The organism is Seongchinamella unica (assembly GCF_004354085.1).
In the GTDB taxonomy this organism is placed as follows: domain Bacteria; phylum Pseudomonadota; class Gammaproteobacteria; order Pseudomonadales; family Halieaceae; genus Halioglobus; species Halioglobus unicus.
The window spans coordinates 47,335-162,677 of record NZ_SMSE01000001.1; the positions used below are offsets into that span (position 1 = coordinate 47,335).

General features: G+C 61.5%; 104 protein-coding genes, 1 tRNA gene and 1 pseudogene (1 of these 106 running past the window's edge). 48 read left to right on the forward strand and 58 right to left on the reverse strand.

The window, feature by feature from the left end; translation table 11 throughout:
* From E2F43_RS00215 to E2F43_RS00225, 3 genes and pseudogenes are all read left to right on the forward strand, one after another.
* Positions 1-728, forward strand: a 728-nt coding sequence (locus E2F43_RS00215) for a hypothetical protein (RefSeq protein ID WP_238946673.1), incomplete at its 5' end; no start/stop codon positions are given.
* Positions 729-1,323: 595 nt separating this feature from the next.
* Positions 1,324-2,822, forward strand: a pseudogene (locus E2F43_RS00220) (transposase).
* A 246-nt stretch (positions 2,823-3,068) separates the two neighbouring features.
* Positions 3,069-5,504, forward strand: a complete 2,436-nt coding sequence (locus E2F43_RS00225) for a TonB-dependent receptor (protein WP_238946674.1) — start codon at positions 3,069-3,071, stop codon at positions 5,502-5,504.
* A 177-nt stretch (positions 5,505-5,681) separates the two neighbouring features.
* On the opposite strand, the gene E2F43_RS00230 is transcribed toward E2F43_RS00225, so the two are convergent.
* From E2F43_RS00230 to E2F43_RS00280, 11 genes are all read right to left on the reverse strand, one after another.
* A complete protein-coding gene (locus E2F43_RS00230) occupies positions 5,682-6,128 on the reverse strand; it encodes a nitrous oxide reductase accessory protein NosL (RefSeq protein ID WP_133208882.1) in 447 nt (148 codons plus the stop codon).
* A complete protein-coding gene (locus E2F43_RS00235; protein WP_117957039.1) occupies positions 6,118-6,945 on the reverse strand; it encodes an ABC transporter permease in 828 nt (275 codons plus the stop codon). Before E2F43_RS00235 ends, E2F43_RS00230 begins: the two co-directional genes overlap by 11 nt.
* Complete coding sequence (locus tag E2F43_RS00240; protein WP_238946675.1) at positions 6,945-7,883, reverse strand: ABC transporter ATP-binding protein; 939 nt, start codon at positions 7,881-7,883, stop codon at positions 6,945-6,947. The genes E2F43_RS00235 and E2F43_RS00240 overlap by 1 nt, the downstream gene beginning before the upstream one ends.
* Positions 7,880-9,151, reverse strand: a complete 1,272-nt coding sequence (locus tag E2F43_RS00245; RefSeq protein WP_133208883.1) for a nitrous oxide reductase family maturation protein NosD — start codon at positions 9,149-9,151, stop codon at positions 7,880-7,882. The genes E2F43_RS00240 and E2F43_RS00245 overlap by 4 nt, the downstream gene beginning before the upstream one ends.
* 17 nt (positions 9,152-9,168) lie before the next feature.
* Complete coding sequence (gene nosZ, locus E2F43_RS00250; protein WP_117957035.1) at positions 9,169-11,124, reverse strand: TAT-dependent nitrous-oxide reductase; 1,956 nt, start codon at positions 11,122-11,124, stop codon at positions 9,169-9,171.
* A 95-nt stretch (positions 11,125-11,219) separates the two neighbouring features.
* Positions 11,220-13,412, reverse strand: coding sequence for a NosR/NirI family protein (locus E2F43_RS00255; protein ID WP_162846182.1), 2,193 nt, complete (start codon positions 13,410-13,412; stop codon positions 11,220-11,222).
* A gap of 177 nt (positions 13,413-13,589) precedes the next feature.
* A complete protein-coding gene (locus E2F43_RS00260) occupies positions 13,590-14,297 on the reverse strand; it encodes an ABC transporter ATP-binding protein (RefSeq protein WP_117957031.1) in 708 nt (235 codons plus the stop codon).
* A gap of 2 nt (positions 14,298-14,299) precedes the next feature.
* Positions 14,300-15,433 carry an ABC transporter permease gene (locus E2F43_RS00265; RefSeq protein WP_133208884.1) on the reverse strand — a complete coding sequence of 378 codons (1,134 nt, stop codon included), beginning with the start codon at positions 15,431-15,433 and terminating at the stop codon, positions 14,300-14,302.
* Positions 15,430-16,593 (reverse strand): efflux RND transporter periplasmic adaptor subunit, encoded by a 1,164-nt coding sequence (locus E2F43_RS00270; RefSeq protein WP_133208885.1) that lies wholly within the window; start codon positions 16,591-16,593, stop codon positions 15,430-15,432. Before E2F43_RS00270 ends, E2F43_RS00265 begins: the two co-directional genes overlap by 4 nt.
* The gene (locus E2F43_RS00275; RefSeq protein ID WP_117957024.1) at positions 16,590-17,216 is read right to left on the reverse strand and encodes a TetR/AcrR family transcriptional regulator; all 627 of its coding nucleotides are present in this window, start codon (positions 17,214-17,216) and stop codon (positions 16,590-16,592) included. The genes E2F43_RS00270 and E2F43_RS00275 overlap by 4 nt, the downstream gene beginning before the upstream one ends.
* 186 nt (positions 17,217-17,402) lie before the next feature.
* Positions 17,403-17,738 carry a PepSY domain-containing protein gene (locus E2F43_RS00280; protein ID WP_133208886.1) on the reverse strand — a complete coding sequence of 112 codons (336 nt, stop codon included), beginning with the start codon at positions 17,736-17,738 and terminating at the stop codon, positions 17,403-17,405.
* A 216-nt stretch (positions 17,739-17,954) separates the two neighbouring features.
* Between E2F43_RS00280 and E2F43_RS00285 the strand changes: the two genes are divergently transcribed.
* Together E2F43_RS00285 and E2F43_RS00290 are read left to right on the forward strand one after the other, a co-directional pair.
* Positions 17,955-18,611 (forward strand): response regulator transcription factor, encoded by a 657-nt coding sequence (locus tag E2F43_RS00285; protein ID WP_117957020.1) that lies wholly within the window; start codon positions 17,955-17,957, stop codon positions 18,609-18,611.
* Positions 18,611-19,948 carry a sensor histidine kinase gene (locus tag E2F43_RS00290; protein WP_117957018.1) on the forward strand — a complete coding sequence of 446 codons (1,338 nt, stop codon included), beginning with the start codon at positions 18,611-18,613 and terminating at the stop codon, positions 19,946-19,948. Before E2F43_RS00285 ends, E2F43_RS00290 begins: the two co-directional genes overlap by 1 nt.
* Before the next feature lie 32 nt (positions 19,949-19,980).
* Here the strand turns inward: E2F43_RS00290 and E2F43_RS00295 are convergent, their stop codons facing one another.
* Both E2F43_RS00295 and E2F43_RS00300 read right to left on the reverse strand, forming a co-directional pair.
* Positions 19,981-20,538, reverse strand: a complete 558-nt coding sequence (locus E2F43_RS00295) for a cytochrome b/b6 domain-containing protein (RefSeq protein ID WP_117957016.1) — start codon at positions 20,536-20,538, stop codon at positions 19,981-19,983.
* Entirely contained in the window at positions 20,531-20,803 is a 273-nt protein-coding gene (locus tag E2F43_RS00300) for a PepSY domain-containing protein (protein ID WP_117957014.1), read from the reverse strand. The genes E2F43_RS00295 and E2F43_RS00300 overlap by 8 nt, the downstream gene beginning before the upstream one ends.
* A 188-nt stretch (positions 20,804-20,991) precedes the next feature.
* Between E2F43_RS00300 and E2F43_RS00305 the strand changes: the two genes are divergently transcribed.
* The 4 genes from E2F43_RS00305 (at position 20,992) to E2F43_RS00320 (ending at position 24,425) form a co-directional block, all read left to right on the forward strand.
* Complete coding sequence (locus E2F43_RS00305) at positions 20,992-21,558, forward strand: cytochrome c oxidase subunit 3 (protein ID WP_117957011.1); 567 nt, start codon at positions 20,992-20,994, stop codon at positions 21,556-21,558.
* Entirely contained in the window at positions 21,555-21,869 is a 315-nt protein-coding gene (locus E2F43_RS00310; RefSeq protein WP_117957009.1) for a cytochrome C oxidase subunit IV family protein, read from the forward strand. Before E2F43_RS00305 ends, E2F43_RS00310 begins: the two co-directional genes overlap by 4 nt.
* Positions 21,870-22,048: 179 nt before the next feature.
* A complete protein-coding gene (locus tag E2F43_RS00315) occupies positions 22,049-23,602 on the forward strand; it encodes a tetratricopeptide repeat protein (protein WP_133208887.1) in 1,554 nt (517 codons plus the stop codon).
* Between the two features lie 13 nt (positions 23,603-23,615).
* Positions 23,616-24,425 (forward strand): hypothetical protein, encoded by an 810-nt coding sequence (locus tag E2F43_RS00320; protein WP_133208888.1) that lies wholly within the window; start codon positions 23,616-23,618, stop codon positions 24,423-24,425.
* A gap of 166 nt (positions 24,426-24,591) precedes the next feature.
* Here the strand turns inward: E2F43_RS00320 and E2F43_RS00325 are convergent.
* From E2F43_RS00325 to E2F43_RS00355, 7 genes are all read right to left on the reverse strand, one after another.
* Positions 24,592-24,682 (reverse strand) — tRNA-Ser (locus E2F43_RS00325).
* A 96-nt stretch (positions 24,683-24,778) separates the two neighbouring features.
* Entirely contained in the window at positions 24,779-24,973 is a 195-nt protein-coding gene (gene csrA, locus E2F43_RS00330; protein WP_133208889.1) for a carbon storage regulator CsrA, read from the reverse strand.
* A 177-nt stretch (positions 24,974-25,150) separates the two neighbouring features.
* Positions 25,151-26,392, reverse strand: a complete 1,242-nt coding sequence (locus tag E2F43_RS00335) for an aspartate kinase (RefSeq protein ID WP_133208890.1) — start codon at positions 26,390-26,392, stop codon at positions 25,151-25,153.
* Positions 26,393-26,548: 156 nt separating this feature from the next.
* Complete coding sequence (gene alaS / locus E2F43_RS00340) at positions 26,549-29,149, reverse strand: alanine--tRNA ligase (protein WP_133208891.1); 2,601 nt, start codon at positions 29,147-29,149, stop codon at positions 26,549-26,551.
* Between the two features lie 32 nt (positions 29,150-29,181).
* Entirely contained in the window at positions 29,182-29,529 is a 348-nt protein-coding gene (locus tag E2F43_RS00345) for a histidine triad nucleotide-binding protein (protein ID WP_133208892.1), read from the reverse strand.
* Between the two features lie 4 nt (positions 29,530-29,533).
* The gene (locus E2F43_RS00350; protein WP_117954053.1) at positions 29,534-29,719 is read right to left on the reverse strand and encodes a Trm112 family protein; all 186 of its coding nucleotides are present in this window, start codon (positions 29,717-29,719) and stop codon (positions 29,534-29,536) included.
* 75 nt (positions 29,720-29,794) lie between these two features.
* On the reverse strand, positions 29,795-30,628 hold the full coding sequence (locus E2F43_RS00355) for a M23 family metallopeptidase (RefSeq protein WP_133208893.1): 834 nt from the start codon (positions 30,626-30,628) through the stop codon (positions 29,795-29,797).
* Between the two features lie 97 nt (positions 30,629-30,725).
* On the opposite strand from E2F43_RS00355, the gene greB reads away from it, so the two are divergent.
* Positions 30,726-31,223, forward strand: a complete 498-nt coding sequence (gene greB / locus E2F43_RS00360) for a transcription elongation factor GreB (protein WP_133208894.1) — start codon at positions 30,726-30,728, stop codon at positions 31,221-31,223.
* Between the two features lie 93 nt (positions 31,224-31,316).
* On the opposite strand, the gene E2F43_RS00365 is transcribed toward greB, so the two are convergent.
* The 5 genes from E2F43_RS00365 to E2F43_RS00385 all read right to left on the reverse strand — a co-directional run bounded on the left by E2F43_RS00365 (position 31,317) and on the right by E2F43_RS00385 (position 37,896).
* Positions 31,317-33,434, reverse strand: coding sequence for a TonB-dependent receptor family protein (locus tag E2F43_RS00365; RefSeq protein ID WP_133208895.1), 2,118 nt, complete (start codon positions 33,432-33,434; stop codon positions 31,317-31,319).
* Positions 33,435-33,713: 279 nt separating this feature from the next.
* On the reverse strand, positions 33,714-34,898 hold the full coding sequence (locus E2F43_RS00370) for a hydroxymethylglutaryl-CoA reductase (protein ID WP_133208896.1): 1,185 nt from the start codon (positions 34,896-34,898) through the stop codon (positions 33,714-33,716).
* A gap of 154 nt (positions 34,899-35,052) precedes the next feature.
* On the reverse strand, positions 35,053-36,159 hold the full coding sequence (locus E2F43_RS00375) for a zinc-binding dehydrogenase (protein WP_133208897.1): 1,107 nt from the start codon (positions 36,157-36,159) through the stop codon (positions 35,053-35,055).
* 46 nt (positions 36,160-36,205) lie between these two features.
* A complete protein-coding gene (locus E2F43_RS00380; protein WP_133208898.1) occupies positions 36,206-37,180 on the reverse strand; it encodes an NAD(P)H-dependent flavin oxidoreductase in 975 nt (324 codons plus the stop codon).
* Positions 37,181-37,287: 107 nt separating this feature from the next.
* Positions 37,288-37,896, reverse strand: a complete 609-nt coding sequence (locus E2F43_RS00385; RefSeq protein WP_133208899.1) for a uracil-DNA glycosylase family protein — start codon at positions 37,894-37,896, stop codon at positions 37,288-37,290.
* Positions 37,897-38,006: 110 nt separating this feature from the next.
* Here E2F43_RS00385 and gcvP point away from each other — a divergent pair, with 110 nt between their 5' ends.
* Positions 38,007-40,904 carry an aminomethyl-transferring glycine dehydrogenase gene (gene gcvP / locus E2F43_RS00390; protein WP_133208900.1) on the forward strand — a complete coding sequence of 966 codons (2,898 nt, stop codon included), beginning with the start codon at positions 38,007-38,009 and terminating at the stop codon, positions 40,902-40,904.
* Here the strand turns inward: gcvP and E2F43_RS00395 are convergent.
* The 3 genes from E2F43_RS00395 to E2F43_RS00405 all read right to left on the reverse strand — a co-directional run bounded on the left by E2F43_RS00395 (position 40,901) and on the right by E2F43_RS00405 (position 44,787).
* Positions 40,901-43,126: a tetratricopeptide repeat protein gene (locus tag E2F43_RS00395; protein WP_133208901.1), complete on the reverse strand. Its 2,226-nt coding sequence runs from the start codon at positions 43,124-43,126 to the stop codon at positions 40,901-40,903. The genes gcvP and E2F43_RS00395 overlap by 4 nt on opposite strands.
* A 78-nt stretch (positions 43,127-43,204) precedes the next feature.
* Positions 43,205-44,002 (reverse strand): universal stress protein, encoded by a 798-nt coding sequence (locus E2F43_RS00400; protein WP_133208902.1) that lies wholly within the window; start codon positions 44,000-44,002, stop codon positions 43,205-43,207.
* A 143-nt stretch (positions 44,003-44,145) separates the two neighbouring features.
* Positions 44,146-44,787 (reverse strand): peroxiredoxin family protein, encoded by a 642-nt coding sequence (locus E2F43_RS00405; RefSeq protein ID WP_133208903.1) that lies wholly within the window; start codon positions 44,785-44,787, stop codon positions 44,146-44,148.
* 198 nt (positions 44,788-44,985) lie between these two features.
* Here E2F43_RS00405 and E2F43_RS00410 point away from each other — a divergent pair, with 198 nt between their 5' ends.
* The 7 genes from E2F43_RS00410 to E2F43_RS00440 all read left to right on the forward strand — a co-directional run bounded on the left by E2F43_RS00410 (position 44,986) and on the right by E2F43_RS00440 (position 56,753).
* Positions 44,986-47,499, forward strand: a complete 2,514-nt coding sequence (locus E2F43_RS00410; RefSeq protein ID WP_133208904.1) for a TonB-dependent receptor plug domain-containing protein — start codon at positions 44,986-44,988, stop codon at positions 47,497-47,499.
* A gap of 512 nt (positions 47,500-48,011) precedes the next feature.
* On the forward strand, positions 48,012-48,755 hold the full coding sequence (locus E2F43_RS00415; RefSeq protein WP_133208905.1) for a DUF3348 family protein: 744 nt from the start codon (positions 48,012-48,014) through the stop codon (positions 48,753-48,755).
* Positions 48,745-50,877, forward strand: a complete 2,133-nt coding sequence (locus tag E2F43_RS00420) for a coiled-coil domain-containing protein (protein ID WP_133208906.1) — start codon at positions 48,745-48,747, stop codon at positions 50,875-50,877. The genes E2F43_RS00415 and E2F43_RS00420 overlap by 11 nt, the downstream gene beginning before the upstream one ends.
* Positions 50,877-51,518, forward strand: a complete 642-nt coding sequence (locus E2F43_RS00425) for an OmpA family protein (protein WP_133208907.1) — start codon at positions 50,877-50,879, stop codon at positions 51,516-51,518. Before E2F43_RS00420 ends, E2F43_RS00425 begins: the two co-directional genes overlap by 1 nt.
* Positions 51,511-52,134 (forward strand): DUF2894 domain-containing protein, encoded by a 624-nt coding sequence (locus E2F43_RS00430; RefSeq protein ID WP_165954135.1) that lies wholly within the window; start codon positions 51,511-51,513, stop codon positions 52,132-52,134. Before E2F43_RS00425 ends, E2F43_RS00430 begins: the two co-directional genes overlap by 8 nt.
* A gap of 330 nt (positions 52,135-52,464) precedes the next feature.
* The gene (locus E2F43_RS00435; protein ID WP_133208909.1) at positions 52,465-53,634 is read left to right on the forward strand and encodes an efflux RND transporter periplasmic adaptor subunit; all 1,170 of its coding nucleotides are present in this window, start codon (positions 52,465-52,467) and stop codon (positions 53,632-53,634) included.
* Positions 53,631-56,753: an efflux RND transporter permease subunit gene (locus tag E2F43_RS00440; RefSeq protein WP_133208910.1), complete on the forward strand. Its 3,123-nt coding sequence runs from the start codon at positions 53,631-53,633 to the stop codon at positions 56,751-56,753. Before E2F43_RS00435 ends, E2F43_RS00440 begins: the two co-directional genes overlap by 4 nt.
* A gap of 17 nt (positions 56,754-56,770) precedes the next feature.
* On the opposite strand, the gene E2F43_RS00445 is transcribed toward E2F43_RS00440, so the two are convergent.
* The 11 genes from E2F43_RS00445 to zapE all read right to left on the reverse strand — a co-directional run bounded on the left by E2F43_RS00445 (position 56,771) and on the right by zapE (position 69,082).
* Positions 56,771-58,300, reverse strand: coding sequence for an arylsulfatase (locus tag E2F43_RS00445; protein WP_133208911.1), 1,530 nt, complete (start codon positions 58,298-58,300; stop codon positions 56,771-56,773).
* A gap of 80 nt (positions 58,301-58,380) precedes the next feature.
* Positions 58,381-58,671 carry a DUF1244 domain-containing protein gene (locus E2F43_RS00450; protein WP_133208912.1) on the reverse strand — a complete coding sequence of 97 codons (291 nt, stop codon included), beginning with the start codon at positions 58,669-58,671 and terminating at the stop codon, positions 58,381-58,383.
* A gap of 40 nt (positions 58,672-58,711) precedes the next feature.
* Positions 58,712-59,215 carry an NUDIX hydrolase gene (locus E2F43_RS00455; RefSeq protein ID WP_133208913.1) on the reverse strand — a complete coding sequence of 168 codons (504 nt, stop codon included), beginning with the start codon at positions 59,213-59,215 and terminating at the stop codon, positions 58,712-58,714.
* Positions 59,205-62,687, reverse strand: coding sequence for a DNA polymerase III subunit alpha (gene dnaE / locus E2F43_RS00460; protein ID WP_133208914.1), 3,483 nt, complete (start codon positions 62,685-62,687; stop codon positions 59,205-59,207). The genes E2F43_RS00455 and dnaE overlap by 11 nt, the downstream gene beginning before the upstream one ends.
* 188 nt (positions 62,688-62,875) lie before the next feature.
* Positions 62,876-63,265, reverse strand: a complete 390-nt coding sequence (locus E2F43_RS00465; protein WP_133208915.1) for a ClpXP protease specificity-enhancing factor — start codon at positions 63,263-63,265, stop codon at positions 62,876-62,878.
* 36 nt (positions 63,266-63,301) lie between these two features.
* Positions 63,302-63,934 carry a glutathione S-transferase N-terminal domain-containing protein gene (locus tag E2F43_RS00470; protein WP_133208916.1) on the reverse strand — a complete coding sequence of 211 codons (633 nt, stop codon included), beginning with the start codon at positions 63,932-63,934 and terminating at the stop codon, positions 63,302-63,304.
* A 78-nt stretch (positions 63,935-64,012) separates the two neighbouring features.
* Complete coding sequence (locus tag E2F43_RS00475; RefSeq protein ID WP_133208917.1) at positions 64,013-66,052, reverse strand: ubiquinol-cytochrome c reductase; 2,040 nt, start codon at positions 66,050-66,052, stop codon at positions 64,013-64,015.
* Positions 66,052-66,648, reverse strand: coding sequence for a ubiquinol-cytochrome c reductase iron-sulfur subunit (gene petA, locus E2F43_RS00480; protein WP_133208918.1), 597 nt, complete (start codon positions 66,646-66,648; stop codon positions 66,052-66,054). Before petA ends, E2F43_RS00475 begins: the two co-directional genes overlap by 1 nt.
* Positions 66,649-66,993: 345 nt before the next feature.
* Positions 66,994-67,386, reverse strand: coding sequence for a 30S ribosomal protein S9 (rpsI, locus tag E2F43_RS00485; protein ID WP_133208919.1), 393 nt, complete (start codon positions 67,384-67,386; stop codon positions 66,994-66,996).
* A 12-nt stretch (positions 67,387-67,398) separates the two neighbouring features.
* Positions 67,399-67,827, reverse strand: coding sequence for a 50S ribosomal protein L13 (gene rplM, locus E2F43_RS00490; RefSeq protein ID WP_133208920.1), 429 nt, complete (start codon positions 67,825-67,827; stop codon positions 67,399-67,401).
* Between the two features lie 154 nt (positions 67,828-67,981).
* Positions 67,982-69,082, reverse strand: a complete 1,101-nt coding sequence (zapE, locus tag E2F43_RS00495; protein WP_133208921.1) for a cell division protein ZapE — start codon at positions 69,080-69,082, stop codon at positions 67,982-67,984.
* 144 nt (positions 69,083-69,226) lie between these two features.
* Here zapE and E2F43_RS00500 point away from each other — a divergent pair, with 144 nt between their 5' ends.
* A complete protein-coding gene (locus E2F43_RS00500) occupies positions 69,227-69,697 on the forward strand; it encodes a Z-ring associated ZapG family protein (RefSeq protein ID WP_133208922.1) in 471 nt (156 codons plus the stop codon).
* 12 nt (positions 69,698-69,709) lie between these two features.
* Here the strand turns inward: E2F43_RS00500 and E2F43_RS00505 are convergent, their stop codons facing one another.
* Positions 69,710-70,465, reverse strand: coding sequence for a Nif3-like dinuclear metal center hexameric protein (locus tag E2F43_RS00505; protein WP_133208923.1), 756 nt, complete (start codon positions 70,463-70,465; stop codon positions 69,710-69,712).
* A gap of 114 nt (positions 70,466-70,579) precedes the next feature.
* Between E2F43_RS00505 and E2F43_RS00510 the strand changes: the two genes are divergently transcribed.
* Positions 70,580-71,677 (forward strand): S1C family serine protease, encoded by a 1,098-nt coding sequence (locus E2F43_RS00510; RefSeq protein WP_133208924.1) that lies wholly within the window; start codon positions 70,580-70,582, stop codon positions 71,675-71,677.
* A 1-nt stretch (position 71,678) separates the two neighbouring features.
* Here E2F43_RS00510 and hisD read toward each other — a convergent pair whose 3' ends face one another.
* The 5 genes from hisD to E2F43_RS00535 all read right to left on the reverse strand — a co-directional run bounded on the left by hisD (position 71,679) and on the right by E2F43_RS00535 (position 75,996).
* On the reverse strand, positions 71,679-72,995 hold the full coding sequence (gene hisD / locus E2F43_RS00515) for a histidinol dehydrogenase (protein WP_133208925.1): 1,317 nt from the start codon (positions 72,993-72,995) through the stop codon (positions 71,679-71,681).
* 1 nt (position 72,996) lies between these two features.
* Entirely contained in the window at positions 72,997-73,632 is a 636-nt protein-coding gene (hisG, locus tag E2F43_RS00520) for an ATP phosphoribosyltransferase (protein WP_133208926.1), read from the reverse strand.
* 2 nt (positions 73,633-73,634) lie between these two features.
* A complete protein-coding gene (murA, locus tag E2F43_RS00525) occupies positions 73,635-74,897 on the reverse strand; it encodes a UDP-N-acetylglucosamine 1-carboxyvinyltransferase (RefSeq protein WP_133208927.1) in 1,263 nt (420 codons plus the stop codon).
* Positions 74,898-74,916: 19 nt separating this feature from the next.
* Entirely contained in the window at positions 74,917-75,228 is a 312-nt protein-coding gene (locus tag E2F43_RS00530) for a BolA family protein (protein ID WP_238946676.1), read from the reverse strand.
* Positions 75,229-75,333: 105 nt separating this feature from the next.
* Positions 75,334-75,996 carry an MlaC/ttg2D family ABC transporter substrate-binding protein gene (locus E2F43_RS00535; protein WP_133208928.1) on the reverse strand — a complete coding sequence of 221 codons (663 nt, stop codon included), beginning with the start codon at positions 75,994-75,996 and terminating at the stop codon, positions 75,334-75,336.
* Positions 75,997-76,172: 176 nt separating this feature from the next.
* Here E2F43_RS00535 and E2F43_RS00540 point away from each other — a divergent pair, with 176 nt between their 5' ends.
* From E2F43_RS00540 to yjgA, 13 genes are all read left to right on the forward strand, one after another.
* Positions 76,173-77,147 (forward strand): calcium/sodium antiporter, encoded by a 975-nt coding sequence (locus E2F43_RS00540; RefSeq protein ID WP_133208929.1) that lies wholly within the window; start codon positions 76,173-76,175, stop codon positions 77,145-77,147.
* 16 nt (positions 77,148-77,163) lie between these two features.
* On the forward strand, positions 77,164-78,144 hold the full coding sequence (locus E2F43_RS00545; RefSeq protein ID WP_133208930.1) for a KpsF/GutQ family sugar-phosphate isomerase: 981 nt from the start codon (positions 77,164-77,166) through the stop codon (positions 78,142-78,144).
* Between the two features lie 5 nt (positions 78,145-78,149).
* Positions 78,150-78,671, forward strand: a complete 522-nt coding sequence (locus E2F43_RS00550) for a KdsC family phosphatase (protein WP_133208931.1) — start codon at positions 78,150-78,152, stop codon at positions 78,669-78,671.
* Complete coding sequence (gene lptC, locus E2F43_RS00555; protein ID WP_133208932.1) at positions 78,671-79,228, forward strand: LPS export ABC transporter periplasmic protein LptC; 558 nt, start codon at positions 78,671-78,673, stop codon at positions 79,226-79,228. The genes E2F43_RS00550 and lptC overlap by 1 nt, the downstream gene beginning before the upstream one ends.
* On the forward strand, positions 79,212-79,763 hold the full coding sequence (gene lptA, locus E2F43_RS00560; RefSeq protein WP_133208933.1) for a lipopolysaccharide transport periplasmic protein LptA: 552 nt from the start codon (positions 79,212-79,214) through the stop codon (positions 79,761-79,763). Before lptC ends, lptA begins: the two co-directional genes overlap by 17 nt.
* Positions 79,741-80,466 carry an LPS export ABC transporter ATP-binding protein gene (gene lptB, locus E2F43_RS00565; protein WP_133208934.1) on the forward strand — a complete coding sequence of 242 codons (726 nt, stop codon included), beginning with the start codon at positions 79,741-79,743 and terminating at the stop codon, positions 80,464-80,466. Before lptA ends, lptB begins: the two co-directional genes overlap by 23 nt.
* A gap of 149 nt (positions 80,467-80,615) precedes the next feature.
* Positions 80,616-82,112: an RNA polymerase factor sigma-54 gene (locus tag E2F43_RS00570; protein ID WP_133208935.1), complete on the forward strand. Its 1,497-nt coding sequence runs from the start codon at positions 80,616-80,618 to the stop codon at positions 82,110-82,112.
* Between the two features lie 130 nt (positions 82,113-82,242).
* Positions 82,243-82,530 carry a ribosome hibernation-promoting factor, HPF/YfiA family gene (gene hpf, locus E2F43_RS00575; RefSeq protein ID WP_133208936.1) on the forward strand — a complete coding sequence of 96 codons (288 nt, stop codon included), beginning with the start codon at positions 82,243-82,245 and terminating at the stop codon, positions 82,528-82,530.
* A 19-nt stretch (positions 82,531-82,549) separates the two neighbouring features.
* A complete protein-coding gene (ptsN, locus tag E2F43_RS00580) occupies positions 82,550-83,017 on the forward strand; it encodes a PTS IIA-like nitrogen regulatory protein PtsN (RefSeq protein ID WP_133208937.1) in 468 nt (155 codons plus the stop codon).
* A 1-nt stretch (position 83,018) separates the two neighbouring features.
* Positions 83,019-83,873, forward strand: coding sequence for an RNase adapter RapZ (rapZ, locus tag E2F43_RS00585; RefSeq protein ID WP_133208938.1), 855 nt, complete (start codon positions 83,019-83,021; stop codon positions 83,871-83,873).
* Positions 83,874-84,143, forward strand: coding sequence for an HPr family phosphocarrier protein (locus E2F43_RS00590; protein WP_133208939.1), 270 nt, complete (start codon positions 83,874-83,876; stop codon positions 84,141-84,143).
* A gap of 97 nt (positions 84,144-84,240) precedes the next feature.
* Complete coding sequence (gene mgtE / locus E2F43_RS00595) at positions 84,241-85,593, forward strand: magnesium transporter (RefSeq protein WP_133208940.1); 1,353 nt, start codon at positions 84,241-84,243, stop codon at positions 85,591-85,593.
* Between the two features lie 7 nt (positions 85,594-85,600).
* Positions 85,601-86,134: a ribosome biogenesis factor YjgA gene (yjgA, locus tag E2F43_RS00600; protein WP_133208941.1), complete on the forward strand. Its 534-nt coding sequence runs from the start codon at positions 85,601-85,603 to the stop codon at positions 86,132-86,134.
* Here the strand turns inward: yjgA and E2F43_RS00605 are convergent.
* Genes E2F43_RS00605 through E2F43_RS00630 form a run of 6 tightly spaced genes read right to left on the reverse strand, consistent with a single transcriptional unit; the run spans position 86,116 to position 94,575 of the window.
* Positions 86,116-90,063 (reverse strand): YhdP family phospholipid transporter, encoded by a 3,948-nt coding sequence (locus E2F43_RS00605; protein ID WP_133208942.1) that lies wholly within the window; start codon positions 90,061-90,063, stop codon positions 86,116-86,118. The two genes, yjgA and E2F43_RS00605, sit on opposite strands and share 19 nt — an antisense overlap.
* Positions 90,064-90,106: 43 nt before the next feature.
* Positions 90,107-91,576: a ribonuclease G gene (rng, locus tag E2F43_RS00610; RefSeq protein WP_133208943.1), complete on the reverse strand. Its 1,470-nt coding sequence runs from the start codon at positions 91,574-91,576 to the stop codon at positions 90,107-90,109.
* A complete protein-coding gene (locus tag E2F43_RS00615; RefSeq protein ID WP_133208944.1) occupies positions 91,569-92,162 on the reverse strand; it encodes a Maf family protein in 594 nt (197 codons plus the stop codon). Before E2F43_RS00615 ends, rng begins: the two co-directional genes overlap by 8 nt.
* Position 92,163: 1 nt before the next feature.
* Positions 92,164-92,652 carry a rod shape-determining protein MreD gene (mreD, locus tag E2F43_RS00620; RefSeq protein WP_133208945.1) on the reverse strand — a complete coding sequence of 163 codons (489 nt, stop codon included), beginning with the start codon at positions 92,650-92,652 and terminating at the stop codon, positions 92,164-92,166.
* Between the two features lie 3 nt (positions 92,653-92,655).
* Complete coding sequence (mreC, locus tag E2F43_RS00625; protein ID WP_133208946.1) at positions 92,656-93,492, reverse strand: rod shape-determining protein MreC; 837 nt, start codon at positions 93,490-93,492, stop codon at positions 92,656-92,658.
* Between the two features lie 45 nt (positions 93,493-93,537).
* Complete coding sequence (locus tag E2F43_RS00630) at positions 93,538-94,575, reverse strand: rod shape-determining protein (protein WP_133208947.1); 1,038 nt, start codon at positions 94,573-94,575, stop codon at positions 93,538-93,540.
* 233 nt (positions 94,576-94,808) lie between these two features.
* Between E2F43_RS00630 and gatC the strand changes: the two genes are divergently transcribed.
* From gatC to E2F43_RS00650, 4 genes are read left to right on the forward strand one after another with little or no spacing between them, the layout of a single operon-like run.
* Entirely contained in the window at positions 94,809-95,096 is a 288-nt protein-coding gene (gatC, locus tag E2F43_RS00635) for an Asp-tRNA(Asn)/Glu-tRNA(Gln) amidotransferase subunit GatC (protein ID WP_133208948.1), read from the forward strand.
* Between the two features lie 23 nt (positions 95,097-95,119).
* Positions 95,120-96,580 carry an Asp-tRNA(Asn)/Glu-tRNA(Gln) amidotransferase subunit GatA gene (gene gatA / locus E2F43_RS00640; RefSeq protein WP_133208949.1) on the forward strand — a complete coding sequence of 487 codons (1,461 nt, stop codon included), beginning with the start codon at positions 95,120-95,122 and terminating at the stop codon, positions 96,578-96,580.
* Complete coding sequence (gene gatB / locus E2F43_RS00645; RefSeq protein ID WP_133208950.1) at positions 96,580-98,022, forward strand: Asp-tRNA(Asn)/Glu-tRNA(Gln) amidotransferase subunit GatB; 1,443 nt, start codon at positions 96,580-96,582, stop codon at positions 98,020-98,022. The genes gatA and gatB overlap by 1 nt, the downstream gene beginning before the upstream one ends.
* 19 nt (positions 98,023-98,041) lie before the next feature.
* Positions 98,042-98,332: a PA4642 family protein gene (locus E2F43_RS00650; protein WP_133208951.1), complete on the forward strand. Its 291-nt coding sequence runs from the start codon at positions 98,042-98,044 to the stop codon at positions 98,330-98,332.
* 5 nt (positions 98,333-98,337) lie between these two features.
* On the opposite strand, the gene E2F43_RS00655 is transcribed toward E2F43_RS00650, so the two are convergent.
* Positions 98,338-98,766 (reverse strand): MAPEG family protein, encoded by a 429-nt coding sequence (locus E2F43_RS00655; protein WP_133208952.1) that lies wholly within the window; start codon positions 98,764-98,766, stop codon positions 98,338-98,340.
* 143 nt (positions 98,767-98,909) lie between these two features.
* On the opposite strand from E2F43_RS00655, the gene E2F43_RS00660 reads away from it, so the two are divergent.
* Genes E2F43_RS00660 through dapE form a run of 3 tightly spaced genes read left to right on the forward strand, consistent with a single transcriptional unit; the run spans position 98,910 to position 101,462 of the window.
* Complete coding sequence (locus tag E2F43_RS00660; RefSeq protein ID WP_133208953.1) at positions 98,910-99,266, forward strand: ArsC family reductase; 357 nt, start codon at positions 98,910-98,912, stop codon at positions 99,264-99,266.
* Positions 99,267-99,290: 24 nt separating this feature from the next.
* Positions 99,291-100,310 carry a 2,3,4,5-tetrahydropyridine-2,6-dicarboxylate N-succinyltransferase gene (gene dapD, locus E2F43_RS00665; protein ID WP_133208954.1) on the forward strand — a complete coding sequence of 340 codons (1,020 nt, stop codon included), beginning with the start codon at positions 99,291-99,293 and terminating at the stop codon, positions 100,308-100,310.
* 12 nt (positions 100,311-100,322) lie between these two features.
* Complete coding sequence (dapE, locus tag E2F43_RS00670; RefSeq protein ID WP_133208955.1) at positions 100,323-101,462, forward strand: succinyl-diaminopimelate desuccinylase; 1,140 nt, start codon at positions 100,323-100,325, stop codon at positions 101,460-101,462.
* On the opposite strand, the gene E2F43_RS00675 is transcribed toward dapE, so the two are convergent.
* The 3 genes from E2F43_RS00675 to E2F43_RS00685 form a co-directional block, all read right to left on the reverse strand.
* On the reverse strand, positions 101,442-102,197 hold the full coding sequence (locus tag E2F43_RS00675) for an SDR family NAD(P)-dependent oxidoreductase (RefSeq protein WP_133208956.1): 756 nt from the start codon (positions 102,195-102,197) through the stop codon (positions 101,442-101,444). The two genes, dapE and E2F43_RS00675, sit on opposite strands and share 21 nt — an antisense overlap.
* A 63-nt stretch (positions 102,198-102,260) precedes the next feature.
* Positions 102,261-103,067 (reverse strand): class I SAM-dependent methyltransferase, encoded by an 807-nt coding sequence (locus E2F43_RS00680; RefSeq protein WP_165954136.1) that lies wholly within the window; start codon positions 103,065-103,067, stop codon positions 102,261-102,263.
* 14 nt (positions 103,068-103,081) lie between these two features.
* Complete coding sequence (locus E2F43_RS00685) at positions 103,082-104,401, reverse strand: hypothetical protein (RefSeq protein ID WP_133208958.1); 1,320 nt, start codon at positions 104,399-104,401, stop codon at positions 103,082-103,084.
* A gap of 114 nt (positions 104,402-104,515) precedes the next feature.
* Here E2F43_RS00685 and E2F43_RS00690 point away from each other — a divergent pair, with 114 nt between their 5' ends.
* The 5 genes from E2F43_RS00690 (at position 104,516) to glsA (ending at position 110,129) form a co-directional block, all read left to right on the forward strand.
* Entirely contained in the window at positions 104,516-105,007 is a 492-nt protein-coding gene (locus E2F43_RS00690; RefSeq protein WP_133208959.1) for a leucine-rich repeat domain-containing protein, read from the forward strand.
* Positions 105,007-105,879 carry a lysophospholipid acyltransferase family protein gene (locus E2F43_RS00695; protein WP_133208960.1) on the forward strand — a complete coding sequence of 291 codons (873 nt, stop codon included), beginning with the start codon at positions 105,007-105,009 and terminating at the stop codon, positions 105,877-105,879. Before E2F43_RS00690 ends, E2F43_RS00695 begins: the two co-directional genes overlap by 1 nt.
* 93 nt (positions 105,880-105,972) lie before the next feature.
* Positions 105,973-107,355 carry a DcaP family trimeric outer membrane transporter gene (locus E2F43_RS00700; protein WP_133208961.1) on the forward strand — a complete coding sequence of 461 codons (1,383 nt, stop codon included), beginning with the start codon at positions 105,973-105,975 and terminating at the stop codon, positions 107,353-107,355.
* Between the two features lie 18 nt (positions 107,356-107,373).
* Positions 107,374-109,086 (forward strand): amidase family protein, encoded by a 1,713-nt coding sequence (locus tag E2F43_RS00705; protein WP_133208962.1) that lies wholly within the window; start codon positions 107,374-107,376, stop codon positions 109,084-109,086.
* Positions 109,083-110,129, forward strand: a complete 1,047-nt coding sequence (gene glsA / locus E2F43_RS00710; protein WP_133208963.1) for a glutaminase A — start codon at positions 109,083-109,085, stop codon at positions 110,127-110,129. Before E2F43_RS00705 ends, glsA begins: the two co-directional genes overlap by 4 nt.
* Before the next feature lie 28 nt (positions 110,130-110,157).
* Here the strand turns inward: glsA and E2F43_RS00715 are convergent, their stop codons facing one another.
* Genes E2F43_RS00715 through dapA form a run of 3 tightly spaced genes read right to left on the reverse strand, consistent with a single transcriptional unit; the run spans position 110,158 to position 112,849 of the window.
* Positions 110,158-110,916: an MBL fold metallo-hydrolase gene (locus tag E2F43_RS00715; protein WP_133208964.1), complete on the reverse strand. Its 759-nt coding sequence runs from the start codon at positions 110,914-110,916 to the stop codon at positions 110,158-110,160.
* Between the two features lie 5 nt (positions 110,917-110,921).
* The gene (bamC, locus tag E2F43_RS00720; protein WP_133208965.1) at positions 110,922-111,977 is read right to left on the reverse strand and encodes an outer membrane protein assembly factor BamC; all 1,056 of its coding nucleotides are present in this window, start codon (positions 111,975-111,977) and stop codon (positions 110,922-110,924) included.
* Entirely contained in the window at positions 111,977-112,849 is an 873-nt protein-coding gene (gene dapA, locus E2F43_RS00725; protein WP_133208966.1) for a 4-hydroxy-tetrahydrodipicolinate synthase, read from the reverse strand. Before dapA ends, bamC begins: the two co-directional genes overlap by 1 nt.
* Positions 112,850-113,001: 152 nt before the next feature.
* Here dapA and E2F43_RS00730 point away from each other — a divergent pair, with 152 nt between their 5' ends.
* The 3 genes from E2F43_RS00730 to E2F43_RS00740 all read left to right on the forward strand — a co-directional run.
* A complete protein-coding gene (locus E2F43_RS00730) occupies positions 113,002-113,511 on the forward strand; it encodes a DUF3806 domain-containing protein (RefSeq protein WP_133208967.1) in 510 nt (169 codons plus the stop codon).
* Positions 113,512-113,577: 66 nt separating this feature from the next.
* Positions 113,578-114,708, forward strand: a complete 1,131-nt coding sequence (locus E2F43_RS00735) for an ABC transporter permease (RefSeq protein WP_133208968.1) — start codon at positions 113,578-113,580, stop codon at positions 114,706-114,708.
* Positions 114,708-115,343, forward strand: partial view of an ABC transporter ATP-binding protein gene (locus E2F43_RS00740; RefSeq protein WP_133208969.1) — the 5' portion only. The gene runs 135 nt beyond the window's last position; 636 of the gene's 771 nt are visible here — the first part of the coding sequence; it begins with the start codon at positions 114,708-114,710; its stop codon lies beyond the right edge, outside the window. Before E2F43_RS00735 ends, E2F43_RS00740 begins: the two co-directional genes overlap by 1 nt.

Below are 115,343 nucleotides of genomic sequence, written 5' to 3' on the forward strand. Positions count from 1 at the left end.
AAGGCGGAAACGTGTTGCGCGTGCCGGATGCCGGGTGCCGGGTGCCGGGTAGAACCTTGGAAGCCACAACCACCGATCTGTTGTTGAACTTCCTCAGCAGTTCAGATCACATTCTTGACCTTCTCGTCGATATCGGACTCAGCGGCGACCGGCTCGATCACGCGGTTCAGGCAGGCGCAACCCTTGCCAGACACTGGCAAAGTCTGGTTATCAGCGACCAGATCACGAGCATCAACGAACTGCTCGCTAGAGTGGTCGTGAGCAAGAAGACCATGACCATCCAACTGGATCGAAATTGCTTACTCAGCCGATTGGCAGGGCTGGCACTCGGTAGCAAATACCAGCAGCACATCACGCTCGAAACAGCGGTCAATCTGCGCCGTGGCAGCATCGAATCCAAGCTAGTCTACCCAGCTGGAGGGGAACCCCCTGTCCACGACAGATCGGTAAAAGCATTGCAGGAAGCTCTGCAGAAATCACTGCAATGGAATGAGGACCTGATCTCAGGGGATGTCCGCTCCATCGATGCGGTGATCGAGCGGGATAAACTAAACCCCCGCCAGGTGCACAGGCTACGCAAATTGTCCTTCCTGGCTCCCGATATCATGGAGCGCATCATCGCCGGGGAAGTCCCCGAAGCCCTCACCCTGGGGCGGATGAAAAAGGACTTCCCCATTGATTGGGAAGCCCAGCGCTCACACTTCGGGCTAAGTCAACTCACCCACTAGTGACTGGCGAAATCGCCGTTAGAGAAAACAGGCGATTCTGGACCTGACGGCACGTCTCCCAATCACTGTTACGCGAACTCCAAAAATGCAAAAACCCGCTGCATTGCGGGCTTTGCGGTGTTTCTGCGGTCAGTCTCTGGGAAGAGTCTCTAACTCGCAGACTGCATGGCGGAGAGCGAGGGATTCGAACCCTGAACCATGCGTTTTGTCGCCTCACCATGCCCTCTAATGCCTTATAAATCAGAGAGTTAAGAAATGAGCCCGGCATTAGAGGGCATCAAAAGGCGTGGGGATGGTCCCATGGTGGTCCCAAGAATATCCAATCCGAATTCCAGGGAGGCGCTCAATCGTCATTCTATTAAATCATTCACGCCCCCTCTCGCTGACCACAATATTGATAGTGTTGCGCTGACTCTGCTTTCCGACAGCAGCCGATTAGGGCTGCGAACACGCAAGGAAGAGACGCACGCAGGAACACACCGAGCAGATCTGATCTCCAACAGCAGTTTTACTGCACGCTTTGGACGTGGCATTCCTCAAGCTACTACCCCAATCTGGTTCGTTCCGCACCATGGGGACCCAAGGCGGAACCACCATGTTGGCACAAGGCAGCGATGGCCTCAGCAAAACTGCCTACGAGCGCCATCAACCCGAGCAGACACTGCTCTACCAGCTAGTCGAAGCGCACTACCCTGCCCTTGTGGACCAACTGGCCCAGCAGGGTAAATCCCTGCCCGACCATGTTCACCGGGAATTCGAGGCCTACCTGAAGTGCGGCCGACTCGAGCACGGCTTTCTCCGGGTGCGCTGCGACAAATGCCACTTCGAGCGGCTGGTGGCGTTCTCCTGCAAAAAACGAGGGTTCTGCCCCAGTTGTGGCGCCCGCCGCATGGCCGAGACCGCCGCCCTGCTGGCCGATGAAGTCTTCCCCGATGTACCATTGCGCCAGTGGGTCATCAGTTTTCCTTTCCCTTTGCGATACCTTTTCGCCCTTTGCGATACCTTTTCGCCGCCCACCCCCACGCCATGGGCAAGGTGCTGCGCATCGTTTACCGGGCGATCTCGACACACCTGATCCACAAGGCCAGGTTTTCGATCAAGGATGGCGCCACCGGTGCAGTGACGCTGATCCAGCGCTTCGGATCTGCTCTGAACTTAAATATCCACTTTCACATCCTGTTCCTGGATGGCGTCTATGTATATCGCGACGACCGCCCACCCCGATTTCAACGCGTCAAGGCACCGGATAAAGGCGAACTGGAGGAACTGGTTCACCTGATCAGCCAACGCGTCGGCCGCTGCCTGGAACGGCAAGGGTTGCTGGTACAGGACACCGAGAGCGCCTGGCTGGACCTCGACCCGGCCGAAGACACCGATGCCATGCCCTATCTCCTGGGCAGTTCCGTGTCGTACCGGATCGCCGTTGGCCCGCAGCAAGGCCAGAAAGCGTTCATGATCCGCACCATCCGCCCGCTGGACCGGCCTGATCCAGGGCAGGAGCGAGTGGCTAAGGCTAATGGCTTCTCTCTACACGCGGGAGTGAGCTGCGAAGGGCATCAAAAGAATAAGCGAGAACGTCTGTCCCGGTATATTGCCCGCCCTGCCGTGGCAGTTCCCCGCCTTTCACTGAGCGCCACCGGCAAGGTGGTCTACACCCTGAAAACACCGTACCGGGATGGGACGACCCAGGTGGCCTTCGAACCGGTGGATTTCATCGCGAGGTTGGCCGCCCTGGTGCCAAAACCGAGGGTCAATCTCACCCGCTACCATGGCGTCCTGGCACCAAACCACCGCTGGCGCGGGCTCGTCACGCCAGCCAGGCGCGGTAAAGGCATCAAGTCCATCTCCAACGCAGAAGTCCGCACACCCGCCGAGCGTCATGCCGCCATGACTTGGGCGCAGCGGCTCAAACGCGTCTTCAACATCGATATCGAGGTCTGTGGCCGTTGCGGCGGACCTGTCAGGGTCACCTCCAGTATCGAGGACCAGGACGTCATCGATCGAATACTGACTCACCTGCGCCAGAAAGAACAGGAAACAACGACTCGGCCATTGCTGGTGCCACCGACCAGAGCGCCACCTGGGACAAGGTGAATTGATGCGTAGCATCAAGAGAGGGTGCCCTGGGGTACGTTGCCTCTTTTCGCCGGGAAGGATTCCAGCCCAACAGCACTCCGCCAGCAAGGAAGCCAGTGAAAACCGCATGGCATGAGCTGTTGCGTGCTCCCGTTCAGCATTGAACGGTAATGAATGGCATGCTCAACACCGCGAACAGAATTTTCGGGTAAATAGGCGGGAACTTCGACAGATCAGCAAGCCCAGTCGATAGAATCAGCGAGGGTGTCTACTTTCAATAGGCCGTTAATACGCCCTATACTTCAAAAGCGCGAGGAAACCAACCAGGAGATTCCGATATCGATCACGGCTCTGTCGGAATCCGCCCTCGACAAGCGCGGCATCCGCAACTCCGGTGACCTGATCGGTGAAGTGGCCGGCATGGGCGGCTTCGAGGCCCCTGGCGCCAAGGGCACTACCGTACTGTCAATGCGCGGCATGGCCGGTGGTTCACCCGCCAACCTGTCACTGGACCCGGCTGTAACCATTTACCTGGACGGCATTTTCCTCGGCAAGCAGGTGGGTGCGGCTACCGACGTCGCCGAAATCGAGCGCGTCGAGGTATTGCGCGGCCCCCAGGGGACCCTCTACGGCCGCAACTCTACCGGCGGTGCGGTGAACTTCATTTCCCGCAAGCCCAGCGGTGAGTTCGGGGTGCGCGCGACCGGTGGTATCGGCAATTACTCACAGCGCGATCTCAAGCTGAATGTCGACCTGCCAACCATCGGCGAGGTCGGCGAGGGCCTGGGCTCGCTCGCGGCCGCCGTGGGCTACCAGACCCGCAAACGCGACCACCTCTACGACAATGACAGCCCTGGCCAGGAGGATTTTAACGACCGGGATCGCGAGGCCTATCGCCTGTCCCTCAAGTGGGATATTTCCGATTCCTTCTTTGTCGACTACACCTACGATCACAGCGAACTGGACGAGGCCAACGCCCTCGAGCAGGTTGTCGGCTTTACTCCCGTGGATGCCGCCGGTATGGTCCCGCGCATCGCCGCCCTGCAGGGCGTGCTGGCTGGCGCCCAGTTCTGGGCCTCCCAGCCCGGCACCGACCCCCGCATCGGCTCCCGCTGGATCCCCTCCATTCAGCAAACCATCGCCGACTACCAGGCTGCGGAAACGCGCGGCTCAGGCCGCCGGGACGAGGGCCACTCGGATCATGCACCCTATACCAATACCGAGTTGAAAGGCCATGCCCTGACCCTGACCTGGGATGTGGGCGATATCACCTTCAAGTCGATCACCGGTTATCGTGAAACAGAATCCTATGTTTTCGGTGACCTGGAGGATATCGACAGCCGCCTGGATGCCGACGGCATCGGTTCCTACAACGACCTGGTGCACCTGACCCTGGGCCAGCTGTACGGCGCTACCGGGGGCTTTGATCCGGGCATCCCGCAGCTGCCCTTCGATGCGATCTGGGACTCCATCGACAACATTGGCGCCTTCCACAGCAAGCAGGACACTACCAGCGAGTACGAGCAGTTGTCCCAGGAACTCCAGATGGTGGGCAGCACCGATTCGGTGGAATACGTACTGGGCCTGTTTTATTTCGAGGATGATGGCGAATACCGCCGGGACGCCATTTTTGCCGCGCCGCTGGCGGGCACCGCCGCCCAGTACTATGACAACAGTACCGAGGCCATCGCCGCCTACGGCCAGGCCACCTGGCGCCCGGGCTGGATGGAAGAGCGCTTCGCCTTTACCCTGGGGCTGCGCTACACCGAGGAAGACAAGGATATCGACTACGATTATCCGCCCTACTTCTCGCCCTTCGCCGGCAACGTGCCGGGCCAGGCCATCAGCCTGGAAGAAAGCTTCGACAACGTCAGCGGCAACTTCACCGTGGCCTACCAGGCCACCGATGACATCAACGCCTTCCTTCGCTATTCCACCGGCTATCGCAGCGGCGGCTTCAACGGGGAAATCTTCAATAACCCCTATGATGACGAGGAGGTCGAACAGTGGGAAATCGGCATCAAGAGCGACTGGTGGGATGGCCGCATGCGCATCAACGCCTCCCTGTACACCTATATCTGGGAAGACATCCAGACCACCACCATCGACACCAGCGGCGGCAGTGCCTCCACCAAGGTGGTCAACGCCGGTGAGGCGGATCGCTGGGGTGGCGAGGTGGAGTTCCTGGTCGCGCCCATCGAGGATCTGATCCTGAGCCTGAGCTATGCTCACATCGACGGCGATTTCGAGGAGTATCCGGATGTCTGCGGCCTCAACGACTTCGCCGACACCTGCCTGTCCGGAGAGAAATACGCCAAGCGCGGTTCTTCGCCCGATAACCAGGTCAGCTTCAGCGCCGACTACGTGTTCGCGCGTACCGCGCTCGGCGAGTGGACCGGCTACCTGCAGGTCAACTGGCAAGACGAGTGGTTTGAGTCGCCGATGTGGAACGCGGTGGTGTCAGACCAGCCGGTGGTCTATCCGCACCAGATCATGGATGAGCGCACCCTGGTCAGCGCCCGCCTGAGCCTGGAGGAAATCGAGCTGGGAGACGGTCGCATGCGCTTCACCCTGTGGGGCGACAACCTGACCGACGAGGACTATCCCGTGTATTCGATCAACTTCGGTTCCCTGGGCCCGATCACCGAGCAGTACGGCGATCCGCGCACCTACGGCCTGGAAGTCTCCTACGAGTACTGATCAGTCCCATCCCCTAACGCCGCGCCTGCGTATTGCAGGCGCGGCGGTCTCAACCCAGCGCAGCACAACCCACGGCAGGCTGATTAGCCACGCTACCGGTGTCCTGCATGCGCATCACTGCCACTCTGGCTCGCCCCGAGAATGTAATCCCCGGGAATCTCGGCCAGGCGCAGCACCTCACCGCCAAACTGCGAGAAATGCCAAAGCGGCAGGCTCCTCGCTGAAGGGAATCGCCTCCGGCGCCCCCATGCTTCCCTTGCGGTCGCTGCCAATAACGAACCAGGCTCGCTCGGCATCAATCATACTGGCCAGATCGTGCTCCGGATGATCCCAACCGCCGAGGTCCACGGCGCTGACATAAAACGCCAGAATCGGCCGGGTTTCCTCCGGTAGCCGCTGGAAGGCCACGCCGTCCCGCGCCGTGGTGAACCACAACGGATCGGGCTCACCGGCGACAAAAATCTGGCTCTTCGGGCCGGCATGGTCCTCCACGATCATGCCGCAGAAATAGCCGGTGTCATCGCGCGTCACCGGTTCTGGCGCGGGCTTTACCGTCATACTGTCATCAGCACAGGCGAACAGGAAGCTGCAGCACAGTGCCGCCAGCAGGTGTTTACAATTCATGGCGTCGGAATATCCAGATAGCGCTGGCCAGGGGCAGAACCAGCCACAGGGTGAGCACACCCAGCAGCAAGCCAGGGCTCAGAAACGAGTCGTCCAGCGCCCCCAGGCTGCCGGACACCAGGCTGGCGGCGTCGGAGCCCGCCAGATTGAACAGCCGGTAAATATCGGCCGGGTTGAGCAGTAACAGGCCTGCAAACAGCTCGGTGCTGATCAGGTTCTCCGAGTCGACCAGTACCAGGCCCAGCAGCAAGAGGTCGAACACCACCACCAGGAACAGCCAGAGGCTGATCGAGACGCCGGCCGCTGTCGCCGGCGAAGACACTACCACGCTGACCAGAAAGCCGAGGGCGATGAACACGCTACCGAGCAATAGCGAGCTGCCGACCATGCTGGCAAACAATTGCCAGTCCTGCGCCTGTACCTCGGCGGTCGCGCCGACATAGATGGCCGACACGCCGTAGCCGAAGACAATGGCCACGGCGATAATGCTGACGTGGCCGACAAACTTGCCGACCACAATCTGCCAACGCCTGACCGGATAGGTCAGCAACAGCAACAGGGTGCCGCCATTGCGCTCTCCCACGATACTGTCGTGGGACAGGGTCAGGGCAATCAGCGGGATCAGGTAGACACTCAGGCTGGCCAGGCTGACAGTCGTAACGTTAAGGCTGGAGGCGCGGGTTTCACCAATGGGCGAGGAACCCAGCAGCGCCAGCGAGAATGCCAGCGCGCCCAGTAACAGCAGCGCCGAGATCACCCAGCGGTTGCGCAGCCCCTCGCGAAACTCCTCCGCGGCAAGAATAAACACCGGACGCATCAAGTGTCACCCCCGTTGACGAAGTAGGCATACAGGTCATCGAGACCCGGCGGATGCAGGCTGAGGTCCTGGACTATGTCCGGGCGGGCACTCAATCGCTGCAGCAAGGCCAGTTTTTCACTCTCGGTGCAGCTGAAGCGGGTGCTGAGTTCGCCCATGGACTGCAGGGTGGCCGCTCCCGCCGCCAGCGCCTCCAGTTCTGCCATCGGTACTGCTGTGTGGCGCACCTTAATCTCCACCGGAAGTGCCGCCTGCTCGCGCAGCGTGGCCAGGCTGCCCAGGGCCAGTACCCGCCCCCGCTGCATGATCGCTATGCGGTCGGTGCGCGCCTCGATCTCGGTCAGGGCGTGAGAGGAGATGATCACCGATGCCCCGGCGGCCTGGCGCTGGCCAATGATGGCGTAGAAGTGCTGGCGCAGGAAGGGGTCCAGACCGGACGTCGGTTCGTCCAGCAACAAAAGCTCGGGGCTGCCCAGCAGCGCCTGGGCCAGGCCCAGGCGCTGGCGCATGCCCTTGGAGTAGGTGTTGATCTTGCGGTCGGCGGCATCACTGAGGCCGACCAGTTCCAGCAGCTGTGCGCATTCCTGCTTGCCGGCACCCTTGAGCCGGGCATAGAAACGCAGCCGCTGGCCCCCGCTCACCGCGCCGGGGAAGTTGACACTCTCGGGAAGGAAGCCAATACCCTCACTGGCGGCTGCCGGCCGCGGCGCTCCACCGCGCCAGGACCAGCGCTGGATCGTTCCGGCGCTGGGCCGGGTCAGGCCGAGAATCAGTTTCATCAGGGTGGTTTTACCGGCGCCGTTGTGGCCGATAATGGCCAGGCTTTCGCCCGGCGCCAGCTGCAGGTCGACGCCGTCTACCGCGGCCTGCTCACCGTAGCGTTTTTCCAGGCCCTGTATTTCCAGCGCACTGCTCGCCATCTTGCCGCCGCAATTCACCCCTCGCCTCCTGTGACGACCGGGCTCATCAGGGGGTAGCTGTCAGTAACGCCCCCCGGATGCAGTGCGGGAAACTCGGATTGTGCCCACTGCAGAATCTGCAGCAACGGGCTGTTCATCAGCAGTTTGGCCATGGGATAGCGCCACAGGATCTGGTCGGACACGGAATTGGGACGATAGGCCTGGTTGGCAGTGCCATCGCCATCGAGATCGAAGGAGATATGGTCGCTCCAGTAATTGCCGCGCTGCTGCGACGACCACTCGAGCTCGCGTGTGCCCACGTATTTCACCTGGTTGCGGTTGCCGATAAAGTTATTGCCCCAGATCGCGTTGTCCTCGGAGCCAGCGGTAAAATGGATACCGATTTCGCAGCTGCGAAAGTCATTGCCGCTGAGCTGGTTGAAATTGGAATTGTATACAAACACGCACTTCTCGGAGCTACTGTGGTCTTTCCAGGGCGCGACGATATTGCCCATGATCGTCGATTCATTGGTGAAGTTAAAGAAGATTCCGCGCTCCGAATCGCCCAGTGAGCGGTTGTTGTGCACCACCAGGCGGTTGGAGTACATCAGCGCGTAGCCCACCTTGTTGCCGGTGGAGATATTGTCGGTCACCGCACTGTCGTGGGTATACATGTAGTGCACGGCGAAGCGCAGGTCGGAGAAGTGATTGCCGGCAAAGCGGTTGTCACGACTGGTGGTGACAAATATGCCATCGCGGCCGTAGCGAATGCGATTGCCCTCCACCACCGAGCCCGGCGTATTCCACAGTTGCACCCCGTTGCCGCGCTCATTGACGCGCAAATCCTGCAGGCCCTCGATCAGGTTGTCCCGCACCGTGGCGCGGTCGGGGCCCTTCAGATAGATACCGATCAGGTTGTCGCGCAGGTGGTTGCCGGCGATCACCGTGCCATCGCCTGCGGCGGTGATAAAAATGCCACTGTCCTCAGTCGCCAGTGTCTGCCCGGAACCGGTGATGGTCAGCCCCTCGATGCGCACCCCAGGAGCATCCACGGTGATCACCGTGCCACTGCCGTCACCCTCGATAACGGCATCACTGTCTCCGACCAGGGCGACACTGCGGGCGATGGTAAAGGGGCCGCGGTAACGCCCGGGGGCGAGCCGCAGCACAGCGCCGTCTGCCGCACTGGCCAGGGCCGCGCCGAGCCCACCCGGCGCCACCGGCTGTTCGGTGGCCGGCACTGGCGGGCAGGCAAGCACGAAAGCGGCGGCCGCAATGGCCGCCGTCGCCCGGGGAAGGTACCGCATGAGTGGAAGGCTGTGGGTCAGGCCGGTTCCACCAGCATCCTGCCGCGCATCTCCATATGCAGTGCGTGACAGAACCACTGGCAGTAGAACCAGTGCACCCCGGGCCGGTCTGCGATGAAGGTGGCCGAAGCGGTGGCCTGCGGCGCAACCTCGAAACACACACCGTAGTTGGCCATGGTCAAGCCATGGGTAAGGTCGTCCACCCGGTCCATGTTGGTGACACAGATGGTCACCTCATCGCCCTGCTTGACGGTGAACTTTTCCATGCCGAAGCTCGGCGCTATCGAGGTCATATAGACCCGCACCTTGTTGCCGTCGCGGATCACCTTGTTGTCGGACTCGAGGTTGACCCCGTCCTTGGCCGCCTGCTCCCTGGCATCGGCCCACATCGGGTCGTCACGGGTCCAGGTTTTCTGCGGATTGACAATGTCGGTGCGCACCAGGATACAGTCGTGGGGCTCGGCGAAGGTCGGGCCATCGTGGACGATTTTCATCTTCTTGCCGGTGATGTCGATCAGCTGTTCGTTCTCCGGCTTCAGCGGGCCGACATTGATGAAGCGGTCCTTCGAGAACTTGTTCAGTGACACCAGCCACTGGCCATCGGCTTCCCTGGTTTCGCCCATGGAGGTGTGGTTGTGGCCGGGCTGGTATTGCACGTCGATTTTCTCCAGCACCGCATTCACGTCTTTGCCATTGTAGGCCTCGATCGCCTTGTCGATATTCCACTTGGCGACCTGGCTGTCGAGGAACAGGGTGGTGAAGGCGTTGCCCTTGCCGTCAAATGCGGTGTGCAGGGGCCCGAGGCCCAGCTCCGGCTCGGCCACCACCACGCCGCGCGGCTCGATCTTGTCCGCGAACATGTCCGGGAAGCGGCGCACATCCAGCACAGTTACTGTCGGCGACAGCTTGCCGTTGATCACAATGTGCTTGCCATCGGGCGCGGTATTACAGCCATGGGGGCTGTTGGACACCGGCACGTAGCGGGTGTAGCGGGAACCCTTGCGGCCGTCCAGCACCGGCACCCCGTTGATGGTCTGGTAATCGCCCTTCTTGACCCCGTCCTCAATAGCCTTGATGTCAAACACCACCGCCCAGTCCTGCTCGTTGGCCGTCATCTGGGCGAGGTTCACGCCGCCCTCACTGTTGTAGCAGGTGGAGACCGCATACAGCCCCTGGTAGTCCGCGTCGCAGTTGTCCAGGTTGCCGTCGACCATCACCTGCCAGGCAACTTTCATCGTGTCGCCGTCCACCGCGGTGAAAATGGCGTGGTACTTTTCCGGCTCATCGAGAATGGAACCGTCGTTGGGGATCGGCACCCGGTGTTCGCCGTTGGCGAATACATAGCCGGTACGCGGGTACTTCTGCGGGCGCAGGCCGTGGATGTCCGAGGCGTTGGGAATCTCGAGAATCTTGTCGCACTTCATGACATCGCAGCGGATGCGCGCAACCCGGGTGTTGGCCTTGTCGTTGATCCACAGGTAGCGGCCGTCGTAGGTGCCGTCGGTAAAGGACATGTGGGGGTGGTGGGCGTCGCCATTGTGCCAGATGCCATCGCCGTGCTTGTCTAGGTACTCACGGGTTTCGGGCAGCAGGCCCTCGGTCAGGACCTTGCGGCTCTCGTTGGTCTGGCCCCAGCCGGTGGCGCTGCAGCGGTTGAATACCGGAATGCGTATCAGCTCACGCATGGAGGGAATGCCGAGAATACGCACCTCGCCAGTCTGGCCGCTGCTCCAGAAACCGTAGTAGTCATCCAGGTCACCGGGGGCTACAGCCCCCTTGCCTTCGCTCGCCGCAACCGCCGGCGAACTGCCCAGGCTGGCAGTGGCGATGCCACCGGTGGCCGCGCCAAGCCCCGCCACAGTGGCCAGGCTGGCGCTGCGCGACAGCAGCTCGCGCTTGCTGGTATCGATGGCGTCGGTTTCGGGGTTGGTCTTCGGGTCACTATGCGGATCGGACGATTTCTTGTCGGTCATTGTTGGTTCCTCAGGCAGTTGATAGCCGAACGAATAATTCTGTTGGGAGTGCGACAAAGTGTCGCACCCTCAGGATAGCCCAACAATGTCCCAGATCAAGTCTTCTTCGAACGTAGCTCCTCAAGAATGGCCCGGCCCTGGGCCTCGGTCTTGTCCGAGGCGATCATGCTCCGGCGCTCGTCGCGCTCACGCTGCTTCACACACACCGGGCACACCTGGTCGTCGTAGTAGCGCTCCTGGCAGTGCAGGCAGTACAGGCACTCGTTGACGTTGATATCCCCTTCCGGGTGGATCGCCTGCACCATGCACTCCTTGTAGCATACCTGGCAGGGGTTACCGCACTGGCGATAGCGCTTGAGCCAGGCGAACATGCGCATGCGTGCCGGAATCGCCAGGGCGGCGCCCAGCGGGCACAGGTAGCGGCAGTAAAAGCGCTCGATGAACAGGCAGGGAATAAGCAGGGCCACAGCGAACACCACATAGGGCCAGTCGCGGACGAACTTGAGAATGATCGTGGTCTTGAATGGCTCGATCTCGGCCAGGCGCTCGGCCATCGACAGCGAGTGCAGGGAAACCCCAAACAAAACCAGGAAAATCAGGTACTTCAGCGACCACAGCCGCTCGTGCAGCCCCCAGGGCAGGGTGATCTGCGGCACCTTGACCCACTTGGCCAGGCCGTTGAGCAGCTCCTGCATCGCGCCGTAGGGACACAGCCAGCCGCAGTAGGCGCCGCGTCCCCAGAACAGCAGGCCGGCGAACACACCGCCCCAGAGCACGAAAATCAGGGGCTCCATCAGGAAATACTCCCAGCTGAAGCCGCTGATCAACGCGCTGAATACGGTCAGGATATTCACCACCGACAGCTGGGCGTTGGCATAAAAGCCCAGTACAAACAGGGTGAACAGGAGATAAGCGACCCGCAGACGCTTGGTCAGGCGCGAGTTGCGGACGATGGAATTCTGGAAGAAGAATATTCCGCTGAGGAGCAGCAGCGCGGCCAGGAGGACGAAGGTTTCGGTCGACTTTTCCGCCCACAGCTTCTGCCACAACGGGGCGTCCGGGCCGGGATTGAAGAAGCTGGTCTCGGGGGCCGGCGGCGGCGCCTCGATTTTCAGGTACGCTTCCGGGATCTGGTAGTCCAGGTTGAAAGTGACGAAGGACTTGTCCCGCGGGCCGGTCTCGCGGCTCACCAGCAGCTGCACATGCCAGGGCCGGGCCGGGTTCAGGGTCGCCCCCTCGGGGATCATGAACAGGTCGACCTCGCGCAGGTCCTCCGGCGCATCGGCGGCGTAGACCTGCCGCAGGCGCTTGTGATCCAGGTCGGTGAGACGGATGGCGTCATCACCCTGGACAATCTCAAAGCGGTCGAAGATGCCGCCGCGCACATAGCCGGAGCCCTTGAAGGAATACAGGCCACGCCCCGCCAGCAGGATCGCCTGCTGCCCCGGCTTCAGCGCATTCTGCAGGTTGCGGTACTCGGCCTCGCCGAGCAGGCTAAGGCCGATCGAGGGCACCGATACCTGGGCGGCATACATGTCGATGAACAAGTCGTCGGGCGGCCCTTCCTCGGGGTGCTTCATCGCTTCCTCGTCACCGGAATCGATAAAGGCCTGGTTCACTTTCTCCAGGGTGATGGTCAACTGGCCCAGGGAGCCCTCCGCCAGCAGGGTCGGCCAGCTCTTGACCGCCATCTTGTCGGCGTCGATGGTGGCCTTTGGGCCCGCCTGGCGGGATTCCAGCCCCCCCAGGCCATAGTGCCGCGCGACCTTGATACCCGAGCGGACGATACTGTCATCGATGACCCGGATAGTCACCGTGGCGCCACTGATGGCATCGAAAGGCTGCTCGGTATTGACCGTGCGCGCGACCTCGGTGAGGTCGGTGCCGAGGAACTTGTCGATCAGGGGCGTGATCCTCGATTCCGGTATCCCGATCAGGACAATAGGTTCGGAGTGCTCGATAAGTCGCGCGGTACGGATAACGCCGTCATTGTCCAGGCCCACCAGCACGTGAATCGGCTTGCCCGAGTAGCCCACCGAGTTGACCACCGAGGAGTTGAGGAAGAGCAGGCCGAGTTGCTCCTCACCCCGGTACACCCTGGCGGCGTGGAAGTCGCCCTCGGGTGGCTCGATCCGGTCGGCACCGGGGTACAGTTCGGCGGGGCTGTGACTGTCGAGGACTTCGCTCATTACCGTGGTGCTGTCACGGGCCAGGGCGCTGCCACAGAATGTAGCTTGAATGGCAATGACGGCGAAGACAACACGTAGGATCGAGAGTGTGCTTTTCATAGCGACAGAAACTCCGATTACCGCACCTGCTGGGGCGGGATGGGTGAACAGTGCAGCACTATCTTGCACCATATGGCATAACAAATAAATCGCAGGCCTTGCGCGGAGCCTCCTGGCACTGCGATAACAGTGGTCCGTTTCAGGCCTCTTGTCCCTATGACGGTTACTTTCCGTGCATTAGCCGTGCCCTGCTTCCAGCCTGCCATCCCTGAGATGAAAAATATGATCGAAGCGATTAAAGATTTTCTCATCGTGGGTAACCGCCAGCACCGCCGCCTGCTGTTCTTCGGCAACCTTGCGCAACAGGTCCATCACGATACCCGCACGCTGTGAATCCAGCGCCGCTGTAGGCTCATCGGCAAGGATAATCCGGGGTTTATTGGCCAGTGCGCGCGCAATCGCCACGCGCTGGGCCTCACCGCCAGACAGCTTTGCCGGCATGGCATCCTTGCGGTGGCCGACTTCCAGGTAGTCCAGCAACTCCACTGCACGTCGACTCGCTGCGTCGGCGTCAAATTCCGCCAGGCTCAATACCACGGCGACATTGTCCTTGCTGTTGAGAAAGGGCAGCAGATTATGAAACTGGAATATGAAACCGATTTTCTCCAGCCGCAGCTTGCGCAGGTCATCGCGCAACCACCTGCCGTCATACACCAGTTCGGTGTCCAGGCTGACCCTGCCGCTGCTGGGCTCGGTAATACAGCCGATGACGTTAAGCAGCGTGGTTTTCCCGGAACCACTGGGGCCCAGCAGGGCAACCACTTCTCCCGGATAGACTTCCAGGCTGACCTCGCGCAGCGCATCAACGCGGGTACTTCCCTCGCCAAAATGCTTGGACACATCGCCGACACTGACCAGAGGTGCCTGCTGCTTCGCTGTGCTCATGCTCAGCCGCCCAGCGCCGTGGCGGGATCGACCTTGAGCGCCAGGCGCACACCGAGACCGCTGGAGATGACGCAGACCACAATCACCGCTGCCGCCAGTGCCAGCCCGTCTTCCGGCTGCAGCACGACGCGCCGGGGGAAGTAGTCCTTGATGGTAATGATGAGCAAAGCCCCAAAGCCGAAGCCGATGACGCCCATGGCGAGTGCCTGCTGCAGAATCAGGCCGATGATGGTGCGGTCCGGCGCACCGATCAGTTTGAGGGTGGCGATCTCCCGAATCTTGTCCATGGTCATGGTATAGAGAATCAGGGCGATGATAACCGCGGACACCACCAGCAGAATCGCGGTGAACAGGCCGATCTGTTTGCGTGCCCGTTCGACCACCGAGCGGGTCAGGATGATTTCCTGCCCTGCCTGGGTCATTGCCGCCAGGTGCTTCCAGCGCTGCACGGTTTCCACAACGGTATCTGCGCTGGCGTTCGGCCGCACTCTGGCAACAATGGCATTGACCGTATCGGTGGTTCCAGGGCCGGCACCCCGGGCCATTTCCCGCCGCGCCGCCGGGGGCGCCAGCTCGAATTGCAGCTGCTGGGAATCCTTGAGCGTGAGGTAAATCACCGGATCGCCACCGGAAGACACCTGCCCATCAGTCAGGCCGACCACAGTGAATGTGTCGCGCCCCAGTGTCACCCGATCTCCGGGCTTGAGGCCGGTACGCCTGTCGGCGAGCATTTCATAGTGGCTTCGGCCCAGGGCGCGCCCAGCGATGATGCGGTCCGGGCCGCCCGGTCGGCCAGGTTCATAACCGACCACGTAAAGCCTGAGTTTCACCCCCTCATGGCGGGTTTCGATGGACTGGTAGGTGATGCTGCCCGCTGCACTCACACCGTGCAGGCGGGCTATCGCTTCGCGCGTGTCGCCGGGGATGCGCGAGGACTCGGCAAACGGGCCGCGGGTGCCGGACTCCACCACCCACACATCGACCCCCGGGGTACGCACCAGGGTCAGGGCGTCCTCCACCAGGCCGCGGTAAATGCCGATCATCGATAGCACCACCCCGAGCAAGAGGCTGAGGCCAAAGCAGGTGAGCAGAAAGCGGCCGAGATTGTGGCGGATATCCCGATAGGCCAGATTCATGGCGCCGGTTTCGCCGCAACACGCACCCTGCGGCCTTCACGCAGCCCCGGTGCCTGTTCACTGACAACCTGCAGGCCATCGGGCAGCCCGTCCACTATCTCCAGGCGGGCATCCAGGGTGCGCTTGCCGAAGACGACTTGTTGTTGCCGCAGTCGGCCATCATCCACCGTCCAGACCAGCCCCTGGGCGCCATCGAAAGCCGTCACCGCCGCTTCCGGCACCAGCAGCGCATTGTCCAGCACGGCCGTGGTGATGAACACTTCAGCCTGCTCACCCAGATGGAAGCTTTGCGGACAGCCGTCACAGGCGATATAGACCCTGCGTTCTTCGCTCACCCGGTCGCTTTCAATGCCGATCCGCGTCACCTGCCCCTGCAGCAGGCGTCGCGGCTGGGAGCGAAGGCGAACCTGGGCAGCCTGGCCGACCCGGATATCGCCAGCGCGTGCTTCATCGACATAGGCCAGCGTCCAGACGGTCTCTGGCGCAACCAGGGTAAACAGGGGCTCGCCGGGACTCAACACGGAACCCAGTTCTTTGTGGCGGGCCACCACGATAGCGTCGTAAGGCGCTCTCAGTACGTGCTGGTCGAGCAGTACTCGCTCGTAGTCATATTGCGACCTGGCGTCGGCGAGCGCCGCTTGGGCAACCTCCCTGTCGCTCCTCGCGACTGCCAGTTCCGCGGCGGCCACCGCCGCCTCCATGTGCGCTTCCTCGGCAACTTCCGCGGCAACGGTGTTGTTGGCTAACAGCGCCTGCTTGCGTTTGTTGCGCTGCTCTTTCTGGGTAAGCACCGCGATCGCTTTATCTACCGCCGCCTGGGCGCGCTTCACGGCGGCCTCGGCATTGATGATCCCGGCCTGGCTTTTAGCCACACGAGCCTGTTGCTCGGCGCTCTGTAGACGGGCAATGATCTCGCCCTGTTGCAAACGGTCACCGTGATCCGCGTGCAGTTCGACGAGCCCCGCCCCCACTTCGAAACCGATGCTGGAGCTAATCCGGGCCTCTACCGTCCCCAGACCAAACACCTGGACAGGGATGTTCGCAGCGGGCTGCACCACCTCGACTGTGAGCGGGCGAACAAACAGCAACACGGCGACCACAGTAGCGGCAAGGCAAACCCCGGCCAGCGCGAGCAACACGTTCCTGACCCGCCTGTTCATGACGTGGCCCGTGGGTTGCTGGCGCAGGAGTCGCTGAGCATCCCGGCTAGCTGCACGGCCAGCAGCCGCTCGCCCTCGGCAACCAGGTCAAAGCCGCGACCACTGATCGACCACCGCACGGCAAGACCCTGTACCAGTCCCAGAACCAGGTATGCCACGTCATCGGCGAGCAGCTCCTCACGGAGATCACCGGCGCTGATGGCCTGGCCTGCCAGATCGGCGAGAAGGCGCTGGAACCGGCTCAGCAGCGCGAAGAACGCCTCACGCAGGCCCTTGTTCTTGGTGTGGAGTTCCCGGGAAAACAGGATGGCGGGAATCGCCGGCGTGGATTGAATCAGGCGCAACTGGGCACTGACCAGCGCGCGGATTCGATCGAGCGGTTCAGCGCTCGCGCTCTGGGCTTTCGCCCACCGGCTCTCCATGGTCGCGCCAATACGCGTGGCCACGGCCAGCCACAGGTCCTGCTTTTTCGGGAAATGCCGGAAGACCCCCGGCTGGGTCAGCCCCACGGCGTCCGCGATGGCGTCGGTGGTCAGGCGTTCGGGCCCAACCTTGTCGGCCAGTCGCAGCGCCGCATCGACGATTTCCGCCTTGCGCGCTTCGGCAGACTTGCGGGTACGCATTACGCTCACCTTTAGTTAGCATACTATAACTAACTATAGGTGAGCCTTCATGGCTTTGTCAACGCTGTTGCCCGATAGCGGACTGGTGCCAGCACTGGATGCCAGGACCCTTGGGGTGTGACCTCTTGCGGGCCACACCCCGTCACATCGAGCCCCGTTCAAGCCCCGCGTCCGGGAAGCTGCCGTTCACTCCGCGCCGGCCCTGGCGCCGGGTGCGCCCGGCAGCAGGTAGTCGGAAGTGTCGCCCGACGGATCAAATTCGATTTCCAACTCGACAATCTGCAGGCTTGCCGGGGAAAACTTGGCCTCTATCCGGTGCCCGTTGCGATCCAGACCCCTGACCTCGTAACAACCGTCATCCACCTTGACCCGGTCGACCTGCCAGCCGCTGGCGGCCAGTTGCGCCTGCAACTGCTCTCTCGGTTGCCAGTCAGCCACGGGGTCGGTGCAATCGTCTTTCGCCAGCGCGGGGCCGCTGAGCAGGGAGCCGGCGACTATCGCCGTAAAAAGTGTGTGTTTCATAGTGCGTCTCCTTAATTTGCCGCAGCGTCGATACTAAAACCCTTTCCTGACAGTGAACTGAACGCCAGGCGGATTTGCGCTCCCCATGCGCCCCGCCGGCACTGGCCCGGGCGCAGCTGTGGCTGTGCTGTCAGCCAGCCCCGGACAATGGTGGAATGGGTGACAGCGCGCTTAACTGGGTTATGATTCGGGACAGGGAAGAACAGCGAGATACCGATGCGGATACTGCTGGTAGAGGACGCCGATGAGTTGGGCGCCGTGATTCGGGATGAGATTAGCGATCATGGCCATGCGGTCGACTGGGTGCAGCGCCTTGCCCACGCCGAGGCCAGCCTGCAAACAACCCACTACGACCTGGTGCTGCTGGACCTGATGCTGCCCGACGGCAGCGGCATCGACCTGCTGCAGGGCATCCGCCGCTCCGGAGCGGCGACCCCGGTGATTATCCTGACCGCCAGGGACCAGATCTCTGATCGTATCAAGGGCCTCGATGCCGGCGCAGATGACTATCTGGTAAAACCCTTCGATCTGTCGGAGCTCTCCGCGCGCATCGCGGCCGTATCCCGGCGCTACTCTGGCAACCCGAATCCCGTGCGCCGGATCGGGTGCCTGGAGATCGACCTTAACCAACGCGCGGTAGTCCGCGACGGCGAGGCCATCCAGCTGACGGCGCGGGAATGGGCCCTGCTGGAGGCCTTCACCCAGCGGCCGGGCACGGTGCTGTCAAAGGCGCAGCTGGAAGACCACCTGTATGCCTTCGGGGCCGAGATCGAGAGCAATACGATCGAAGTCTACATCAGTCGCCTGCGCAAGAAACTGGGGCGCGACAGCCTTGAGACCGTGCGTGGCCTCGGCTACCGGATCAAGACCTGATGCCACTGCCGCGCAGCCTGCAGACCACCCTCGGCACCGGCCTCACCGTCGGGGTGACCCTGTTCTGGCTGCTCGCACTTGCCGGCACACTGCTCGCCGCGAGGGAACAGCTCAATACCCGTTTTGACAGCGCCCTGGCGGAGACCGCGCAACGGATCATGCCACTGGCGGTGGTTGAAGTCATCAACCGGGAGGACCACGGACAGCCCCAGCATATCGTCGCCTTCGAGGCCCACGACGAGCCGCTGGTCTATATTGTGCGCGATCAAACGGGGCGGACGCTGCTGCGGTCGCACAATGCCGAGCCGGCGGTGTTTAACCGCGAGCTGCGCGATGGCTTCACGTCCTCGGCGACACACCGCTTCTACGGCGCCTGGGCGGTACAGCGCACCCTGCATATCGAGGTGGCCGAACCGCTGGCGCAACGGCGGCAGGCGATCCGCGCCATGGCAGTGACCCTGCTGTGGCCGCTGGCCCTGCTGGCGCCCCTCTGCTTCTTCTTCAGCTGGATCTTCGTGCGCTACAGCCTGCGCCCTGTGCTCGCCTATCGCGATGAGATCGAGTCCCGCGGCACCGGCGACCTGTCCCCGGTCAGGGTGGCTGACCTGCCGGTGGAACTCCTCGCTATCGCAGAATCAGTCAATCAGTTGCTGGAGCGCCTGCGGCGGGCGCTGGAAGCCGAGCGGTCTTTCACCGCCAACAGCGCCCATGAGCTGCGCACCCCTATCGCCACCGCACTGGCTCAGGCCCAGCGTCTGCAGCGCGAGCTGCCGCCGGGCAGTGCACGGGAGCGCGCGCAAGGCATCGCAAACGCGCTGCGCAAATTATCCGACTTGTCCGAGAAGTTGATGCAGCTGGCCAAGGCGGAGGGCGGAGGCCTGCTATCCACGGAGCAACACGACCTGGCCAGCCTGTTGCAGATAGTCGTCGACGAGCTGCGGCAGTCGCCCGCAGGCGACAGGATCGAGCTGGCGCTGCCGGAAAGCGGCACATGCCTGTGCGCAATCGATCCGGATGCTTTTGCCATTCTGGTGCGGAACCTGCTGGACAATGCCCTCAAACACGGTAGCGACCGGCAACAGGTAGAAGTCAGCCTGTCTGCCGGGGGGCTGCTGCGTATCGTCAACGCCGGTGAGGTCATCCCCGCGGAGGATTTGCCGCGACTGGGGCGGCGCTTTGTGCGCGCCAACACGGCGGCCCGGGGTGCCGGGCTCGGCCTGGCGATTGCCGAGGCCATCGTCGCCGGCGTGGGAGCCCGCATGAGCTTCCAGTCCCCCGCATCCGGGAGGGCGGACGGTTTTGAAGCCAGGGTCGCCTTCCCGCTGGCCGGTACCTGAGCGCAGGCGACAGCTCAGGTGGCGGTGCGGGCTTATTTACCGGCCCGCTTGTAACCTGTAAACATCGAGCGAATCAGGTTTTCGCGGTGATGTATGCTCTCGTAGATAGCCGCGCCCACATGCAGCACAATCGCCACGACTGTGATGTTTACCGTGCCCTCATGCAACTCCTCCAGCAGTTCGCTGCCCCAGCCCCAGTCGGTGGTGAGCAGCCAGCCGCTGACCCCGATCACGGTAGTGGCCAGCAGCAGGAACAGGATCATCATTGCCGCAGCCGGATTATGGCCCAGGTATCGCGGCTCCCGACCGCGCAGCATCTGGCGCATATAAGCCTGCAGTTGTGCGGGGCGCGGCACGAAATCGGTGAAGCGTGCATGCCGGGTGCCGATCACCCCCCAGACCAGCCGCAGGCCAATCAGCGCCAGTGCGATATAACCTGCCCAGTGATGCACTGTCTCGGCCTCGTCGCCGGTGAAGTAGGCGACGGCGAAGGCCGTCACCAGGCTCCAGTGGAAGACCCGTACCGCCGGGTCCCAGACCTTGATCCGGTCCTCCCGGCGGACGCCACCCGCTTGCAGGGTGTCAGTCATTTCTCCGCTCCTTGACGGGTTCACCGGTGACCGGATTGAAGTATATTTCCACCTTTACGCCCTGCTTGTCCTTGCCGTAGATTTCATAGCAGTTGCCCTTGGTCACCTTGAACCGGTCGATGGTATAGCCCTGCTCGACCAGCGCTTGCTGCATGGCCTCCTCGGTCATCCACTCGGACTTGGGGGCATCGGTACATTGCGGGCCTGCGACCGCGGCTCCGGCGAACAGCAGGGCAGCGGTGGCGGCGATAGTGTGAATTTTCATGTTGCTTCTCCTTGGTTTCTCTAATCGCTATGCCGGCTTGGCATGCTTGCTATTAAACGCCCGGGACCTGACAGTAACCTTAACGCCAGGACGCCTGGACACCGGGCCAGGGCGGGCACCGTGGTGACTGTGCCGGGCTTTGTGCCGTGTTACAGTGCTGCTTTCGTGTCGATAGTTGGAACCAGGATATGAACCAGGCCAGCGGCCAGGACGACTGGGGGCCCTTGAACTCCCTGCCTGGCAATCCCTTGATGTGGGTGCTCATCATCAGCGAACTGGTGGTATTTGCGGCATTTTTCGCTGTTTATGCCTGGATGCGTGCGCTGGAGCCGGATCTTTTCATTGCCTCCCAGCAACAGCTGCACCCGGTGACGGGAGGCCTCAACACCATCGTGTTACTGACCAGCGGCCTGTTCGCCGCCCTGGCGGTGGAGGCCAGCCTGCGCGGGAAAGTGACGGGCTGCCGGGGCTGGTTGTCTGCGGCCATGCTCCTCGGGGTGCTGTTTTGCGTGGTCAAGACAGGTGAATACCGCACGGTCTGGCTGTCTGGCTATACCCTGGACAGCAACAGCTTTTTCGCCTTCTACTATCTGCTGACCGGATTCCATTTCGCCCATGTCCTGTTCGGGCTGGTCTTGCTGGGACTGGCGATATGGCTACCGAGTCAGGCGAATGTGGTCACTGTCACCGCCTTCTGGCACATGGTGGACCTGATCTGGGTGCTGCTCTATCCCCTGCTCTACCTGCTGCGATGACAACTGAACGCGAAAGCGCGCATCCGGGCCCGAAGCTGCTCATGCTCAACTGGGGTGTGCTGGTGACCTTGACCCTGGTCTCGATGGGTGCGGCCCTGGGCAGTGCCGGCAACTGGCAGCCCCTGCCCTGGTGGTCTCCGCTGCTGGTATTGGCGAGCACACTGTTCAAGTGCCGCCAGATCATGTGGGTTTACCTGAACTTGCGCACCGCAAGCAGCGCCTGGCGGGGCTTGCTGGCCAGCCTGGCCTTGCTGTGCGTAGGGGTGATTGCCGCCGCCTTCCTCTTTACCCCCTCAGCGCTGGCAGCCTGAAAACGGGACACTTTCCCGAGGCCACCGCCCCAGCGCGGGTTGTGAATTGCCGGGTTTGGCCTACACTGAAAAATGCGTGGAGGGTGCCAGAGTGGTTGCTGTCGCCTTAAGTACCCAAAGGATTGGGCAGCCAAGGAGTTTGCCCCGGCAGGGCTTCAGGTCAACTGGCGATCACGCCTATGAATGTGCACCAGTTCATCGAAGAACTGAAGGTCCGCGGTGTTCATCGCGCCGCCGCACTCTACAGCGCCGCTGCGTGGGCCGTTCTGCAGGTAGCCGACATATTTTTCCCGGTGGCGGGCGTGCCGGAAGCGGCGATCAACGTGGTGCTGGTCCTCGCCGCCGCTGGCTTCCCCATCGCCCTGGCCATCTCCTGGTTTTTCGATCTCACCCGCGAGGGGCTGGTGGAGACGCCGCCGATCACCTCGCCGCCGCGCACCTCGGTGGTGTCGATCGCCCTGGTGGTGGAGTTTGTCGTTATCCTGCTGCTGTCGCTGATGGTCGGCTTCCTCTACCTGGACCGCCTCACCGACCTGGATAGTACCGCCGCCCAGGGCGCCGAGGAGCAGGCCCCTTACCAGCCACCGCGGCGCCCCTCCATTGCAGTAATGCCCTTTGTCAACATGAGTGACCAGGCCGGGATGGACTACCTGGGCGACGGCCTCGCCGAGGAGATTCTCAACCTGCTGGCCAAGCTCAATGAACTGGATGTCGCGGCCCGCACTTCCTCCTTCTACTTCAAGGACCGGGACGCCGACATCAAGACCATCGGCAAGCAGCTTGGGGTGGGCCACGTGCTCGAGGGCAGCGTGCGCCATGAGGGCGACCGGGTGCGGGTGACGGCGCAGCTGATCGAGGCCAGGTCCGGCTACCACCTGTGGTCGGAAACCTTTGACAGTCAGCTCGGCGACCTGCTGGCCCTGCAGGACGAGATCGCCAGCGCGGTAGTGCAGCAGCTACAGGTGCTGTTGTCGCCGGAGGCGAAGAAGCTGCTCAGCACCAACACCACGGTGGACCCCCTGGCCTATGACTACTACCTGCGCGGTCGCGCCTACCTGCGCCTGCCCACGGACCAGGACCACCTGACCTTCGCCCTGGCGCTGTTTGACCGTGCCATCGAGCGCTACCCGGGCCTGGCGGACGCCCACGCCGGGCGCTGCGAAGCCCTGCTTGCCAGGTACAACATGACACGCGACAGCGAGGACTTTCGCGGCGCCGAAGCGGCCTGCCAGCGTGCCCTGACCCTGGACCGGCGGGCGCCCAGCGTCTACATCGGGCTGGGCAAGCTGTACCTGGCCTCGGGCCAGTACCGCCAGGCCATCGCCGAGTTCGACACGGCGCTGGCGATGAATGGCTCGCATATCGAGGCTCACCTCGGGCTCGCCGACACTTACCTCGCACAGGGCCAGCGCGCCCAGGCCGAGCATCACTATCGCGCGGCCATCGACAACCACCCCAACCACTGGCAGGCGCAGAGCAAGATGGCGGCCTTCCTGTTTCTCACGGGCCGCGCGGAAGAGGCTATTCCCTATTACCGGCGCATCAGCGAGCTGATGCCGGACAGCGCCAACGCCTTCAGCAACCTCGGCGCCGCGCGTTTCATGATGGGTGAGTACGAGCAGGCAGCCGCGGCCTGGCGCCGCTCGCTGGCTCTGGCGCCCAGCAGCCGCCTAACAACGCCTCACGGGCTAGCACAAAATACCCCAGCCTGCGTGGCGTCTGGTCTGGAATGATAGGGGTAACCGGATGAGCCCGACCTACACACGCCGTAAAAATCGACACTATCCCTACTACATCAGTCAGGCAGTACTTCAGTACAAAGACGACGAAGGCGGAAACGTGTTGCGCGTGCCGGATGCCGGGTGCCGGGTGCCGGGTAGAACCTTGGAAGCCACAACCACCGATCTGTTGTTGAACTTCCTCAGCAGTTCAGATCACATTCTTGACCTTCTCGTCGATATCGGACTCAGCGGCGACCGGCTCGATCACGCGGTTCAGGCAGGCGCAACCCTTGCCAGACACTGGCAAAGTCTGGTTATCAGCGACCAGATCACGAGCATCAACGAACTGCTCGCTAGAGTGGTCGTGAGCAAGAAGACCATGACCATCCAACTGGATCGAAATTGCTTACTCAGCCGATTGGCAGGGCTGGCACTCGGTAGCAAATACCAGCAGCACATCACGCTCGAAACAGCGGTCAATCTGCGCCGTGGCAGCATCGAATCCAAGCTAGTCTACCCAGCTGGAGGGGAACCCCCTGTCCACGACAGATCGGTAAAAGCATTGCAGGAAGCTCTGCAGAAATCACTGCAATGGAATGAGGACCTGATCTCAGGGGATGTCCGCTCCATCGATGCGGTGATCGAGCGGGATAAACTAAACCCCCGCCAGGTGCACAGGCTACGCAAATTGTCCTTCCTGGCTCCCGATATCATGGAGCGCATCATCGCCGGGGAAGTCCCCGAAGCCCTCACCCTGGGGCGGATGAAAAAGGACTTCCCCATCGATTGGGAAGCCCAGCGCTCACACTTCCCGCTAAGTCAACTCCCCCACTAGTAACTGGCGAAAACGCCGTTAGAGAAAACAGGCGATTCTGGACCTGACGGCACGTCTCCCAGTCACTGTTACGCTAGTTCCAGAAATGCAAAAGCCCGCTAAATAGCGGGCTTTGCGGTGTTTCTGCGGTCAGTCTCTGGGAAGAGTCTCTAACTCGCAGACTGCATGGCGGAGAGCGAGGGATTCGAACCCTCGATAGGGTATAAGCCTATACACCCTTAGCAGGGGTGCGCCTTCAGCCACTCGGCCAGCTCTCCGGAGGTTTTTACTGCGTCAAAATACCGTCCGACACAGGCGCGGCATAATACCACAATCAGAGGGAAATCAAAGCCATAGGGCGGCTTTGGGAACGATTAATCGCCTTCGGCTGAGGCGGATTTCTTATCGTCTTCCTGGATTCGCTCGTAGATTTCTTCCCGGTGTACAGCCACGTCCCTGGGGGCGTTCACCCCGATGCGTACCTGGTTGCCTTTGACCCCGAGTACAGTAACAGTAATATCGTCCCCTACCATTAGTGACTCGCCTACTCTGCGGGTGAGTATCAGCATAGTGTTTTCTCCTGTCTCCTGACTGCCGTGGGCTTTATGCCTCTATTGGCAGCTCGCAATCCCGGCGCGGCCCGGGTCCCTGCGACTTGGTCGAGTCTTCAAAGTGTAGTTACTGAAACTGTGTTTACCACATTACAAAGCGAAACTTTATAACTCAGTCACTACTGACGTATTCCATTAGGCAGCGTCTTCGTCCTGGGGTTCCGCTTCCAGGCCAAAAGAGGAGTGCAGGGCTCGCACCGCCAATTCCAGGAATTTCTCTTCGATAATCACCGAGATCTTTATCTCCGAGGTGGTGATCATCTGGATATTGATACCAACTTCTGCCAGGGCGGCAAACATCTGGCTGGCAACCCCTGCATGGGAGCGCATGCCTACCCCGACCACTGACACCTTGGCGATCTTGTTGTCGGAGCGCACTTCGTCGGCACCGATCTCCCCGGCGACCTTGTTGAGCACCTCTTCCGCCCGGGGCAGGTCGTTACGACCCACAGTGAAGGTAAAGTCGGTGGTGTTGTCATCGGCGACGTTCTGCACGATCACATCCACTTCGATGTTGGCATCACCGATGGGGCCAAGGATGTGGTGCGCCACGCCCGGCATATCCGGTACGCCCAGAATGGTGAGCTTGGCCTCGTCGCGGTTAAAGGCGATCCCGGCGATCGTTGGCGTTTCCATGGCTGCATCGTCCTCAAATGTAATCAGGGTTCCAGGACCTTCCTGGAAGCTGTGCAGTACCCGCAGGGGTACGTTGTACTTACCGGCGAATTCCACGGCCCGGATCTGCAACACCTTGGAGCCCATACTGGCCATTTCCAGCATTTCCTCAAAGGTGATCTTGTCCAGCCGCCGGGCGCCGTCCACCACCCGTGGGTCAGTGGTGTATACGCCGTCAACGTCGGTATAGATCTGGCATTCATCGGCTTTCAGTGCCGCCGCCAGGGCCACCGCGGTGGTATCGGAACCGCCGCGGCCGAGGGTGGTAATGTTGCCGTTCTCGTCCACGCCCTGGAAACCGGCGACGACAATCACGTAGCCCTGGTCCAGGTCCGCGTGCAGACGGGCGTCGTCGATCTCCCTGATTCGGGCCTTGGTGTGGGCATCGTCGGTGAGGATCCGGACCTGGCTGCCGTTATAGCTTTTCGCCTTGACCCCGCGCTTGTCCAGGGCCATGGACAACAGGGCAGTGGTCACCTGCTCACCGGTGGATACCAGCACGTCCATTTCACGCGGTACCGGGCGCTCCTGCACCTCGTGGGCCAGCCCGATCAGGCGATTGGTCTCGCCGCTCATGGCCGACACCACCACCACCACCGAATGCCCATCGGCACGGAACGACGCCACTTTGTCCGCTACCTGCTCGATCCGCGCGATGCTGCCAACGGACGTGCCACCGAATTTTTGTACGATTAAGCTCATTAAGGCTCGCAATAACTAGCTTTCTACAATGCCCGGACCGCGCGACCAGCAATCAGGCCCGGGCAAAAAAGGGGCGCTATTAAACACCAGTTTGGACAAAATATAAACCGCACAAAGCCGGTAGGATTCCGCATCGGAGAGCTGGCCGGTGGCGGTTCAGGACAGCTGGGACTGAACCCATTCCGGCACCGCTTGCAACACCTCGGGCAGCGCTGCCACATCGCTGCCGCCGCCCTGGGCCATATCGGGGCGGCCACCCCCCTTGCCGCCCAGGCGAGTGGCAAATTCGCGCATCAGGTCCCCGGCTTTTACCCGGTCGGTGAGGTCCTTGGTAACCCCGGCGGCGAGAGCCACCTTGTCGTCGTTGACGGCAGCCAGCAGGATGACACCAGAGCCCAGCTTGTTCTTGACCTGGTCCAGTACATCGCGCAGCGACCTGGCATCGGCGCCCTCGACATTGGCAGCCAGCACTTTGAACCCTGCCACCTCGACGGCATCGGCGGTGAGGTCACTGCCGGCACCGGTCGCCAGTTTCTGTTTCAGGCGGGCGATTTCTTTTTCCAGTTCACGGTTTTCCGCGCGCAATCCCGCCACCTTGTCGGCCACGTTCTCTGCAGTACCCTTGACCACGTCACACACGGCGGCCAGCTGCTGTTCGGCAGCATCGACCTGGGCCAGCGCCTGCGCCCCGGTGACGCCCTCGATACGGCGAATCCCGGCGGCTACACCAGACTCGGAGCTGATGCGCATGAGGCCGATATCACCGGTGCGGGCCACGTGGGTACCACCGCAAAGTTCGACCGAGAAGTCGTCCTCGCCCATGGCAAGCACCCGCACCTCGTCGCCGTATTTCTCGCCAAACAGGGCCATGGCGCCCGCTTCCACCGCCTCGTCCATGGACATCAGGCGGGTGCTGACTTCGGTGTTGGCCCGCACCTGCTCGTTAACCATCGTCTCGATCTGCTTGAGCTCCTCCGGCGTTACCGCCTCAAAGTGGGAGAAGTCAAAGCGCAGCCGCTGGGAATCCACCAGCGAGCCTTTCTGCTGTACGTGATCGCCCAACACTTTGCGCAGGGCCGCGTGCAGCAGATGGGTGGCCGAGTGATTGAGCCGGGTGCGCTGGCGCAGGGAGTCGTCCACCCGGGTTTCCAGTACGTCGCCCTTGTGGACGCTACCCTGGAGCACTTTCACGTGATGCAGGTGCTGGTCGGATGCCTTGGTGGTATTGGTCACTTCCAGCTTCACACCAGCAGCGGTCATGTAGCCGGTATCGCCCACCTGGCCCCCGGACTCGCCGTAGAAAGGCGTATTGGACAACACCACGATACCGGTATCGTCGGTCGCCAGCGCAGCCACTTCCTTGCCGTCCTGCAGCAGGGCGGTCACCGTGCCCTCGCCGTGGGTGCTGTCGTAGCCGGTAAACTCGGTGTGGCCATCCAGCTTGAGGATATCGTTGTAGTCCACCTTGAAGCTGCCGCCCTCCTGGGAACGGGAGCGCTGTTCGGCCATGGCGGCGTCGTACCCGGCCATGTCCAGGCGCAGTCCCCGTTCGCGGGCAATGTCGTTGGTCAGGTCTACCGGAAAGCCATAGGTATCGTAAAGCTTGAATACCACGTCGCCGGGAATCTCTTCACCGCCCAGGCCATCCAGTGCTTCCTCGAGAATCAGCATCCCCTTGTCCAGGGTCTTGGCGAACTGTTCTTCCTCGGTCAGCAGCGCTTTCTCGATCTGCGGCTGCAGCTTGACCAGCTCCGGATAGGCAGCGCCCATCTCTCCGGCCAGGGGGGCCACCAGCTTGTAGAAGAAGGGCTCACTGGCGCCCAGCTTGTTGCCGTGGCGGATGGCGCGACGAATGATACGGCGCAGCACGTAGCCGCGACCCTCGTTACCGGGCAATACGCCATCGGCCACCAGGAAGGCGCAGGAACGGATGTGGTCGGCAATCACCCGCAGTGACTTGTTTTCCAGGTCAGCGGCGTCCAGCAGGCCGGCGGCGGCCTGGATCAGCGTCTGGAACAGGTCGATCTCGTAGTTGCTGTGGACGTGCTGCATGACCGCGGCAATACGCTCCAGGCCCATGCCGGTATCTACCGAGGGTGCCGGCAGCGGGTTCATGTTGCCGTCGGCGTCGCGGTTGTACTGCATGAATACCAGGTTCCAGATCTCGATGTAGCGATCCAGGTCGTCGTCGGGGCTACCGGGAGGCCCGCCGGGCACCTCCGGACCGTGATCGTAGAAAATTTCCGAGCAGGGTCCGCAGGGTCCGGTGTCGCCCATCTGCCAGAAATTGTCCTCCTCGAGCCGGGAAATACGCTCCCGCGGGAAACCGATTTCGTTGACCCAGATTTCCTCCGCCTCATCGTCGGACACGTGGCAGGTCACCCACAGGCGCTCGGGGGGCAGCGCCAGGGTGCCGGTGAGAAAATTCCAGGCGAACTGGATCGCCTCCTTCTTGAAATAGTCGCCGAAGCTGAAGTTACCCAGCATCTCGAAGAAGGTGTGGTGGCGGGCGGTGTAACCGACGTTTTCCAGGTCGTTGTGCTTGCCGCCGGCGCGCACACAACGCTGGCTGCTGGTGGCGCGCACGTAGGGCCGCGGGTCGTTGCCCAGGAAGGTATCCTTGAACTGGTTCATACCGGCGTTGGTAAACAGCAAGGTGGGGTCGTTGGCCGGCACCAGGGAGCTGGAAGCAACCCGGGTGTGTTGCTGCTTCTCAAAAAAATCCAGGAACGCTTCGCGTATCTCTACGGTCTTCATAATCGGTCTCGTTGTTTTGGAAGTAGCGAGCCTCAGCCCGCCATATGCCCTTCGGCGAATTTCCTGCCGGCAATGATGTGCAGGTGCAGGTGGAACACGGTCTGGCCAGCGCCCTCACCGTTGTTGATAATCAGGCGAAAGGCATCCTGCACCCCCAACTGCTCGGCGATCTTGCCCGCCGCCAGCAGCAGGTGCCCCAGCAGTTCCTGGTCCTCGGCACCGGCGTCGACCAGCCGTGGAATTGCCTTCTTGGGGATCACCAGCACATGCACCGGTGCCTGGGGGGCGATGTCGTTGATGGCGACACAGTGGTCGTCCTCGTAGAGGAACTCCGCAGGAATCTCGCCGGCAATGATCTTGCCAAAAATGGTATCAGCCATGGAATCAGCCCAGCTTTTCGTCGGCGGTGAGCTGGCGGGCTTCCGACTCGAGCATCACCGGGATGCCGTCACGCACCGGGTAGGCCAGGCCCGATGCCTTGCAGACCAGCTCGTCTTTTTCCTGGTCGTACTCCAGTGGCGCCTTGCTCACCGGGCACACCAGGATGCTGAGTAACTTCTTGTCGATCATCGCCTTCTCACGGGGTAAAAACGGAGCCGCATTATACGGGCTTTTGCCCCGCTTGGCATAGCCGCGAGGCGGCCTTTAGCCCCCGCTGCCGCTGGGCTCAGGCATGGGCGGCACCAGCAGCTGCGGGTCCACCCTTTCACTGCGCCAGCTCATGCGCCAGTCCAGGTGGGGACCCGTGGCCCGGCCAGTGGCGCCAACCTCACCGATCAGGTCGCCGGTCCGGATCTCCTGGCCGACCGCCACATGCACCTTGCTCAGGTGGAGAAAGGACGAGGACAGGCCATAGCCGTGATCGAGGATTACGGTGCCACCGGAGTAAAACAGGTCCGGCTCCGCCAGGGTCACCACCCCTGCCGAGGGCGCGTAGACCGGGGTGCCGGTGGGTACGGCCACATCGACGCCGTAATGGGGATTTTTCGGGGTGCCATTGTAAATGCGCTGACTGCCGTAAACCCCGGAGATCCGCCCTCTGGCGGGCCACTCAAACCCGGCGAGCGCGTTCTGCAGCAGGTCCGGCCGTTGCAGGCGCTGGCCCTTGGCGGCGCCTACCAGGGCGCGCTCGCGGCGGATGCGCTCCAGGTGTTCCGCGGACGGGGTGACGGTTTGCTGTGGCACACCCTCTACCCGCGAGATACGGTACTGCCGGGACTTGATCTCCAGCAGCTGTTTGCAGGGCTGGGGCCCGGTAACCACCAGTTCCGACCTGGGCGCGGCATCGCGGCCAAAGGCGGCGACGAACGTGCCACTGTCGAGAACATCCAGGACTTGCCCGTCGAGGGTAACGCGACTGCCGGGCGCCACGTCCCCCCAGATCAACCCGCCCTGGATGAGGTCACCTTCCAGCTGGGGGCAACTGGCCATGGCCTGGGTGGCAACCAGTGCGAGCATGGCAAGAAAAAAACGCGGCATGGGGAAATTCCGTTGTCTGGGTATAGCGGCTCAAATTATCACCCGCCCTGCCCTCGCGGGCAATGACACCGTCGCCCGGGGCTTTTAGAATGCACCCATGGGCAGATACCGACCACCGCGAAAACGCGGCTCACGTTACATTACGCCGGAGGGTGAGGCCACCCTGCGCGCGGAATTACATCAACTGTGGAAAGTGGAGCGGCCGCAGGTGACCAATGTCGTGCACGAGGCGGCAAAGAACGGCGACCGCTCGGAGAACGGCGATTATATCTACGGCAAGCGCCGGCTGCGGGAGATCGACTCCCGGGTACGCTTCCTGAACAAGCGGCTGGACGAGCTGGAAGTAGTGGACCGGGCCCCGGACGACACCAGCAAGGTGCGCTTCGGCGCCTGGGTGACGCTGGAGGACGAAAACGGCGACGAACAGCGCTGGCGGATTGTCGGGCCGGATGAGTTCGACCTCAAGGCGGGCAAGCTGAGCATGGATTCGCCGATGGCGAGGTCCATGCTGGGCAAGGGGCTGGATGACGAGGTCGTGGTGCGCAGTCCGTCCGGAGAACAGCTGTTTTACGTGGTGGGCGTTGAATACGCATAATGCATCCCGGCTTGCCCCAGGGCACCTTCTCTTGCCCTTGCAGCGCAATTCACCTTGTTCGCCGGGATGCAGCTGCTGACTACAGGGCGCAGATCAGAAATCCCACTGCACGCCAACAGAGGCTGTCAGGGGCTTGTTGGGACGGGCGCCGTCGGGCTGGCGGGATACAATGGCACGCTCATCCAGCAGGTTTTCAACCTTGAGGTATACCGTACCGTTATCGGTCAGCGCGTAGCGACTGATGAAATCCACGACCAGCAGGTCGTCGCTCTCGTCAAAGGCCTTACCGCCCTGACAGCCGACGGTCATACACATTTCGTCCAGGTACTTGACCACGGCGTAGTTATCCCACCCCTGGGGACCCACCAGGCCGAGACGCAGGCTGACGGTATTTTCGGGAATGGAAGCCAGGCGATCCCCGTCTTCAAAACCTTCTTCCGGATTGTCCTTGCTGATAACGGCATCGGTGTAGGTGTACACCAGGTTCAGGGGCATGGAATAACGCCCCAGGTCCAGACTGGTTCCCGCCTGCAATTCCACACCCGAGATCACGGCTTCACCGGTGGTAAATGAGCCCGAGGTTTCGCCGTTACTGCAGGGATTGGCGTTGGAACAGTTTTCTGACTTGTTGTCGAAGTCACTGTAGAAACCAACCGCCTCGACGAACCACGGGCCGCGATACCTGAGCCCTGCTTCGTAGTTGGTGCTGGTTTCCGGATCCTCATATTCCCGGGCGCCGCCGCCCAGGGGTGAGAAGCCCTTGTGGACGCCGGCCAGTACCTGCCAGCTGTCGCTCAGGTCGTAGGTAAAGGAGGCGCCCGGCAACCATTCATCGCCGCTGTTACTGCGGGAACTGTCGAGCACAGTGCGCTGCGGGTCAGCGTACTGGCGGCGGGACGATTCGACATCCTCCCAACGCAGCGCCAGGTTTACGTTCAGGGCATCGGTGACAGCCCAGCTGTCCACCGCCCAGAAAGCCGTGGCGTCCGCCTTTTCGACCCGGTTGTCGCCGCCGGCAGGCTCCTTGATCCTGTCGAATACCAGCTTTCCGTCAATCTGGTGGTAGTACTCGACCGGCTGGAATCGATCCATCTCGTCCTCGTGCACCCGCCCCCCCAGGGCCAGCTGGTGATCGCCCAGGGACCAGTCAAAGTTAAGCTCAACGCCTCTGGACTCATACTCGCGGTTATTGTGCTTGTACTGCAGGTCGAAGGCGTCAACGGTACCGTCCAGAACACCCTGCGCGATCGCGTCACCGTTATTGGCCGCGGCAACAAAGTTGCCACCGCCGCTGAGTTTGAACCAGTCGCGGGCGAACTTGTTGTAATAGCCGGTGGCGCTCATGGTCAGGCTATCGGTGAGATCCAGGCGATACACGAGGCTGTACCCCTGGTGATCATTGTCCATCTCATCCGGTTCAGACAGGCCGTAGCGTCGATCTTCATCGCGATCGAAATCCGCGTCGGTCAGCCCCAGGTAGGTCTCGTCGGACACTTCCTCGGAATACTGTGCCTTGAACAGCACACTCTGCCTCTCGGTTTCCCAGGCCAGTTTGACCAGGTAGTCACTGATGTCGTAACCGGTGTCCCCGCTGGAGCGGTCAATCTCCTTGAAACCGTCACTGCGACGCTGGGCCGTTTCCACCAGGAACCCGAAATCGCCGGCGCGCACCCCGTAGTTGGCGAGCAGGTCCGCCTCACCATTCTGGCCGTAAGCGAATGCGATACTGCCGCTGGATTCCTGGGGAATGGGGGTTGAAATCATATTGACCACTCCGCCGGTGGTTTGGGGACCGTAACGCAACAGGGGCGCACCCTTGAGCACTTCTACACTGTGCATACGGCTCATGGTTGGAAAATAGTAGGCGGCAGGATTGGAGTACGGAGCGGGCGCAATCATCACTCCGTCCTCCAGCAGGGTGATCTTGGAGGAACGCTCCGCAGTGGCGCCGCGTATACCGATGTTGGGCCGCAGGCCATACCCATCTTCTTCCTGGATATAGGTACCCGGAACCGTCTTCAACAGCTGGTTGATATCCCGCGCCGCCTCGACCTGGATTTGCGCAGCGTCAATGACCGAGCCGGTACCCGCCAGGTCGCGAGCCGCCTCCTGTGAGCCGATGATGGTCACTTCTTCCAGTTCCCCGGCAACCCCTGATCCGGTGTTGGCAATAGTCGCAGCGATGGCTACAGCAAGCATGTGCTTCTTCATTATTACGCGTTTCCCCTGTCTGAATGCGTTGCTAACTGAACGGAATGATAATAGGAAATATTCTTATTTACAAACTTATTGGTAATTATTCTCATTCAGGATGCAGGGGCATGGCTGGGCCCCGGGAACACCCTCTCCAGGGCCGGGTAGTCAGTCAGGCGACCGGTTGTGGGGAGGCATATTTGGGGTCAGAGCATATTTGGGGTCAGAGTAAAAACCGGAGTCAGCATCGAGTGTGAGACCGACTAAGCTACGGTTTTTACTCTGACCCCAAATATATCAGCGGTTGCGGCCGAGGGTTTCGTGGGCATCCACCCACTCGTTTTTGCCGGTATCCTTGTCCCGGCGGGTGGCCGCGCCGAGGGAGAGTTCACCGGCAACGACTGTGGCGGCGGCAATCTCAAGCAGTTTGTGGGCCTTGCCCTTACCGTAGCAGCCCATCAGTTCCAGGCACTCGCGCTGGGTTGCCAGACCGGTGCCGCCGCCGTAGGTCGCCATCACCAGGGCCGGCAAAGTGATGGAGAAGTACAGGTCACCCCTGCGGTCCACATAGGTGTAAACCGTGCTCTGGGTGGCCTCGCCGACACAGGCCGCGTCCTGTCCGGTGGCGATATACAGCGCCGCCAGCCCATTCACCGGGTGAGCGGCGTTGCTGGACGAGCCGGCGATATAGGAACTCATGAGGCTGATGGTCTGGCCATAGGCCATCTGCTCGGGGGTAATGCGCAGGACGCTCTGCAACACCTCCCGGGGTATGGTCAGTTCGGCGGTCACCCGGCGTCCCCGGGTGCCGAGGGAATTGACCGCAGACGGTTTCTTCTCGGTATCGAAGTTGCTGGACAGCATGTAGTGCCGCAACTGGGGATAATTACTGCTGATCCATTCACAGGCGACGTAGGTGGCCCGCCCGGTCATATTCTGCCCTGCGGCATCACCGGTGGTGTAGTTGAATCGCGTATTCACCCAGTTGTGGTAGACGTAGCTTTCAATGTCGACCAGTTTGCCCACGGATGTCGTGGATTCCGCCTGGGCTTTGACCTCGGCAAAATTCGCCTTCAACCACAGGGAAAAATCCCTCGCTTCCCTGCCAGTCCGGAATACGAAGGCGGGAGCCCGTTGCATCGCTTCGCCGCAAATTGTGGTGGTAATTCCCCCGCTTTCGCGAATCACCCGCATGCCCCGGTTGTAGCTGGCGATCAAGGTGCCCTCTATCGTCGCCAGGGGCACATAAAATTCACCCTGGGCATGCTCACCGTTGACCAGCAGCGGCCCTGCCACGCCAATCGGTACCTGGGCCACACCGAACAGGTGCTCACAGTTCCCGTCCATGGTTTCAGGGTCAAAGCTGAACTTACGGGTGTGGTCCAGGGAGGCACCGGTCTGCTGTTCCAGGAACTGCTGGCGCTCACTGATGATTTCGGCGCTGTAGTCGTTGTCATTACTGCGGGGGATCTTATTACTCATGACTGTCTTGTCCTTTGCGTCTCTGCCTGTCGACGATGCACTTTAACATCAGGGCAAGGCAGTTTGGCAACCGAAGCGGAAAGGCGCATGCTCAACTGACAGGGATCAGCCCGGGACAAAGCGTCGGGGGTCCGACGCTTTCGGGGACGGCATGCTAGGCCTGAGGAGTGACCAGGTATTTCTCGCCGGTTTTCATTGCACGATAGTCGAGCACGGCTTCCCGGGTCAGCATTTCCTCCAGGGTCACCTTGTGCTTGTAGGTGCTGGCAAAGGTGGACGTGAGTCCCTCCAGCACTCGCTGGCGCATGCGCACAACCGTTTCCATCCCCGCCCTTTGCAGGAACGGGGTCAGCAGCCAGCCTGACAGCGTCCAGCCAAAACCATAGGCGGGTGTCAGAATAGTCGGGCTGACATCGAGCCGCCCGTAGATGTACATCTTCTTGGCCTGGTCGGAGCCATAGCGCGAATATTCAGCCATCTTGCTCACCGCCACCTGTTCCATGGCCTTGAAGCAGGTATCGGCCATCTGACCGCCGCCAATCGGGTCAAAGCCCAGGTAGGCGCCGGTGGCCTCAATGGCACTGCGCAGCTGGCGGGTAAAATCATCGTCGGATGAATTGACGATATGCGTTGCACCCAGGTCGGAAAGCAGTTCAACGTGCTCCGCCTTGCGCACGATATTGACCAGGGGAATGTCATCTTCCTGGCAGATTCTGACCAGCATCTGCCCCAGGTTGGATGCCGCGGCGGTGTGAATGATCGCTCCCTGCCCCTCCATCCTGGCGGTTTCCACGAAACCCAGTGCGGTCATCGGATTGACGAACGCAGACGCGCCATCCTCCGGGGACAGGTCCCCCAGCGGCAGGCACATGGCGGCGTCGGCAAGACAGAATTGCGCATAGGCCGTTCCCGGAACGCAGGCGACCCGCTGCCCGACCAGTGCCTGTGCCGATTCACTTTCCCCGGCCGCAATCACCGTACCGGCGCCTTCATTACCCACCGGAAGCCGCAAGCCGTGCCGCCCCTTCTGCGCACTGTTGAAGGGCTCCGGCATGTTGGCGACGAACTTGCCGGGGGAATACTCGGCATTTTCCAGGTCGGCCCCGGCGGTGAGCAGGGCCAGGTCTGAAGGATTGATGGGAGCGGCCTCCATTTTCACCAGCACCTGATTGCCGGTGGGAGCCGCAAAACTGGTGTCTACCAGCTCTACCGTAAGTTTGCCGTCAGCAAGGGTGCTGAACAACTGTTGTCCGCTGGTCATGATGGTTCTCCTTTGAGTGTTACTGGCTGGTTTGGATTGGTCTGCACTACAGCATACTGTTCAGGCGATCTCGAATCACCGACTCGCATTCAGCGACCATCCGCTGGATCAGTTCCTCACAGGTGGGGATATCGTCGATCAGCCCCATCACCTGCCCTACGGTCCAGATACCGTCATCGACATCCCCCGCCTCAATGCAGCGCTCCCTGCCCCGGGCGCCGGATACCAGCGGCTGCAGGTCGGAGAAATCGGTATCGCCGGGCTGCGCCTCGATGCGCACCACCTCTTCGGAGACGCTGTTCCTGAAGACCCGCGCGGTGTTGCGCAGGGAGCGGAACATCAGCGTGGTCTGGCGCTCATCGCCCTCGACCATGGCCTGCTTCATATTTTCATGTACCGGAGCTTCTTGCGTGGCAACGAAACGCGACCCCATATTGACCGCCTCGGCGCCCAGCGCAAAGGCGGCAGCCATCTGCGTCCCGGTGCCGATACCGCCCGATGCCACCATGGGAATGCTCAGCCTGGACGCCGCCAGCGGCAACAGTACCAGGTTGGTAATGTCGTCCTCTCCCGGATGCCCGGCGCACTCAAAGCCGTCGACACTCACTGCCGCACAACCAATGCTCTGGGCCTTTAACGAATGACGCACCGAGGTGCACTTGTGAATCACCTTGATGCCGGCCTCGTTAAACAGCGGCATAAAGTCCTGGGGGCTGCGACCGGCGGTTTCGATCACCTTGATGCCGCTATCTACCGCAGCCTGGGCATATTCCTCATAGGGAGGCGGGTTTATCGAGGGGAGAATCGTGAGGTTGACGCCGAAGGGCTTGTCGGTCATGTCCCGGCAACGGGCGATTTCCTTCACCAGGTCTTCGGGAGTGGGCTGGGTCAGGGCCGTGATAATACCCAGTCCCCCGGCGTTGGACACAGCGGAGGCGAGCTCTGCCCGCCCTACCCACATCATGCCACCCTGGATAATCGGGTGTTCAATACCAAGCATCTCGGTGATTCGAGTTTTCATTGATCAGGTTCCTGCGAGCATTCGAGTAGGGGGCGCAGTATCAACCATTGAACGCCACCGGGGCAATGATGCCAGCGCACTTAAAAATAGACCTGAACTTACCGCGATCAGCCCCCTCGGGGGAGCGGCTCCAGCAGGCGGGCGACACGAGCTTGCAGTTCCGGCACCACCTCATGCTCAAACCACGGGTTGCGGCGCAACCACAGGGTGTTTCGTGGCGAAGGATGCGGTGTGGGGAAAAACCGGGGGCCGAAATCCCGCCAGCGACGCACCCGCTCGGTCAGCGACTCCCCGCTGCGTCCCAGGTAGTGATCCTGGGCGTAGCTCCCGACCAGCAAAACCAGTTCCACCGCCGGCAGCAACGCCAACAGCGGGTCATGCCACAGGCGGGCACACTCGGGCCGCGGCGGCAGATCACCCGACTTGCCTTTACCGGGGTAACAGAAGCCCATGGGCACGATCGCAATGCGGGACTCGTCGTAAAACACGGCCCTGTCGAGGGCCAGCCACTGGCGCAGCCGATCGCCGCTGGGATCGTTCCAGGGAATGCCCGAGGCATGTACCCGGGTACCCGGGGCCTGGCCGATGATCAGCAGGCGGGCGGAGGCGCTGGCGCGCAGCACCGGGTTGGCGCCCAGGGGGAGCTCCGGTTCACAGTGGCGGCAGTTGCGGACATCCTCCAACAGGTCTCGAAGTTGTACAGTTTCGGGGGCCATTTGTGCCATTCTGCAGCCTCGCAAATTGTTGGCTCCGGGCCGCCAGGCTGGTAATATCGCGCCCTTCACCAAGCCCCACATTAAACCCTTTTCTGTCCGCCGGAGCACCTATGAGCCGCCCGTCCCTGTTTGATCTGGAAAACCATGCAGATTTTGTCCAGCGCCACATCGGCCCCACCGCCGAACAGCAGCAGGAAATGGCCCGGGTGCTGGGTTACGACAGCCTTGACGCCCTGATCGACGACACGGTCCCGGCGGCCATTCGTCGCCAGGTACCCATGGACTTGCCGCCCCCGCGGACCGAGCAGTCGGTTATCGACCACCTGCGCTCCCTGGCCCGGCAGAACGTCGTCAACAAGTCCTACATCGGCACCGGCTACCATGACACTTATACCCCGCCGGTCATCCAGCGCAATGTGCTGGAAAACCCGGGCTGGTACACCGCCTACACCCCCTATCAGCCGGAGATATCCCAGGGCCGGCTGGAGGCCCTGCTGAGCTTCCAGCAAATGATTATGGACCTTACCGGCATGGACCTGGCCAATGCCTCCATGCTGGACGAGGGCACCGCCGCCGCGGAGGCCATGACCCTGCTGCAGCGGGTCAACAAGAAAAACCGCTCCCGACTGTTCATCGTCGCCGAGGACTGTCACCCGCAGACCATTGCGGTGGTCAAAACCCGGGCAGCGGTGCTTGATATCGAGGTACTGGTCGGCGACCCGGAGCAACTGCTGGCCACCAATGAGGCCTTCGGCATGCTGCTGCAATACCCGGGCACCCACGGGCATTTGCGCGACGTGTCGCCATTGATCGAGCAAGCCCACGAAGCAAAGACCCTGGTGACCGTGGCCGCGGACATCATGGCCCTGCTGCTGGTCAAGTCACCGGGAGACCTGGGGGCCGATGTGGTGGTGGGCAACAGCCAGCGTTTCGGGGTGCCCATGGGCTTTGGCGGCCCGCACGCAGCCTATTTTGCCACGCGCGAGGCCTACAAGCGCTCCACACCCGGGCGCATCATCGGCGTTTCCATCGACCGCCGTGGCAACCAGGCGCTGCGCATGGCCATGCAAACCCGGGAGCAGCACATTCGCCGGGAAAAGGCCACCAGCAATATCTGCACTGCCCAGGCCCTGTTGGCGATTATGGCAACCTTCTATGCCATGTATCACGGACCGCAAGGTTTGCGCCGGATCGCCGAGCGCATTCACCGACTCACCGCCATTTTCGCCCATGGCATGGCAGCCCTGGATATGGATCCCGGGAACGCACAATTCTTCGACACCCTGACCTTCGATGTCGGCGATGAGCAACAGGCCATCGTCGACCGTGCCCTGGCCAGCGGTGTCAACCTGCGCATCCTCGAAAACGGCCGCCTGGGTGTCGCCCTGGACGAAACTACCTGTGCGCAGGATGTTGAAGCCTTGTGGCGCATTTTCAGCGGCAAGGACGACGTGCCGGCCGCCGCTGCACTGGATGCAAACATCGACGGCTATCCGGGCATCCCCGAAGCATTGCAGCGGGAGACGGACTACCTGCAGCATCCGCTGTTCAACGACTACCACTCGGAAACCGAAATGCTGCGCTACATGCGCTACCTGGAAGACAAGGACATCGCCCTCAACCGGGCCATGATTCCTCTCGGCAGCTGCACCATGAAGCTCAATGCCACCACCGAGATGCTGCCCGTTACCTGGCCCGAATTTGCCGGGCTCCACCCCTTCGCGCCGGCCGACCAGACCAGGGGCTACCAGGCCATGCTCGAGGAGCTGGACCACATGCTGCTGGAGGCCACCGGTTACGATGCCATTTCCATGCAGCCCAATGCCGGTTCCCAGGGAGAGTACGCCGGACTACTGGCGATCATGCGCTACCACCAGAGCCGCGGCGATCACCAGCGCAAGGTGTGCCTGATCCCCTCATCTGCCCACGGCACCAACCCCGCCTCCGCCGCCCTGGCCGGCATGAAGGTGGTGATTGTCGAGTGCGACGAGCGCGGCAACGTGGATATGGACGACCTGAAACTGAAAGCAGAGCGTCACACCGAGGACCTCGCTGCGATCATGGTCACCTACCCGTCTACCCATGGTGTGTTCGAGGAATCCATCATCGAGCTGTGCGAGGTGGTTCATCAGCACGGCGGCCAGGTCTATGTCGACGGGGCCAATCTCAACGCCCTGGTGGGCATTGCCGCGCCAGGCAAGTTTGGCGCCGATGTCTCCCACCTCAACCTGCACAAGACCTTCTGCATTCCCCACGGTGGCGGCGGCCCCGGCATGGGCCCCATTGGCGTGGGCGCACACCTGCAGCCCTTCCTGCCCACCAACCCGGTCTCCCCGGTTCCCGGGCTGGATACCGCTAACGACGTGGTGTCGGCAGCGCCCTATGGCAGCGCCTCCATCCTGCCGATCTCCTGGGCCTATATTGCGCTGATGGGCGGAGAAGGCCTGGTGGAGGCCACCAAGGTGGCGATCCTCAACGCCAACTACATCGCCCACCGCCTGCAGGATCACTATCCCATTCTGTACACCGGCACCACCGGTAACGTCGCCCACGAATGCATTGTCGATATACGCCCGCTGAAAGAAGCGTCAGGCGTTACCGAGGAAGACATTGCCAAGCGGCTGATCGACTACGGCTTCCACGCCCCCACCATGAGTTTCCCGGTGGCGGGCACGCTGATGGTGGAGCCCACCGAGTCCGAGTCCCTGTTCGAACTGGATCGCTTCTGCGATGCGCTCATCGCCATCAGGCAGGAAATCGATGCGGTACAGGCCGGCAGGCTGGACGCGGCAGACAACCCGCTGGCCAACGCGCCACACACCCTGGCCGATGTGGCCGCCAGCGACTGGGACCACCCCTACTCGCGCGAACTGGCCGCCTACCCGGTGGAATCACTGCGCCGCTACAAGTACTGGGCGCCGGTAAACCGGGTGGACAATGTCTACGGTGACCGCAACCTGTTCTGCGCCTGCCCGGCCATCGACGCCTACCGGGAGACCGCCGATTAGCTGCTGCCTGGCTCCGGGAGAGACCTGTTGCGGTCAATGCGATTGAGGTAGTCCTGGTGGAATTCTTCCAGGGTCATGCCGGCATTGCGCAGGCGTTCAAGTTCCGACAGCTGGTACTGATAATTCTCTTCCATGCCCGCTGCCAGGGCGGCAAAACGCGGGTTATCGTGCAGAGGCCATAATGCGGCACCCGCAGGGCCGAATGTGCGGCCACCCCAGTAACCGTCTTCCACCAGGTCCTGCAGCATGTCCAGCGCCTTTTCCTCCTCGCCGCTGAACGCGGCGAGACGCATCAAATCGACTTGCAGATTGCCGCTATGCAGTGGGCTCGCCTGGGCAAGCTCTTCGGCCAGGGCCTGACGCACCTCCTCCGCTTCAGGCCGCTCCTGGCGTAACAACACCGAGAGCAACAACTCCGCCATGAAGGAGCGGAATGAGGAGCTGATTTTTCGATCGTTGTCGATCCAGCCCTGCCACAACAGGGACTCCGCGGCATCGTACCGTCCTGTCACCATATAGGTGGTCGCTGAACTGAGTTGATCGAAAATATTACCGCTGTCTGTCAGCTGCTGCTGCGACAGCAGCGTTTCTGCCGCCTCGTTATCACCCTGCAGGGACTGCGCAAGCGGCTCGAAGCTGCTACCGGCGATCAACGGGTGGGCATACAGGCCCGCGCGCAGCAAACTCAGCGCATCCCAGTTTGCCGACAGGGAACTGGCGGGTGCACCCCTGGCCTCCCTGGAGGCTTCGATCAGGTAAATTTCCCGCGCCAGGTCATTACGGTCAGAGTAAAGATGGATCTCGCTATCGTACGCCTGGCTTGCATTGATTGAATACATGCGCTCCAGCGCCGAGAACGCAGCATGGTCTTCCCCACTCAGGCCGTAAAGGTGGATAAGATCCCGCAGAACCATCGGGTGCAGGGGATCGATCAGGCGCGCTCTTTCCAGCAGTTTGAGAGCCGCCTCGGGACGCCCGCTGTAAGCGAGCAGGTTACCCAGGCCCAGTGTTGCCCCGACATTCTGTGGGTCCAGTTCAAGCGCCTGGCGGTACCACTGCTCCGCCGCGTCGTAGTTACCCAGGCGGCTCTCCAGGCGGCCCATGGCATGATGCGCTACCGGGTCCTGGGGGTCGAGCTCGAGCGCCCGTTCGATATTGGCAGCCGCTTCTTCCCGCGCTTGTTCAACGGCCACGTCGCCGCCAAATGCGCTGGAGGACGTCAGCCAGCTCATGGCCAGCCAGGACCAGCCCTGTGCATAGTCAGGCGCGGCACGGGTGACCTCGGCAAACTGCTGGCGCAACTCAGGCGTTGCCGCACTTGCCTCGTCGTAATACTGCTTCTTGGCCAGGGCGAGCTGCTCGAACACTTCCGGGGAGATGACAGTTTCGAGTTTCGACGCAGATGCCTGCTCCACCGCCAGGTGCGGCATCATCGCCCGCATGATCTGCCGGGCGATATCGTCCTGGACCTCGAAATAGTCGTCCAGTGGCCGATCGTACTTGCTGGACCACAGGTGCGCGCTGTCACTGGCCCTGATCAGCTGGGCCACCACGCGAATGGTGTTACCGGAGCGCTGGATGGAGCCTTCCAGCACCGCATCGACATTGAGTGCCTCGGCAACCTCGGCGATGGTCGGGTCCTTGTCGCGAAAGTAAAACGACGAGGTGCGCGCCGCCACCCGCAGTTCCTCGATAGCCGCCAGCTGGTTGAGGATTTCCTCCGCCAGGCCATCACCAAAGAACTGGTTTTCACGGTCGGAACTCATATTGACGAAGGGCAGTACAGCGATGGAGTCCAGCTGTTCATCAGGCGCTGCGGGTTCTGCCGGCGCGGCAGCGACCGGCACCTCGGGCGCTGCGGCCTCATCGCCCCCGAACATACCCTGCCTGTCCACCAACAGAATCACGATAGCGGCAGCCATCAGACCAAAGGTGAGCCGGGTCAACCAGCGCCCGGTATCGCGGGTTACCGACTCTTCCGGACTGACATCTTCGGTGCGCTTGATACCTTCCGGGGTCATTTCGAACGCCCAGGCGAACAACAGCGCAAAGGGCAGGCCGATCACGCCGAACCAGGTCACCACGCCGAGAGTCCAGTCCGGCAGGCGCAACGCTGGGGCGACGGTGTCGGTAATCTGGATGACGAGCCAGCCCAGCACACAGTAGGCCATGCCCACGCGAAATACGTTTCTACGTTTAAGCTCGGTAAAAAAAGCAGCCACTGTTACCCCCGGGGTCGACCCCGTAAGTAAAGCAGATAGCCCCTGGGGACTCAATCTCCGTGGTGGGGACCAGTCAACTCAGTTAATCACCAGCACGTCCGCGCCAGTGTGATCGAGCACCTTCTCGGCGGTGTTACCCACCACCCGACCCTTGATGCCGTCGCGCCCCACGGTTCCGATGATGATCAGGTCGGCCTTGATGCTATCCGCCAGTTCACTGATCACAGGTGCGGGCGCACCTTTCACCACGTGCACGTGCTCTGGTGGCGCACCGCAGGTACCGGCCAATTGCTCGGGATCGGGAGGGTGATTGCTGTCGTGGTAGGCGGTAACGAAATGGGCATCGGACCCATAGGCCTCAGTCAGGTTCTGGGTAAAACTGATAATAAGATGGTTGAGCTTGATGTGCGCCGCGTCTGTTGACTCGCTGTTTATCGCCGCCAATACCCGCCGGTGCTGCCAGTCGCGGATATTTTTGACCAGCAGTACGGGACAGGGGGAGAAACGCAGTAGCGTAAAATCGGATGTCGGGCGCAACTCTCGCTGCACATCGCTGTGTTCAAAGGAGTTCTTGAAGATCATCGAGGCGGAACAGCGGGCAGCGGCCCGCACGGCCGACTGGCTCCAGTCACCACCGCATTCCACTTCCGGCACCGCCTCTACGCCCGCATCCTGGCAGCGTTGCAAAAACAGGTCCAGGCGTTTGCCGATGGCCTTTACTTCGGTCGCAACGACATCGCCTGCCCCCATATCGCTGACACAGGCGTAGAGATGTAATCGCGTTCCGGTCATCCGGGCTGACTGCAGGGCTCGCTCGAAGGCCGGCTGGGCCTCAACGGTGGGATCAATAATGACAAATATCTTGTTAAGTACCATCTTGTTATAGCGCCTTTCCAGGTACGGGGAAGCGTCAGTGTGCTATCCGGATTCAGTGCGCGACATGACCCGGATCAAGATTGCAGCAGGCAGGGCTATATCGGGGCCTCAATCAGGGGGCTGGTTGGGACCTCGGGGCCGGGCTAATCCTGCTCGGCCAGGCCGAGAGCCTCCAGGGCATAGTCCAGCGCGGACAGGGCGTCCACCCGGACACTGTAGGCCTCGAGGAACAGCTTGCCGACCACAACACCCTCCGGATTGACGATAATGGTGCCGGGATAGGGAATCCCGTAGGCATCATCCCCCGGCTGGTAGGACTTGTTGAGAATGCCCAGCGTCTTGAAGCTCAGGGTGTCCACGTCGTGCAGAACAGGATACTCGATGCCCCACTTGTCGATAAATGCCTGCTGCAATACCGGTTCATCGTAGGTCATGGCCACAATCCCGATACCCGCCTCATCGTAGGCGGCCTTGTGTTCCTGCAACTGGATCATCTGCTTCATGCAGTAGGGGCACCAGTCGGCTGAGCGGGTGGCGACGAACACCGTACCCCGGTCACCGGCAAATTCATCCAGCAGGCGCACCTGCCGGCCCTGCCAGGTCGCGGTGACACCGGGAAAGTTGGAGCCGATGGCAGGCCCCGGGTCGAAGGCGTCATTATCCACCACCACAAACATGTCGCGGGTGACCTCGTCGTAGGCCATTTCTTTCAGCGGGGCGCGAAACACGTATATCGCTACCGCCAGGAGTGCCATAACGGACAGAAATATCAGAAGTTTTTTCATGTAAAACAATCACCTACGAAAAATATCGGCAAGCGGACCTGAGAAATATTACCACTATTAACCTTTCAACTGCGGGCCTCAGACGCATAAGTTAACCCGTGTGCCAGAAAAAACAGGTACGTCCGACCAGCGCCCACCCATAAAGAGGCGGGAATACGGACCCAACAAATCAAAAAATACATAGAGGGAATAGGTGTTATGAACAAAAGATTCAGCCCAAAAATCCTGGCCCTGGCGGTTTCCGCCCAGGTGGCCTTTACCGCAGGTTACAGCCAACTTACCCATGCCCAGAGTGGCGCAGACCAGCTCGAGGAAGTGGTCGTTACCGGTACCCGCCGCGAGGCGCGCTCGGTCTTCGACTCCGCCGCCCCCATCGATGTCATCGGTGGCGAGGAATTCCGCAACCAGGGCGCCAGCGACATGACCACCCTGCTGCGCAACTCGGTTCCTTCCTACAACGTCAACAACCAGCCGATTTCTGACGCGGCAACCGTTGTTCGCCCGGCCAACATGCGCGGCCTGGCATCGGACCACACCCTGGTGTTGGTCAACAGCAAGCGTCGCCACCGTGCAGCCGTGATTTCCTGGCTCGGCAATGGCGTTAACGACGGTGCCCAGGGGCCCGATATCTCGGTTATCCCCTCCATTGCCGTGAAACAGGTGGAAGTGCTGCGTGACGGCGCCGCCGCCCAGTACGGTTCCGACGCGATCGCCGGTATCGTCAACTTCATCCTCAAGGACTATGCCGAGGGTGGCAGCATAGAAGCCAAGTACGGCGAATACACCGAAGAAAGCGATGAGGCCCTGTGGTCCGTCGCGGGCAACATCGGCCTGCCCTTCACCTCGGAAGGCTTCTTCAACGCCAGCTTTGAATACGGCGAAGCCGATCCCACCAGCCGCAGCGTCCAGCGTGACGACGCCGCCGCCCTGATTGCCGGCGGTAATACCGAGGTGAAAAATCCGGCGCAGATCTGGGGTAACCCGGAAATCGAGGAAGACCTGAAAACCTTCTTCAACATGGGCCTTGCCCTGGACAGCAGCAAGGAGTGGTATGCCTTCGGTAACTACGCGTCCAAGACCGTCACCGGCGGTTTCTACTTCCGTAACCCCGATACCCGCGAGGCGGTGTTCGCCGGTGGCGACGGCAAGCGCCTGGTCGGTGACGAGACCGGCGACATGTCCGGCAACTGCCCCACTGACCTGGATCCCTCGGATACAGCCGGCCTGGAAGCCGTCATTGCTGATCCCAACTGCTACGTGTTCAACGAAGACTTCCCCGGCGGTTTCACCCCGAACTTCGGTGCTGACACCGAGGACGTCTCCCTGGTCACCGGTGTTCGCGGCACTGCGGACAACGGCCTGGCCTGGGATGTGAGCGCCGGAGTTGGCTATAACGAGGCAGACTATTTCATTGTTAACACGGTGAACGCCTCCCTGGGCTCAGCCTCACCTACCGAGTTCGACCCGGGTTCGTACTCCCAGTTCGAGAAGAACTTCAACGTCGACCTGTCCTACCCGGTTGAGGTCAGTTTCTTCGCCTCCGACCTCAACATCGCCGGTGGTTTCGAATGGCGTGATGAGGAGTTCGAAATCGGCATTGGCGATGAGGCCTCGTGGACCGTCGGCCCCCTGGCGGACCAGGGCTTCTCCGCCGCTTCCAACGGTTTCCCGGGCTTTGGCCCGATTGCCGAGGGTGACTGGAGCCGCTCCAACATTGCCGCCTACGTCGACTTCGAGGCCGACGTGACCGACAGTCTGCTGGTGGCCGCGGCCCTGCGCTGGGAGGATTTTGACGACTTCGGCACCACCACCAACGGCAAAATCGCCGCACACTGGCAGATTGTCGACAGCCTCGCGGTACGGGGCACTTACAGCACTGGCTTCCGGGCTCCCACCCCCGGCCAGTCCAATGCCTATAACGTATCCACCGAGTTCAATCTCGCCACCAACGAGTTGGAAAACAACGGCACCATTCCTGCCTCCAGCACTGTGGCCGCCCTGCGCGGAGGCAAGGACCTGGACCCGGAGGAGTCAACCAACTATACCGCCGGTGTGATCTGGCAGCTGGGTGACTTCAGCGTTACCGTCGACTATTTCAACATCGACCTGGAAGACCGCCTGGGTGTTTCACAGAACTTCGTCCTCACCGAGGCTGAACGCCAGGCGCTGATTGACGCAGGTGTCGCGGGCGCCAACAGCCTGCAGACTTTCCGCTTCTTCACCAACGGTATCGAAACCAACACCGAAGGCTTCGATGTGGTGGCGACCTACATGCTGGACTCCAGTGTCGGCGTCACCAACTTCAACCTCGCCTATAACCAGACCGAGACGTCGGTTGAAGACTTCGTGCCCGGCATCATCGATGACGTGCGTATCCAGGAACTGGAGGAAGCCCTGCCGGAGACTCGCTGGAACCTGATGGCCAACCACACCATGAACAACTGGCGTTTCATGGCCCGCTACAGCTACTACGACGACTGGTATGACTCCGAGGACACCCTGACCTACGACGGTTACGGCCTGTTCGATGCGGAAGTGGGATACACCTTCGACGCCGGTATCTCACTGGTGGTCGGCTCCAACAACATCACCGACGAAACCCCGGACAAAAACCCCAATGCTGCTGCTGGTGTCGGCAACCAGTACAGCCAGTGGGCACCGGGTGGCTTCAACGGCCGCTTCGTCTACACCCGCCTGATTTACGATTTTTAATCGCTGATCCGGTCGGTAAAAACGGGAGCTTCGGCTCCCGTTTTTCTTTTCCTGCCTCAGGCAAGCCTGTCCAGGTATCGCAAAGTCCAGTTTGATTTTGCTGATATCCTCGACGTTGGTGATCACCGTTCCCGGGGTCACCAGTGCGCCCTGGCCTGCCCGGCGGAAATCCAGCCGGCCGTTACACGGGCCGCGGATGAGGTGATCTGCGATCCGCGCCTGAATCGCATGCAACCTTTGCGTTGGAATGGCCCTTGCCAGCAGCAAAGATTATGCCAACAACGCCGAAGCAACCTCCCGGTGCAGCGATAAGGCGTGGGCTGGCGCGCCCGAATCGGTCAATATTCAACCAACGCTGCGCTCAACGGCCCCGCGGCCCGCCCGGTGTCCAGACGACTCTGGCGAGAAGCCCGCGATAGCGGTAGTTGTGCTTGAATCCTGCTGCGCAACCGGGATAATAGCCGCCCGGGCCGCAGGCTGCGGCCAGTCTCCGCAACACCAATAAGTAGTCAATGACCCAAGCCCTTCCCCAGGTGTCACTGGGCAGCTCACGACTCGTGCGGTTTTTAACCGATTTGTCCGTCAGCGACACGCAGGTGTCCCACCGGCAGTTCACGGAACGCCTGGGACAGCTGATCGATTTCTCCGATTCCATCACCCTGTCGGAGGCCCACGCGCGTGCCCTGAAAGTGGAAAACGAGGATGCCGGCGAGTTTCGCGAAGGCATTACCCGCGAATTCCTGCGGGCCCGCAGCACGATCGTGCAGGCTGCCATGCGCAGCTTTTTCCCCGGCTCGGGACCCAGTCGCCTGAAATGGCCGGCGGATGACACCGTCCCGGCGGGGGCCGACACTGCCACTGCGCCCTATCTCAGGTTTTACCAGCAGCAACAGGGCGATATCGACAGCAAGATTCGTGGCCTGCACCTGCGCACCCGCTCGGCAATCGCACCGCTGTCGGTTAACCTGGCGCGCATTTGCGCCATCGACGAGGCCCTCGCGGATGCCCTGGCGAGCCATTCCAGGCGTTACCTGTCGGCAACCGCCAAACTGCTGGGCCAGCGCCTGGCCTTCCTTTACGACCAGTACCAGCAGCACCTGGACACCGACATCGAGCCACAGGCGGCCTGGCTGGAAACCCGCGAGCAATATCGCCGGGAGGCCCAGGGCCTGCTGCTGGCAGAAATCGAAGCCCGCCTGCTGCCCGCACTCGGATTGATTGAAGCACTCAACGAAGAGATCAAAGATGAAGACTAAGCTGTTGTTTATCACCGCCGCACTGCTGGGCGCCCTGGCCATTACCTGGGTGGGACTGGGCTTTATTGGCGCCAATCCGCTGGCCCTGCTGGTGACTGTGATTATCGGCTGTGTCTACACCCTGGGACTGACGGAGCTGAGCCGGTTCCGGCGCGCCACCGGCCAGCTTGCCGAGGCCCTGGCTCGGGTGAGCGAAGGCGATGATTTTTCCCTGCGGCAGTGGCTGGAAACCCTGCCGCCCGCCCTGCGCACCTCGGTCAACCAGCGTGTCGAGGGTGAAAAAACCGGCTTGCCCGCGCCGGTGTTCACTCCCTATCTTGTTGGCCTGCTGGTCATGCTTGGCCTGCTGGGCACCTTTATCGGTATGGTTGACACGCTGCAGGGGGCGGTGAGCGCGCTGCAGGGGAGCAGCGAGCTGGAGGCGATCCGTGCCGGACTGGCCGCGCCCATCGAGGGCCTGAGCCTGGCCTTTGGCACCTCTGTCGCCGGTATCGCCGCCTCGGCCATGCTCGGACTCAACTCTACCCTGAGCCGCCGCGAGCGCATGCTGGTTACCCGCGAACTGGACCGCTGCATTGCCGGACCTTTGCGCCACTATTCACTGCACTACAACCGTCAGCAGACCTACCTGGCCATGCAGAACCAGGCGCAGGCCCTGCCGGAGGTGGCACAGACCCTGGGCAACATGGCGGGCGAACTGGATCGTATGGGCCAGCAGCTCAGCGACCGCTTGCTGGACAACCAGCAGCAGTTTCACCAGCAGACCGCTCAGCAATACCAGCAGCTGGCCAGCTCGGTGCAACAGTCGCTGATCGACACCTTGACCGCAAGCGGCAGGCTGGCCGGCGAAAGCATTGCCCCGGCGGTGGAAACCGCCATGGCGAGCCTGTCAGCACAGGCCGGGGCCACCCAGGATAAACTGCTGGAAGTCACCGAGAACCTGCTGCAGAGCCGGGCCGACCGGGAGGCGGACTGGCTGGCAGAGCAAGGCAGGCGGATGGAAGCCATCACCACGTCACTGCACGAGGAGATAGCAGACCTGACCGCTACCCTGCGCGACGAGCTGGGACAGTTGCGGCAGGAAGAAGCCCGGCGGGAAGAAAAACTTGCCCTGCGCCTGGCAGAAATCCAGCACAACTCGGCCAACCAGCTGCAGAGCCTGCAGGCCAGCTCCAGCGAGCAACTGGCACAGACGCGGGCCGATACCACCAGCGAACTTGCAAGATTGCAAGAAATCACCGCCGAGCAACTGCAGCAGTTACAGCAGGCCACCGCCGGCCAACTGGCCAGCACCCAGAGCGACACGGCCGAGCGCCTGGCCGAGCTGCACAGCGATACCAGCGACAGATTCGCCGAACTTCACCGGGCCACCAGCAGCGGTCTGGAGCAGCTGCAGGGTTCCGCGGCCCGTTCCCTGGAGCAACTCAATGCCTCGGTGAGCGAGGGTGTGTCGACCCTGCAAAGCCGCACTGTCGAGGGTCTCGGCTCGCTGGAAAAGGCGGCTGCCGAGCAACTGGCAGGCCTGGGACGCGAATTGCAGCAACCGATGAGCGAACTGATTGCCACCGCCGCAGAGACACCACGTGCGGCGGCCGAGGTTATCGGCCAATTGCGGGCGGAAGTCAGCAACAGCATGGAGCGGGACAACCAGTTGCTGCAAGAGCGCCAGCAAATCCTCGAGGATCTCGCCACGCTTTCCAGCGGACTGCGTGAGTCGGCAGCAGCACAGCAGGCGGCCATTGCAGAACTGGTCAATTCCTCGGGCGAGCTCATGGCCGGTGTCTCCACCCGGTTCCGTGAACAGCTGGAATCAGAGTCTGACAAGCTCGCCGAGATCACCGCCAACGCGGCGGGCAGCGCGGCGGATATTGCCAGCCTGGGTGAGTCTTTCAGCCTGGCGGTACAACTGTTCAGCGAATCCAACAACCAGCTGATGGAAAACCTGGGACGCATTGAGGAATCCATGGAAAAGACCACCGAGCGCTCAGACGAACAGATGAGCTACTACGTGGCCCAGGCCAGGGAAATCATCGACCAGAGCATGTTGTCCCAGCGCGAAATCATCGAGGAACTGCGGCGCCTGGGCCAGACCGGCGACCTGTTCGCCGCCGAGGCGAGCTGATGGAAGACCTGCAATCAGAACTGGCGGACGAGACCCCGGTCTGGGCGATTTTCGGCGACCTGATGTCCGCCCTGGTCGGTGTGTTCGTCCTCATCCTGGTGTGGGTACTGGGCTACCAGGTGGAACTCTCACAGTCACTGCAGCAGGAGGTCACCCGCCGGGAGGCGGAGCAGGATCGACGCATGGTACTGGAACAGGCCCTGGCTGCGCCGCTGGCCAGTGGGCGAATCACCCTGCGCGACGGCCGCATTGGTATCAGTGGCAGTGTGCTGTTCGCCCTCAATTCCTCCCAGCTCCAGGACCAAGGACGGCAATTGCTGCGCAGCCTGGTACCGCCGCTCACGCTGTACCTCTCGGAGCAGGACGAACTGCTGATGGTCAGCGGATTCACCGATGACCTTCCCATCCAGGACGGCAACCTCCAGTTTGACGACAACTGGGAGCTCTCGGCGCAACGGGCACTGACAGTGACCCGGGCACTGATTGCCGAGGGAATGGATCCGGGGAGGGTCTTCGCGGCCGCATTCGGCGCCCAGCAGCCGGTGGTCGCCAATACCGACAACGCCAGCCGCTCCCGCAACCGGCGGGTGGAAATGGCGCCGGTTCCGCGGGCCTCAAGCGAGGATAGCGCCGGTGACTGAGCTGCGGGCTGAGTTGACAGCCCTGAAAACGGCGGGGGAAGGCGCTGACCCGGTGCGGCTGAGATACATCGAAAGCCTGTTGCTGAGGGCGCAGCAGCGGCCGGGCAGGGTCGCCCGGGTACTGGAAAACAAGGCACGAAGCGCCATGGCTGCCTACCGCCAGCACTTGCGCGAACGTCCCGTCCCGACAACGTCCGGGCGCAACAGCAACAAGCCGCTGCATGAACTGAACCTGCTGCTGGAGGATCTGCAGCGCAATGAAGATGACCCTCGGGCAGCGCCCCTGGAAGCGGTCCTGCGCCAGCAGGAACTGGCGTTGGCAGACAGCTTCGCGCAACAGACAAACCCCGGGAGACGAAACTCCCCGGGACACCGGGAGGAATTGAAAGCCGCGCGTCGCTTTCACTCGGCCATGGTGCAGCTCAATGCCGACAAGGTCGTCCAGCAGGCCCTAGCGGAAGTCCCGGAGGCCGCTGGACCGCTGAACCCACAGCGCCTGGCAACCCGGTCGCTGGAAACCATGCGCGAGCTCTCTCCGCATTACCTCAGCCGCTTTGTCAGCTATATCGACACGCTGTTCTGGCTGGAGCGGGCCGAGCGCGGTGGCAAGCGCTGAGTCAATTCAGCGTGGAATCCTGATTCCTGTTGTCTGCGGCTGGTCAGTGCTCGCCCACGGGGTGCCTGACAGAGTCTGCACGCTGTCTTCGATCAACACTGGCAAAACCGGTTCAAGAACCGTCCGAAGGCCGCAAGCGGATTCCCCTGTCGGCCCAAGTGGCACGCGGCCGGGTGGTTTCGTCCCGTCCTGAAAATGTGGCGTTCTGTCGCAGACTGGCCGGTTCCGGCAGGAATATTGTTACTATTTGGCAATCGCCTTGATGCCCGGATGCCGATAATCGTCCTAACGGGATAAGCGCTAAACAATCCACCGGTTCAGAGTGCCTCCATGACGAAAAAGTTGGTAAAAATACTGGCCCCTGTTGTTGTCATCGCTGTCTCTGCGGGAGCTTACGCCCTGCTCCAGGCAACGCGCCCGGAACCGGAGAAAAACAGTGATGGCCCGCGACCCACATCGGTCTATACCACCGGCGTGAGCCAGCAGGCCACCGCGCTGGAAGTCATCACCCAGGGAGAAGTGCGCTCACGCACCGAAATAGACCTGGTCTCCCAGGTGGGGGGCAGGGTTGTCAGTGTTTCCCCGGAGTTTGTCGAGGGCGGACGCATTGAGCCCGGCGTTCCGCTGCTGCAGGTTGAAGACGCCGATTACCGGCTGGCGCTGAGCCAGGCCCGCTCACGCATGGCTGACGCTGAACTTGCGGTGCAGCAGGCACTCGCCGACCAGGACGTGGCCCGGAAACAGCTGCGCAATGATCCCAACGCCTCTGACCTGGCACTGAAAAAACCGCAGGTTGCCCAGGCACGGGCGCTGCGCGAGGCGGCGAGAGCCAGCCTGGAGCAGGCGGAACTGGACCTGGAACGCACCCGCTTCACCTTGCCATTCGCCGGCCGGGTGGCGAGCACCCGCGTACACATCGGCCAGTTCATCACCCCGGGCACAGTGCTGGGCAAAGTATTCGGCACCGAGCTGGTCGAGGTCCGCCTGCCCCTGAACAATCAGCAACTGGCGTCACTGGGCCTGCCCATTGGTTACATCGCCCCCGCAGGCGGCGGCCTGCCAGTGACCTTCAGCGCCCAGGTCGCCGGAGAAATTCACCAGTGGCAGGGTAAGCTGGTGCGCCTCGACGCCTCCGTAGACGCCGACACACGTATGCTCTACGCCATCGCGGAGGTGGCCGATCCCTACGGCTCAGCCGCTTCCGCCTCTGGCATGCCGCTGGCAGTGGGCCTGTTTGTGGATGCCCGTATCGAGGGCAGGTATCTCCCTTCAGCCATGACTATCCCGGCATCGGCATTACGCGCCGGCAATATGGTCTACCTGATCAACGGAGAGGACAGGCTGGAAATTCGCGGCGTCACCGTGGCTCACGCCAGCACTGAACGGGCAATCATCAGTGCGGGCCTCGAGCCTGGCGAACGGGTCATTACCTCGGCTATTCGCAATCCTGTAGAAGGCATGGCCCTGGTGGCCGTGGACGCGGAAGAAGCGACACCATGAAAAAGATCATCGCCTGGTGGGTGCACAATCCCGTCGCGGCAAACCTGCTGATGGTGGGTATTCTGCTGTCCGGGGTGCTGGGCATGCTGTCCATGGAGAAAGAGGCGTTCCCAAACATCAAAATCAACCAGGCGTCGATTACCGTGGTATGGCCGGGAGCCAACCCCCAGGAGGTAGAAGAGCAGGTTATTTCCCGCATCGAGCAATCGCTGGAAAACGTCGACCAGGTTTACCACTATTACTCGACAGCCACGGAGGGGGCTGCCGAAATCAATGTTTCGACCTACCCCAACGTTGATATCAACGACTTCATCAATGAAGTGAAGAGCGCCGTCGACGCGGTGACCTCCCTGCCGCGTGATATCGAACCACCGCGAGTGCAGCGCCGCCAGTTCCGGGACGAAATGATCCGGGTCGCGGTGCACGGCGATCTCGGCGAACGCCAGCTGACCCGACTGGCAGAAGATCTGAAAGACGAGATGGCCGCCCTGCCCTACGTCGCCACCATCAATCTCTTCGGCATTCGCAAGGAAGAGGTGACAGTGGAGCTTTCGGAGTCGGCCATGCGCCGCTTCGGCCTGACCTTTGAGGATGTGGCCAACGCCATACGCAGCAATTCCATCAACCTGTCCTCGGGACGGGTGCGCACCGAAACCGGCGATGTCCAGCTGCGGGCCCGCAACCTCGCGGATACCCAGGCCGACTTTGAGCGTATTGTGATTCGCCAGACGCCCCAGGGCGCGGTAGTGCGCGTGGGCGACGTGGCCACCGTCATCGACGGCTTCGAGGAGCAGGAAATTCTCGCCACGATGAACGGCCAGCCCGCGGTGCTGCTACAGGCACTCACCACCGAGAACATGCAGGTGGTGAAAACCAGCGAATCGGTACACCAGTGGATGGAAGAGGTGCGACCGCGCCTGCCCAAGGGTGTTGAGCTGACCATGTGGTTCGACACGGCTGATATTTACACCGCACGCATGGACCTGATCGCAGAGTCTGCGTATCTCGGTCTGGTGCTGGTGTTTATCGTGCTGATCCTGTCACTGCGGCCCAAGGTGGCCCTGTGGGTGACCGCGGGCATCGCGGTGGCCTTCATCGGCACGTTCTCACTGTTGCCGGTGAATGACGTGTCCATGAACGTCATGTCTTCCTTCGCCTTCCTGATGGTGCTGGGCATTGTGGTGGACGACGCTATCGTCGTCGGCGAAAGCATCCACCATCACGCCCATATCAGCGGCGGCGGGGCCCGCTCGGCAACGGAGGGCGCCTATGCCGTCTCCCGGCCGGTGATTTTCGCGGTACTGACCACCATGATCGCCTTCGCACCCTGGCTGTTCGTCAGTGGCGAGGCGGCGCAAATGACCCGCCAGCTGTCGATCGTGATTACCGTGGCCCTGACCATCTCGCTGATCGAGGCCTTCTTTATCCTTCCTGCCCATCTCGGTCACCTGGAGCCACGCAAGGAACTTCACGGACTGGCCAAAGCCCAGCAGAAGATCGAACACAGTATTATCGATTTCGCCAACAACACCTATCGGCCGATTCTCAACTGGGCAGTCAGGCACCGCTACCTGACCGCCAGCCTGTTCGCCGGCGCCTTTGTGATCAGCCTGGGTATTTTCACCAGCGGCTGGGTGAAATTCTACTTCATGCCCCAGGTTGAGAATGAGGAAATCTATATCAATGTCACCCTGCCCAACGGCACACCCTATTCCCGGGCGCTGGAAATTCTCGACCAGTTACAGCTCGCAGAGCGGCGACTGATCGAGGAAGTCGACCAGCGAGCGGCTGCCGGTGAGGGCAGCGGCAAACTGATCGAGGGCTGGTACACCCGCTCCCGTCGCGACAGCGTCATTGCCATCGTCAAACTGGCTCCCCCCGAGGTGCGGGACATGTCCGCCAAGCAGACGGCGGAACGCTTCCGCGAACTGGTGGGTGATATTCCGGACGCCGAGCAGATCGAGGTGGTGTACACGATTAACAACAACGATGCCGACGTCACCTACCTGCTGAAGCACCGGGACACCGAACAATTGGCCCTGGCCTCCCACGACCTGCAGGCACACCTGTCCACCTACAATGGCACCTTCTTTGTCCGCGACAGCCAACGGGGCGAAACCGACGAAATCATACTCAACCTGCGCCCCGGCGCCGAAAAACTGGGCATCACCCTGGCCGATGTCTCCCGGCAGGTACGCCAGGCATACTACGGCGAAGAGGTGCAGCGACTGCCACGCTCCAACGGTGACGTAAAGGTGATGGTGAAGTACCCCCTTGAACAGCGCCGCAACCTGTCCAGCCTGAACAACTTCCGGGTACGCACCGCCGATGGCCGGGAAGTGCCGCTACTGTCTGTGGTCGAGGTGGAGCTGTCCAACGGCGCCCAGCGTATCCAGCGCCGGGACGGCGAGAGGTTCATCCGGGTTCGGGCAGATATGGACCACGACCTGATGGGCGACATCACCAAGGATGTCACCGATAACTTTATCCCGGAACTGGAACAACGCTACCCGGGACTGGAGGTACTCAAGGGCGGCCAGCAGGAAGAGGAAGAGGAATTTTTCAGCGAGATACTGGCGCTCTACGCCATTGCCCTGTTCATGATGTACACCCTGATCGCCATCGCCTTCCACTCCTACTGGCTGCCGCTACTGGTCATGACGGCCATACCCTTCGGCTTTATGGGCGCCATATTCGGACACATGCTGTTTGGCGTGCCGATGGCAATGTTCTCCTGGTTCGGTATTGGCGCCGCCGCGGGTGTGGTGGTGAACGACAACCTGGTGCTGGTGGACTATATCGGGCGACTGCGGGAGCAGGGTCAGCCGCTGCGGGACGCTATTATCGAGTCGGGTGTTACCCGTTTCCGCCCTATTCTCCTGACCACGGTGACCACGTTTGTGGGCCTGATTCCCATCATGTCGGAGAAAGCCACCAACGCCCAGTTCCTCAAGCCGGCAGTATTATCGCTGGCCTTCGGGGTGCTGTTCGCGCTGTTTGTAACCCTGCTGATGGTTCCGGCGCTGTACGCCATCGGCGGTGATTTCGCCCACGGCAGGGCCCGGTTGAAGCAGCGCCTGTTCGGCGCCAGGGAGGGCGAGGTACGCCAGGGCCCCTGACGTACCCGCTGGAAGGCTCACTTCTCCGGCAGGAACTGCTCGGTCAGCTTGTCGATGGACCAGGAATCGGGCCGTTGGCTGGGAGGATACTCGGCAAAAGTCTGCAGGTATCGAGTCGTTGCCGCACTGCCCAGGTAAACCCGGGGCGCCTTGTCGATGACCCAGTCCCAGTAGGTGTTGGAATTGTGGTCAGCCCGCTCGAAGGGGTCGCGCCGCAGGTTGAATATCTTCGGCAGGCGCAGGGTTACCTCGGGCTCGGCCCAAAGGGCCATGGTCTGCGCCCGGTTTTCTGCGTACACCAGTTTCCAGTCACCGAGTCGCACGCAGACGGGCATGCCGCCATCGTTGTGATACACAAATTCCTGCCGCGGTCCCTTGTCCACTTCTCCGGTCAGGTAAGGCAGGAAATTGTAACCATCCAGATGCAGTTTTGACGACTTGCTGCCGACACGCCTGCCCTTGAGAAGATCCTGCTTCAAATTCGGGTCACCGGCGGCGGCGACCAGCGTCGGCATCCAGTCAAGATGGGACATGATCTCGTTGGACACCTGCCCCGGCGCTATCCTGCCCAGCCAGCGCACCATCGCCGGTACCCGGTAGGCGCCTTCCCAGTTGGAATTTTTCTCGCTGCGGAACGGCGTGATACCGGCGTCGGGCCAGGTATTGAAATGCACGCCATTGTCGGTGGAATAGAACACAATGGTATTGTCGGCAATACCCAGGTCGTCCAGCTGGTCGAGCATTTCACCCACCAGCTCATCGTGGGCTACCATCACGTCGTTATAAAAATCCTGCCCGGATTTACCCAGGTGTTTCTGGGCGGGATGGGTGCGAAAGTGCATACCCGTGGTGTTGACCCAGACAAAGAAGGGCTTGTCCGCCCTGACCGACTTGTCGACAAACTTTTTGGCCGCAGCGACAAACTCCTCGTCTGCGGTTTCCATCCGCTTGCGGGTCAGGGCCCCGGTGTCCTCTATGCGGCCGTCTGCAGAGGAGCGGATCACACCCCGGGGACCAAACATTTTGCGAAACGCCGGGTCCTTGGGATAGTCCACATCCTCTGGCTCTTCCTCGGCGTTCAGGTGGTAGAGATTGCCGAAAAACTCATCGAAGCCGTGATTGGTCGGCAGGTGCTCGTCCTTGTCTCCGAGGTGATTCTTGCCGAACTGGCCAGTGGCATAGCCGTGGGTTTTCAACACCTCCGCTATGGTAATATCCCGATCGGTGATGCCCAGCTCCGCCCCGGGCAGGCCCACTTTGGACAGGCCCGTGCGCAGCGGCGTCTGGCCGGTGATAAAACTCGAACGGCCGGCGGTGCAGCTCTGGTCACCGTAGTAGTCGGTGAAACGCATGCCCTCGCTGGCGATACGGTCGATGTTGGGCGTCCTGTAGCCCATGATGCCATCACTGTAAGCGCTGATATTGGTGATGCCGATATCGTCGCCCCAGAACACCAAAATGTTGGGCTTGTCCGCCGCCAGGGCCGGGAACGCCAGGCTGGCAAGCAGCACCAGGCCAGTGCGCAGCAGTGGAGAACAAGATTTCATCGCATTTTCCTCATTATTGTGTCATTTCCAGGCGAAAGGCGGTTGAGTATCAGCCGTCCCTTCCCAGGCCTCAAGTATAGCTAATCAGCCGGTTTGTTCCGCTCGAATGCCGCCAGCTGTTCCGGCGTTGCCCCGCTCTGGTAGCGGGCTTTCCAGTCGCCATAGGGCATACCGTATATCCGTTCCCTGGCCTGGTCGTAGTCGATACTGACGCCCGCTTCCTCTGCGGCCGCCATATACCACTTGGAGAGGCAGTTGCGGCAAAAGCCCGCCAGGTTCATCAATTCTATATTCTGGACATCCTTGCGGCTGTCCAGATGCTCCAGCAGCCGGCGAAACACGGCGGCTTCGATTTTTTCATTCTCAGACATCGATATTCTCCTTGAATGTGACGCCAGCGGAACGCATTGTTCAGTCGGCAGGTGGTGGGGAAAGGGCCGCGGCAGGCCCTTCGGTGAGCACGGTCTTCAGGGTTTCCCCCTGTCCGGGATAGCGCCACTGCACTTCATCTATCCTGGCAATGTCCAGCCAGAAGGCGCGTTTCACTTCCAGCACAGCCGGGTCAATCGGTCCGGACTGGGCGTGTATCTCGCAGCTGTACAGGTGGAACCCGGTATCAAAAACAGCAACCAGGCGACGGGGAATCAGGTCCAGCCCGGTTTCCTCCAGGGTTTCGCGGTGGGCCGCGCACTGCGCGGACTCTCCTTGCCGGGATTTCCCGCCCGGCGGTGTAAGCCCGCCCTTGCGCGAATCGACCACCAGCATCCGGCCGTGCACCACCGTCAGGCAACCCGCCGACACGGCAAAATCCGCTTCGCCCTGGAAGGGGCAGGCAGGCTCCTCGCGGGTGCTGCAGGCACTGATGGCAAACACCAGCCCTGCCAGCGCCAGCGACCTGATGGGGCTAGTACTCAAGCGCTACCCGCTCGTGCCCCAGTTCATCGCGCAGGGCCTGGAGTAAATCGTCACTGGGCACCACCCGCCAGCGTTCGCTCAGGTGCACCCGCGCCCTGTTGTGCTCCTGCAGGTAATCGATGCTCACCGGGCAGCGACCGCCCCCTGCGCCGGACAGGATTTGCTGCAGCCGGGTGCTGAAGCGTTCATCAATTTTTTCAGCACTGACCTCCAGGGTCAGCCGGGAGGCGTAATTCTGGCGAGCTTCATCGATGCTGCGCAGCCCGCTGGCACGCAATACCGGCTTGCCGCTGCGATCGTCCTGCTGCACCCGGCCTTCGACTATGACGATGGTGTCCTTCACCAGCAGCTCGCGAAACTGCAAGTAAACCTCGGAAAACAGGGTGACTTCTATCTGTGCACTACTGTCGTCAAGGGTGAGTACCGCCATTGTCCCGCGCTGGGTATTCATGGTGCGGGTCGCCATGATCAGTCCCACCAGCACCTGGTTGCCCTGCTTGTCCGGGCGTACATCGACAATCCGTTTGGGAGAGAACTTGCGGATTTCCGCCTTGTACTCGTCGATCGGGTGGCCGGTGATATACAGGCCCAGGGTATCGCGCTCGCCACCGAGGCGCTCCTTGTCGGTCCAGGGCCTGACATTGCGGAACGGCGCGTACACGTCGTCATGGCCGTTGTCCCGGCTGGGCACCACCTCGCCAAAGAGGTCATCGATGCCCGCATCGCGGTTGCTGGCACTCTGCTCGGCAGCCTTGAGCGCATCCTCCATGCCGGCCATGAGTACCCAGCGACTCTCGCCCAGCGAGTCCAGCGCGCCGGAGCGAATCAGTGCCTCGATGGCCTTGCGGTTGACCTTGCGGGGATCGGTTCGGGCGCAAAAATCAAACAGGTCCTTGAAAGGACCATCCGCCTCACGGGTTTTCAGGATACTCTCGATAGGCCCCTCACCCAGGCCCTTGATGGCGCCAAGGCCATAAATAATCTCGTCCCGGGCATTGACCGTGAACATGTATTGCCCCTCGTTGACATCGGGCAACTTGAGCGCGAGCTTCATCCGCTTGCACTCGTCGACAAGCACCACAATCTTGTCGGTATTGTCCAGTTCCGAGCTCATCACCGCCGCCATGAAGGGCGCCGGGTAGTGGGTCTTCAACCAGCAGGTCTGGTAGGACACCAGGGCGTAGGCCGCGGAGTGGGACTTGTTGAAACCATAACCGGCGAACTTTTCCACCAGGTCAAAGATTCTCATTGCCAGTTCGCCATCGACACCCTTGGCCCTGGCGCCGTCCTCGAAGATCTGCCGCTGCTTGGCCATCTCCTCGGGTTTCTTTTTACCCATGGCCCGGCGCAGCATATCTGCGCCACCGAGCGTATAACCCGCCAGTTCCTGGGCGATCTGCATCACCTGCTCCTGGTACAGGATAATGCCGTAGGTGGGCTGCAGTATCGGCTTGAGCCACTCGTGCTGCCACCTGCTGTCGGGAAAGGAGAGCTCCTCCCGGCCGTGTTTACGGTTGATGAAATTATCCACCATGCCCGACTGCAGGGGGCCGGGGCGAAACAGCGCCACCAGGGCGACTATGTCCTCGAAACAGTCCGGTTGCAGGCGCTCGATGAGGTCTTTCATACCGCTGGATTCGAGCTGGAATACTGCGGTGGTTTTGGCCGATTTGAGCAGTTCGAAACTGGGCTGGTCATCCAGCGGGATCTGCATGATGTCCAGCGGCGGTTCCCCGGCCCGCTCCCGGGCCGGGTTGATCATCTTCACCGCCCAGTCGATGATGGTCAGCGTGCGCAGGCCCAGGAAGTCAAACTTCACCAGGCCGGCATCCTCCACGTCGCCCTTGTCGTACTGGGTGACCAGGCCGGAACCGGTTTCATCACAGAACAGGGGCGAGAAGTCCGTCAGTTTGGAGGGCGCGATGACCACGCCGCCGGCATGCTTGCCAACCCCCCGGGTAATGCCTTCCAGTTGTACTGCCATGTCCCAGATTTCCTGGGCCTGGTCATCCTCGGCGAGGAATTCCCGCAGGGCCTCCTCCTGCTCCAGTGCCTTGTCGAGGGTCATACCCACTTCAAAGGGAATCATTTTTGACAGCTTGTCGGCGAGACCGTAGGACTTGCCCTGGACCCGGGCCACGTCGCGGACCACCGCCTTGGCCGCCATGGTGCCGAAGGTAATGATCTGCGACACCGCCTCGCGGCCATAGGTATCGGCCACGTAATCGATCACCCGGTCGCGCTTTTCCATACAGAAATCAACGTCGAAGTCGGGCATGGACACCCGTTCCGGGTTGAGAAAGCGCTCGAACAGCAGATCGTACTGCAGCGGATCGAGGTCGGTGATCTGCAGCGCATAAGCCACCAGCGAACCGGCGCCGGACCCACGGCCCGGGCCCACCGGGATGTCGTGTTGTTTGGCCCAGCGGATAAAGTCCATCACGATCAGGAAGTAGCCCGGAAAACCCATCTGGATGATGGTCTCCAGTTCGAAGTCCAGACGCTCCCGGTATTGCTTTTGCCTGCCCGGGAATTCCGGGGCGCCGGTATCAAAGAGGGAGGCAAGGCGCTCATCCAGGCCCTCGTGGGAGAGCTGGCGGAAGTACTCGTCCATGGTCAGCCCGTCCGGCACCGGGTAGTCCGGCAGGTAGGGCTTACCCAGTTCCAGCACCACGTTGCAGCGGCGGGCGATCTGCACCGTGTTTTCCAGCGCCTCGGGAATATCGGCGAACAGCTCGGCCATCTCCTGCGGGGATCGCAGGTATTGTTGGTCGGTGTAAGCCCGGGCACGCCGGGGGTCATCCAGGGTTCGACCCTCGCCAATACAGACCCGGGCCTCGTGGGCCTCGAACTCTGAAGCATCGAGGAAACGCACATCGTTGGTGGCAACCACGGGACACTGCAGTTCCTCTGCCAGGGCGACGGCACCGTGCAGGTGAGTCTCATCCCCTTCCCGGCCGGTGCGGTGCAGTTCCAGGTAATAGCGCTGCGGGTATAACTGCATCCAATAGCGCGCGCGCTCACGGGCGAGCTCCGGCTTTTCACCCAGTATTGCCTGTCCCACATCGCCCTGGGCACCCGCGGAGAGGGCGATAACGCCGTCGGCACATTGCTCCAGCCAGACCTTCTGTACATGGGGTACGCCCAGGTACTGGCCGTCGGTGTAGGCGCGGGAAATCAACAGGGTCAGGTTTTTGTAGCCCCGCTCATTCATGGCCAGCAGGCACAGTGGGTAGGTGCGCTCGGGGTCGTCCGCATCCAGGACTTTCAGGTCCACGCCAAAGACAGGCTGGACGCCGGCGGCAACCGCGGCCTTGTGCGCCTTGACCAGGCCGTAGAAATTGCAGAAATCCGTTACCGCCACTGCCGGCATGCCAAGTTCGGCAACACGGCTCATCAGCGGCTTCAGCCGAACCAGCCCGTCGACGATGGAGAATTCAGAGTGGAGGCGCAGATGTACAAACGATGTCATTGGGAAAGTGTAACGCCGAAGCCTGCCCGGGGGCTAGAACTATGCCGTGCTGATGTCGGTGGTGGTGCGAACGCTCCGGATTTCGGGCTGTGTGGGACTCTGAATCCCGCGATGGCGGACCAGGGCCTGCGCGGGGATGACGCTAGAAAGATCAGGGATGACGGGTGCGGGGCGTTACCCGGCCGATATCACTTCACTATCTTCAGTGAAGGCCTGCCCTCAGGCTTTGGCGGTTCCGGCGGTTCATCGTCCGGGGGGATATCGCCGGCTTCTTCCGGCTCGAAAACCATGCCCTGGCCATTCTCGCGGGCGTAAATCCCGATCACCGCGTTAACCGGCACGTAGATATCCGTGGCCACGCCACCGAAGCGGCCGTTGAAAGCGACGGCGTCATTGGAGATGTTCAGATCCACCACCGCGGTGGGGGAAATGTTGAGCACGATCTGCCCGTCTTTCACATACTGCTCGGGCACCATGACATCGTCGATGCCGGCATCGACGAGAATATAGGGGGTACAGCCATTGTCCACGATCCACTCATAGAGTGCCCGCATGATGTAGGGACGACTGGGAGTCATGGACATCCGTATGCGCGTGCCGGCAGGGGCGCTCGCCTAGGAGCGCATCTCCCGCTCCTGCTCAGACAGGCTTTCCTGGAAGGATTCCCGGGCAAACAGTGTGTCCATGTAAGCCAGCAACGGCTTGGTCTGCTTGGAAGAGCGGATATCGATACCCAGCGACGGCAGGCGCCACAGGATGGGGGCGATACAACAGTCCACCAGGGTAAATTCCTCGCTCATGAAGAACGGCTTCTCGGCGAAGATCGGGGCGATCGCGGTGATGCCCTCCTTCAGCTCTTTGGACGCCTTCTTGATGACGTTGTCACTGCGGGTCGTCAGTATTGAATCTACCAGCGAACACCAGTCTTTCTCTATGCGGTGGATCAGCAGGCGGCTCTCGGCGCGGGCCACCGGATAAACCGGCAACAGCGGTGGATGCGGGAAGCGCTCGTCCAGGTATTCCATCATCACCTTGGACTCGTACAACACCAGGTCACGGTCCACCAGGGTGGGCAGGCTGTTGTAGGGGTTCAGTTCCGAAAGTTCTTCCGGAGGGTGAGCGGAGTCCGCTTCTATCAGGTCGACCGTAACGCCCTTCTCGGCGAGGACAATGCGTACTCGGTGACTGTAGTGACTGGTTGGATCGGAAAAAAAGATCATAGAAGATCGCTTTGCCACAACACCCATCGAAAATTCCTCAGTTGATTTTCTTGAAAATACAAAGCAGCGTGGCCACGCCACGCTGCGGGGACCGATCCGCCAGGATCAGTGAACGTCTTTCCAGTACTCGCGATTAAGCAGCCAGGCAAAGACGAAGAACAAGGTGATAAACAACAGCACAAAAATACCCATGCGCTCGCGCTCGGCAGCGATCGGCTCGGCGGTATAGGCCAGGAAGTTGGTCAGATCGTACATGGCGCCGTCAAACTCTTCCGGGGTCATGCTACCTTCGGTAGTGATATTGAACTTACCACAGGGGTCTTCGAGAATATCCTCGCCGGTCAGCGGGTCACGCTTCACACCACCGTTGGACGCCTTGACCGGTCCCATGGCGCACTCCTGCATTCCCTGCACTTCAAGCATCACGTGGGGCATACCCACGTCCTTGAACACCCGGTTGTTGACGCCATAGGGGCGGCTGTCGTCACGGTAAAAATTGCGCAGGTAGGTATACAGCCACTCGGGCTGGCGCGCCCGGGACACCAGGGTCAGGTCGGGGGGGTTTGCACCGAACCAGATCTTGGCCGTACGGTCATCCATGGCGTTGTCCATCAGCTCACCGATCTTGACGCCCGGGTCGAACATCAGGTTGGCTTCCATAATGTCATCGGGAATGCCAAGGTCAGCCGCCACCCGGTTGTAGCGGGAGTACTTGAGCGAGTGGCAGCCCATGCAGTAGTTCATATACAGCTTGGCGCCGTTCTGCAGCGAGGCCTTGTCAGCCGGATCGGCGCTGAACTCGTCACAGGGAATGGCACCGCACTTGTAGGCGGACTCAGCACCCACCGCCTTCAGCGGCAGAATGGTCAGCGCCAGGATCAGCACCAGGCCGCCCATACTGCCCCAGAAGCCGATACCGCCGTCCATGGTGACACGTTCGGGCACCGGCTTGGTCTTGTCCAGTGACGTCCAGATGGGCATCAGCAGGAAGAAGGCGAAGTAGAACACAGAGCAGATCTGGGCCAGGAAGGTGCGCGCCGGCGTTGGCGCCTTCACACCCAGCACACCGAGGATCAGGAAGCTGGCGACGAACAGTACCAGCATCACCTTGGTGATGTTGCCACGATAACGCCAGGACTTCACCGGACTGCGGTCCAGCCAGGGCAACAGGAAGGGAATAGCCACGGAGGCGGCGAAGAACACAAAGCCCCAGAATTTGTCTGGCACGGCACGCAACACAGAGTAGAACGGAGTGAAATACCACACCGGCGCGATGTGATCGGGGGTCTTCAGGCCGTTGGCTTCTTCAAAGTTGGCAAACTCCAGGAAGTAACCGCCCATCTCCGGCAGGAAGAAAATTATCGCGCAGAAAATAAACAGGAATACCGCAATAGCCTGCAGGTCGTGAACCGTGTAGTAGGGATGGAAGGCAACGCCATCCAGCGGCACTCCGTTGTCATCCTTGTTTTTCTTGATGTCGACACCGTCGGGGTTGTTGGAACCGACTTCGTGCAGCGCCAGCAGGTGCAGGACCACCAGCGCCAGCAGCACGATGGGCAGGGCCACCACATGCAGGGCGAAGAAGCGGTTCAGGGTGGCGCCTGAGATCAGGTAGTCGCCGCGGATCCAGGTGACGATGTCCTCGCCAACCACGGGAATCGCGCCAAACAGGGAAATAATCACCTGGGCGCCCCAGTAGGACATCTGGCCCCAGGGCAGCACATAGCCGACAAAGGCTTCGGCCATCAGCACCACGAAGATCAGCATGCCGAAGATCCAGATAAGCTCACGGGGCTTTTTGTACGAGCCGTACAGCAGGGCGCGGAACATATGCAGGTAAACCACCACGAAGAACGCCGAGGCGCCCGTGGAGTGCATGTAGCGCAACAGCCAGCCGTAATCCACATCACGCATGATGTATTCCACGGAAGCGAATGCTTCTTCGGCGCTGGGGGTGTAGTTCATGGTCAGCCAGATGCCGGTCAGCAGCTGGTTAACCAGCACCAGCAGGGACAGGACCCCGAAGAAGTACCAGAAATTGAAGTTCTTGGGCGCGTAGTACTTGCCCATGTGGGTGTCCCAGGCCCGCATAATCGGCAGGCGGGCATCAACCCAGTCACGTAATCCAATCAGCATATTATTCATCAGGCCGCCTCCGTATCCACGCCGATTACCAGCACGTTGTCACCCTCGAAAGAGTACGGGGGAACCACAAGGTTGGTAGAGGCCGGCACACCAGAGTACACGCGACCGGCAAGGTCAAACTTGGAACCGTGACAGGGACAGAAGAACCCGCCCAGCCACTCGTCGCCACCGAGATCGGCTGCACCGACTTCGGGGCGGAATTTTGGCGCGCAGCCCAGGTGGGTGCACAAGCCCACCAGCACCAGGATTTCCGGCTTGATCGAGCGACCGGTATCGGAAATATAGGCGGGCTGGTCGGAGATTTCGGAATTGGGATCCTTGAGCATGCCGTCCAGCTTGGGCAGGTCCGCGACCTGCTCGGCGGTGCGGTGCATCACATAGACGGGCTTACCGCGCCACTCCACCACAATCATCTGGCCTGGCTCCAGCTTGCCGATATCAGCCTTCACCGGTGCACCGGCGGCCTTGGCCTTGGCAGACGGGTTCCAGGAACCCAGGAAAGGCACCGCCACGCCCACTGCGCCGGCAACGCCTACCACGCTGGTGGCTGCCGTCAGGAACTTTCTCCTGCCGGTATTTACGCCATCGCTACTCATGCTTTTCTCCCCTAGACTTGAAGCGGCTGGGGCCTGGATTCGGCACCCCGGATTCCGCTTCTCACAAAATGGTGCAAATACTAATGATTTTACCCCTTTGTTACAAGGTAAACGCCTTGATTCCAAAGACTTTTGAGGGGTAATTTGCACTGAATCAATGGCAAATCCGGGACAGGGACCGCCAGCGCTTGCAAGCACGCACCCAGTGCGTTTTGCCAGGCAGGTTCCGGCCCTCTTTGCGGGCAGGGTCTGCCCCTCTTTACGGGCATAAAAAAACGCCCACCCGGCACTCGGGCGGACGTTTTTGACTCTGTCCTGACACCCCGGTTCCGGGGCACCTCCAGCTTAACGCTTGGAGAACTGGGGACGCTTGCGCGCCTTGCGCAGGCCGACCTTCTTCCGTTCAACCTCACGGGCGTCACGGGTGACGTAACCGGCACCGCGCAGGGTCGGACGCAGGGACTCGTCGTACTCCATCAGCGCACGGGTGATGCCGTGGCGGATCGCACCGGCCTGGCCGAAGCTGCCACCACCGGCAACGGTCACGTTGATGTCGAATTTGTCATTCAATTCAACAAGTTCCAGCGGCTGGCGCACAATCATCCGCGCCACTTCACGACCGAAATACTGGTCCAGCGGACGCTTGTTGATGGTGATATTGCCCGCGCCATTCTGCAGAAAGACACGCGCGGTGGAGGTCTTGCGACGTCCGGTTCCGTAATATTGGGTAGCTGACATAGATAATATCCGTTAAATGTTCAGTGCCTGAGGCTGCTGTGCGGCGTGGGGATGCTCGTTACCCGCGTACACTTTCAGCTTTTTGAACATGGCGCGACCCAGCGGGTTACGCGGCAACATGCCCTTGACCGCACCCTGGATAACACGCTCAGGGGCCTTGTCGATCAATTTCTCGAAGGAAATTGATTTCAGGCCGCCGGGGTATCCGGTGTGGCTGTGGTAAATCTTGTCGGTCGCCTTGGCGCCGGTTACACGTATTTTCTCAGCGTTGATCACGACGATGTAGTCGCCGGTGTCCACGTGAGGGGTGTATTCGGGCTTGTGCTTACCGCGCAGACGATGCGCAATTTCACTGGCCAGGCGCCCCAGGGTCTTGTCAGAGGCGTCGACCACGAACCAGTCGCGGGACACATCTTCGGCTTTAGCGCTATAAGTTTTCATCAATAACCGCCTCTTGGAGGGCTCCAATTTCGAGAGCGCGAATACTAACCAACAGACCACCCCTTTTCAAGCGGAAAAACGAATAATTTTCGCTACTTACCGCGGCGATCCGGGACCGCCGGAATGGCAATATTACCGCTTTTGCGGAGCCACCTCAGGGGCGGTGCTCGCGGGCCAGGTATTCGTGGGACTGCATCTCCTGCAGGCGCGACAGGGTGCGCTGGAACTCGAACTCCAGGCTGCCGCCGCTGTAGAGCTCCAGCAGGGGCTTTTCCGCGGCCATCACCAGCTTGACGTTGCGGTCGTAGAATTCATCCACCAGGTTGATAAAGCGACGCGCCTGATCGTTCAGGTCCGGGCCCAGTTCCGGCACACCGGAGAGCAATACCGCATGAAATATACGCGCCAGCTCGATGTAGTCCGCTGGCGATCGCGGACCATCGCAGAGCTCGCCAAAATCAAACCAGGCCACATCGTCCGCAAGACAGCGCACCGTCAGGTAGCGGCCGTTGATCTGGATGCGCTCCCAGTGCTTTCCCGCCTCCACCGCCAGGGCGTCAAAGCTTTCCCGCAGGCTGATATCGGCGGCCTCATCCAGCGGGCAGTGGTACAACTCGGCCTGCTGCAGGGTGCGCAGGCGATAGTCGATACCGGCATCCACATTGACGACCCGGGTATACTTTTCCACCAGTGCGATGGCGGGCAGGAAACGCTGGCGCTGCAGGCCGTTCTCGTACAGCTTTTCAGGCATGATATTGGAGGTGGCCACCAGGGTCACGCCGCGGGCAAACAGGGCTTGCATCAGGCCGCCCAGAATCATCGCATCACCAATGTCGGTGACAAAGAACTCATCGAAACAGACCACCAGGGCTTCCTCGGCCAGCCTGTCGGCCACCCGCTCCAGCGGATTGACCACCCCTTCCAGCTCAGTCAGTTCACTGTGGACGCGCTGCATGAAGCGGTGGAAGTGAACCCGCAACTTGCGCTCAAAGGGCAGACAGTCATAGAAGTTATCGACCAGGTAGGTCTTTCCCCGGCCCACGCCACCCCACAGGTAGAGGCCGACTTCCGGCTCCAGCGGCTGTTTGCGAAACTTTTTCAGCAGCGCGGCGAACCCGGACTCCCGGCTGCCGTGACGGGCCAGCAGGCGCTCGTACAAATCCTGCAACAGACGCACCGCCTGCTCCTGGGCAGGGTCATGGGAAAACCCCTCCCGCTGGAGATCGGACTGGTAGCGCTGCCAGGGTGTAGGCATCTGGTTTCCTGTGGGTGGATCCGGGCGCCACACTTTAACCACAGCCCCCGCAGATGGCAACGCCACACCGTTACCCTATGGCGCCCCGTGGATACGGGGTATACTGCCCTCCACTTCCCATCTCATCGGTAAGAGGAACACACCGTGTACAGCTTGACTATCGTTATCGTCGGGGCCATTGCCGGGCTCGTCGCAGGACTGGGCCTGGGCACACTGCTGGGGCGGCGCAGCTCGCCGGCCGGCCAGAAATATCGCGAAGTGGAGCGCAAGCTGGACCAGGTGTTGCAGGACAAAAAACGGTACGAGGACGAGGTGGTTGAGCATTTCACGGAAACTGCCCGCAAACTCAACAATCTCACCGAGAGCTACCGCGAAGTTCACAACCACCTTGCCAACGGCGCCGCGGAACTTTGCCACGGTAACGGCCCGGTGGTACTCGACAAGCTGCAGAACCCCACCGATCCGGCGGAGATTCCCGCCGACCTGGCGGTGATCCAGCCCCCACTGGACTATGCCCCCAAAACGTCGCCCGACGAAAAGGGTATGCTCAACGAGGAATTCGGCCTGGATCGCAATGCGCCGGAGGCGAAAACCGTGGAGACGCCGCGGGGCTGAACCGGGCCGTCCTCAGACCGGGTTATCCTCATCGAAGAACTGGTGTTGCAGGCTGAAGGCCTGCGCCAGCGCTTCTCCGACCGCCTGGACTCCGTAGCGCTCGGTGGCGTGGTGACCGGCGGCAATATAGGCAATTCCCTCTTCCCGGGCGGTATGCACCGTGGGTTCGGAAATTTCGCCACTGATGAACACGTCGGCACCCGCTTTCACAGCAGCGTCAATGTACGACTGGGCGGCGCCGGTGCACCAGGCCACCCGCCGCAGTGGCCTGTCGCGCTCGCCGATCAGCAACGGCTGGCGACCGGTCAGTGATTCCAGCCGCCGGCATAAGTCGCCCGCAGCGATCTCCAGCTCGCCCACATTCCCTACCGATGTCGGATCCTCAGGCTGCAGCGGTTCGGGAGCACTGATCCCCAGCAGCTGGCCCAGCCTGGCGTTATTACCCAGCTCCGGGTGGGCGTCCAGCGGCAGGTGGTAGGCCAGCAGGCTGACATCATTGCCCAGCAGTGCCGCCAGCCGGCGCCGCTTCATGCCCACCACCGGCTCCGCCTCGCCTTTCCAGAAATAGCCGTGGTGTACCAGCAGCGCATCGGCGCCCCAGGCGATGGCCCGGTCCAGCACCCCCTGGTTGGCGGTCACCGCCGTCGCCAGCCGCCGGAGAGTGGGCCGGCCCTCGACTTGCAGCCCATTGGGACAATAGTCGCGGTACCGCGCCGGTTGCAGGACGTCGTCGAGCCACTGCAGGGCCGAAGAGAGGGAGGTGCTCATACTTGCTATTTCCTGTTCGCGGGGAGTCCGCTTCATATACAATGGCGAAAAAGTCCGCTGACAGCGGAACCACTCAGGGCCTAACTTTACCCCAGGACAGGGCTTAGCCACTACATGAAGGACAGCCTCAAGTTTTTTGCCTGGCCGGCTATCGCCGGTCTGCTGGCCGCACTGCTGATTCTCGACCGCTGGGTACTGCCCGGCGGCGGACAGGGTGGTCACGGCACGAGTGCGCCTGTGACCTACGCTGAGGCGGTCAACAAGGCCAGCCCATCGGTGGTCAACATCTACATCGCCAAGCTGGTCAACCCCGGCAACAACCCCCTGCTCTACGAACGCATGGCCAGGCGCATGCCCCGCCAGCGTATTGAACGGTCACTGGGCTCCGGTGTCATCATGACCGGACAGGGGCACATTCTCACCAACCACCACGTGATCGCCGGCGCCGACGCCATCCAGGTCTTACTGCAGGATGGCCGCACTGCCAACGCGCGCGTTATCGGCACTGATACCGCCACTGACCTGGCGGTGCTGAAAATCAACCTGCCGGACCTGACGCCGGTGGAACTGGGAGACTCGGATCGCCTCCGTGTCGGTGATGTGGTACTCGCCATCGGCAATCCACTGGGCTTTGGCCATTCGGTGACCCAGGGCATTGTCTCCGCCCTGGGACGGTACGGGCTACAACTCAACGCCTATGAGGACTACATCCAGACCGATGCCATTATTCACCAGGGTAACTCCGGCGGCGCACTGATCGACACCTACGGGCGGCTGCTGGGCATCAACACCCTGATCTACACCTCCAGCAACGCCAGCGGCACCTCCGCCACCGGTATCGGGATCAGCCTGGCCATACCGATCAGCCTGGCGACCTACGTCATGCACGACCTCATCGAATACGGTGAGGTCATTCGCGGCTGGCTGGGGGTCAGCGTGGAACCCATCAGCCTGTCCACGGGCGGGCAACAGCAGGCATTGATGGTGGCGGCGGTCGCCGACAACAGCCCGGCCCAGCGGGCCGGCCTGCAGCTGGGAGATGTCATCACCCATATCGATGGCGAGGCGGTCGAGAATGGCCGCCAGACCATGCTCCAGATTGCACGCCTGCGGCCGGGAGACACCATCGGTATATCCATCCAGCGCGACCAGCAGAGCATGGACCTGAGGACCATCGTCGGGGTCCTGGGCCCAAGCAGCCCCGCCAACTAGTTCAGGTTGCGCTGTCGCCCGGGGCCTCGAGACGCATTTCCGCGCTGCGGGCGTGGGCCGTCAGTGACTCGCCCCGGGCCAGCACCGAGGCGACCCGTCCCAGCTGTTGCACACCCTGCTCACTGCACATGATCAGCGAACTGCGCTTCTGGAAATCGTAAACCCCCAATGGGGAAAAAAACCGGGCGCTGCGGGAGGTGGGCAACACGTGGTTGGGACCCGCGCAGTAATCGCCCAGGGACTCCGAGGTATATGGCCCCATGAAGATGGCGCCCGCGTGACGCACCTGTGGCAGTAGTTGCTCCGGATCGGCCACCGACAGTTCCAGATGTTCCGGGGCCAGCCGGTTGCTGATGCTCACCGCCTCCTCAAGGTTGCGGGTCAGGACCAGCGCGCCGCGAGCGGCCAGAGAAGCGCGGATAATGTCCGCCCGCTCCATCTGCGGCAACAGTTTGTCGATACTGGCGGCCACCGCATCGAGATATGCGGGGTCGGGGCAGAGCAAGATGGCCTGGGCATTTTCGTCGTGCTCGGCCTGGGAAAACAGGTCCATGGCCACCCAGTCCGGGTCAGTGCTGCCATCGCAAATCACCAGAATCTCGGAGGGACCGGCAATCATGTCGATGCCCACCCGGCCAAACACCAGGCGCTTGGCGGTCGCCACATAAATATTGCCCGGGCCGACAATTTTGTCGACCGCGGGAATCGTTTCAGTCCCGTACGCCAGGGCCGCCACCGCCTGGGCACCGCCAATGGTAAACACCCGGTCGACCCCGGCAATCGCCGCCGCCGCTAACACCAGGTCATTGAGCTTGCCCGCCGGCGACGGCACGACCATCACGATGTTCTCCACCCCCGCCACCTTGGCCGGAATGGTGTTCATCAACACCGATGAAGGGTAGCTGGCCTTACCGCCGGGGACGTAGACGCCGGCGCTTTCCAGGGCGTTTATCTGCTGGCCCAGCAGGTTGCCGGCGGCGTCGTGATACTGCCAGCTGTCCTGCATCTGGTGCTGGTGATACTCCCGTATGCGCCCGGCAGCCTGCTCCAGCGCGGCGCGATGTTCAGCGGATACAGCCGCCAACGCCTGCCGCAGGCGTTCCGGGCCGACCTCAAGGTCGGCGACACGCTCCGCCGGCAACTGGTCAAAGCGCCGGGTATATTCCAGGAGCGCCTGATCGCCCCGCGCGGCGATATCGGCGATGATCTGGCGCACGGTGTCATTGACCGCGAGGTCGAGTTCTTCTTCCCAGGCGGTAAGCTGCTGCAGGCGGTGGTTAAAGTCGGCCGCGCTGGAATCCAATCGCTGCATGGGCATATCAGGGCGACTCCACGGCGGCGGCGAGGCGATCGATGAGGGACTGGATACTCTGGTAGCTGGAACGCATGGCCGCCTTGTTGACGATCAGCCGGGAACTGACACTGGCGATCTCATCCAGCGGTTCCATGCCATTGGCCCTGAGGGTATTACCGGTGTCAACAATGTCCACGATGAGGTCTGCCAGGTCCATCATTGGCGCCAGTTCCATGGCGCCGTACAGTTTGATCAAGTCGGCGTGAACGCCCTGGCGGGCGAAGTAATCCCTGGCCACATTGACGAACTTGGTGGCCACCCGGATCCGCGAACCACCAGGCTCCCACCCCACCGGGGCCGCGGTCATCAGCCGGCAGCGGGCGATCCCCAGGTCCAGGGGCTCATAAACACCGCCGGCACCCTGCTCCAGCAGGATATCCTTGCCCACCACACCCACATCTGCCGCGCCGTGACGAACATAGGTGGGAACATCGGTGCCGCGGATCACCACCAGTTGCACACCCTCGGCAGTGGTATCGAAAATCAGCTTGCGGCTCTTGCTGATATCCTCCAGCGGGGCGATCCCCGCCTCCGCCAGCAGCGGCAGGGTCTCCCTGAGAATGCGCCCCTTGGTGAGGGCGATAGTAATGGATTCACTCATAGTCAGCCCGGTACGCGGCGGATGTCCGCCCCCAGTGATTGCAGTTTTTCCTCGATGGTCTCATAGCCCCGGTCGATATGGTAAATACGCTCTACTTCAGTGGTCCCTTCCGCGACCAGGCCGGCGATAACCAGGCTGGCCGATGCCCGCAGATCAGACGCCATCACCGGTGCACCATTGAGCTTTTCCTGCCCGGTGATGATGGCGCTGTGCCCCTCGATCACGATATTCGCGCCCATCCGGTTCATTTCATGGGTTTGTATCAGGCGGTTTTCGAATATGGTTTCGGTCACCATACTGGTGCCCTCGGCAACCGCGTTCATCGCAGTAAACTGCGCCTGCATATCGGTGGGAAAGCCCGGGTGTGGCGCGGTCTTGATATTCACTGCTCGGGGTCGCCGCCCGGCCATGTCGAGCTCGATCCGGTCTTCATCCTGGCGAATACTGGCCCCCGCCTCTTCCAGCTTTTTCAGCACGGCCTCCATGTCCTGGGCGCAGGCACCGTGCAACCGGATCCTGCCGCGAGTGGCGGCAGCCGCGACCAGGTAGGTGCCGGCCTCGATCCGATCCGCCATTACCCTGTAGTTACAGCCGTGCAACCGCTCAACCCCGTCTACCACGATCGTGTCGGTGCCATGGCCACTGATGCAGGCCCCCATGGCGATCAGGCAATTGGCGAGATCCACGACTTCCGGCTCCCGGGCTGCATTTTCAATGGTGGTGCGACCCTCCGCCAGCGTGGCTGCCATGAGGATATTCTCGGTACCGCCCACCGTGACCGTTTCCATCACAATGTGGGTGCCGCGCAGTCGACCATCGATACTGGCGTTGATATATCCGCCGTCCACCTCGATTTGCGCACCCATCGCCTCCAGCCCGCGCAGATGCAGGTCCACCGGGCGACTGCCAATCGCACATCCACCCGGGAAAGAGACATGGGCCCTGCCGAAGCGGGCAAGCATGGGACCCAGCACCAGGATCGACGCCCGCATGGTTTTGACCAGTTCGTAAGGGGCAGAAAACTCGCTGATCGTGCTGGCATCAACCTCAACATTGAGTTTTTCATCGACCGTCAGGGTCACGCCCATGCAGCCGAGCAGTTCGATCATGGTGGTGATATCGTGCAAGTGCGGCAGGTTGCCGACGATCACCGGCTCTTCCGCCAGCAGGGTGGCGGCGAGAATCGGCAGGGCCGCATTCTTGGCACCGGAAATCCGTAAATCCCCGGCCAGCGGCCTGCCACCCCGGATCAGTAGCTTGTCCATGTCATTCAGCCCTGGCTATTCAGCCCCGGGCCTGCCACTCGTCAGGCGTAAAGGTATGGATGTTGACCGCATGGATACTGCCCTCGGCAATCTCTGTGCTGAGGGCGCCGTAAACCAGCTGCTGTTTTTTCACCGGGCGCAGGCCCTCGAATGCAGCCCCGATGGCTGTAATGTCATAGTTCGCGCCTTCGCCCTGCACGTGAAACTCACAGTCGGGCAGGTGGGTTTGCAGCAAAACCTTGACGGTAGCGGCATCCATAGTGATCTCCAGATCCGGTAACAGGTATTCGGCGTAGCCGGGGAATGCATCCCCCGCCACAGAAAGCGGCATTTTAGGAGAAAACGCCGGTATAAGCGACCGCGCTGGCCGGGGCAGTGGCCGCCCGCCCTGCGCCGGGCGGGCGACAGGTGAACGGGCGAGGCCTGGCAGCCAGGCCTAATCGTCCAGTTCTACCGTGGACCACTGGTCGATAACCGCATCCAGGTCCCCGTTTTCCTTGCGCGCCGCCGCCTCGAACTGGTTGCGGTATATCTCTCCCAGGTTGATATTTTCGATAATCATATTGCGCAATTTCCAGTCACCCTCTCTGTCGCGGCCCATCTGGTACATCACCACGTAGGGCTCAGCCTGGTCGGAGAAAATCAGCTGCTCCACCGAGGCCCTGGATTGCTCGGCCTCATCGAGCGACGGTTTGGAAATTTCAATCCGGGAGCCACTGAACGCCAGCAGTCCCTTGCCGTAAGTGCGAACCATGCCCTCGCGCATGACGCTCGAGAACCGGTCCAGTTGATCGCGCAACTGTGCCCGACCCGCTTCGTCCAGGGAGCGATAACGCTCACTGGTGGCATAGGCGCCCATGACGCCGCGGGCAAAACCACGAAAGTCCACAACACCGTCGAGGATACCCTGGATGGCACTGTAGTAGCGCTCGGGGTCCTCATCGGCATAGCTTCGGGCTTCTTCCACCACCGCCATCACCTCGGCAGTGGTCTGGCGCACGATTTCGTGGGCGGTCGCCGCGGCAGCCTGCGCCCGCGCGCCCAGCATCAACAGGCACAGGGCAGCCATTACCCAGGATATTTGTGACTTGAACCTCATTTCTGATCCCCGTTTGAATTATTGCTACTATTCACCGTCGCAGTGCCCTGTATAATCCGCGTTGAACACAATAGGCGTCCCATGCAGGCTGCTGCATCTGGTTCATGAGACAACAGCCTTGCTCCCGCAGTTCCGGCACACAGCGCGGCGCATACTTTAACAGGAAAAAGGTACATATGCTGTTAGCTGCCGCAGCCATTTTGGTCGGCTTTATCATCCTGATCTGGAGCGCGGACCTGTTCGTCGCGGGCGCCGCCTCGATCGCCGAAAACCTGGGTATGTCACCCATCATCATCGGCCTGACTATCGTTTCCCTGGGCACTTCCGCACCAGAGATCCTGGTTTCCCTCACCGCCGCCATGTCCGATGCGGGGGATCTGGCCATCGGCAACGCCATCGGCTCGAACATCGCCAACATCGGCCTGGTGCTGGGGATTACCGTGCTGGTGGCGCCGATGATGGTGCACGAGAGCTGCATGAAAAAAGAAATGCCCGTGCTGTTACTGGTTACCTTCGGCGCCGGGATGCTGCTCATCGATAGGGAACTGTCCAACCTGGATGCCGGCCTGATGATAGGGGCCCTGGCGCTGATCATCGTGTACATGGTACGCAGCCAGCAAAAGGACGCGGTATTGCTCGAGGAGGCGGAAGAGGAGTACCTGCACCACCTCAGCCCGCTGCGCGCCTGGCTCACGTTCGCGCTGGGCCTGATCCTGCTGATCGCCAGCTCACGCATGCTGGTGTGGGGCGCGGTGACGATCGCCGAGACCCTGGGCGTGTCCGAGCTTGTTATCGGCCTGACCATTGTCGCCATCGGTACCAGCCTGCCGGAGCTGGCGGCCACCATCGCCAGTGCACTGCGCGGTCACACCGAAATCGCACTGGGCAATGTCATCGGCTCCAACCTGTTCAACCTGTTGGCGGTGATGGCCATACCGGGTATTGTCGGCCCCGAGAGCCTGGAACGCGCGGTGATCACCCGCGACTACCCCACCATGACCTTCCTCACCGTATTCCTGGCGCTGGCCATTTTCATCAGCCGCAAACGCAGCGCCTCCAAGCAGGGCCACTCCTACGTGGGTCGTACCGTGGGCATGTTGTTAGTGTCTTTCTACGCAGGGTATTATTACTGGCTGTACCTCAGCCTCTGATCCGGACCCCAAGACTATGACGGAATCTCCGTCCACCACTTTCAGCAGTTCAGCGCTACGCACCATCAGCATGGAAGCGGCTGCGGTCTCCGCCCTGTCAGAGCGTATCGGCGAGGATTTCGAACGGGCCTGCCGGCTATTGCTGGCCTGCCGTGGTCGCGTCATCGTGACCGGCATGGGAAAATCCGGTCATATCGCCCGAAAAATAGCCGCCACCCTTGCCAGCACCGGCACCCCGGCCCACTTCGTGCACCCCGGCGAGGCAAGCCACGGCGACATGGGCATGATTACCGGCGAGGACGCCGTTATCGCCCTCTCCAACAGCGGAGAAGTCGGTGAAGTCCTTACCCTGTTGCCGTTGCTGAAGCGTCTCGGCACCAGCATCATCGCCATGACTGGCAACCCCGACTCCACCCTGGCAAGGGCCGCCGATGCCCACCTGGATACAGGCGTGGAAACCGAAGCCTGCCCGCTGGACCTGGCCCCGACATCAAGCACCACCACGGCACTGGTCATGGGCGACGCCCTGGCAATCGCCCTGCTCGAGGAGCGCGGTTTTACCGCGGAGGATTTTGCCTTTTCCCATCCCGGTGGAACGCTTGGCAAAAAGCTGCTGCTGAAGGTCGGCGATGTCATGCAGACCGGCGACGCCGTTCCCCGCGTTACCGCCAGCACCACACTTTCTCGCGCACTCCTGGAAATCAGCAGCAAGGGGCTGGGCATGACCACCGTCACCGATGAACAGGACCGGCTGGCGGGCATTTTCACCGACGGCGACCTGCGCCGTACCCTGGACAGGCAGGTAGACATCAATACCACCCCCATGTCAGAGCTGATGACAACCGGCGCCAAAACAGCCACGCCCGGAATGTTGGCGGCGGAGGCACTGCACATCATGGAAGAAAACGAAATCACCTCTCTGGTCGTCGTTGACGACAGTGGCGATACCTGTGGCGTTATTCACCTGATGCACCTGCTGCACGCGGGTATCGCCTGATTGCCATGACTGACCTTACCCGCCTTGCTCAAAACCTCAGACTGCTGGCCCTGGACGTGGACGGCGTGCTCACCGACGGGCGCATCCACTACGGCAACGACGGCGAGGAACTGAAGAGCTTCAGCATCAAGGACGGGCTGGGCATTAAACTGCTGCAGCGCGACAATATCGAGGTGGTCATCATCACCGGCCGCCGTTCAAACATCGTAGCCCGTCGCGCCAGCGAACTGGGCATCAGCGAAGTGATACAGGGACGGGAAGACAAACTCACTGCCCTGCAGGAAATTTGTCAAACACGCGAACTGCGGCTGGAGGAGTGCGCCTACATGGGGGACGACCTGCCCGATCTGGCGGCGGTAAAGGCTGCCGGTCTCGGTATGGCCCCGGCCGACGCTGTGGAGCAACTGCGCACTGCCGCCGACTGGGTCAGCGAACAGGGCGGCGGTGCCGGCGCCGTTCGCCAGGCCGCCGAGCAATTGCTGCACTGGCGAGGTACGCTGCCGGACATCCTGGCGAACTTCGGCTGATGCCCAGACTACCCCTGCAAATCCTGTTGGCCATTACCCTGCTGGTGGCCGCCGGTTATTTCTGGCGGCCACAGACGGCCGGCACACCCGATGTTCAAACCACGCAGCGACAGCGGGAACTGCCGCAAACCTACCTGCAGAGAGTCCGGGCCTGGAGCTTTGATGAGCAGGGCCGGTTAACCGACATCGTCGAAGCAAAACAGCTTGAACAGTTCCCCAGGCGCAATCTGTCGCTGATCAGCCAGCCCCGCTACTACGCCCACAGCGGCGACGACAAGACCTGGTCCGCCAGCGCCGCCAGGGGCCGCGGCGACGACCGACGAAACCGCCTGCTGCTGCGCAAGGACGTGGTACTGGTCCACGACCAGAGCGGCACCCGCCTCGACACCCATGCACTGGATATCGACCTGGACCAGCAGGTCGCCACCTCCGACCGCAGGGTTACCGTCGTCCAGGGCAACAATCGCACCGTCGCAGACGGTATCGAGGTACGTATGGAAGATGAAACCATCATTATGAAACCCAACGTGGAGAGCATTTATGCGCAGCTGCCTTGAGCGACTGATGCCCGCACTGGCACTGGTCTACAGCCTGGGCCTGCCAGCGGCGACCTGGGCCCTGCCAGACGACCGGGACCAGCCGATTCGAATCGAAGCCGACGAGGCACTGCGGGATGAAAAACAGGGTTTCACCCGGTACCAGGGTAACGTGCGCATGGACCAGGGCAGCCTGCATATCGAGGCTGACCAGCTGACCGTTTTCCATGACGACAAGGAGGCGGACCGGGTAATGGCAACGGGTAAACCGGCAAAGCTGCAACAGCAACCGGAGGTGGACAAGCCTCCCATCAAGGCCAGTGCCGATACCATCGAGTACTTCAAGCGCGAGGAGCGGGTACAGTTGCGCGAAAACGCCTACATTGAACAGGACGGCTCAATTGTTACCGGCGACTCAATCGATTACCTGATGAATGAGCAACTGGTCAAGGCCGGCTCAGACAAAACCAGCGAATCAAGCCGGGTGAAGGTCATTATCCCCGCGGCCACCCTCAACCAGGAGGAACCGGACAGTGGCGCGCCTGACAGCGAATAACCTTGCCAAGTCCTACCGCGGCCGCGAGGTGGTCCGGGACGTTTCCCTGCAAATCGACAGCGGCCAGGTGGTCGGGCTGCTGGGGCCCAACGGAGCGGGCAAAACCACCTGTTTCTACATGATCATCGGCATCATCCAGGCCGACCGCGGGGTCATCGAACTCAACGGCGAGGACATCACTGCCCTGCCCATGCACGAGCGGGCCCGTCACGGGGTGGGCTACCTGCCCCAGGAAGCGTCCATTTTCCGCAAACTGTCGGTCGGCGATAACATCCTCGCCATTCTCGAGACGCGTCCCGACCTGACCCGCCAGCAGCGGCTGGAACGACGCGACCAGCTGCTGCAGGAATTCCATGTACAACACCTGCGGGACAGCCTCGGCCAGGCGCTCTCCGGCGGCGAAAGGCGCCGGATCGAGATAGCGCGGGCACTCGCCGCGGAGCCTGATTTCATCCTCCTGGACGAGCCGTTTGCCGGCGTCGACCCGATTTCCGTCAGCGATATCAAGCAGATCATCAATCACCTCCGGGACCGGGGCATCGGAGTCCTGATCACCGATCACAATGTGCGCGATACCCTGGATATCTGCGAAAAGGCCTACATCGTCGGCGAAGGTCACATTATCGCGTCCGGCACCGCAGAGGATGTGCTGGCCAGCGAGCACGTGCGCCGGATTTACCTCGGCGACCAGTTCAAGCTCTGAAACCGGGCTGCAACGACAGCCTGGCATTGTCAATAAGCAAATTTCGCGCCAAGCGCTTGCAGGCCCTCCATCTGCAGCGCTACACTGCCCTTGTTGTTTGACCATGGCGCCTGGCATCTCCCGGCGCCTGAGGCTTTACCAGACACCTGATGAAACAATCGCTACAGCTAAAACTTGGCCAGCAGCTGACCATGACGCCTCAGCTACAGCAGGCCATCCGGCTGTTGCAGCTTTCCACCCTGGACCTCCAGCAGGAAATCCAGCAGGTCCTGGACAGCAATCCCTTGCTGGAACTCAGCGAGGACGAACCTGCGGCAGAAGTCAGCCCCGCCGAGGACAGTAAACCCGGTACCAGCGACGGTCCCCTGGAGAGCCTGGAGCAATCGGCGGAATGGGACAGCGGTCCTGCGACCGCCACCGGCGAAACCTCCGAGTCCATGCCGGATGACCTGCCGGTGGATACCCAGTGGGATGATCTGCTGCCTTCCAGTTCGTCACCCCCAGCCCCGGGCGCCGACGACCAGCCCGACGGAGATTTCGAGGCCCGCAACGCCCCCCCGGAAAGTCTCCAGTCACACCTGCTGTGGCAGCTGAACCTCACCCGGCTGTCAGACATCGACCGCTTTATCGGCCTCGCCATTATCGACGCCACCGACGGCAATGGCCGACTGCAGTCCTCACTGGAGGAGATTCACGAATCCTTCGATCCGGAGCTGGATATCGACTTTGACGAGGTGGTGGCAGTACTGCATCGCCTGCAGCAATTTGAGCCGGCGGGGGTGTGTACCCGAGATCTGCAGGAATGCCTGCTGGTGCAATTGCAGCAGCTGCCGGCCACCACCCCTCACCTGGAACAGGCACGGCTGATATTGAATCGTCACCTGCCCCAGTTGGCCAGTGGCGATTTCAACCAGATACTGCGTCGCACCCGGTTGAAGGAACATCAACTGAAGGAGGTGATGGCGCTGATCCAGACACTGGATCCCAACCCCGGGGAAACTTTCGCTCCCCGTGAGGTCGAATATGTCGTGCCGGATGTTTTTGTCAGTAAACGGGAGGGACGCTGGTTGGTGGAACTCAATCCTGATATCGCTCCCCGACTGCGGATAAACAGCACCTACGCAGGCATGATCAAGCGCGCCGACAGCAGTTCTGACAATACCTTCCTCAAGGATAACCTGCAGGAAGCCCGCTGGTTTCTCAAAAGCCTGCAGAGTCGCAACGAGACCCTGTTGAAGGTCGCCACCCGGATTGTCGAACACCAGCGCAACTTTCTCGAATACGGCGAGGAGGCCATGAAACCGCTGGTACTGGCGGAGATCGCAGAAGCCGTGGAAATGCACGAGTCCACCATTTCCAGGGTCACTACCCAGAAGTACATGCACACCCCACGGGGTATCTTCGAGCTCAAGTATTTCTTCTCCAGCCATGTTGCCACCACCGCCGGGGGAGAGTGTTCGTCAACGGCCATCCGGGCGCTTATCCGCAAACTGGTTGCCGCGGAAAACCCGCGCAAACCCCTCAGTGACAACAAGATCACCCAACTGCTTGAAGAACAGGGCATCAAGGTCGCCCGGCGCACGATCGCCAAATACCGGGAAACCCTGCACATCCCGCCCTCGAATGAACGCAAGCGGCTGGTCTAGCAGATGACCAGATCCGGCCGCGAAATAATCCCGCCGCTGCCCGGCAGTGGTCTAGACTTTGAAAATAAAAGAAAATCCGGCATTGCCGGTCCTGGCTCCGGCCGGGCTAACCCGAAGAAGGAGCGATAATATGCAACTCAATGTCAGCGGACACCATGTAGAGGTCACCGATCCCCTGCGGGAGTATGTGGAGACCAAGTTCGAACGACTCCAGCGACATTTCGACCAGATCACCAATACCGATGTCACCCTGATCGTCGAAAAGATGGTGCAAAAAGCCGAGGCCACCGTGCATATATCCGGGGCCGATCTGTTTGCCCAGGCTGAATCCGAAGACATGTACGCAGCCATTGACGCCCTGACGGATAAGCTGGACCGTCAGTTAATCAAACACAAGGAAAAATCCAGGGGCCACTAGGCCGCTCACTGTTTATCACATGCAACCCTTAGCCCAACTGCTGACCCCGGAGCGCACAGCCTGCCAGGTTCCGGGGCTCAGCAAAAAACGACTGTTTGAAACCCTGGCCCGCATTATCAGCGACGACCAGTTATCCCTGTCCTACGATGAAGTGTTCAGCCAGCTCATTGGCCGCGAGCGACTGGGCAGCACCGGCCTCGGGGAAGGGATCGCCATTCCCCACTGCCGCATTGGCAATTGCAGCCAGCCTGTGGGTACCCTGATCACCCTCAGTGAGCCGATCGAGTTTGACGCGCCGGACAACCAGCCCGTGGACCTGGTGTTCGCCCTGCTGGTGCCTGAGGAAGCCAATCAGCAACACCTCGATACGCTGGCCTCCCTGGCCCGCCTGTTCAGCCAGAAGGACTTCTGCGACCAGTTGCGCGGCGCCACTGACGTCGCGACCATGTACGAACTGGCCGTGAGCGCCCGGGCGATCGCGTCCTGACATGCAGCTGATTATCATCAGCGGTCGCTCCGGATCGGGCAAAAGTACCGCCCTGCACCAACTGGAAGACGAGGGCTACTACTGTATCGACAACCTGCCAGTCTCCCTCCTGCCGGCGCTGGTAGACAAGGCCAGCCGGGAGGAGTTCGGACACTTCGAAGGCATGGCGGTCTGCATCGATGCCCGCAACGCCTGGAAAGACCTGGCCAATTTCGGCCCCGTCATGGACAGTCTTCCCGGGGAAGTCAGATCGGAGATACTGTTTCTCGATGCCCAGGATTCGGCACTGATCAAACGCTTCTCGGAAACCCGGCGCAAGCACCCGTTGAGCTCGGACACCATGCCCCTGGCGGAGGCTATTGACAAGGAGCGCCTGCTACTGGAGCCAATCGCCGGTGTCGCCTCGCTCACCCTGGACACCAGCCAGATGACGATTTACGAACTGCGCGATGCGATCAAGCAGCGGCTGCTGGGCGCCCGTTCCGGCAACATGTCGGTACTGATCCAGTCCTTCGGCTTCAAGCGCGGCGTACCCACGGATGCCGATCTGGTATTTGACGTTCGCATGCTGCCAAACCCCCACTGGGTCAAGGAACTGCGGCTGAAAAACGGCCTGGAAGACCCGGTCAGGGAATTCCTCGAGGCCCAGCCCAGCACCGGAGAACTGTACGACGACATCAGGGGCTTCCTGGATCGCTGGCTGCCACGCTACCGCGACAGCAACCGCAGCTACATGACCGTGGCGATCGGTTGTACCGGAGGGCATCATCGTTCGGTATACTTGGCCGATCGCCTGTTCCAGCATTACCGGCAAACCTACCCGGGCATTCACATCAGACACAGGGAACTGCAGTAAGTGATTGAAACCCAGGTCACCATCGTCAATAAACTGGGTCTGCACGCGCGGGCCGCGGCCAAATTCGTCAGCTGCACTTCCGCCTTTTCCAGCAAAATCCATGCGGGCAAGGACGGCAATATGGTGGATGCCAAGAGCATCATGTCAGTCATGATGCTGGCGGCAGGCAAGGGCACAGTTCTGGACCTGAAGATCGACGGACCGGACGAGCAACAGGCGCTGGACGCCCTGACCACGCTGATCGCCAACCGCTTTGATGAGTCCGAATAAGCTCCCCCGTAACTAATCCCGTTGTTGCTCTGGCCGGATTCCCGGATAATCTTTCAGCAGAGGGCCACCGCCCACTGACCATCGAGAGTACATCGGCATGCCACAAAATGTAGCCACACCAAACCAGACCCTGGACAGGCTGACGCTGGCCCTCGACAGCGGCGCCCTGGTGGATGTCCGGCGTATGCTCAACGGTCTTGCCCCGGGAGAAATTGCCCACCTGCTGGAGTCCTCGCCGCCCAAGTTCCGCAACATCCTGTGGCAGATGATCGAGGGGGATCAGGAGGGCGAGGTTCTCGGCGAACTCCCCGATGACCTGCAGGCCCACTTCCTGTCCCGCATGGACGCCGCGGAAGTGGCGACCATCACCGAGGGGCTGGAAGACGACGATATCGCCGACATTCTCCAGCAGTTGCCGGACCGGGTCACCTGGGAAGTCCTGAACCACATGGACCACCAGGACCGGGCGCGGCTGGAGAGCGTCATGCTCTACCCGGACGATGTCGCCGGTGGTTTGATGAACACCGACACTATCACCATCCGGGCCAGCCTGACGCTGGAAGTGGTCCTGCGCTACCTGCGCCGTCACGAAGAAATCCCGGAGATGACCGACAACCTGATCGTGGTCAACCGGTCCGACCAGTTCATCGGGGTACTGCCACTGCGCACCCTGCTGGTTTCCGATCCCAATGTCAGCGTTCGCGAGATGATGGTCACCGACATCGACCCGATACCGGTGAATATGCCCGATTACGAGGTGGCGCGGTTGTTCGAGCACAACGACTGGGTCTCCGCCCCGGTGGTAGACGACAGCGGCAGGCTGCTGGGCCGTATCACCATTGATGACGTGGTGGACGTTATCCGGGAGGATGCCGACCATTCGTTTATGTCCATGGCGGGTCTGGATGAGGAGGAGGACACCTTCGCCTCCGTCGGCAAGGCCGCACCCAAGCGCGCCATCTGGCTGGGCATCAACCTGATCACCGCTTTTATCGCCGCCTCGGCGATTAACATGTTCCAGGACACCATCGATAAAGTGGTCGCCCTGGCCGTGCTGATGCCCATCGTCGCGTCCATGGGCGGCATCGCCGGCACCCAGACCCTGACCGTACTGGTGCGTGGCATCGCCATGGGCCAGGTCAGCAGGAACAACCAGAACTGGCTGCTCAGCCGCGAGGTCACCATCGGCCTGCTCAACGGTCTGCTCTGGGCGGCCGTGGTCGCCGTCGCGGCCTCGCTCTGGTTTGATGACTGGAATATAGGCCTGATTATTGCCGCCGCCATGATGATCAACCTGGTGACCGCGGCCTTTACCGGTGCCGCCCTGCCGCTGCTGTTGACCCGAATGAGTATCGATCCGGCACTGGCAGGGGGAGTGGTGCTGACCACGGTTACCGACGTGGTGGGCTTCGTTTCCTTCCTGGGCCTGGCAACCCTGTTTTACGCCTGAGTAAGTTATGCAAGATCACCCCGACAACAGCGAAGAAGAACTGGAAGAAGGCCCCAGCAAAACTGCGGTCAAGCGGCAGATGCACGCCCTGCAGGACCTCGGGAAAACCCTCAGCGGGCTGAACGACAACCAGCTTGCTCAAGTGCCCATAGAGGATGACAAGCTACTGGATGCGCTGCGCGAAACCCGGCGTATACGCAGTAAAAATGCGCTCAAACGCCACCTCCAGTACATCGGCAAGCTGATGCGAGACGTTGACCCCGAGCCCATTGAAGCCGCCTTGGATGAGATGCGCAGGCCGGCGCGGGAGGCCAATGACCTGTTTCATCAACTGGAACAACTGCGTGACGAAGTGCTGGGTTCGGGCGTGGCGGGCGTCGAGATCATACTCGGTCGCTGGCCGGAGGCAGACCGGCAGCAGCTGCGCCAACTGATACTGCAACACCAGCGGGAACTGGCCAAGGGCAAACCACCGGCGGCCAGCCGCAAGCTGTTCCGCTATCTCCGGGAATTACTGCAGACCTACGGGGCTTCGGGCTGAGCGGATGGCGGCGCTGATGCCGGCGTCACCGGCACCACTGAATTGGGATCTGCCGGGGTATCGGCGCCATTGGTCAGGCGCACCTCGTCATCGAAGATGCGATCGAAGTTAACCAGCGGGTCATCCCAGGTACCCTCGATTCGGTAGACGCCACTGGACAGGCGATTGACCTGTTTTTCAAACACCTTGCTCACCACAAACACCCCGGCGGCAACCGGCAGGCCACCGGCCAGGGCAGCAACCCACGGCAGGTTATTGGCCACCGGCAACGTCGCCACCAGTTCCCCATCGAGGCTGCGACTGGCAATATCCGATACGCCGCTCATGGCGAAGGCGCTGGAGCTGCCCTGGACCGTCAGATCCAGCACTTCCAGGCTGCCGCCGTGAAACAGTATCTCTCCATCCATGGTGTGAAAATTGATCCCGGATTCAAACATATGGGACAGGCTGAGGCTGGATACGACGTCAGCCAGGTTAACGATTTCCACCACCTGCAGCGCTCCGGCACCGGCCGGGGTCTGCAAAAATCGCCCCGCTTCCACATCCACGCCGATCCGGCCCTGCAGCCGCGCCAGCGCAACCGCCTGCGGCGGGCCGGGCCAGTTCAGCTCAAGGTCAAGACTGCCCTGCTCTGTTTCCAGGAAGCGGGCGTAACCCAGGGCTTCCAGGGTATTACCAAAATCAGCAAAGCGGGGCGCGGCCTGCAGTGAGGTGCCCTGTCCAGGGATCCACACCAGACCCGTCGCCTGCCCCGGTGACAATTGCAATCCCGCTACTTCGCCGGCAATATCCCTGGCCCGCACAACGCCGTCCTCGGACTCGAGCACCAGTTGCAACTGGCCGATAGCCCGGCCATTGTGACGCAACTCGTTCACCTGGACATCGATAACCGGCAACTGCAGATCCCCGGTTCGGACGCTGGCGTCCGCCGTCTCACCCTCGCCGGCAGGCGGTGACAAATCCAGGTAGTCCAGGGTCAGGCGGGCACTGCCGTCGGCGTCCTGGCGATACACGCCCTGCAGGCGCTCGATACCGCCTTCGACCTGCCAGCCGGAAGCATCCAGCGCCAGGTTGAAGTCCACGTCGCTGTACTCGCTACCCCACAACAGCAGTCGGTCCGCATGGGCCTGGTCGATGACCAGGCGCAGGCCGTCCCCAGCGGGCGCGGCCAGCGCTTCATTCGGGTCAACGGGTGCATTGGGATCGGGCGCGGAGGCCGTTGTTGCCGGCAACAGATACTGGTCGGTAAACGCCAGCCAGCCGTCCACGTCAATCAGGGAGGCGTGACCTGACACCTGCAACTGGCCGTCGCGCAGCCCGGGGGGATGGGTGTTTACCCCCAGTGCGGCTCCCTGCAGGCTACCACCGGTAATATCCAGCTGCAGCGAGAGCTCCTGCCCCAGTGCGATACCCAGAACCATGTCCTCCCGCCCGAGGGGCAGAGCCAGCTCCAGCGGAACCTGCTGGTCCGGGTCCTTGCGCCAGGGTCGCGGCAGGTCCAGGGCCATGCCCTGCAGGGATGAATGCAGGCTCAACAGGGGCACTTCTCCGGGCAGCACGGATATCGTACCACTGACCTCGGTCCGGCCGTCCGCCAGCGCCAGCGCATCCTGCTGCAACCAGCGTTGCAGAGCGCTTGCCTCCACTGCACCCGCCAGGCCGACCTCGACCGCCGATTGACTGAAACTGAAGCCGGCGTCCTCGCCCAGCAGGGAGCGCTGCCCGACTTCCAGCCGGACAGCCTCGCCCCAGAGTTCGCCTTCGATGTCCCGCGAATGGAATCCCTGGCGGGAGTCGTAGTTCAGCTGACCGGAAAGATTATCCACCGACAGCCTGCCGGGGTTGACCAGCAGGTCCACCTGGTGGAGATCCACCTGGACGTCAACCCGGGGAGGCTCACTCTTGTCCGCCAGGTTCAACTCCAGCTGCAGCTCCGTCGCCAGTTCACCGCTGGCACGCCAGTTACTGAAGGCGTCCCTGGTCAATCGTCCCAGCAGGGAGTCATTCACCGCGCGCAGGCCGTCTTCGGCACTGCCGACCACCCGGCCATCGATCGCCAGGCGCATCCGGGCGTCCTCGCCCAGCCAGGCCTCGGCCGAAAGCCGCTGTACTGTTGAATCGTACATTTTCGCGCTGTCGGCCCAGACACTGACATTCGTATCGTCCAGCAGCACCACTCCCCTGACCCCGCTGACCGGCGGCCAATCGGGATGGTAGACCAGGGAGGTATTATTGACATTGAGCATCAACTGCACCGTGCGCAGATCGCTCGCTCCGCGCTTCAGGCTGCCCCTCCAGACAAAGCCCGCCTGCTCCACTTCGCCTTCTCCCACCGCGGTGGAGAGCCAGTCCAGCAGGTTCTGGTTGAGGGTGTAGGGGATATACTTGACCCTGTGGATAGGGTGGGAATTGGCCAGCCCCACCATCAGGTCCATTTCCAGCCCCACCTCCGTTTTGCGCAACGGGATATTGAGAGCAAACAAGGCCTGGGCCGTACCTTCCACCCCGGAGGCGGTAATCAGGCCACTGTGCAGCAGCAGGGCATCGGCATCCCAGCTCAGCCCCAGGGTCCCGTGGAAGTCGTCGTAATAGAGCGGCTGTTTGTACAGCGTTGGAAAGGACATGGTGAACTGCTGGCTGTCGATCACCACATAGCCGCCATTTTCTGACAACTCGAAATAACCGGTACCGGATGTTATCCCGGGCGCACCGCGCCAGGAGTCGACCTGCAGGCGATCAAAATTGCCCTCGACATCCCATTCCGACAGGGGATCGGTATAGTCGCCCACCCCCACCTGCAGCGCAGCCAGTTCACCGCGGGGCGCCAGGGTGGCAAACACCGATTGCAGGGTTGCAGGCATACCCGGCAGTGACTGCAAGATCCGGTTGAGTGGTTCCAGTTCCAGGGCGGCGGTTCGCAAGCGCGCAGAACTGCCCCAGATATCCAGTTGCAGGCGGGATATATTGACCTCGACCTCACCGGCGCTGGCATTGAAATTATCGGCGAACAGGGTGCGGCGATTTTTGTCCTGCTCCAGGGTCGCCTGGAAGGAGAGCGCATCCAGTGGCACCGACCACTCACCCTCCCCGGGCTCCAGCAGCAGGTCGTAAACCTCGATATCCATGTCCAGGCCGGCCTCACCACGGTCCCAGGTGAGCCAGAATTCACTGTCCAGGCGACCACTGACCCGCAGTGCCGGCTGGTTCGACAGCATCTGCGAAACCGCGCCCAGGTCCCCCGCATCCAGTCTCACATACAACACACCCTCGAACTCCCCCGGACTGAACGGATTCCCCAGGCCACTGCCCATCAGGTGAATGTCGGTACCTGCGGTAGACAGCATATCTGCGCGCAAACGCCGGACACTGCCATCCCTGGCCAGGTGCAGGTCCAGGGAAAAATCGCGCTGTTCTCCACCAGGCAGCAGCAGGGCAAGGCTGTTGTCACGCAGGGTGACGAACTCAATATTCAGCAAAAAATCCTGCAGCCATCCGCCCAGCTCGCCACCGCTGCCGGTTATCCCCGGAATCACCAGCTGACCATCGGCCGTCAGCTCGCCTGTAAGCTCCAGGCCCTCAAGCTGCACTGAGGTAAACTGCAAACTGCGAGTGGCGATGGAATTGGGCACATCAATGCCGATGCGGCCGCCAGACAGCTGCAAGGGCGCAGCCTCCTGGTCCGGCGGAACCAGTTCCAGGCCGTCGAGCAGGATCTCCGGGGTGAAGGAGTGCCATTCACCGCTGATGCGTTCAGCGTTTATCTGCAGGGGTAAGCGCCGATTGAGTTCGGCCAGCACCTGGTCCTGCCAGCTCTCCAGGTTACTGCTGAGCAGGCGCCCGGCACTGACGTAGGTGGCCAGCAGCACAATTGCCAGCACCGCCAGGCCCCACAGGAGGCTACTCAGTTTGTGAAAAATCGATTGCTGCAAGTGTCTGTGTCTCGGGTTCGTCGCCGGGGCGTGCCCACGCTGCCTAGAGCAGCACTATATCGAAGTGTTCCGGGTTATTGTCAGGCTCGACCCGGAGAGTGATAGTTTTACCGATAAACTCCTGGAGATCTGCAACATTGGCGGATTCCTCGTCCAGCAGGCGGTCAATGACCCCCTGAGTGGCCAGCACCATCAGCGTGTCGTTGTCATAGGCCCGGGCGTCACGCATGATCTCCCGGAAAATCTCGTAGCAAACGGTTTCCGCGGTCTTCAGCACGCCCCTGCCGTTGCAGACAGGACAGTCCTCGCACAGCAGCTGCTCCAGGCTTTCCCGGGTGCGCTTGCGGGTCATTTCTATCAAACCCAGCTCCGAGACACCGGTTATCTTGTTACGGGCCGGATCGCGGGCCATGGCCTTCTCCAGTGCCCGGTGCACCTGCCGCCGGTGCTCCTCGTCGCGCATGTCGATAAAATCGACAATGATAATGCCACCCAGGTTGCGCACCCGCAGCTGGCGGGCCAGCATGGATGCCGCCTCCAGGTTGGTCTTGAATATGGTCTCTTCCAGGTTGCGCCGGCCCACATAAGAGCCGGTATTCACATCGATGGTGGTCATCGCCTCGGTCTGGTCAATAATCAGGTAGCCGCCGGACTTGAGTTCTACCTTGCGGCTCAGGGCCCGCTGCAACTCTTCCTCGATGCCGTGCAGATCGAACAGCGGGCGCTCTCCCGGGTAGTGTTCCAGCAGCCCGGATACCTCGGGCATATACTCGGCGCAGAACTCCTGCAGGGCGGTGAAGCTTTCGCGGCTGTCTACCAGAATGCGCTCGACGCCCGGGCGGGCCAGGTCGCGCACAGTGCGCAGGTGCAAGGCCAGGTCGGTGTACAGCAGTTCGGCCTTGCGCGCGGCCTTGGCACGCCGGGACACTGCCGCCCACAGGCGTTTGAGGAAGCGCAGGTCGGCCCGTATCTCGTCCAGGCCGACGCCTTCGGCGGCGGTGCGCAGAATATAGCCGCCCTCCCCGCTCATCTCCTCCAGCTCAAGCCCCTGTGCCAGCAGCTGCTGCAGGCGCTCACGTTCCTCGGCGTCGTCAATACGCTGGGATACTCCCACGTGTCTGCTCTGGGGCATGAACACCAGATAGCGTGAGGAGACCGATAATTCGGTGGTAAGGCGGGCCCCCTTGCTGCCCAGGGGGTCCTTGGTCACCTGGACGATGACTTTCTTACCCTCGTGGAGGAAATCACCGATCGCATCGGAGGCACGAGAGCGGCTCTCTGATCCCGGGACGTAGATGTCCGACACATGAATGAAACTGGTGCGCTCGGCGCCGATATCGACAAAGGCCGCCTGCATACCCGGCAACACCCGGACCACTTTGCCCGCATAGATATTGCCCACCATGCCCTTACTGGCACTGCGTTCGATATGAATATCCTGGGTGGCCCCGTTATCGACCACCGCCACCCGTGTTTCCATGGGTGTTACGTTGACCAGGATTTCCTCACTCACTCTTTACCTCCAGCGCGCCGGCAATACCCCGCGCCGACAGCAACCGCCAGGTCTGGGCGAGGGGCAGGCCCACCACATTACTGTAGCTGCCCTCAATGGAACTGACAAAAGCCCCCGCCAGGCCCTGGATGCCATAACCGCCGGCCTTGTCCCAGGGCTCGTCGGTAGCGAGGTAAGCCTCGCACATTTCCCGGCTGAGCTGGATAAACTCGACCCGGGTCTCAACCAGCTCACCCTCGCTGCCCCCTTCGGGCGTGTGCAGGCAGAGGCCGGTGAGTACCGAGTGGCTGCGTCCACTGAGTCTGGCCAACATGCCCAGGCCTTCAAACCGGTCCGCGGGCTTGCCCAGCACATCCTCGTCGATGACGACCGAGGTGTCGGCCGCCAGCACCGCGATTTGCTCCCCGCCGTGGCGGGCAGCCACGGCCGCGGCCTTCTCCCGGGCCATTCGCAACACGTAGTCGCCGGGCTTTTCCCCATCCCGCCGGCTTTCATCGATGTCGGCGGGCTCGCAGCGGTAGCTCACGCCAATCTGGTCCAGTAATTCACTGCGGCGGGGGGACGCGGAAGCTAGAATCAGGTCCATATCAGGTCACCCGGAAACTGCGGCGCATACCACGCAGCAAATGAAGAACGAAAGGCCAGAGCAGGGCGCTGGAAAACGCCGGTAACAGGAACAGCATTGTTGTCGCGCCAGCCCCTTCCAGATTCTGCACCCACTGGCAGATCATCTGGTTGATACCCACCAGCACGAAGACCACGCCGGACTGCTGGATCACGCTGAACACCCTCAGTCGCTGGTACAGCAGCAAGGCCAACAGGGCGATGACAACAAGGGCGAAAGCGTTCTGCCCCATCACCGCACCCTCGACGACATCGAACATCAGGCCCAGGCCAAGCGCCGTCACCAGGCCCACCCGATGGGGCAGCGCAATGACCCAGTAAATCAGCACCAGGGCCACCCACTCCGGTCGCCCCCAGGCAAGCCACTGGGGCAGGGGCAATACGGCCAGGCAGAGGGCGCAGAAGAAGCTGGCAAGTATCAGCCAGTAGCCATGGGGCCCCTGGTCGACCAAGAATCAGTCTCCCCCGGTCTGTTTGGCGGTAAACACCAACAACACATGGCGACTGCGCTCCAAAGCAGCGCTGGGAGTGGCGACGATCCGGGCGAACGCCTGGCCCGGATCGCGCTCGATTTCACTGACCACCCCCACCGGGTAACCCACCGGAAACCGTCCTCCCAGGCCGGAGGTGACCAGCAGGTCACCTTGCTCTATGTCGGTGGTTGCCGAGACGTGGTGAATCTCCAGGGAGGTCAGGCTGCCGGTACCCTCGGCGATCGCCCTCACCCCGTTGCGATTCACCTGTACGGGTATGGAATGGGTAGCATCAGTAATCAGCAGGGCTTTGGAAATCAGCGGACTGACCTCGACGATCTGTCCCAGCAGGCCGTCGGCATCAATCAGCGGCTGGCCGACAAAAACCCCGTCCTGCTCGCCCTTGTTGAGCACCAGTTGATGGCGCACCGGGTCCGGGGATACGCCGATCAGCTCTGCCACCAGGACGTCGTCTCGCAACATCGCGGACGAGTTCAGCAGGGCACGCAGGCGCACATTTTCTGCCTGCAGGGAGGCCATCTGGTGCGAGCGTCCCTCGAGCACCAGGTTCTGGCGGCGCAATTGCTCGTTCTCTTCCTGCAATTCTCCCCGGCTCACCAGGTGCTCCTGATTCCACTCATACACACGGGAAGGCAGGTCCGCCACCCAGTAGACCGGGGCAGCGAAAATTTCCAGCAGCGAACGGGCATTTTTCAGGGCGTTGAAGCGCAGGTCAGCCGCGAGCAGAGCCACGACTACCAGCGCGACCAGAAACAGGCGCAGCCCCAGTGTGGACTCTTTAACGAATAGTGGCTTGATGTCGTCTCCTCAGCGATTCCTGCGGGAATTCCGGGGACAGTTTACTTACTCAGTGGACAACAGGTCTATGGTGCGCCTGTCCATCAGTTCCATCGCCCGGCCGCCACCGCGGGCAACACAGGTCAAGGGTTCCTCGGCAACGATCACCGGCAGGCCTGTCTCCTCGGAGATCAGCCTGTCCAGGTCGCGCAACAGGGCACCACCGCCGGTGAGCACAATACCGCTCTCCGCTATATCTGCAGCCAGCTCCGGCGGCGATTGTTCCAGCGCCGATTTCACCGCCTGCACAATGGAGGACAGCGGATCCTGCAGCGATTCCAGAATTTCGTCACTGTCGAGGGTAAAACTGCGGGGCACACCTTCGGCCAGGTTGCGGCCGCGGACATCGATTTCACGGAGATCGGAGCCGCCAAAGGCGCACCCCACTTCCATCTTGATCTTTTCCGCCGTGGCATCGCCGATCAGGCTGCCGTAACGGCGGCGAACATGAGACACGATCGCTTCGTCAAAGCGGTCGCCGCCCACCCGTACCGAATCACGGTACACAATGCCGTTCAGGGAAATGATGGCAATCTCGGTGGTACCACCGCCGACATCGACCACCATACAGCCGCTGGCCTCTTCCACATTGAGACCGGCGCCGATCGCCGCGGCCATCGGTTCCTCGATCAGCCGTACCTCGCGGGCACCGGCCGACAGGGCCGACTCGCGAATGGCCCGGCGCTCCACCTGGGTGGACATACAGGGCACGCACACCAGTACCCGGGGGCTGGGGCGTATGAAGCGGCTCTCATGGACCTTGGCAATGAAATGCTGGAGCATTTTCTCGGTCACCTGGAAATCGGCGATCACACCATCCTTGAGGGGACGGATAGCCGTGATGTTGCCGGGGGTACGGCCCAGCATGCGTTTGGCTTCGGTGCCGACGGCCTCGATGGTTTTCTGGCCGTTGTGGACGCGGATCGCAACCACCGATGGCTCGTCCAGCACGATGCCCTTGTCGCGCACGTAGATCAGGGTATTGGCGGTGCCCAGATCAATGGAGAGATCGTTGGAGAACACTCCACGCAATTTCTTCAGCATTAAGTCTTACTACCTTATGAATACAACGGGGGAACCGGGCCGGACAGTCCTGTATGCTTCCCTGATGCCGCGCATTGCGTGTTTTGTCCCTGAAATGCGACGGATTTCGACCGTTTTTTGGGGTGAAAAATTATTCGGTCAACTGTAACAACCGCGGGGATTTTGGGCAAGGCGCAAATGTGATAAGTTTACCCCCCTGCCGCACCCCGGCGGCTCTTCCCGGTTGTAACAACATGGCTATCGAGCAAGACGAAATTGGAAAAATTGCGGAACTCGCGCGTATCCGCATCGCCGAAGAACAAATCGGCGAGGTCACCCAGCGGATTACCGAAATCCTGGGCATGGTGGACCAGCTGCAGGCCGCCGACACCGCTGGTGTTGAGCCCATGGCCAATCCACTGGACGCCACCCAGCGCCTGCGCGAAGACGAGGTCACCGAAATCAATCGCCGTGAGGCTTTCCAGGCCATCGCACCGGCCGTCGAGAACGGCCTCTACCTCGTACCCAAAGTTATTGAATAACGCCGCCCCAGGAAACCACAGCAATGCATAATCAGACTGTCGCCCAGCTGGCCCAGGGCCTGCGGGACAAGGCCTTTTCCAGCGTCGAGCTGACCCAGGCCTATCTGCAGCGCATCAGCGAGCACGACGCCACTTTCAACGCTTTTATCACCGTCGACGAGGACTCCGCCCTGGCCACGGCACGGACGGCAGACCTGCGCCTGGCGTCCGGCGATGCCGACGCACTCACCGGCATCCCCGTCGCCCACAAGGACATTTTCTGCACCGAGGGCCTGCGCACCAGCTGTGGATCGAAGATGCTGGACAACTTTGTGCCCCCCTATAACGCCACCGTCATCAAGCGCTTCAACGAGGCTGGCGCGGTGATGCTGGGCAAGACCAACCTGGATGAATTCGCCATGGGTTCCTCCAACGAGAACAGCTATTACGGGGCGGTTAAAAATCCCTGGAATCCCGACCTGGTACCCGGGGGTTCCTCCGGCGGCTCGGCGGCCGCGGTGGCGGCGAGAATGGCGCCCGCCGCGACCGGTACCGACACCGGCGGCTCCATCCGCCAGCCGGCGGCCTTCTGCGGCATCACCGGCCTCAAGCCGACCTACGGCCGGGTCTCAAGGCTGGGAATGATCGCCTATGCCTCCAGCCTGGACCAGGGCGGCCCGCTGGCCCGGACCGCCGAGGACTGCGCCCTGCTGCTGAATGTCATGGCCGGTCACGACCCGCTGGACTCCACCTCGTCAGACACTCCGGTGGAAGACTACACCGCCGCGCTGGGCGACCGCCTGGAAGGCCTGCGCATCGGCCTGCCACGGGAATACTTTGGCGACGGCCTGGATGGCGCTACCGGCACCTGCATCCAGGCGGCGCTGAAAGAACTGGAGGCCCAGGGCGCAGAACTGGTTGATATCAGCCTGCCCAGCAGCAGCCTGACCATCCCGGCTTACTACATCATCGCCCCGGCCGAAGCTTCCACCAACCTGTCGCGCTTCGACGGCGTGCGCTACGGCCACCGTTGCGAAGACCCGGCGGACCTCCACGATCTGTACACCCGCACCCGCGAGGAAGGCTTTGGCGACGAAGTGAAGCGCCGCATCCTGGTGGGCACCTATGCCCTCTCCGCCGGCTATTACGACGCCTATTACAAGAAGGCACAGCAGGCCCGTCGACTGATCAGCAACGATTTCAGGCTGGCCCTGGAACAGGTGGATGTGATCGCCGGCCCCACCACACCCGGCCCTGCCTTTGCCCTGGGAGCCAAGAGCGATGACCCGGTGGCGATGTACCTGGAGGACGTGTACACCCTGGCGGTAAACCTGGCGGGACTGCCCGGCATGTCGGTTCCGGCCGGACTGGCCGACGGCAAGCCGGTGGGCCTGCAACTGATCGGCCGCCATTTTGCCGAGGCCCGGCTGCTGAACGTGGCTCATCGTTTCCAGCAGGCCACCGACTGGCATACCCTGTCACCCGCAACCGGGGGTGCCGCCTGATGCAGTGGGAAACGGTTATCGGTCTGGAAGTGCACCTGCAACTGGCCACGCAGTCAAAAATTTTTTCCGGGTCGCCCATTGCCTTTGGAGCCGAGCCCAACACCCAGGCCAGCGCCGTCGACCTGGCCATGCCGGGCATGCTGCCGGTGCTCAACGCTGAGGCCGTGCGTATGGCAGTGATGTTTGGCCTGGGTATCGACGCCGAAATCGGTATGCGCTCGGTATTTGACCGCAAGAACTACTTTTACCCGGACCTGCCCAAGGGCTACCAGATCAGCCAGTTTTCCGACCCCATCGTCGGCAAGGGGGAATTCGAAATCCAGCTGGAGGACGGCAGCACCCGACAGATCGGCATCACCCGCGCCCACCTGGAGGAAGACGCCGGCAAATCACTGCATGAAGACTTTCACGGCATGACCGGCATCGACCTGAACCGCGCCGGCACTCCACTGCTGGAAATTGTCAGTGAGCCGGACATTCGCTCCGCGGCAGAGGCGGTGGCCTACCTCAAGGCCCTGCACAGCCTGGTGACCTATCTGGGTATTTCCGACGGCAATATGGCCGAGGGTTCCATGCGCTGTGACATCAATATTTCCCTGCGACCGCAAGGCCAGGCGGAGTATGGCACCCGGGCGGAAATCAAGAACGTCAACTCGTTCCGCTTTGTCGAGCGCGCCATTCGCCACGAAGTGGAGCGCCAGTCCGACATTCTCGAGGACGGTGGCAAGGTGGTACAGGAAACCCGGCTCTACGATGCCGACCGCGATGAGACCCGGCCCATGCGGAGCAAGGAAGTAGCCAACGATTACCGCTACTTCCCGGAACCCGACCTGCTGCCGATCGTCATCGACGAGGCGTACGTGGCGGCGATCAGGGACACCCTGCCCGAGTTACCGACCGCCAAGCGACACCGGTTTATGGACCAGTACGGACTCTCTGCCTACGACGCCAACGTGCTGGCAGACAGCCGCGAGCTGGCGGACTACTACGAGACTGTGGTGAGCGCCTGTGGTGACGCCAAGATCGCCGCCAACTGGGTACAGGTGGAACTGCTGGGCCAACTCAACAAAGCAGAACTGGCGATCAACGCCAGTCCGGTGTCGGCAACGGATCTCGGTGGCCTCATCGTCCGTATTCTCGACAACAGCATCTCCGGGAAAATTGCCAAGCAGGTATTCGAGGCCATGTGGCAGGGCGAGGGCAGCGCGGATGAGGTGATCGACGCCAGGGGCCTGAAACAGGTCTCTGACAGCGGCGCACTGGAAGCCATGGTGGATGACGTGATTGCCAACAATAGCGCCCAGGTGGAACAGTATCTGGCCGCCGACGAGGGCAAGCGCAAAAAACTGGTCGGGTTTTTCGTCGGCCAGGTCATGAAGGTATCCAAAGGCCAGGCAAACCCACAAATGGTCAATCAGCTACTGGCGAAAAAACTGGGCTGAATAGAGTGAGAGTTTCCGAATGAAGAAAGACAAGCAAAAAGTACTCGACGAGGTCTGGACAGAGGACCACGTAAAAAGCTTCCTCGAGGTCCGGCCGCACGATGGCAGTAACGAGGATTTTCACATGCTGCTCAAGGCCTACCAGAGCATGCGGGCAGCTGATTTTGAGTTGTTCGTGGGCTTTTTCAACGCCCAGCAACGCGATATCAATGCCCGCGGGCCCGACGGCGAAACCGTCATGGAGATCATTTCCAGGCACCGTCACGGCGCCGGGTATGCCGATATACTGAAGGCCGCCGGCGCGGGCTGAAGCGCTTACAGCGCTGCCAGAAAAATCCTCACCACCATCACCCATACGGCCAGTGACGACAGCAGGTAGACCAGAAAGCGGTGCATGACCCGGTTGTAGCTGCAGTGAATCAGGCTGTGGAGGATCCTGCCGCACACGAACACCCAGGCACAGGTCACGTGCAGACTGTCGACCTGGCCGAACAGGGTGAGGTAGAAACAGGTGACATAAAACACCACCGGCATCTCAAACAGGTTTTTGAAGTTGTTGGCGGCGGCGGACACATCGCCGGGGATGAGCGCCTGCACCTCCGCCGGTGTTTTCAACTGTTCCGCATCGACCTTGTTGGCGGTCAGGTAGCTCATCCTGGTGACGAACAGGGTAACCCATACCACCAGCGTTAATACCAGCATGACTGCGACCGGCAAGGCCAGCTCATTACTTAACAGCTCCATCGGTTCACCTCACGTGACGGTTTGTGTCGCCAACCTTCAAGTGGACAATATAGCACCGCATCCGGAGATATTCAGAGGTGCCCTGCGGCAGCCGATTTGCTATCCTACCGGCCCCAAAAAATTGCGCTGCGACAGGACATCAGGTGATTACCCTATACGGCATCAAAAATTGCGACACGGTCAAAAAAGCCCGGAAATGGCTGCAAGAGCGAGGTATCGAGTATCGCTTTCACGATGTGCGCGAGGAGGGCCTGAGCCGGGAAACCGTTAGCCGCTGGCTGGATGAGCTGGGCTGGGAAACCCTGGTAAACAAGCGCAGCACCACCTGGAAAGGGCTGGATCAGGCAGTTCGCGACAACATGGATGAGGACACCGCGCTGGATATCATTGTTGCCCAGCCAACCCTGTTCAAACGACCGCTGCTGGACATCGGGCACGAACGCCATTGCGGTTTTTCCGCGGCACGCTACCAGGACATCTTTAATCATCACACCCTGTAGGGTGCATCGAACACAGGTATTACAATGACAGATTCCGCTTTTGCCTTCGGACTGGGCGTGGGCACCCAGAACAGCAAGGGTGAGTGGCTGGAAGTCTTCTTCCCCTCCCCCTTACTGGCACCCTCCACAGAACTGCAGGCTGCGGCAGCCGGTTTTGACAGCAACACCGAGCTGGACGAAACCCAGTTGCGCGCACTGCAAACGGCGCTGAGCAAAGCCGGGGCCAACGACCAGGCGGCGCTGGCCGGACGCCTGCGAGACAACGGACGCCCGGCGGTGGCCGTGCTGCTGACTGAAGACGGCCCACCGGCCAACGTGCCGGAGGGCTACCTGAAGCTGCACCTGCTGTCGCACCGACTGGTCAAGCCCCACGGGACCAACCTGGACGGCCTGTTTGGTGTACTGCCCAATGTCGCCTGGACCAACGAGGGCGCGGTGGACGTCAACGAACTCGCCGAACGCCAGCTGTCCGCCAGGCTTCGCGGTGACCTGCTGGAGGTGAGCAGTGTCGACAAGTTCCCGAAAATGACCAACTACGTCGTGCCCGCCGGCGTTCGCATCGCCCACACCGCCCGGGTGAGGCTCGGCGCCCACCTGGGCGAAGGCACGACCATCATGCATGAAGGCTTCGTCAATTTTAACGCCGGTACCGAGGGGCCCGGCATGATCGAGGGTCGTATTTCCGCCGGCGTGATGGTTGGCCAGGGCTCAGACCTTGGCGGCGGCTGTTCCACCATGGGCACCCTGTCCGGCGGCGGCAACATCGTTATTTCCGTGGGCAGGGAATGCCTTATCGGGGCCAACGCCGGCATCGGCATTCCCCTGGGCGACAGGTGCACCGTGGAGGCCGGCCTGTTCGTCACCGCCGGCACCAAGGTCACCATGCTGGACGCCGATGGCATGCCGGTGGAAACCATCAGGGCCAGGGACCTGGCTGGCAAGCCAGACCTGCTGTTCCGGCGCAATTCCACGACCGGTGCCGTCGAGTGCCTGACCAACCGTTCCGCGATTGAGCTCAACGAGGAGCTGCACGCCCACAACTAGGGTACCTATACCGTGGATAAAACACTGTCACTGTGCTGCGACCTGATCCGCCTGCCTTCCGTAACCCCGGATGACAGGGGCTGCCAGGCGCTGATGATGGCCCGGCTGGAAGCGATCGGCTTTTGCTGCACACCACTGCGCTTCGGCGATGTGGATAACTTCTGGGCGGTGCGCGGCGCCAGTGGACCACTTCTGGCGTTTGCCGGACATACCGACGTCGTCCCCACCGGCCCGGAGTCCCAGTGGCACACGCCCCCTTTCGAACCCACCCTGATCGGGGACACCCTGTATGGCCGCGGCACTGCCGATATGAAGGCCAGCCTGGCGGCAATGGTGGTCGCCTGCGAAGAATTTGTTGACCGTCACCCGGATCATCACGGCAGGATCGGCTTCCTGATTACTTCCGACGAAGAAGGTCCCGCAGTGGATGGCACCGTGCGGGTTATGGAGTGGCTGCAGGAACAGCATGAACAGATTGACTGGTGTCTGGTGGGAGAGCCCTCCAGCACCCGTTCCCTGGGGGACGTGATCAAGAACGGCAGACGCGGGTCACTCAATGCCCGGCTGCGGGTCAAGGGAGTGCAGGGACACATTGCCTACCCCCACCTCGCTGACAACCCCATCCATCGCGCGACACCGGCACTGACCGCACTGGTGGCTGAGGTCTGGGACGAGGGCAACCGCTTTTTCCCGCCAACCTCCATGCAGATTTCCAATATCCATGGCGGCACCGGTGCGACCAACGTCATTCCCGGTGAGCTGGAGGTGGTATTCAACTTCCGCTTTTCAACCCAGGTCACTGACGTGGAATTACGGCAGCGTACCGAGGCCATCCTCGATGCCCACCAGCTCGATTACGAAATCGACTGGAGCCTGAGCGGCCAGCCCTTCCTCACCGCCAGTGGCGAACTGGTGGAGGCTGCGGTAGAGAGTATTCGCGAGGTCACCGGGCTCGAGACCGAGCTGTCCACCTCCGGCGGCACCTCCGACGGCCGCTTCATCGCCCCCAGCGGCGCCCAGGTCGTAGAACTGGGTCCGATCAACGCGACCATCCACAAGCTCAACGAGGAAGTCCATGCACCGGACCTGCCCCGGCTGGCGGCCATATACCGTGGCATTCTCGAGCGGCTGTTAGCCGAGGGCGTCCAGTAGTCCCTGGACGCCCATACGGGCGAGCTTCAGGTTGCCCTCACCCGGAACCACCAATACCCTGTCGCTGTTCATCGCTGCCAGGCTGGCCGCCACGACTTCCCCTGGCTCCATCCACATTTCGTCCGGAAACGCCTCCGGGGAAAAACCCTGTTGCTTCATGGGTTCATGTATTTCCGTGCGCACCAGACCGGGACACAGGGCCTGCACCCGGATACCGGTATCCGCCAGTTCACGCTGCAGTGACAGGCTGAAATAATTGAGAAAGGCCTTGCTGCCACCGTATACCGGCAGCATGGCCCCGGGCAGGAAAGAGCCCAGGGAAGAGACATTGATGATGTGCCCGACCCCTTTCTCGCGCATAAAGGGCAACGCCGCCCTGGTCAGGGTAATGGTGGCGTTACAGTGCAAATCGACCATGTCACGCTGCCCGCCTATGGGCAAATCGATAAAATGCCCATAGGTCCCAAAGCCGGCATTATTGACCAGGATGTCCACGGGCCCCTTCTGGCGCAGCATTTCCATGGTATGGGCCACGCCCTCCACTGTCATCAGGTCTGCCTCGACCCCATGCACTGCTACCTGTCCTGACAGCTCCTGCTGCAATGCCAGCAGCCGATCGCGGCGCCGGGCCACCGCAATAATCATGTCGCAGCGGCCAGCCAGCTGACGACAAAATTCCTCACCGAGTCCGGAGGATGCGCCGGTCACCAGCGCAATGGTCTTCTGTTCGGCCATTATGGGTATCTCCTGTTAGGTCGTTGCCGGGGATAGTAGCGGTTAGCGCCGGGGCTGTCCCTGTCAATTGAGGCCGGAAAGCACATGCACATCATAGCGCACGGCCTTACCCTTGATGCTGTGGGAGGGTTTCACGTCGGCCAGGGAAGCGGCCCTGGGCGGGCGCTTGACCACCACCCTCGCCACCGGACTGGCCAGAGCCCAGTGCAACAGGTCCTCGTTGCTGTCCGGCTCCTCCTGCAACAGGAACTGGAACAGGGCCATCTCCTTCTTCACGGCTGCGCGCTGATCGCGCTGCCTGAACATCGGGTCCAGGTAGATCACGTCAAAGTCCTGCAATTGTTCCGCCGGCAGTTCCATGGCATCGCTCGCCACCAGGGTCATGCGGGCGGCTGCGCCGGCAAGCCAGGGGTCGGTAGACGACTGAGCCAGCTGCAGACCACTGCGGAGCATGGCCGCCACCACCGGGTGGCGCTCACACAGGGTGACCTGCGCGCCCAGGTCAGCGAGTACAAAACTGTCGCGCCCCAGACCGGCGGTCGCGTCGAAAACGCGGAGCCCGTCTTTCTTGCCGATGCCGACCGCCCTGCCCAGTAACTCGTTGTGCCCCGCACCCCGACGATGACGCATAGTCGATTCGCCAAAGTCGACGCTGACCGGTCCCGGAGCCTGCTTGCCGGTCAGCTGCAGTGCAATCCCATTGACATACACCAGCAGCACGGCCCTTGCCGAGGTGCAGCGACGGGGGTCGGTAGACAGCGGCAGCAAAGGCAGGTCCAGTTCTTCTGCCAGTTCGCCCGCCGGACCGCGGGACAGATCGTCCCCCGGACAAACGGCCAATAAGGAGGGCGCTGGTGGTGTTTTCTTCACCCGGGAAATAACGCTCAGTCCTCGACGATTCTGGACTTGCGTTTCTGCAGCAGGTTGGCCAGGTCATCGAACAGTTCCTCGGCGCTCGCCGCAGGTGTCTTCGCTGCGGCCTGTTCCTCGATCTGCTCTGTCGCCCCACCTGCTTCTTCACCTTTATCGGCGATTCCCGCCAGCCGCGCATCATCCAGGCCCAGCAGTAACTCGGCCCCCTCCAGGCTGACCTTCAGTTGCAGGTTGTAGGCGTAGTGATTGAGGCCATGCTTGTCGACGATGCGGAAGCGACGGGGCGCGGTTTCACCCGCTTCGTCGCGGCTTTCGCTCAGCCAGCACTGGATAGAAGATACCTGCTTGCTGGAAAGCTGTGTTCCCGCCACGGCCGCCAGGCCGCGATTGCAGGCTGCGACAAAAGCCGGTGTTGCCAGGGTTTCCGATAGCAGCGGCCCGTCACCCGGACAAGCGGAAAAATCCCCGACCAATATCTGCTCTGCAGCGGCCAGCTCGACCATCCGCGCAAGCTCGATAGTGACATCACCGACGATGTAACTGAACACCGTGGGATTCACACCCTCCGCCTGATACAGCTCATAGTGGCCACCCACATGATACGCAGTGCGTATTACCGGTACGGTATTACCCCGGGAAGCGGCGCGGGCCACCGCATTGTCGGCCACCACCAGCAGCATGAAGTAGAACAGGTCCTGGTCCGCCTGCGGCCCGAGGCTGCGATTCCAGATGTAATAGCCGTCGCCCGTCGTGGTGCGGGCGAAGTTGATCTCGATACCCCGGGCGAGCAGCTTGTTGTAGGCAGAATTCAGCGAGTAGGACAGGCTGTTGAGCTGACTGGCCTGCTCGAACGGGGTGTGCAGCGAAAATTCGACGATGTCGAACAACAATACCGCCCGGTTCTCCACATAGCTCAACCCGTAGCGCCTGATGAGTTGTTCAACCGCTTCCAGCACCAGGCGTTCCTCACTGAGGGCGGTATTCAGCTTGATGAAAGTGGGTGCCACCCCCAACCGGCGGGAGACAGCAAACATTTCTTCCCGGGTTTTGCGTCGCTGGCCGGAAATCAGCGCCCGGATGTAGGCTTCGTTGCCGATATGCTCGGCATCGTCGGCGCAGTAGTTACCGAGAAAGTAATGCGGGACAAATATAACCAGCAGCCCGCGCTCGTCCGCGCTCCAGCAAAGGACGATATTCTGCCCCAGCCGCCACTGCTTGCGCAGGGTTTTTTCCAGGGTTTTCAGGTTACCTCGCTGTACCAGCGATATCGCGTCGCTGCCCGCACCCTGGTCAGTCGGGGAACCGTCACTGGTTTTTTCGGACTCTGTCATCAAGCTTTCCATATTTGACCGAATGCAGTGCTATTATAGGTAGCCTGTCCGGTTGGGGCCATGACCAAATTGGTCCCACGCGGGTACCTGGAAGGTCCGGAGAAACGAGGAAAGATGCGCTGGTTTTTGACAACGCTGTTACTGCTGCTGGGCAGCGCTTGCGGTGACCTCGATTTCAAGGTCAATGACCGGGTCGTATACTCACCGCGTCCGCTGCTTTCCGGCTTCGAACTGGCGGACGCCGCTCTGCAGGCCTGTGTCGAGCAGGCCGTTATCGACCAGAAAGTCACCCTGGCCAGGGAATTGCGCAGCCTCAACTGCAGCCACGCCGGAATTACCAGCCTGCAGGGCCTGGAGATATTCACCGGCCTGCAACAACTGAAACTGTCCGCCAACGAGATACGCAACCTGACTCCGCTGGTGCAGCTCTCCTCTCTGGAAGCACTTTATCTGGACGATAACCAGGTGGTGGACCCGGTACCCCTGTATGAATTGCTGTCCCTGAACACGCTCGATCTCTCCGGCAACGGGGAGCTGCAGTGCCCCTCGGGCAATGCTTTCTTTCGCCTGAATGAACTCATCCTGCCGGAGCATTGTGCACGCTGATGTGGTTTCGCTGGATATCCTTTCTTCCGTTCAGCCTGCTCTATGCGCTGGCCTGGCTGTGCTATCTGCTGCTCTACTACGTCTTCCGCTATCGCAGAGAGGTGGTCAGGACCAATCTGGCCAACGCGTTCCCGGAGAAGTCTGTTGCTGAGCGCCGCAAACTGGAAAAGGCATTCTATCTGCGCCTGAGCCAGGTGGCACTGGAAATCATCAAGGCCCGACGCATGCCGGCCGAGGCGTTCCTGCAGCGGGCCCGCTTTACCAATCCGGAATTGCTGGAGCGATACAGTGAAAATTTCAGCAAATCGGTGATCGTCCTCACCATCCACCAGGGCAACTGGGAATGGATGCTGCACGGTGCCACCACCCGGTTCCAGATTCCTATCGACCCGGTCTACAAGCCGCTGCACAATGCATCGGTAGACAAGCTGATCTATGAGATTCGCAGCCAGTTCGGCTCCCGGCCCCTGTCGATGGATGAGTCGGTGAAGGACATCATCCGCAGGCGCCGGGAGTTTCGCGTGTTTGTCATGGTGGCAGACCAGTCGCCGATTCGCAGTGAGCGTGGCTACTGGACCCTGTTTATGAACCAGGAGGCGAACTTCTACCTGGGCGCGGAAACCATTGCCAAAATGGCGCGATTCCCGGTCCTCTTTGCCCAGTGCCGACGGCGTCGCACGGGTTACTACGACATTGAATTCAAGGAAGTGGCCACACCGCCGTATGACAAGGAAGCCAATGACATCACGGATCGCTATGTCGCCCTGGCGGAAGAAGCGATCCGCAGCGAACCGGAAAGCTGGCTGTGGAGCAACCGACGCTGGAAACGCGATCGGGCAAAGGAAGCCGCCATGGAGCAGGACGCGTCCTGACCGCAGAGCGGCATAATTCCCAAAACGTCGATTGCGTACAGCGGACGAACAATTTTGTACTAGAATTTCCCTATTATCCCCGTGGAGACTGTCATGCGTAAAGCCCTACCCTTGCTTCTGGCATCACTACTGTTGATTCCCGCGGGTTCTGTCAGCGCGGCAAGTGACGCCGAGCGGATTGAGCTGCTGGAAGCACAGCTACGCCAGCAGCAACAGCTACTCGACGCCATGCGCCTGGAACTCGAACAACTCAAGTCGAGCCAGCAAGAGACGGGGACGACGGTCTCGGAGATCGTGGAGAGCCGCGTTGCCGACGCAGAGGATCGGGCGAGAGCGGAAATGGAGCCTACGGCGCAGGCGGCACGGGAAGCGGGCGACCTGGCCGCCCTGCGGCTGTACGGGCACATGCAGCTGGATGCGATTTACGATTTCAAGCGCGTAGATCCCACCTGGGAATCCACCCTGAGACCATCCACCATTCCCACCGTGGAGGACACTTTCGGCCCCAACGGCAACACCATCATCAGCGTTAAACAGACCCAGCTGGGTTTCCGGGGCGCGACTCCCACGCCGCTGGGCAACGTGCAGTCCTGGTTCGAGTTTGATTTTTTCGGTAGCGGATCCGATGCCGGCGACACCAAATTCAACCTGCGCCATGCGTGGATCGAGCTCGGTTCGCTCGGTTTCGGCCAGACCAACAGCAACTTCATGGATATCTCCATCTTCCCCAATATCATCGACTGGTGGGGGCCGGCGGGCATGATATTCAACCGTAATCCACAGATTCGCTACACCTGGGACGTCGACGACGGGACAGAGTTTGCGATCGCCGCGGAAAAACCCAACGGCAGCTTCAACAGCGGAGTGTTCGGCGAGCTGTCGCCGGAATTTGACGACATCGTAAAACCCCGCACCCGCTATCCGGACATCACCGCCCACTGGCGGGATAGCTACGACTGGGGCCACTACCAGATTGCCGGGGTGCTGCGGCGCCTGGAGGTTGAAGCGCGAGGTTTACCGGACGCGCCAAGGCCGGACAAGGAAACCGGCTGGGGCATCAATCTCACCGGCGTGATCAATACCGTTGGTGAGGATCAGCTCAAACTGGGCCTGGTATACGGCGAGGGAATTTCCAGCTTCTTCAACGACGGCGGTGTGAACCTGGCCCCCGAAGACGGGGAAGCTGCCGCGGTTCCGGTGCTGGGGGTAACCGCCTACTATGATCGCTACTGGTCCTCGAACTGGTCGTCTTCCTTTGGCTTTTCTGTCAACGATGCGGACCCGCGCAACCAGCAGGCCGATGATGAGTTTGACACTGGCATTTACGCCAGCGCGAATCTGCTTTACACCCCCTACCCGCAATTCCTGATTGGCCCTGAGTTCCTCTACGGCAGGCACGAGGACGTCGGGGGTCGCAGCGGTGAGGACTACCGGATTCAGTTCACCGTGAAACACAGGCTGGGCAAGACCTTTTAGACACGGAGAGACACAACCTTGAATATTGCCGTCAGAACCATCGCCCTGCTCGCCGCGCTACAGCTGGGCGCCTGCTCCGCCAACGGTTCGCTGGAGCCAGCAGGCGAAGCGGACAGTTCCTTCAGTGTTGTTGAGGCCAGTTTTGCCGACATGCAGGCGGCCATGGCAGACGGCAGGACCAGCTCGCGGGAAATCGTCGCCCAGTACCTGGCCCGGATTGAAAAATACGAGCCACAGTTGCACGCCACCCTGGCGGTGAACGGCGATGCGCTGGCCGAGGCAGAACAACTCGACCGGGAGCGGGCCGCGGGCAATCTGCGCGGCCCCCTGCACGGCATACCCATCGCATTGAAGGACAACATTCACACCACTGACATGCCCACCACCGGGGGAGCACTGGCTTTCAAGGACTACACCCCGCCCTATGAAGCCACCCTGGTCAGTAAACTGCGCGAGGCAGGCGCGGTCATTATTGCCAAGACCACGTTGACGGAACTGGCCAACTGGGTCGCCACCGGCATGCCCAACAGCTACAACGCCGTGCGCGGTTATGGCTACAACCCCTACGACCCTCGCCCTGACCCCCGCGACGGTTTCGACGACGGGCGCGCGGTACTGGACACCGGCGGCTCCAGTTCGGGTATTGGTACCGCCGCCAACTTGTGGGCTGCCAACGTGGGGACAGAAACCTCGGGATCCATCGAGATACCCGCCAACAACACCTTGCTGGCGGCCATCAAGCCCACCGTGGGCAGGATCAGCCGCCACGGCATTATTCCCATTACCGCCGACCAGGACACCGCCGGCAGCATGGCCAAATACGTGGCGGACGCAGCCACCCTGCTGGCGGCCATGGAAAGTGTCGACCAACATGACCCGGCCACCGGCATCTGCCCTCCGCCGGCTGACGGCAGCTATTCTTCGAACCTGCGCCCCGGCGCCCTGGAAGGCGCGCGCATTGGCATCCCCCGGGCCTACTATTACCAGCCCGTGGTGCCGCCGGGCGAAACGGAGCCGGTCGGCGGCCTGTCACCCCGGGAACACGCCGCAATGACCAGAGCGCTCGCAGTGCTGCGACAACAGGGGGCGGTGATTGTGGACCCGGCGAACATTCCCAGTGTCGTTAATCCGGTAGCGGCAGATAACCAGTTGCTGTTCCAGAACTGCTTCGACCTGGCCAACAGCAAGGGCCAGGACGCAAACTGCTCGGTCATTCTGAAGTACGGCATGAAGCGCGATTTCAACCTCTGGCTGGACAGCCTGGGAGACAGCGCCCCGCTGGCCTCCCTCACTGCGCTGCGGGAGTTTAACCAGGCCCATCACGAGCAAAATGCGATCCGCTACGGCCAGGCGCAACTGGACATTTCCGACGAGATGGACGTGACGGCAGACAGGGGCCGCTGGCGCGCCGACCGCGACAAGGATATCCGTCTGTCCCGCACCGAGGGTATCGACGCCGTGCTCGAGGCGCACCGGCTCGATGCCCTGCTCCTGCCCTCCTGGAAAGGTGAAAACATTCTCAATAAAGCGGGCTATCCCGCGGTCGTCGTGCCGTTCACCACGGTCGGCAATACGCTGCAACCGCCATTGCCGGCCGGATTTGACCCGCAACCCATGCCGTTCGGCGTGAGTTTTATCGGCACCGCCTGCTCCGAACCCAGGCTGATCGAACTGGCCTACGCCTTTGAGCAGGCAACCCGGGCCCGCAGGCCGCCCACGCAGTTTCCGTGAGGACAGTCACCCCCGTCCTGACCGGCCTGTTGCTGGCCACACTGGGAGGCTCCCGTGCGCTGGCGGCTACGCTGGATACAAAGACCCTGGAAACCGCGGTCGAGGGTGCCTATCAAGCCTACCGCCACCTCGAAGACGGGGAACCCGCGCAGTACATTCCCGCACTGGCCACGGCTGACCCGGACCGCTTTGCGATTGTCCTGATGACGGTCGATGGCAAGGTCATCACCCGGGGCGACAGCGATGTGGCCTTCCCCATCATGTCTGCCGCCAAACCCTTCACCGCGGCCCTGGTGATGCAGCAGCGCGGCGCCCAGGCGCTGGTAGACGAGCTCGGGGTGGAACCCACGGGTGATCCCTTCAATGCGCTGACTGGCATAATCCGCACACGCCATGAACCACTGAACCCGCTGGTCAATGCGGGGGCAATCACCGCTGTGAGCATGATCCGGGTCGAGGAACCCCGGCAGCGCTGGCCCCTGCTGCTCGATTACCTCAGCAGGTTTGCCGGGGAACCGCTGCAATTGCAGGATGCTGTCTACCAATCGGTCTCGACCAGTAACTATCGCAATCGTGCGCTGGTGAATCTGCTGCAACAGGAAGACTGGCTGGAGGCGGAAGCCGACACCACCCTGGATATCTACAACAGGCAGAGTTGCGTGGCGGTGACCGCGCAGCAACTCGCTGTCATGGGCGCCACTCTCGCCAATGCCGGCGTCAATCCTGTCACCCGGGAGCCGGTGCTGGCCCCTGAGCTGGTGATGCAGGTACTGGCGCTGATGACGCTGAATGGCTTTTACGACGAGTCCGGATGGTGGGCATTCACCGCGGGGCTGCCAGCCAAGAGCGGTGTGGGTGGCGGCATTGTGGCGGTGGCCCCGGGAGAGCTGGCGATCGCCACCTACTCGCCCCGGCTATCGCCGGCGGGCAACAGTATGCGCGGCATGCTCGCTATTCAGGCTATTTCCCGCGAACTCGGACTCAGCCTGTTCAACCCCGGTACTGCCTACGACAGCACTGCGGATTCCAGCACAGCGCCGTAACGGTGGCGTCAGCCAGTCGGTCTATCCGCTAGACCTGCAGCCAGTCAAAGCCGTCGACCTGATCCGCCCAGACCACCGGTTCCAGAGAGTCGAGCACCGAGGCCAGGGCGAGTTCGGCAGACTCCCTTGAATTGTTTTTTTCACTGATGTGGGCAACCACCAGGTTGTTCAACTGCTCGGTGCACTCGAGCTGCCGCAGCAGGGCAGCCGCCTGGGTGTTATTCAGGTGACCCCAGTCCCCCCCCACCCGGCGCTTGAGCTGGGGGGGATATTCCCCCGCCAGCAGCATATCCAGGTCGTGATTGAATTCCAGCAGCAGGCTGTGGCAATCGCGGTAATGTCCCACCACATGCGGGGTAATGCACCCCAGGTCAGTCAGTATGCCCAGCGAACGGCCATTGGCGCTCAACCGGAACTGACAGGGTTCCGCCGCGTCATGGGGAACTGTCACCGTCTGCACCCGCACGTCGCCTATCACCAGTTCATCGTCGGCATTGAAGCAATGCAACCGGTGGGCGCCGTCCACGCGGCCGGTGGCCGCGGTCCCGTGGGTCAGGTAAACAGGGATTTGGTATTTTGCCGAAAGCCGGGCCACGCCGGCGCAATGATCGCCGTGCTCATGGGTGACCAGGACCCCCTGCAACTGGTCCGGAGAGAGACCCAGGCGCTGCATTCTGCGGGTCGTTTCCCGCAGGGAGAAACCGCAGTCGATCATCAGTGTTGTCTCCCCGGCCTGCACCAGGGTAGCGTTACCCTTGCTGCCGGAGCCCAGGGAGGCGAACCGCATAGCCGTCAGTTGATATTGCCTTTGATCAAGGTCAGCAGCGCCTGCCTGTCCCGCTTTTCGAGCGGGGCGGTGGCCTCTGCCGCAGGTTTCAGGAAAATGGCCACATTGCTCTCGTCATCGGCTTTCACACTGACAATAAAGGGCTGCCCGGCCTGGGGATGTTCCTCCTCGCTGTCGAAGAGCCAGTCGAACCAGCCATCGTCATCCTCACCCTGCGGGCCGAGGAAAGTCGCATAATAAATGCCGCTGCTGCGATCACGATCGGTGATTTCAAAGGTCGATTTTTCCAATCCCCGTCCCAGCGAGGCCCAGGCACGATCGAAGGGCAGCGCCAGCTGGATATAGGATTCGCCAGTACTGGATTCCTGGATGGAGATTTTGCCGGAGGCGTTGATCGCCTGTTCGGCCACCATGGATACCGGCGCGGTACCGGCACTGTTGGCAATGTACTGGGCCAGGGCCTGCAGTATCTCCGATTCCTGCTCGACATTGTCGGAACTGCCGGGCCAGTTATCGACATCACCGACCTGATTCTGCTGCAACACGTGTAGTTCGCTGTTGCCGCGCTGGACACCCTGTTCTATGCGCACTTTAAAGCGACTTGCCATGGCCGCGCTCTCCAGCGCAAGCCAACCGGTTTCCATGGTTCCGGCCCGGGCGTCCACCCGGGCAACAGGAATACCGGCACTGGCGAAAAAGCTGCGGACCTGCGGCCAGACCTGGCCGGGGGCCTCTGCCACCAGGATCCATGACTCCTCTCCCAGGCGCTGGATGCGAACGATCTCGTCCTCCGCCCCCGCCGCCAGGGGAGTGGGCCGGGGAACCTCGAACTCCTCCGTTGCCAGCAGGGCATTTTCCACCGGCGGGACCGGGTAGATTTCCTGCAGGGCATCACTGTCCTTGTGTTCAGGAACCGTGATGACCGGCATGTCCGGCGCTTTCTTGTAATCCTCGGACTTGTCCCGAAAGACGCCCTGGTCACCGAAAAGGTAGCCACAGCCGGAAAGGGAAACCAGCAGCGCGCCGGCGGTTAGATTGCGAGTCAGGGCTGGGATATTCATTAAACTGATGCGGCCTCCAGGGCTGCCTTCACCTCGGCGTGAAATTTCGGGTCCAGGGGGGTCAGCGGCAGGCGGATGCCTTCCTCGATCAATCCCTGTTGCCACAGGGCCCACTTCACCGGTATCGGGTTTGCCTCCAGGAACAGGGCACGGTTTAGCGGGGTAAGCCTGTCATTGATCGCGGTGGCCGCTTCGCGGTCACCTGCTGCCGCGCTGGCACACAGCTGGGCCATTTGCCGGGGGGCCACGTTGGCCGTGACCGATATATTGCCCTTACCCCCCGCCAGGATCAGTTCCATTGCGGTGGGGTCGTCGCCGGAATATACGGCAATGTGGTCGCCACAGCGGGCAATCAGGTCGCGTCCTCGATCGAGATCACCGGTTGCATCCTTGATACCGACAATATTGTCAATGGAAGCCAGTTGCTCGACCGTGTCATTGTGCATGTCCACAGCAGTCCTGCCGGGCACATTGTACAGCACCTGGGGGATCGCCACTGCCTCGGCCACCGCTTTGAAGTGCTCGTAAAGGCCACGCTGGGTGGGGCGGTTGTAGTAGGGAGTCACCAGCAGGCAGGCGTCAGCACCGGCGTCGGCCGCGGCCCGGGTGAGCTCAATGGCCTCCCAGGTGGCATTGGCGCCGGTCCCGGCAAGAATCGGCAGCTTGCCGCCGACATGGTCCACGGCATGCCTGATGACCTGGCAGTGCTCGGGAACACTCAAGGTGGCACTTTCACCGGTCGTACCGACGGCACCGATGGCACCAGTACCGGCTTCGATATGCAGGTCCAGGAGGCGCTCGAGCGCCTCCCAATCGACGCTGCCGTCTGGGTGCATTGGCGTAACCAGGGCGACGATACTGCCGGTAATCATTCGAACTCTCCGAAAATGCTGACGGGGACCACCTGCCGTGGCCCGTCCGTGGGGAAGATGGCCATTATCCATGTCGGCGCAGCAATGACAACCGGCTTGGGTCAAAATGCCAGCGGCTGCTATGCTTCGAAAAAACCTGTGGAGGTAGCACCATGATCCTTTTATCTCGCGCACTGCTGGTCCTGCTGGCCTGCACCCTGGTGGCGGCTCACGCAGCCCAGGCACAGGATGAACCTGATGTCAGTGAGCCGACGGCCATCGACAGGCAATACATGCAGCATCAACGACAGCAACTCGACGAGCTTGCCGCGCGTCACTACGGACGCCGGTTTACCGGCGACAAGGACGGGGACCTGGCCCTGCTGCAGCGTCTGCTCGATGACCAGCTGGTTCGCGGCGACCAGACCGAGCAACTGCAGGGGATGGGCATTATTCTGGGTGACCTGCTGGCCCGTGAACAGGGACTGCACTGGGTGGTCTACGAGGACAAACTGGGGCGCAGCCGGGCCCTGCGCTACCGGGAGACGGATAACTACCTGTTCCCGGTTACCATGATTTCCCGGCGACGGGAGGTGGGCAATACGACGCCGGTAGCTGACATTTACCAAAAAGCGGAGGATGCTATCAGCGAGGCACTGCCACCGCTGCCCTTTCAGCAGTAAACAACATGGCATTTGCCCCCGGAAATTATTAGACTGAACCCTCTTCCCAGCGAGCAACGCGACTGCATGAGCCAACTGCCACCCGGATTCGACCTGCTGACCGATGACCGGGACAGCGCCGTGCTTCAGCTGACCGGTGACTGGATCCAGGGCCAGACGCACCGGGACTTCCAGGTGTTAAAGGATGAGCTCTGCTGCCTCACCGCGCCGGAACTGGTGGTGGATGGTTCCAGGCTGGGCCGCTGGGATTCGATTCTGATGGCATTCCTGCTCCAGTCCTACAACCAGTGCCAGGAAGACAACATACGTTTCACCACCCGCAATCTCCCCGACGGGGTGAATCAGCTGCTGGACGTGGCGACCGCTGTACCTCCACATGCACCATCGGCTGCCAGCAGCCCACCGTGGTACAACGCACTCAGTCCGGCGCGACTCGTCAATGAGCTACGCCATCACGGCAGGGAGGCACTGGCATTCCTCGGCGAGCTCAGCATCGCCCTTTGGCGGCTGGCGCTGGGGCGGGCCAACACCCGCTTCAGCGACTTCAGGCAGTTCTGCTACCAGGCCGGTCCCGATGCCTTTGCCATCATCAGTCTTACCAGCGTGCTCGTGGGCATGATTCTCGCCTACCTGGGTGCGGTCCAGTTGCAGCAGTTCGGGGCCGAGATTTACGTCGCTGACCTGGTGGTCATCGGTATGCTCAGGGAGATGGGGGCGCTGATGGCCGCCATCGTCATGGCGGGCCGAACAGGGGCCGCCTATGCCGCCCAACTGGGCACCATGCAGGGCAACGAGGAAATCGATGCTATCAGCACCATGGGCGTTTCGCCCATGGAGTTCCTGGTCGTGCCGCGCTTGCTGGCGCTGGTGGTAATGATGCCCTTACTCACCCTGTACGCCAACTTGTTGGGCATTATCGGCGGCGGCATCGTTGCCGGCGGAATGGGAATTGCACCACTGATGTTCATTTCCGAGGGAGAGTCGGCGCTCGGTATGCACCATCTTATCGTGGGGCTGATCAAAAGCGTGGTGTTCGGCCTGCTGATCGCCGTGGCCGGTTGCCGCTCCGGCATCAACAGTGGCCGCAGCAGTGCCGCGGTCGGCCAGGCGGCTACCGAGGCGGTGGTGACCGCCATCGTTTACCTGATCGTCGCAGACGCGGCCATCAACATCATCTGCCAGCAACTGGAGATCTGATGAGCGATCCGCACATCCAGATTCGCAACCTGACCATGGCCTACGGGTCACGGGTGATTCAACAGGACCTTGATTTCGACATCAATCGCGGCGATATCTTTGTCATCATGGGAGGCAGCGGTTGCGGCAAGAGCACCCTGCTCAAACACATGCTGGGCCTGCTACAGCCCCGGCAGGGTGACATACTCTACAACAACGAGAGCTTTGTTAATGCCAGCCCCAAGCAGCAGGACAGTATGCGCCAGCGCTGGGGCATCACCTACCAGAGCGGCGGACTGTTCAGCGCCATGACACTGGCGGAGAACGTCAATCTGCCGCTCCAGCTCTACACCAGTTATTCCGACGCCGACCGGGCTGACATCATCGCCTACAAGCTCGCGCTGGTGGGCCTGGCGGGTTATCAGGAGTACTACCCCTCGGAAATCAGCGGCGGCATGCGCAAGCGGGCAGCCCTGGCGCGGGCGATTGCCCTGGAGCCGGAAATCCTGTTTTTCGATGAACCCTCCGCCGGCCTGGACCCGATCAGTTCATGCCTGCTGGATGACCTGATAGAGCAGCTACATGATTCAACCGGCGCAACCGTGGTGATGGTGACTCACGAACTACCGAGCATATTCGGCATCGCCACCAACTCG

Excerpts from the sequence above, each read along its gene's own strand:
- E2F43_RS00230 (WP_133208882.1), bottom strand. The coding sequence starts at position 6,128 with ATGAATTGTAAACACCTGCTGGCGGCACTGTGCTGCAGCTTCCTGTTC.
- E2F43_RS00235 (WP_117957039.1), bottom strand. The coding sequence starts at position 6,945 with ATGCGTCCGGTGTTTATTCTTGCCGCGGAGGAGTTTCGCGAGGGGCTG.
- E2F43_RS00245 (WP_133208883.1), bottom strand. The coding sequence starts at position 9,151 with ATGCGGTACCTTCCCCGGGCGACGGCGGCCATTGCGGCCGCCGCTTTC.
- nosZ (WP_117957035.1), bottom strand. The coding sequence starts at position 11,124 with ATGACCGACAAGAAATCGTCCGATCCGCATAGTGACCCGAAGACCAAC.
- E2F43_RS00255 (WP_162846182.1), bottom strand. The coding sequence starts at position 13,412 with ATGAAAAGCACACTCTCGATCCTACGTGTTGTCTTCGCCGTCATTGCC.
- E2F43_RS00260 (WP_117957031.1), bottom strand. The coding sequence starts at position 14,297 with ATGAGCACAGCGAAGCAGCAGGCACCTCTGGTCAGTGTCGGCGATGTG.
- E2F43_RS00265 (WP_133208884.1), bottom strand. The coding sequence starts at position 15,433 with ATGAATCTGGCCTATCGGGATATCCGCCACAATCTCGGCCGCTTTCTG.
- E2F43_RS00270 (WP_133208885.1), bottom strand. The coding sequence starts at position 16,593 with ATGAACAGGCGGGTCAGGAACGTGTTGCTCGCGCTGGCCGGGGTTTGC.
- E2F43_RS00275 (WP_117957024.1), bottom strand. The coding sequence starts at position 17,216 with ATGCGTACCCGCAAGTCTGCCGAAGCGCGCAAGGCGGAAATCGTCGAT.
- E2F43_RS00280 (WP_133208886.1), bottom strand. The coding sequence starts at position 17,738 with ATGAAACACACACTTTTTACGGCGATAGTCGCCGGCTCCCTGCTCAGC.
- E2F43_RS00285 (WP_117957020.1), top strand. The coding sequence starts at position 17,955 with ATGCGGATACTGCTGGTAGAGGACGCCGATGAGTTGGGCGCCGTGATT.
- E2F43_RS00290 (WP_117957018.1), top strand. The coding sequence starts at position 18,611 with ATGCCACTGCCGCGCAGCCTGCAGACCACCCTCGGCACCGGCCTCACC.
- E2F43_RS00295 (WP_117957016.1), bottom strand. The coding sequence starts at position 20,538 with ATGACTGACACCCTGCAAGCGGGTGGCGTCCGCCGGGAGGACCGGATC.
- E2F43_RS00300 (WP_117957014.1), bottom strand. The coding sequence starts at position 20,803 with ATGAAAATTCACACTATCGCCGCCACCGCTGCCCTGCTGTTCGCCGGA.
- E2F43_RS00305 (WP_117957011.1), top strand. The coding sequence starts at position 20,992 with ATGAACCAGGCCAGCGGCCAGGACGACTGGGGGCCCTTGAACTCCCTG.
- E2F43_RS00310 (WP_117957009.1), top strand. The coding sequence starts at position 21,555 with ATGACAACTGAACGCGAAAGCGCGCATCCGGGCCCGAAGCTGCTCATG.
- E2F43_RS00315 (WP_133208887.1), top strand. The coding sequence starts at position 22,049 with ATGAATGTGCACCAGTTCATCGAAGAACTGAAGGTCCGCGGTGTTCAT.
- E2F43_RS00320 (WP_133208888.1), top strand. The coding sequence starts at position 23,616 with ATGAGCCCGACCTACACACGCCGTAAAAATCGACACTATCCCTACTAC.
- csrA (WP_133208889.1), bottom strand. The coding sequence starts at position 24,973 with ATGCTGATACTCACCCGCAGAGTAGGCGAGTCACTAATGGTAGGGGAC.
- E2F43_RS00335 (WP_133208890.1), bottom strand. The coding sequence starts at position 26,392 with ATGAGCTTAATCGTACAAAAATTCGGTGGCACGTCCGTTGGCAGCATC.
- alaS (WP_133208891.1), bottom strand. The coding sequence starts at position 29,149 with ATGAAGACCGTAGAGATACGCGAAGCGTTCCTGGATTTTTTTGAGAAG.
- E2F43_RS00345 (WP_133208892.1), bottom strand. The coding sequence starts at position 29,529 with ATGGCTGATACCATTTTTGGCAAGATCATTGCCGGCGAGATTCCTGCG.
- E2F43_RS00350 (WP_117954053.1), bottom strand. The coding sequence starts at position 29,719 with ATGATCGACAAGAAGTTACTCAGCATCCTGGTGTGCCCGGTGAGCAAG.
- E2F43_RS00355 (WP_133208893.1), bottom strand. The coding sequence starts at position 30,628 with ATGCCGCGTTTTTTTCTTGCCATGCTCGCACTGGTTGCCACCCAGGCC.
- greB (WP_133208894.1), top strand. The coding sequence starts at position 30,726 with ATGGGCAGATACCGACCACCGCGAAAACGCGGCTCACGTTACATTACG.
- E2F43_RS00365 (WP_133208895.1), bottom strand. The coding sequence starts at position 33,434 with ATGAAGAAGCACATGCTTGCTGTAGCCATCGCTGCGACTATTGCCAAC.
- E2F43_RS00370 (WP_133208896.1), bottom strand. The coding sequence starts at position 34,898 with ATGAGTAATAAGATCCCCCGCAGTAATGACAACGACTACAGCGCCGAA.
- E2F43_RS00375 (WP_133208897.1), bottom strand. The coding sequence starts at position 36,159 with ATGACCAGCGGACAACAGTTGTTCAGCACCCTTGCTGACGGCAAACTT.
- E2F43_RS00380 (WP_133208898.1), bottom strand. The coding sequence starts at position 37,180 with ATGAAAACTCGAATCACCGAGATGCTTGGTATTGAACACCCGATTATC.
- E2F43_RS00385 (WP_133208899.1), bottom strand. The coding sequence starts at position 37,896 with ATGGCCCCCGAAACTGTACAACTTCGAGACCTGTTGGAGGATGTCCGC.
- gcvP (WP_133208900.1), top strand. The coding sequence starts at position 38,007 with ATGAGCCGCCCGTCCCTGTTTGATCTGGAAAACCATGCAGATTTTGTC.
- E2F43_RS00400 (WP_133208902.1), bottom strand. The coding sequence starts at position 44,002 with ATGGTACTTAACAAGATATTTGTCATTATTGATCCCACCGTTGAGGCC.
- E2F43_RS00405 (WP_133208903.1), bottom strand. The coding sequence starts at position 44,787 with ATGAAAAAACTTCTGATATTTCTGTCCGTTATGGCACTCCTGGCGGTA.
- E2F43_RS00410 (WP_133208904.1), top strand. The coding sequence starts at position 44,986 with ATGAACAAAAGATTCAGCCCAAAAATCCTGGCCCTGGCGGTTTCCGCC.
- E2F43_RS00415 (WP_133208905.1), top strand. The coding sequence starts at position 48,012 with ATGACCCAAGCCCTTCCCCAGGTGTCACTGGGCAGCTCACGACTCGTG.
- E2F43_RS00420 (WP_133208906.1), top strand. The coding sequence starts at position 48,745 with ATGAAGACTAAGCTGTTGTTTATCACCGCCGCACTGCTGGGCGCCCTG.
- E2F43_RS00425 (WP_133208907.1), top strand. The coding sequence starts at position 50,877 with ATGGAAGACCTGCAATCAGAACTGGCGGACGAGACCCCGGTCTGGGCG.
- E2F43_RS00435 (WP_133208909.1), top strand. The coding sequence starts at position 52,465 with ATGACGAAAAAGTTGGTAAAAATACTGGCCCCTGTTGTTGTCATCGCT.
- E2F43_RS00440 (WP_133208910.1), top strand. The coding sequence starts at position 53,631 with ATGAAAAAGATCATCGCCTGGTGGGTGCACAATCCCGTCGCGGCAAAC.
- E2F43_RS00445 (WP_133208911.1), bottom strand. The coding sequence starts at position 58,300 with ATGAAATCTTGTTCTCCACTGCTGCGCACTGGCCTGGTGCTGCTTGCC.
- E2F43_RS00450 (WP_133208912.1), bottom strand. The coding sequence starts at position 58,671 with ATGTCTGAGAATGAAAAAATCGAAGCCGCCGTGTTTCGCCGGCTGCTG.
- dnaE (WP_133208914.1), bottom strand. The coding sequence starts at position 62,687 with ATGACATCGTTTGTACATCTGCGCCTCCACTCTGAATTCTCCATCGTC.
- E2F43_RS00465 (WP_133208915.1), bottom strand. The coding sequence starts at position 63,265 with ATGACTCCCAGTCGTCCCTACATCATGCGGGCACTCTATGAGTGGATC.
- E2F43_RS00470 (WP_133208916.1), bottom strand. The coding sequence starts at position 63,934 with ATGGGTGTTGTGGCAAAGCGATCTTCTATGATCTTTTTTTCCGATCCA.
- E2F43_RS00475 (WP_133208917.1), bottom strand. The coding sequence starts at position 66,052 with ATGAATAATATGCTGATTGGATTACGTGACTGGGTTGATGCCCGCCTG.
- petA (WP_133208918.1), bottom strand. The coding sequence starts at position 66,648 with ATGAGTAGCGATGGCGTAAATACCGGCAGGAGAAAGTTCCTGACGGCA.
- rpsI (WP_133208919.1), bottom strand. The coding sequence starts at position 67,386 with ATGTCAGCTACCCAATATTACGGAACCGGACGTCGCAAGACCTCCACC.
- rplM (WP_133208920.1), bottom strand. The coding sequence starts at position 67,827 with ATGAAAACTTATAGCGCTAAAGCCGAAGATGTGTCCCGCGACTGGTTC.
- zapE (WP_133208921.1), bottom strand. The coding sequence starts at position 69,082 with ATGCCTACACCCTGGCAGCGCTACCAGTCCGATCTCCAGCGGGAGGGG.
- E2F43_RS00505 (WP_133208923.1), bottom strand. The coding sequence starts at position 70,465 with ATGAGCACCTCCCTCTCTTCGGCCCTGCAGTGGCTCGACGACGTCCTG.
- E2F43_RS00510 (WP_133208924.1), top strand. The coding sequence starts at position 70,580 with ATGAAGGACAGCCTCAAGTTTTTTGCCTGGCCGGCTATCGCCGGTCTG.
- hisD (WP_133208925.1), bottom strand. The coding sequence starts at position 72,995 with ATGCCCATGCAGCGATTGGATTCCAGCGCGGCCGACTTTAACCACCGC.
- hisG (WP_133208926.1), bottom strand. The coding sequence starts at position 73,632 with ATGAGTGAATCCATTACTATCGCCCTCACCAAGGGGCGCATTCTCAGG.
- murA (WP_133208927.1), bottom strand. The coding sequence starts at position 74,897 with ATGGACAAGCTACTGATCCGGGGTGGCAGGCCGCTGGCCGGGGATTTA.
- E2F43_RS00530 (WP_238946676.1), bottom strand. The coding sequence starts at position 75,228 with ATGCCGCTTTCTGTGGCGGGGGATGCATTCCCCGGCTACGCCGAATAC.
- E2F43_RS00535 (WP_133208928.1), bottom strand. The coding sequence starts at position 75,996 with ATGAGGTTCAAGTCACAAATATCCTGGGTAATGGCTGCCCTGTGCCTG.
- E2F43_RS00540 (WP_133208929.1), top strand. The coding sequence starts at position 76,173 with ATGCTGTTAGCTGCCGCAGCCATTTTGGTCGGCTTTATCATCCTGATC.
- E2F43_RS00545 (WP_133208930.1), top strand. The coding sequence starts at position 77,164 with ATGACGGAATCTCCGTCCACCACTTTCAGCAGTTCAGCGCTACGCACC.
- E2F43_RS00550 (WP_133208931.1), top strand. The coding sequence starts at position 78,150 with ATGACTGACCTTACCCGCCTTGCTCAAAACCTCAGACTGCTGGCCCTG.
- lptC (WP_133208932.1), top strand. The coding sequence starts at position 78,671 with ATGCCCAGACTACCCCTGCAAATCCTGTTGGCCATTACCCTGCTGGTG.
- lptA (WP_133208933.1), top strand. The coding sequence starts at position 79,212 with ATGCGCAGCTGCCTTGAGCGACTGATGCCCGCACTGGCACTGGTCTAC.
- E2F43_RS00570 (WP_133208935.1), top strand. The coding sequence starts at position 80,616 with ATGAAACAATCGCTACAGCTAAAACTTGGCCAGCAGCTGACCATGACG.
- hpf (WP_133208936.1), top strand. The coding sequence starts at position 82,243 with ATGCAACTCAATGTCAGCGGACACCATGTAGAGGTCACCGATCCCCTG.
- ptsN (WP_133208937.1), top strand. The coding sequence starts at position 82,550 with ATGCAACCCTTAGCCCAACTGCTGACCCCGGAGCGCACAGCCTGCCAG.
- rapZ (WP_133208938.1), top strand. The coding sequence starts at position 83,019 with ATGCAGCTGATTATCATCAGCGGTCGCTCCGGATCGGGCAAAAGTACC.
- mgtE (WP_133208940.1), top strand. The coding sequence starts at position 84,241 with ATGCCACAAAATGTAGCCACACCAAACCAGACCCTGGACAGGCTGACG.
- yjgA (WP_133208941.1), top strand. The coding sequence starts at position 85,601 with ATGCAAGATCACCCCGACAACAGCGAAGAAGAACTGGAAGAAGGCCCC.
- E2F43_RS00615 (WP_133208944.1), bottom strand. The coding sequence starts at position 92,162 with ATGGACCTGATTCTAGCTTCCGCGTCCCCCCGCCGCAGTGAATTACTG.
- E2F43_RS00630 (WP_133208947.1), bottom strand. The coding sequence starts at position 94,575 with ATGCTGAAGAAATTGCGTGGAGTGTTCTCCAACGATCTCTCCATTGAT.
- gatC (WP_133208948.1), top strand. The coding sequence starts at position 94,809 with ATGGCTATCGAGCAAGACGAAATTGGAAAAATTGCGGAACTCGCGCGT.
- gatA (WP_133208949.1), top strand. The coding sequence starts at position 95,120 with ATGCATAATCAGACTGTCGCCCAGCTGGCCCAGGGCCTGCGGGACAAG.
- gatB (WP_133208950.1), top strand. The coding sequence starts at position 96,580 with ATGCAGTGGGAAACGGTTATCGGTCTGGAAGTGCACCTGCAACTGGCC.
- E2F43_RS00650 (WP_133208951.1), top strand. The coding sequence starts at position 98,042 with ATGAAGAAAGACAAGCAAAAAGTACTCGACGAGGTCTGGACAGAGGAC.
- E2F43_RS00655 (WP_133208952.1), bottom strand. The coding sequence starts at position 98,766 with ATGGAGCTGTTAAGTAATGAGCTGGCCTTGCCGGTCGCAGTCATGCTG.
- dapD (WP_133208954.1), top strand. The coding sequence starts at position 99,291 with ATGACAGATTCCGCTTTTGCCTTCGGACTGGGCGTGGGCACCCAGAAC.
- E2F43_RS00675 (WP_133208956.1), bottom strand. The coding sequence starts at position 102,197 with ATGGCCGAACAGAAGACCATTGCGCTGGTGACCGGCGCATCCTCCGGA.
- E2F43_RS00685 (WP_133208958.1), bottom strand. The coding sequence starts at position 104,401 with ATGACAGAGTCCGAAAAAACCAGTGACGGTTCCCCGACTGACCAGGGT.
- E2F43_RS00690 (WP_133208959.1), top strand. The coding sequence starts at position 104,516 with ATGCGCTGGTTTTTGACAACGCTGTTACTGCTGCTGGGCAGCGCTTGC.
- E2F43_RS00695 (WP_133208960.1), top strand. The coding sequence starts at position 105,007 with ATGTGGTTTCGCTGGATATCCTTTCTTCCGTTCAGCCTGCTCTATGCG.
- E2F43_RS00700 (WP_133208961.1), top strand. The coding sequence starts at position 105,973 with ATGCGTAAAGCCCTACCCTTGCTTCTGGCATCACTACTGTTGATTCCC.
- E2F43_RS00715 (WP_133208964.1), bottom strand. The coding sequence starts at position 110,916 with ATGCGGTTCGCCTCCCTGGGCTCCGGCAGCAAGGGTAACGCTACCCTG.
- bamC (WP_133208965.1), bottom strand. The coding sequence starts at position 111,977 with ATGAATATCCCAGCCCTGACTCGCAATCTAACCGCCGGCGCGCTGCTG.
- dapA (WP_133208966.1), bottom strand. The coding sequence starts at position 112,849 with ATGATTACCGGCAGTATCGTCGCCCTGGTTACGCCAATGCACCCAGAC.
- E2F43_RS00730 (WP_133208967.1), top strand. The coding sequence starts at position 113,002 with ATGATCCTTTTATCTCGCGCACTGCTGGTCCTGCTGGCCTGCACCCTG.
- E2F43_RS00735 (WP_133208968.1), top strand. The coding sequence starts at position 113,578 with ATGAGCCAACTGCCACCCGGATTCGACCTGCTGACCGATGACCGGGAC.